This is a genomic window from Shinella sp. GW835-FHT14H05 (assembly GCF_058793575.1).
The window spans coordinates 328202-438498 of the sequence record NZ_JBXAFY010000004.1 but is presented as its reverse complement, the minus strand read 5'-3'; the positions used below and the strand labels follow the sequence as shown (position 1 = coordinate 438498).

108 protein-coding genes and 1 tRNA gene (2 of these 109 running past the window's edge) are annotated in these 110297 nt (G+C 64.7%); 45 read left to right on the top strand and 64 right to left on the bottom strand.

What is annotated here, in order from left to right; translation table 11 throughout:
- Positions 1 to 744, top strand: the 3' portion of a protein-coding gene (locus AC1Q6Z_RS16760) for an NCS2 family permease (RefSeq protein ID WP_256121335.1). It extends 549 nt beyond the left edge of the window; 744 of the gene's 1293 nt are visible here — the last part of the coding sequence; its start codon lies off the left edge, out of view; the stop codon is at positions 742 to 744.
- A gap of 179 nt (positions 745 to 923) precedes the next feature.
- Here the strand turns inward: AC1Q6Z_RS16760 and AC1Q6Z_RS16755 are convergent, their stop codons facing one another.
- The 5 genes from AC1Q6Z_RS16755 to puuE form a co-directional block, all read right to left on the bottom strand.
- Entirely contained in the window at positions 924 to 1721 is a 798-nt protein-coding gene (locus AC1Q6Z_RS16755; RefSeq protein WP_492648612.1) for an SRPBCC family protein, read from the bottom strand.
- Positions 1705 to 2316, bottom strand: a complete 612-nt coding sequence (locus tag AC1Q6Z_RS16750) for a helix-turn-helix domain-containing protein (RefSeq protein WP_492648611.1) — start codon at positions 2314 to 2316, stop codon at positions 1705 to 1707. Before AC1Q6Z_RS16750 ends, AC1Q6Z_RS16755 begins: the two co-directional genes overlap by 17 nt.
- 96 nt (positions 2317 to 2412) lie before the next feature.
- Positions 2413 to 2898: an ureidoglycolate lyase gene (locus tag AC1Q6Z_RS16745; protein ID WP_435266932.1), complete on the bottom strand. Its 486-nt coding sequence runs from the start codon at positions 2896 to 2898 to the stop codon at positions 2413 to 2415.
- Positions 2895 to 3902 (bottom strand): allantoicase, encoded by a 1008-nt coding sequence (gene alc, locus AC1Q6Z_RS16740; protein ID WP_492648610.1) that lies wholly within the window; start codon positions 3900 to 3902, stop codon positions 2895 to 2897. The genes AC1Q6Z_RS16745 and alc overlap by 4 nt, the downstream gene beginning before the upstream one ends.
- A gap of 8 nt (positions 3903 to 3910) precedes the next feature.
- Entirely contained in the window at positions 3911 to 5329 is a 1419-nt protein-coding gene (gene puuE, locus AC1Q6Z_RS16735; protein ID WP_492648609.1) for an allantoinase PuuE, read from the bottom strand.
- A gap of 162 nt (positions 5330 to 5491) precedes the next feature.
- On the opposite strand from puuE, the gene uraH reads away from it, so the two are divergent.
- From uraH to xdhC, 4 genes are read left to right on the top strand one after another with little or no spacing between them, the layout of a single operon-like run.
- Positions 5492 to 5857 (top strand): hydroxyisourate hydrolase, encoded by a 366-nt coding sequence (uraH, locus tag AC1Q6Z_RS16730; RefSeq protein ID WP_439614701.1) that lies wholly within the window; start codon positions 5492 to 5494, stop codon positions 5855 to 5857.
- Positions 5858 to 5860: 3 nt separating this feature from the next.
- Positions 5861 to 7339, top strand: a complete 1479-nt coding sequence (gene xdhA, locus AC1Q6Z_RS16725) for a xanthine dehydrogenase small subunit (protein ID WP_492648608.1) — start codon at positions 5861 to 5863, stop codon at positions 7337 to 7339.
- 3 nt (positions 7340 to 7342) lie between these two features.
- The gene (gene xdhB / locus AC1Q6Z_RS16720; RefSeq protein ID WP_492648607.1) at positions 7343 to 9697 is read left to right on the top strand and encodes a xanthine dehydrogenase molybdopterin binding subunit; all 2355 of its coding nucleotides are present in this window, start codon (positions 7343 to 7345) and stop codon (positions 9695 to 9697) included.
- 4 nt (positions 9698 to 9701) lie between these two features.
- The gene (gene xdhC / locus AC1Q6Z_RS16715) at positions 9702 to 10550 is read left to right on the top strand and encodes a xanthine dehydrogenase accessory protein XdhC (protein WP_492648606.1); all 849 of its coding nucleotides are present in this window, start codon (positions 9702 to 9704) and stop codon (positions 10548 to 10550) included.
- Here the strand turns inward: xdhC and AC1Q6Z_RS16710 are convergent.
- A complete protein-coding gene (locus AC1Q6Z_RS16710) occupies positions 10540 to 11484 on the bottom strand; it encodes a LysR family transcriptional regulator (protein WP_492648605.1) in 945 nt (314 codons plus the stop codon). The genes xdhC and AC1Q6Z_RS16710 overlap by 11 nt on opposite strands.
- Before the next feature lie 141 nt (positions 11485 to 11625).
- Here AC1Q6Z_RS16710 and AC1Q6Z_RS16705 point away from each other — a divergent pair, with 141 nt between their 5' ends.
- Together AC1Q6Z_RS16705 and guaD are read left to right on the top strand one after the other, a co-directional pair.
- Positions 11626 to 12867 (top strand): urate hydroxylase PuuD, encoded by a 1242-nt coding sequence (locus AC1Q6Z_RS16705; RefSeq protein ID WP_435266924.1) that lies wholly within the window; start codon positions 11626 to 11628, stop codon positions 12865 to 12867.
- The gene (guaD, locus tag AC1Q6Z_RS16700; protein ID WP_492648604.1) at positions 12864 to 14198 is read left to right on the top strand and encodes a guanine deaminase; all 1335 of its coding nucleotides are present in this window, start codon (positions 12864 to 12866) and stop codon (positions 14196 to 14198) included. The genes AC1Q6Z_RS16705 and guaD overlap by 4 nt, the downstream gene beginning before the upstream one ends.
- Here guaD and AC1Q6Z_RS16695 read toward each other — a convergent pair whose 3' ends face one another.
- Both AC1Q6Z_RS16695 and bhcR read right to left on the bottom strand, forming a co-directional pair.
- Positions 14199 to 14495 (bottom strand): hypothetical protein, encoded by a 297-nt coding sequence (locus AC1Q6Z_RS16695; protein ID WP_492648603.1) that lies wholly within the window; start codon positions 14493 to 14495, stop codon positions 14199 to 14201. It abuts the gene before it with no gap.
- Between the two features lie 55 nt (positions 14496 to 14550).
- A complete protein-coding gene (bhcR, locus tag AC1Q6Z_RS16690) occupies positions 14551 to 15378 on the bottom strand; it encodes an HTH-type transcriptional regulator BhcR (protein WP_256121349.1) in 828 nt (275 codons plus the stop codon).
- Between the two features lie 165 nt (positions 15379 to 15543).
- Here bhcR and gcl point away from each other — a divergent pair, with 165 nt between their 5' ends.
- The 4 genes from gcl (at position 15544) to AC1Q6Z_RS16670 (ending at position 20493) form a co-directional block, all read left to right on the top strand.
- The gene (gene gcl / locus AC1Q6Z_RS16685) at positions 15544 to 17328 is read left to right on the top strand and encodes a glyoxylate carboligase (RefSeq protein ID WP_439614708.1); all 1785 of its coding nucleotides are present in this window, start codon (positions 15544 to 15546) and stop codon (positions 17326 to 17328) included.
- A gap of 10 nt (positions 17329 to 17338) precedes the next feature.
- On the top strand, positions 17339 to 18118 hold the full coding sequence (gene hyi / locus AC1Q6Z_RS16680; protein WP_492648602.1) for a hydroxypyruvate isomerase: 780 nt from the start codon (positions 17339 to 17341) through the stop codon (positions 18116 to 18118).
- A gap of 35 nt (positions 18119 to 18153) precedes the next feature.
- Complete coding sequence (locus AC1Q6Z_RS16675; RefSeq protein ID WP_435266919.1) at positions 18154 to 19038, top strand: 2-hydroxy-3-oxopropionate reductase; 885 nt, start codon at positions 18154 to 18156, stop codon at positions 19036 to 19038.
- A 186-nt stretch (positions 19039 to 19224) separates the two neighbouring features.
- Entirely contained in the window at positions 19225 to 20493 is a 1269-nt protein-coding gene (locus tag AC1Q6Z_RS16670) for a glycerate kinase type-2 family protein (protein ID WP_492648601.1), read from the top strand.
- A gap of 169 nt (positions 20494 to 20662) precedes the next feature.
- Here the strand turns inward: AC1Q6Z_RS16670 and AC1Q6Z_RS16665 are convergent, their stop codons facing one another.
- Both AC1Q6Z_RS16665 and AC1Q6Z_RS16660 read right to left on the bottom strand, forming a co-directional pair.
- Positions 20663 to 21322, bottom strand: a complete 660-nt coding sequence (locus AC1Q6Z_RS16665; protein ID WP_439626113.1) for a peroxiredoxin — start codon at positions 21320 to 21322, stop codon at positions 20663 to 20665.
- A gap of 258 nt (positions 21323 to 21580) precedes the next feature.
- Positions 21581 to 22162 (bottom strand): IMPACT family protein, encoded by a 582-nt coding sequence (locus AC1Q6Z_RS16660; protein ID WP_492648600.1) that lies wholly within the window; start codon positions 22160 to 22162, stop codon positions 21581 to 21583.
- Between the two features lie 151 nt (positions 22163 to 22313).
- On the opposite strand from AC1Q6Z_RS16660, the gene AC1Q6Z_RS16655 reads away from it, so the two are divergent.
- Positions 22314 to 22505: a hypothetical protein gene (locus AC1Q6Z_RS16655; RefSeq protein WP_435266916.1), complete on the top strand. Its 192-nt coding sequence runs from the start codon at positions 22314 to 22316 to the stop codon at positions 22503 to 22505.
- Between the two features lie 69 nt (positions 22506 to 22574).
- On the opposite strand, the gene AC1Q6Z_RS16650 is transcribed toward AC1Q6Z_RS16655, so the two are convergent.
- From AC1Q6Z_RS16650 to AC1Q6Z_RS16620, 7 genes are all read right to left on the bottom strand, one after another.
- Positions 22575 to 24980: a glycoside hydrolase family 2 protein gene (locus tag AC1Q6Z_RS16650; RefSeq protein ID WP_492648627.1), complete on the bottom strand. Its 2406-nt coding sequence runs from the start codon at positions 24978 to 24980 to the stop codon at positions 22575 to 22577.
- 45 nt (positions 24981 to 25025) lie between these two features.
- Positions 25026 to 25994: a DUF1839 family protein gene (locus AC1Q6Z_RS16645; RefSeq protein ID WP_492648599.1), complete on the bottom strand. Its 969-nt coding sequence runs from the start codon at positions 25992 to 25994 to the stop codon at positions 25026 to 25028.
- A gap of 2 nt (positions 25995 to 25996) precedes the next feature.
- Positions 25997 to 26911: an amino acid--[acyl-carrier-protein] ligase gene (locus tag AC1Q6Z_RS16640; protein ID WP_492648598.1), complete on the bottom strand. Its 915-nt coding sequence runs from the start codon at positions 26909 to 26911 to the stop codon at positions 25997 to 25999.
- Between the two features lie 5 nt (positions 26912 to 26916).
- On the bottom strand, positions 26917 to 28089 hold the full coding sequence (locus tag AC1Q6Z_RS16635; protein ID WP_492648597.1) for an acyl-CoA dehydrogenase family protein: 1173 nt from the start codon (positions 28087 to 28089) through the stop codon (positions 26917 to 26919).
- The gene (locus tag AC1Q6Z_RS16630; protein ID WP_439614715.1) at positions 28086 to 28340 is read right to left on the bottom strand and encodes an acyl carrier protein; all 255 of its coding nucleotides are present in this window, start codon (positions 28338 to 28340) and stop codon (positions 28086 to 28088) included. The genes AC1Q6Z_RS16635 and AC1Q6Z_RS16630 overlap by 4 nt, the downstream gene beginning before the upstream one ends.
- Positions 28337 to 28513: a hypothetical protein gene (locus AC1Q6Z_RS16625; protein WP_492648596.1), complete on the bottom strand. Its 177-nt coding sequence runs from the start codon at positions 28511 to 28513 to the stop codon at positions 28337 to 28339. The genes AC1Q6Z_RS16630 and AC1Q6Z_RS16625 overlap by 4 nt, the downstream gene beginning before the upstream one ends.
- A gap of 160 nt (positions 28514 to 28673) precedes the next feature.
- Complete coding sequence (locus AC1Q6Z_RS16620) at positions 28674 to 29723, bottom strand: glycoside hydrolase family 5 protein (protein ID WP_492648595.1); 1050 nt, start codon at positions 29721 to 29723, stop codon at positions 28674 to 28676.
- Positions 29724 to 29935: 212 nt separating this feature from the next.
- Between AC1Q6Z_RS16620 and AC1Q6Z_RS16615 the strand changes: the two genes are divergently transcribed.
- Positions 29936 to 31744 (top strand): ABC transporter ATP-binding protein, encoded by a 1809-nt coding sequence (locus tag AC1Q6Z_RS16615; RefSeq protein WP_492648594.1) that lies wholly within the window; start codon positions 29936 to 29938, stop codon positions 31742 to 31744.
- A gap of 172 nt (positions 31745 to 31916) precedes the next feature.
- Here AC1Q6Z_RS16615 and polA read toward each other — a convergent pair whose 3' ends face one another.
- A complete protein-coding gene (gene polA, locus AC1Q6Z_RS16610) occupies positions 31917 to 34904 on the bottom strand; it encodes a DNA polymerase I (protein WP_492648593.1) in 2988 nt (995 codons plus the stop codon).
- Positions 34905 to 35283: 379 nt separating this feature from the next.
- On the opposite strand from polA, the gene AC1Q6Z_RS16605 reads away from it, so the two are divergent.
- The 4 genes from AC1Q6Z_RS16605 to AC1Q6Z_RS16590 all read left to right on the top strand — a co-directional run bounded on the left by AC1Q6Z_RS16605 (position 35284) and on the right by AC1Q6Z_RS16590 (position 38877).
- Positions 35284 to 35724 (top strand): MarR family winged helix-turn-helix transcriptional regulator, encoded by a 441-nt coding sequence (locus tag AC1Q6Z_RS16605; protein WP_256121365.1) that lies wholly within the window; start codon positions 35284 to 35286, stop codon positions 35722 to 35724.
- 80 nt (positions 35725 to 35804) lie between these two features.
- Entirely contained in the window at positions 35805 to 37196 is a 1392-nt protein-coding gene (locus tag AC1Q6Z_RS16600; RefSeq protein ID WP_256121366.1) for a dipeptidase, read from the top strand.
- A gap of 201 nt (positions 37197 to 37397) precedes the next feature.
- Positions 37398 to 38345: a lysylphosphatidylglycerol synthase domain-containing protein gene (locus AC1Q6Z_RS16595; RefSeq protein ID WP_256121367.1), complete on the top strand. Its 948-nt coding sequence runs from the start codon at positions 37398 to 37400 to the stop codon at positions 38343 to 38345.
- Positions 38346 to 38445: 100 nt separating this feature from the next.
- The gene (locus tag AC1Q6Z_RS16590; protein WP_435266906.1) at positions 38446 to 38877 is read left to right on the top strand and encodes a BA14K family protein; all 432 of its coding nucleotides are present in this window, start codon (positions 38446 to 38448) and stop codon (positions 38875 to 38877) included.
- A gap of 48 nt (positions 38878 to 38925) precedes the next feature.
- On the opposite strand, the gene AC1Q6Z_RS16585 is transcribed toward AC1Q6Z_RS16590, so the two are convergent.
- On the bottom strand, positions 38926 to 39534 hold the full coding sequence (locus tag AC1Q6Z_RS16585) for a hypothetical protein (protein WP_256121368.1): 609 nt from the start codon (positions 39532 to 39534) through the stop codon (positions 38926 to 38928).
- A 200-nt stretch (positions 39535 to 39734) separates the two neighbouring features.
- On the opposite strand from AC1Q6Z_RS16585, the gene AC1Q6Z_RS16580 reads away from it, so the two are divergent.
- Positions 39735 to 41969 (top strand): transglycosylase domain-containing protein, encoded by a 2235-nt coding sequence (locus tag AC1Q6Z_RS16580; protein WP_492648592.1) that lies wholly within the window; start codon positions 39735 to 39737, stop codon positions 41967 to 41969.
- A gap of 18 nt (positions 41970 to 41987) precedes the next feature.
- Here AC1Q6Z_RS16580 and AC1Q6Z_RS16575 read toward each other — a convergent pair whose 3' ends face one another.
- Together AC1Q6Z_RS16575 and AC1Q6Z_RS16570 are read right to left on the bottom strand one after the other, a co-directional pair.
- A complete protein-coding gene (locus tag AC1Q6Z_RS16575) occupies positions 41988 to 42188 on the bottom strand; it encodes a hypothetical protein (RefSeq protein WP_492648591.1) in 201 nt (66 codons plus the stop codon).
- A 225-nt stretch (positions 42189 to 42413) separates the two neighbouring features.
- Positions 42414 to 42782: a hypothetical protein gene (locus AC1Q6Z_RS16570; RefSeq protein ID WP_492648590.1), complete on the bottom strand. Its 369-nt coding sequence runs from the start codon at positions 42780 to 42782 to the stop codon at positions 42414 to 42416.
- Between the two features lie 376 nt (positions 42783 to 43158).
- On the opposite strand from AC1Q6Z_RS16570, the gene dnaK reads away from it, so the two are divergent.
- Together dnaK and dnaJ are read left to right on the top strand one after the other, a co-directional pair.
- Positions 43159 to 45069: a molecular chaperone DnaK gene (gene dnaK / locus AC1Q6Z_RS16565; RefSeq protein ID WP_492648589.1), complete on the top strand. Its 1911-nt coding sequence runs from the start codon at positions 43159 to 43161 to the stop codon at positions 45067 to 45069.
- Between the two features lie 238 nt (positions 45070 to 45307).
- Positions 45308 to 46435 (top strand): molecular chaperone DnaJ, encoded by a 1128-nt coding sequence (gene dnaJ / locus AC1Q6Z_RS16560; RefSeq protein ID WP_256121371.1) that lies wholly within the window; start codon positions 45308 to 45310, stop codon positions 46433 to 46435.
- 160 nt (positions 46436 to 46595) lie between these two features.
- Here dnaJ and AC1Q6Z_RS16555 read toward each other — a convergent pair whose 3' ends face one another.
- On the bottom strand, positions 46596 to 46832 hold the full coding sequence (locus AC1Q6Z_RS16555) for a hypothetical protein (RefSeq protein ID WP_492648588.1): 237 nt from the start codon (positions 46830 to 46832) through the stop codon (positions 46596 to 46598).
- 101 nt (positions 46833 to 46933) lie between these two features.
- On the opposite strand from AC1Q6Z_RS16555, the gene AC1Q6Z_RS16550 reads away from it, so the two are divergent.
- Positions 46934 to 47545 (top strand): TetR/AcrR family transcriptional regulator, encoded by a 612-nt coding sequence (locus AC1Q6Z_RS16550; protein ID WP_439614725.1) that lies wholly within the window; start codon positions 46934 to 46936, stop codon positions 47543 to 47545.
- A 7-nt stretch (positions 47546 to 47552) separates the two neighbouring features.
- Here the strand turns inward: AC1Q6Z_RS16550 and AC1Q6Z_RS16545 are convergent, their stop codons facing one another.
- A complete protein-coding gene (locus AC1Q6Z_RS16545) occupies positions 47553 to 48272 on the bottom strand; it encodes an HAD family hydrolase (protein WP_492648587.1) in 720 nt (239 codons plus the stop codon).
- Between the two features lie 200 nt (positions 48273 to 48472).
- Here AC1Q6Z_RS16545 and recF point away from each other — a divergent pair, with 200 nt between their 5' ends.
- Positions 48473 to 49597, top strand: a complete 1125-nt coding sequence (gene recF, locus AC1Q6Z_RS16540) for a DNA replication/repair protein RecF (RefSeq protein WP_492648586.1) — start codon at positions 48473 to 48475, stop codon at positions 49595 to 49597.
- A complete protein-coding gene (gene moeB / locus AC1Q6Z_RS16535; RefSeq protein WP_492648585.1) occupies positions 49594 to 50352 on the top strand; it encodes a molybdopterin-synthase adenylyltransferase MoeB in 759 nt (252 codons plus the stop codon). Before recF ends, moeB begins: the two co-directional genes overlap by 4 nt.
- Here moeB and AC1Q6Z_RS16530 read toward each other — a convergent pair.
- Complete coding sequence (locus AC1Q6Z_RS16530) at positions 50349 to 51353, bottom strand: 2-hydroxyacid dehydrogenase (RefSeq protein WP_256118342.1); 1005 nt, start codon at positions 51351 to 51353, stop codon at positions 50349 to 50351. The genes moeB and AC1Q6Z_RS16530 overlap by 4 nt on opposite strands.
- Positions 51354 to 51534: 181 nt before the next feature.
- On the opposite strand from AC1Q6Z_RS16530, the gene AC1Q6Z_RS16525 reads away from it, so the two are divergent.
- The gene (locus AC1Q6Z_RS16525) at positions 51535 to 52074 is read left to right on the top strand and encodes an SH3 domain-containing protein (protein ID WP_256118341.1); all 540 of its coding nucleotides are present in this window, start codon (positions 51535 to 51537) and stop codon (positions 52072 to 52074) included.
- Here the strand turns inward: AC1Q6Z_RS16525 and AC1Q6Z_RS16520 are convergent.
- Together AC1Q6Z_RS16520 and efp are read right to left on the bottom strand one after the other, a co-directional pair.
- Positions 52067 to 53059 carry an adenosine kinase gene (locus AC1Q6Z_RS16520; RefSeq protein ID WP_439626080.1) on the bottom strand — a complete coding sequence of 331 codons (993 nt, stop codon included), beginning with the start codon at positions 53057 to 53059 and terminating at the stop codon, positions 52067 to 52069. The genes AC1Q6Z_RS16525 and AC1Q6Z_RS16520 overlap by 8 nt on opposite strands.
- A gap of 179 nt (positions 53060 to 53238) precedes the next feature.
- The gene (efp, locus tag AC1Q6Z_RS16515; protein WP_256118339.1) at positions 53239 to 53808 is read right to left on the bottom strand and encodes an elongation factor P; all 570 of its coding nucleotides are present in this window, start codon (positions 53806 to 53808) and stop codon (positions 53239 to 53241) included.
- A 151-nt stretch (positions 53809 to 53959) separates the two neighbouring features.
- Between efp and epmA the strand changes: the two genes are divergently transcribed.
- Both epmA and AC1Q6Z_RS16505 read left to right on the top strand, forming a co-directional pair.
- Entirely contained in the window at positions 53960 to 55024 is a 1065-nt protein-coding gene (gene epmA, locus AC1Q6Z_RS16510) for an EF-P lysine aminoacylase EpmA (protein WP_492648584.1), read from the top strand.
- Positions 55021 to 56082: a lysine-2,3-aminomutase-like protein gene (locus AC1Q6Z_RS16505; protein WP_492648583.1), complete on the top strand. Its 1062-nt coding sequence runs from the start codon at positions 55021 to 55023 to the stop codon at positions 56080 to 56082. Before epmA ends, AC1Q6Z_RS16505 begins: the two co-directional genes overlap by 4 nt.
- A gap of 162 nt (positions 56083 to 56244) precedes the next feature.
- Here AC1Q6Z_RS16505 and AC1Q6Z_RS16500 read toward each other — a convergent pair whose 3' ends face one another.
- Positions 56245 to 58272, bottom strand: a complete 2028-nt coding sequence (locus AC1Q6Z_RS16500) for a HAMP domain-containing methyl-accepting chemotaxis protein (protein ID WP_492648582.1) — start codon at positions 58270 to 58272, stop codon at positions 56245 to 56247.
- Positions 58273 to 58428: 156 nt separating this feature from the next.
- On the opposite strand from AC1Q6Z_RS16500, the gene AC1Q6Z_RS16495 reads away from it, so the two are divergent.
- Positions 58429 to 59154, top strand: a complete 726-nt coding sequence (locus AC1Q6Z_RS16495; protein WP_492648581.1) for a sulfate transporter family protein — start codon at positions 58429 to 58431, stop codon at positions 59152 to 59154.
- On the opposite strand, the gene AC1Q6Z_RS16490 is transcribed toward AC1Q6Z_RS16495, so the two are convergent.
- Positions 59137 to 59562 (bottom strand): VOC family protein, encoded by a 426-nt coding sequence (locus tag AC1Q6Z_RS16490; RefSeq protein ID WP_492648580.1) that lies wholly within the window; start codon positions 59560 to 59562, stop codon positions 59137 to 59139. The two genes, AC1Q6Z_RS16495 and AC1Q6Z_RS16490, sit on opposite strands and share 18 nt — an antisense overlap.
- Positions 59563 to 59646: 84 nt before the next feature.
- Between AC1Q6Z_RS16490 and AC1Q6Z_RS16485 the strand changes: the two genes are divergently transcribed.
- Positions 59647 to 60222, top strand: a complete 576-nt coding sequence (locus tag AC1Q6Z_RS16485) for a TetR/AcrR family transcriptional regulator (RefSeq protein ID WP_492648579.1) — start codon at positions 59647 to 59649, stop codon at positions 60220 to 60222.
- Here AC1Q6Z_RS16485 and nth read toward each other — a convergent pair.
- On the bottom strand, positions 60212 to 60976 hold the full coding sequence (nth, locus tag AC1Q6Z_RS16480) for an endonuclease III (protein WP_492648578.1): 765 nt from the start codon (positions 60974 to 60976) through the stop codon (positions 60212 to 60214). The genes AC1Q6Z_RS16485 and nth overlap by 11 nt on opposite strands.
- Before the next feature lie 22 nt (positions 60977 to 60998).
- On the opposite strand from nth, the gene AC1Q6Z_RS16475 reads away from it, so the two are divergent.
- Both AC1Q6Z_RS16475 and AC1Q6Z_RS16470 read left to right on the top strand, forming a co-directional pair.
- Positions 60999 to 61499: a DUF2244 domain-containing protein gene (locus tag AC1Q6Z_RS16475; protein WP_256118332.1), complete on the top strand. Its 501-nt coding sequence runs from the start codon at positions 60999 to 61001 to the stop codon at positions 61497 to 61499.
- Positions 61500 to 61568: 69 nt separating this feature from the next.
- Positions 61569 to 62441: a bifunctional helix-turn-helix domain-containing protein/methylated-DNA--[protein]-cysteine S-methyltransferase gene (locus tag AC1Q6Z_RS16470; protein WP_256118331.1), complete on the top strand. Its 873-nt coding sequence runs from the start codon at positions 61569 to 61571 to the stop codon at positions 62439 to 62441.
- Between the two features lie 157 nt (positions 62442 to 62598).
- Here AC1Q6Z_RS16470 and AC1Q6Z_RS16465 read toward each other — a convergent pair whose 3' ends face one another.
- The 6 genes from AC1Q6Z_RS16465 to mepA all read right to left on the bottom strand — a co-directional run bounded on the left by AC1Q6Z_RS16465 (position 62599) and on the right by mepA (position 68634).
- Entirely contained in the window at positions 62599 to 63234 is a 636-nt protein-coding gene (locus AC1Q6Z_RS16465; RefSeq protein ID WP_435266888.1) for a 2,3-bisphosphoglycerate-dependent phosphoglycerate mutase, read from the bottom strand.
- 25 nt (positions 63235 to 63259) lie between these two features.
- Positions 63260 to 64078 (bottom strand): 4-hydroxy-tetrahydrodipicolinate reductase, encoded by an 819-nt coding sequence (dapB, locus tag AC1Q6Z_RS16460; RefSeq protein ID WP_492648577.1) that lies wholly within the window; start codon positions 64076 to 64078, stop codon positions 63260 to 63262.
- Between the two features lie 20 nt (positions 64079 to 64098).
- A complete protein-coding gene (locus AC1Q6Z_RS16455) occupies positions 64099 to 65892 on the bottom strand; it encodes an ABC transporter ATP-binding protein (RefSeq protein ID WP_435266886.1) in 1794 nt (597 codons plus the stop codon).
- Positions 65893 to 66010: 118 nt separating this feature from the next.
- A complete protein-coding gene (locus tag AC1Q6Z_RS16450; protein WP_256118327.1) occupies positions 66011 to 67036 on the bottom strand; it encodes a glucokinase in 1026 nt (341 codons plus the stop codon).
- A gap of 66 nt (positions 67037 to 67102) precedes the next feature.
- The gene (locus AC1Q6Z_RS16445) at positions 67103 to 67483 is read right to left on the bottom strand and encodes a methylglyoxal synthase (protein WP_435266884.1); all 381 of its coding nucleotides are present in this window, start codon (positions 67481 to 67483) and stop codon (positions 67103 to 67105) included.
- Positions 67484 to 67566: 83 nt separating this feature from the next.
- A complete protein-coding gene (gene mepA / locus AC1Q6Z_RS16440) occupies positions 67567 to 68634 on the bottom strand; it encodes a penicillin-insensitive murein endopeptidase (protein WP_492648576.1) in 1068 nt (355 codons plus the stop codon).
- Positions 68635 to 68815: 181 nt separating this feature from the next.
- Here mepA and AC1Q6Z_RS16435 point away from each other — a divergent pair, with 181 nt between their 5' ends.
- The 5 genes from AC1Q6Z_RS16435 (at position 68816) to AC1Q6Z_RS16415 (ending at position 75637) form a co-directional block, all read left to right on the top strand.
- Positions 68816 to 70666, top strand: coding sequence for an extracellular solute-binding protein (locus AC1Q6Z_RS16435; RefSeq protein WP_439614744.1), 1851 nt, complete (start codon positions 68816 to 68818; stop codon positions 70664 to 70666).
- A 153-nt stretch (positions 70667 to 70819) separates the two neighbouring features.
- Positions 70820 to 71896, top strand: coding sequence for a microcin C ABC transporter permease YejB (locus AC1Q6Z_RS16430; protein WP_256118324.1), 1077 nt, complete (start codon positions 70820 to 70822; stop codon positions 71894 to 71896).
- A complete protein-coding gene (locus AC1Q6Z_RS16425) occupies positions 71896 to 73035 on the top strand; it encodes an ABC transporter permease (protein ID WP_492648575.1) in 1140 nt (379 codons plus the stop codon). The genes AC1Q6Z_RS16430 and AC1Q6Z_RS16425 overlap by 1 nt, the downstream gene beginning before the upstream one ends.
- On the top strand, positions 73032 to 74666 hold the full coding sequence (locus AC1Q6Z_RS16420) for an ABC transporter ATP-binding protein (RefSeq protein WP_256118322.1): 1635 nt from the start codon (positions 73032 to 73034) through the stop codon (positions 74664 to 74666). Before AC1Q6Z_RS16425 ends, AC1Q6Z_RS16420 begins: the two co-directional genes overlap by 4 nt.
- 17 nt (positions 74667 to 74683) lie before the next feature.
- Entirely contained in the window at positions 74684 to 75637 is a 954-nt protein-coding gene (locus AC1Q6Z_RS16415; RefSeq protein WP_492648574.1) for a 2-hydroxyacid dehydrogenase, read from the top strand.
- 3 nt (positions 75638 to 75640) lie between these two features.
- On the opposite strand, the gene AC1Q6Z_RS16410 is transcribed toward AC1Q6Z_RS16415, so the two are convergent.
- From AC1Q6Z_RS16410 to AC1Q6Z_RS16400, 3 genes are all read right to left on the bottom strand, one after another.
- On the bottom strand, positions 75641 to 76495 hold the full coding sequence (locus AC1Q6Z_RS16410) for a C40 family peptidase (protein WP_492648573.1): 855 nt from the start codon (positions 76493 to 76495) through the stop codon (positions 75641 to 75643).
- 7 nt (positions 76496 to 76502) lie between these two features.
- The gene (locus AC1Q6Z_RS16405; RefSeq protein ID WP_319322882.1) at positions 76503 to 76853 is read right to left on the bottom strand and encodes a MarR family transcriptional regulator; all 351 of its coding nucleotides are present in this window, start codon (positions 76851 to 76853) and stop codon (positions 76503 to 76505) included.
- Between the two features lie 68 nt (positions 76854 to 76921).
- Positions 76922 to 78313, bottom strand: coding sequence for a leucyl aminopeptidase family protein (locus AC1Q6Z_RS16400; protein ID WP_492648572.1), 1392 nt, complete (start codon positions 78311 to 78313; stop codon positions 76922 to 76924).
- Positions 78314 to 78450: 137 nt separating this feature from the next.
- On the opposite strand from AC1Q6Z_RS16400, the gene AC1Q6Z_RS16395 reads away from it, so the two are divergent.
- Positions 78451 to 79266 (top strand): tetratricopeptide repeat protein, encoded by an 816-nt coding sequence (locus tag AC1Q6Z_RS16395; RefSeq protein ID WP_492648571.1) that lies wholly within the window; start codon positions 78451 to 78453, stop codon positions 79264 to 79266.
- 82 nt (positions 79267 to 79348) lie between these two features.
- On the opposite strand, the gene AC1Q6Z_RS16390 is transcribed toward AC1Q6Z_RS16395, so the two are convergent.
- The 9 genes from AC1Q6Z_RS16390 to AC1Q6Z_RS16350 form a co-directional block, all read right to left on the bottom strand.
- Positions 79349 to 80329: a type II secretion system F family protein gene (locus tag AC1Q6Z_RS16390; RefSeq protein WP_256118316.1), complete on the bottom strand. Its 981-nt coding sequence runs from the start codon at positions 80327 to 80329 to the stop codon at positions 79349 to 79351.
- Positions 80330 to 80340: 11 nt separating this feature from the next.
- Entirely contained in the window at positions 80341 to 81351 is a 1011-nt protein-coding gene (locus tag AC1Q6Z_RS16385) for a type II secretion system F family protein (protein WP_492648570.1), read from the bottom strand.
- A gap of 9 nt (positions 81352 to 81360) precedes the next feature.
- Complete coding sequence (locus tag AC1Q6Z_RS16380; RefSeq protein WP_439614750.1) at positions 81361 to 82836, bottom strand: TadA family conjugal transfer-associated ATPase; 1476 nt, start codon at positions 82834 to 82836, stop codon at positions 81361 to 81363.
- 47 nt (positions 82837 to 82883) lie between these two features.
- Positions 82884 to 84167 (bottom strand): CpaE/TadZ family protein, encoded by a 1284-nt coding sequence (locus AC1Q6Z_RS16375; protein WP_439615069.1) that lies wholly within the window; start codon positions 84165 to 84167, stop codon positions 82884 to 82886.
- Positions 84168 to 84239: 72 nt separating this feature from the next.
- Entirely contained in the window at positions 84240 to 84950 is a 711-nt protein-coding gene (locus tag AC1Q6Z_RS16370; protein WP_435266873.1) for a CpaD family pilus assembly protein, read from the bottom strand.
- Positions 84951 to 84961: 11 nt separating this feature from the next.
- Entirely contained in the window at positions 84962 to 86560 is a 1599-nt protein-coding gene (locus AC1Q6Z_RS16365; protein ID WP_492648569.1) for a type II and III secretion system protein family protein, read from the bottom strand.
- The gene (gene cpaB / locus AC1Q6Z_RS16360; protein ID WP_256118312.1) at positions 86532 to 87338 is read right to left on the bottom strand and encodes a Flp pilus assembly protein CpaB; all 807 of its coding nucleotides are present in this window, start codon (positions 87336 to 87338) and stop codon (positions 86532 to 86534) included. Before cpaB ends, AC1Q6Z_RS16365 begins: the two co-directional genes overlap by 29 nt.
- A 184-nt stretch (positions 87339 to 87522) precedes the next feature.
- A complete protein-coding gene (locus AC1Q6Z_RS16355; protein WP_492648568.1) occupies positions 87523 to 88035 on the bottom strand; it encodes an A24 family peptidase in 513 nt (170 codons plus the stop codon).
- 119 nt (positions 88036 to 88154) lie between these two features.
- Positions 88155 to 88343: a Flp family type IVb pilin gene (locus tag AC1Q6Z_RS16350; RefSeq protein ID WP_492648567.1), complete on the bottom strand. Its 189-nt coding sequence runs from the start codon at positions 88341 to 88343 to the stop codon at positions 88155 to 88157.
- A gap of 322 nt (positions 88344 to 88665) precedes the next feature.
- On the opposite strand from AC1Q6Z_RS16350, the gene AC1Q6Z_RS16345 reads away from it, so the two are divergent.
- From AC1Q6Z_RS16345 to AC1Q6Z_RS16315, 7 genes are all read left to right on the top strand, one after another.
- On the top strand, positions 88666 to 89079 hold the full coding sequence (locus AC1Q6Z_RS16345) for a pilus assembly protein N-terminal domain-containing protein (RefSeq protein WP_439626030.1): 414 nt from the start codon (positions 88666 to 88668) through the stop codon (positions 89077 to 89079).
- A 123-nt stretch (positions 89080 to 89202) separates the two neighbouring features.
- A complete protein-coding gene (locus AC1Q6Z_RS16340) occupies positions 89203 to 89790 on the top strand; it encodes a TadE/TadG family type IV pilus assembly protein (RefSeq protein WP_439655501.1) in 588 nt (195 codons plus the stop codon).
- Entirely contained in the window at positions 89787 to 90353 is a 567-nt protein-coding gene (locus AC1Q6Z_RS16335; protein WP_492648566.1) for a TadE/TadG family type IV pilus assembly protein, read from the top strand. The genes AC1Q6Z_RS16340 and AC1Q6Z_RS16335 overlap by 4 nt, the downstream gene beginning before the upstream one ends.
- Positions 90354 to 90488: 135 nt before the next feature.
- Entirely contained in the window at positions 90489 to 91718 is a 1230-nt protein-coding gene (locus AC1Q6Z_RS16330) for a phosphopentomutase (RefSeq protein ID WP_492648565.1), read from the top strand.
- An 8-nt stretch (positions 91719 to 91726) separates the two neighbouring features.
- The gene (locus AC1Q6Z_RS16325; protein ID WP_492648626.1) at positions 91727 to 92683 is read left to right on the top strand and encodes an adenosine deaminase; all 957 of its coding nucleotides are present in this window, start codon (positions 91727 to 91729) and stop codon (positions 92681 to 92683) included.
- A gap of 105 nt (positions 92684 to 92788) precedes the next feature.
- Positions 92789 to 93418 carry a uracil phosphoribosyltransferase gene (gene upp / locus AC1Q6Z_RS16320; protein ID WP_256118305.1) on the top strand — a complete coding sequence of 210 codons (630 nt, stop codon included), beginning with the start codon at positions 92789 to 92791 and terminating at the stop codon, positions 93416 to 93418.
- A gap of 124 nt (positions 93419 to 93542) precedes the next feature.
- Entirely contained in the window at positions 93543 to 94079 is a 537-nt protein-coding gene (locus AC1Q6Z_RS16315; protein WP_492648564.1) for a TIGR02281 family clan AA aspartic protease, read from the top strand.
- Here AC1Q6Z_RS16315 and deoA read toward each other — a convergent pair.
- Genes deoA through AC1Q6Z_RS16280 form a run of 7 tightly spaced genes read right to left on the bottom strand, consistent with a single transcriptional unit; the run spans position 94069 to position 100997 of the window.
- Complete coding sequence (deoA, locus tag AC1Q6Z_RS16310; protein ID WP_492648625.1) at positions 94069 to 95388, bottom strand: thymidine phosphorylase; 1320 nt, start codon at positions 95386 to 95388, stop codon at positions 94069 to 94071. The genes AC1Q6Z_RS16315 and deoA overlap by 11 nt on opposite strands.
- Positions 95385 to 96158, bottom strand: a complete 774-nt coding sequence (gene deoC / locus AC1Q6Z_RS16305) for a deoxyribose-phosphate aldolase (RefSeq protein WP_492648563.1) — start codon at positions 96156 to 96158, stop codon at positions 95385 to 95387. Before deoC ends, deoA begins: the two co-directional genes overlap by 4 nt.
- Positions 96151 to 96963 carry a purine-nucleoside phosphorylase gene (locus tag AC1Q6Z_RS16300; protein ID WP_492648562.1) on the bottom strand — a complete coding sequence of 271 codons (813 nt, stop codon included), beginning with the start codon at positions 96961 to 96963 and terminating at the stop codon, positions 96151 to 96153. The genes deoC and AC1Q6Z_RS16300 overlap by 8 nt, the downstream gene beginning before the upstream one ends.
- Positions 96960 to 97352, bottom strand: coding sequence for a cytidine deaminase (locus tag AC1Q6Z_RS16295; protein ID WP_492648561.1), 393 nt, complete (start codon positions 97350 to 97352; stop codon positions 96960 to 96962). Before AC1Q6Z_RS16295 ends, AC1Q6Z_RS16300 begins: the two co-directional genes overlap by 4 nt.
- Positions 97353 to 97355: 3 nt before the next feature.
- Positions 97356 to 98327 carry an ABC transporter permease gene (locus AC1Q6Z_RS16290; RefSeq protein ID WP_439614760.1) on the bottom strand — a complete coding sequence of 324 codons (972 nt, stop codon included), beginning with the start codon at positions 98325 to 98327 and terminating at the stop codon, positions 97356 to 97358.
- Positions 98328 to 98331: 4 nt separating this feature from the next.
- Positions 98332 to 99465, bottom strand: a complete 1134-nt coding sequence (locus tag AC1Q6Z_RS16285) for an ABC transporter permease (protein ID WP_435266864.1) — start codon at positions 99463 to 99465, stop codon at positions 98332 to 98334.
- Positions 99462 to 100997: an ABC transporter ATP-binding protein gene (locus AC1Q6Z_RS16280; protein WP_256118297.1), complete on the bottom strand. Its 1536-nt coding sequence runs from the start codon at positions 100995 to 100997 to the stop codon at positions 99462 to 99464. Before AC1Q6Z_RS16280 ends, AC1Q6Z_RS16285 begins: the two co-directional genes overlap by 4 nt.
- 155 nt (positions 100998 to 101152) lie before the next feature.
- Here AC1Q6Z_RS16280 and AC1Q6Z_RS16275 point away from each other — a divergent pair, with 155 nt between their 5' ends.
- Complete coding sequence (locus tag AC1Q6Z_RS16275) at positions 101153 to 101386, top strand: SlyX family protein (RefSeq protein WP_492648560.1); 234 nt, start codon at positions 101153 to 101155, stop codon at positions 101384 to 101386.
- Positions 101387 to 101446: 60 nt separating this feature from the next.
- Here the strand turns inward: AC1Q6Z_RS16275 and AC1Q6Z_RS16270 are convergent, their stop codons facing one another.
- The 3 genes from AC1Q6Z_RS16270 to AC1Q6Z_RS16260 form a co-directional block, all read right to left on the bottom strand.
- Entirely contained in the window at positions 101447 to 102439 is a 993-nt protein-coding gene (locus tag AC1Q6Z_RS16270) for a BMP family lipoprotein (RefSeq protein WP_256118295.1), read from the bottom strand.
- A gap of 229 nt (positions 102440 to 102668) precedes the next feature.
- On the bottom strand, positions 102669 to 103319 hold the full coding sequence (gene msrA / locus AC1Q6Z_RS16265; RefSeq protein ID WP_492648559.1) for a peptide-methionine (S)-S-oxide reductase MsrA: 651 nt from the start codon (positions 103317 to 103319) through the stop codon (positions 102669 to 102671).
- A gap of 44 nt (positions 103320 to 103363) precedes the next feature.
- Positions 103364 to 103684, bottom strand: coding sequence for a hypothetical protein (locus AC1Q6Z_RS16260; RefSeq protein ID WP_439626008.1), 321 nt, complete (start codon positions 103682 to 103684; stop codon positions 103364 to 103366).
- Positions 103685 to 103922: 238 nt separating this feature from the next.
- On the opposite strand from AC1Q6Z_RS16260, the gene AC1Q6Z_RS16255 reads away from it, so the two are divergent.
- Positions 103923 to 104012 (top strand) — tRNA-Ser (locus tag AC1Q6Z_RS16255).
- A gap of 122 nt (positions 104013 to 104134) precedes the next feature.
- On the opposite strand, the gene lhpI is transcribed toward AC1Q6Z_RS16255, so the two are convergent.
- The 7 genes from lhpI to AC1Q6Z_RS16220 form a co-directional block, all read right to left on the bottom strand.
- Positions 104135 to 105817: a cis-3-hydroxy-L-proline dehydratase gene (lhpI, locus tag AC1Q6Z_RS16250; RefSeq protein ID WP_492648558.1), complete on the bottom strand. Its 1683-nt coding sequence runs from the start codon at positions 105815 to 105817 to the stop codon at positions 104135 to 104137.
- Positions 105818 to 105940: 123 nt separating this feature from the next.
- Positions 105941 to 107188: an NAD(P)/FAD-dependent oxidoreductase gene (locus AC1Q6Z_RS16245; RefSeq protein ID WP_492648557.1), complete on the bottom strand. Its 1248-nt coding sequence runs from the start codon at positions 107186 to 107188 to the stop codon at positions 105941 to 105943.
- 7 nt (positions 107189 to 107195) lie between these two features.
- Entirely contained in the window at positions 107196 to 107918 is a 723-nt protein-coding gene (locus AC1Q6Z_RS16240; protein ID WP_256118265.1) for an amino acid ABC transporter ATP-binding protein, read from the bottom strand.
- Complete coding sequence (locus tag AC1Q6Z_RS16235) at positions 107911 to 108564, bottom strand: amino acid ABC transporter permease (RefSeq protein WP_256118264.1); 654 nt, start codon at positions 108562 to 108564, stop codon at positions 107911 to 107913. Before AC1Q6Z_RS16235 ends, AC1Q6Z_RS16240 begins: the two co-directional genes overlap by 8 nt.
- Positions 108565 to 108575: 11 nt before the next feature.
- Positions 108576 to 109241, bottom strand: a complete 666-nt coding sequence (locus AC1Q6Z_RS16230) for an amino acid ABC transporter permease (RefSeq protein ID WP_492648556.1) — start codon at positions 109239 to 109241, stop codon at positions 108576 to 108578.
- A gap of 69 nt (positions 109242 to 109310) precedes the next feature.
- Positions 109311 to 110120, bottom strand: coding sequence for an ABC transporter substrate-binding protein (locus tag AC1Q6Z_RS16225; protein WP_439614767.1), 810 nt, complete (start codon positions 110118 to 110120; stop codon positions 109311 to 109313).
- Between the two features lie 166 nt (positions 110121 to 110286).
- A protein-coding gene (locus AC1Q6Z_RS16220) for an aldehyde dehydrogenase (NADP(+)) (protein WP_492648555.1) crosses the window boundary here: on the bottom strand, positions 110287 to 110297 show its final stretch. Its footprint extends 1507 nt past the window's final position; 11 of the gene's 1518 nt are visible here — the last part of the coding sequence; the start codon falls outside the window, past its right edge; its stop codon occupies positions 110287 to 110289.

Here is a 110297-nt window from a genome sequence, read left to right as displayed (position 1 = left end):
GTGCTCGATGCGCTGCGCGTGAAGGGCGCGATCCTGATCGGCATTCTCGCCGTCACGGTGCTCTCTTGGATCTTCGGGGTCAGCGAGTTCCGCGGCGTCGTCTCCGCCCCGCCGTCGATCATGCCGACCTTCCTGCAGCTCGACATCATGGGCGCTCTGCATGGCGGCCTCATCCATGTCATCCTGGTCTTCGTGCTCGTCGAAGTTTTTGACGCGACCGGCACGCTGATCGGCGTCGCCAAGCGCGCCAACCTCATCCAGGAAAACAAGCCGAGCCGCCTCGGCCGCGCGCTTCTCGCCGACAGCACGGCGATTGTCGCCGGCTCCTTGATCGGCACCAGCAGCACGACGGCCTACGTGGAAAGCGCGTCCGGCGTGCAGGCCGGCGGCCGCACGGGCCTCACCGCCTTCACCGTCGCCATCCTGTTCCTTGCCGCCCTCTTCATCTCGCCGCTCGCCGCCTCCGTGCCGACCTATGCGACGGCGCCGGCTTTGCTTTACGTGGCAGGCCTGATGATGCGGGAACTGACGGAAATCGAATGGGAAGACCTGACGGAAGCGGCACCGGCGGCTCTTACCGCGCTCGCCATGCCCTTCACCTATTCGATCGCCAACGGCCTTGCCTTCGGCTTTATCAGCTATGTCGTGCTGAAGCTCTTCACCGGCAAGTGGAAGGATATCCACCCGGCGACGGCCATCGTCGCGGTCCTCTTCGTCATCCGCTTCGCCTTCTTCGCGGAGTAATAAGGGGCCGATTGTTTGGTTGGACCATGTCACAAACTCCATCGTCATCCTCGGGCTTGACCCGAGGATCCACGCGGCACCCGCGGTTGTGGATGCTCGGGTCAAGCCCGAGCATGACGGAGGGGAGGTTTGTGAAAAGTGCCAAAAGGGCCGCGTGATGAGCGCGGCCCGTTTTCGTTTCAGGCCTTCGCGATGCCGTCGAGCCAGGCCTGCCATGTCGGCTCGGTCGCGGCAGCGGTCTCCGTGGCTTTCGGCCCGTAGAAGAAGCGGCAGACGCTGAGCCGGACCGCTTCGCCCATGCGGTAGATGCCGAACAGGCCGACGCCGGGCACGTCGCCGGCAATGTGCACCAGCACGTAGCGCTGCTCCTCGTCCTGCCGCACGCGAACCACTTCGCCGAAAAATGTTTCGCCGGCGTCGACGGTCCAGTTTTCGCCGGCATCGGCCGTTTCGTGGCCGAGCCCGTCGAGCAGCTTGCGCCAGACCACAAGGTCCTCGCCCTTCGCTTCGGCGCTGATCTGGAAGGATGCGGCGGTGTCGCCGGCATGATGGCGCAGATAGAGCCGCAGCACCTCGAAGAAGCCGGGCCAGCCGGATTCGAAGCCCTCCATCTGGCTGTCCCAGTCATCGGTCGAAGAGAAGAGGGAATGCACCATGCGGATCAGGCACTGGTCGCCGGAGCGCGCGACGATGCTGATCTCGGTGGCGACCGGCGGCGCGTTTTCCGCCCAGCCCACCTCCACATAGCCGAAACGATGCGGCGGCTCCCATTGGGTGACCGTGCCGCCGGAGGTGACCCCCGGCATGAAATGGAAGGTGATCTGGCCGCCGATCTTCCCCTCGATTTCGGCCTTGGTGAACCAGGCAGTGTTGCCGGGTCCGGTCGCGATTGCCTGCCAGACCTGGTCGGGGGTGCCGGGCACCAGAAATTCCATCTCCACCCAGCGTTTGCCGGTGGCGTCAAAGTTCGTCGGCATGGGTCTTCCTTTCGGTTTCCGCAGGTGCGGGATAGGCGGCGACCACCAGCCTGTGCGGCCGGCCGCCCGGGGTCGTGTCGTCGTGATAGCGGGCGGCCAGTGCCGCGACCGCTTCGGTGAGATCGGCCGTGAAGGCGGCGCGCGCGGCGGGCGAGGCGAAGCGGATCGTCGTGTCGATCGAGAGCGTGGCGAGCCGCTTGTCCGAAGCCCGCGCGCCGCGCCAGAGCGCGCCGACCTCGCGCACGATGCGGGCGGCGAGCGCGATGAGATAGCTCGCCGACAGCCGGTCGCCGTTGAGGGCGCGCTCGGCGCCGACCGGGCCGAGTGCTGCGGGCGAAACGACGTAGGAGCGCGCCGTCGCCACCATCAGCCGCTCGGTGATGCCGCCCCAGTGGCGCGCCTCGGTCTGCTCCACCAGCTTGCCCTCTTCCAGCGCCTTGAGGTGATAGTTGACCTTCTGGCGCGTCAGGCCGACGCGGCCGGCAAGCGCGGCTGCGGAGGAGGGAACCGAGAGTTCGGCGAGAAGCCGCGCCTTGATCGGGTCGAGGGCGAGGGCGGCGGCCGCAGGGGTATCGAGGATATCGAGATCGAGCATGCCTCAGAATTCCATTGACAAGAAAATTTGTCAAGGAGGTCGAAAAAGTGCCGGCCCGTGGAGGCGGGCCGGCGGATCCGCTGCCCGGTGGATGGATCAGCGGATCAGGAAGGTTTCGTCGTAAAAGTGCTCTTCGAGGTTCACGCCCTCGCCGCCGCGGTCGACCACGGCAAAATCGGAGACGGTTTCAAGCGGCGTCAGGATGCCGTGCCAGACATTGCGGCCGATATTGACGCCTTGGCCGGGCGCGGTGCGAAAGGCGATCGGCTCGGCCGGTCCGTTTTCCGTCTCCTCGGCGACGACGACGAGGAAGGGGCTTTCGCCGAGCGGAATGAAGGCCTGGCTGCCGAGCGGATGGCGCTCGACCATCTTCAATTCCAGCGGCAGCGGATAGGGCTCGCCGCGCAGCAGGCTGATCATCGGCCGAGCCTTTTCGCCGGTCGTCTCGATATGGGCGAGGTCGTGGAAGCGGGTGCATTTGCCCGCATTGATCGGGAAATTCGGCGCCCCGTCCTGCTCGATGACCTGGCCGAAAGGCGCGAAGGCCTCCCGGGTCAACGGTCTGATCTCGATGGTCTTCATGTCTTTCCTCCCTCGGCCGGATGGCCAAAAACACGCAGGCGGCTGACGCCGCCGTCCGGATGGATGTTGAGGCGGACATGCGTCACCGCACCCGCCCGCTTCACGAGATGGCCGTCGAACGTGTGGATACGGTCGGCGGCCAGTTTCTGCTCGGGCAGGATTTCCTGCCAGAACATCGACGCGGCTTTGACAAGGGTGGGGAGGTCCCCCGTCGAGCCCGTCAGGTCGGCGGCCTGCATGGAACAGGCATCCGGGTAATTGCCCTTGAAATGGGCGGTATCGACGACGATGCTGTCCACCGTCGCCCGCGTGGCGAGCTTCACCACGATCCATTCGTGGCCGGGCTCGCGGCGCCGGCTGGTCTCCCAGCCGTCACCCATATTGACGCCGCGGCCGGGCGCGAGCAAGCGCTGATGGCCGTAGTGCCCGTTCGAAAGCGCGATGACCTGTCCGCCGGCAAGGGCCGCGGCAAGGTCGATCGGCCCTTCGGCAGGGGCGAGCGTCGGGATACCATAGACCCGCAACCGCGCCACCCCACCATCGGGATAAATGCGAAGCCGCACATGGCTATAGAGCCCGTCTGCGGCGCAATCGAAGAAATGCTGGGCGCTCGGCCCGAGCGGGCTGGGCCCAAGCAATTCCACCCAGGACGTCCGGTCATCGGGGCCTTCCGGCGCATGACAGGCCTCGATGGTGCAGGCCGTCGGAAAATTGCCGGTGAAAAAAGCGGTGTCGACGTCAAAGCCGCGGATACGGCCGGGCGTGGCGAGCGCGATGACCGCGTGGTCATGGCCCGGCCCGCGCCGCCGCCGCGTTTCCCAGCCGTCCATCCACTTGCCGTTCTCATCATAGAGGCCGGGGTGGAAGACAGCCGGTTCATCGGCCAGCATGCGCGACAGCGGCCCGAAGAATTCATCCGTGGCGAAGATGCCCCTTGCCCCGAGGCTGGCCGCGGCAAGGTTGATCGTTCCACGGGTGAACGCAGGCAGGGCGCCGGTCGACATGATCTCTCTCAGGCCGGCAGCAAGGCTTTGAGCCGCAGCAGCCCGATCCGCTCCACCTGCTTGCAGGCAGTAGCGAATTCGACGTCGCGGTCATTGCCGATGCGTGTCTGGAAGGCGGCGAGGATGCTGGCCTTGGTGTTGTCCCTGACCGCGATGATGAAGGGGAAGCCGAATTTCCGGACATACTCCGTGTTGAGCTCGGTGAAGCGCGCCCGCTCCTCGTCCGTCAATGCGTCGAGGCCGGCCGACGCCTGCTCTTCGGTCGAGCTCGCCGTCAGGCGCTTGGCCTCGGCCAGCTTGCCGGCGAGGTCGGGGTGGGCGACGAGCACGCCGAGCCGTTCGGCATCGCTTGCCGCGCGGAACTGGAAGGTGAGCGCTGCGGCAAGGCCGACTGCGGTATCGTTAGCCGGCGAAAGTTCTCCCGCCCAGGCGCGGCGCGCGACCCAGGGCGAATGCTCGAAAATATCGCCGAAGCGTGTGACGAAGGCCTCTTCCGCCATCTGCGAGGGGCGCTCGGCCTGCTTCTGCGGCGGATGGGTCTTCGCCCAGTGCTCGGCAATGTCGATGCGGCGCGCGATCCAGACCTTGTCGTGGCTCTGCACGTAGTCGATGAAGCGGGCGAGCGCCATGACGCGGCCCGGCCGGCCGATCAGCCGGCAATGCAGGCCGATACTCATCATCTTCGGGCTGCCGGCCTTGCCTTCGGCATAGAGCGCATCGAAGGAATCCTTCAGGTAGCTGAAGAACTGGTCGCCGCTGTTGAAACCCTGCGGCGTCGCGAAACGCATGTCGTTGGCGTCGAGCGTATAAGGGATGATGAGCTGCTGGCGGCCGCCATGCTCGTACCAATAGGGCAGGTCGTCCGCATAGGTGTCGGACACATAGTCGAAGCCCCCTTCTTCCGCCACCAGATCGACCGTGTTCACCGAACAGCGGCCGGTATACCAGCCGCGTGGCCGCTCGCCCGTGACGAGCGTGTGCAGGCGGACCGCCTCGGCAATCGCCGCGCGCTCTTCCTCGGCCGGCATGTCCTTGTGCTCGACCCATTTCAGGCCGTGCGAAGCGATTTCCCAGCCGGCTTCCAACATGGCGGCGACCTGGGCCGGCGAACGCTGCAAGGCGGTCGCCACGCCATAGACAGTGACCGGCACGTCCTTTTCCGTCAGCAGCCGGTGCAGCCGCCAGAAGCCGGCGCGGGCGCCATATTCGTAGATCGATTCCATGTTCCAGTGGCGCTGGCCCGGCCATTGGGCGGCGCCGACGATTTCCGAGAGGAAGGCCTCGGAGGCGGCATCGCCATGCAGCACGCAGTTCTCGCCGCCCTCTTCGTAGTTCAGCACGAACTGCACGGCGACGCGCGCCTCGCCCGGCCACTCGGCCGCCGGCGGTGTCTGTCCGTATCCGTGCATGTCACGGCAATATCGCATGGGAACGCTCCTCCAAACCCTGTCCATGGCGAATTTCTAACCCGAAATCGCGCGGGCCATTCCCCCGGAAATTTTGAAAGTCTCGAACGATCCCGCCGCTTTTCAGGGGGTAGGGGCTGACGGATAGTGGAGAGAGGAGCACTGTGTACGCGGAGGAAGATCATGCAGTCACATTCGCAGCCGGCCGGCCGGCTCACGACCCACGTCCTGGATACCGCCCGCGGCAAACCTGCGGAGGGACTGCGCATCGAACTCTTCCGGGTCGAGGGCGATACCTTCCATCTGCTGAAGACCACCGAGACGAACGATGACGGCCGCTGCGATGCGCCGCTTCTTGCCGGCGAGACCATGAAAGCCGGCACCTACGAGCTGCGCTTCCACGCCGGCGACTATCTCGGCCGCACGGGCGATGGCCCGATGTTCCTCGATATCATCCCCATCCGCTTCGGCCTTGCCGACGAGGGCGCGCATTATCACGTCCCGCTGCTCGTCTCGCCCTATAGCTACTCCACCTATCGCGGGAGCTGAACCATGCCTGTCGAGATCCGCTCCGAGCTGCGCTTCATCCTCAACGGCCGTGACGTGGCGCTGCGTGATGTGGCGCCGGACCACACACTGCTCGACTGGTTGCGCCTCTCCCGCCTGCTCAAGGGCACCAAGGAAGGCTGTGCGGAGGGCGACTGCGGCGCCTGCACGGTGCTGGTCGGGCGCCTGACGCCGTCCGGCGGTCTCGTCTATGAAGGTGTCAATGCCTGCATCCGTTTCCTCGGCTCGCTGGATGGCTGCCATGTGGTGACCGTCGAGCATGTGGCCGCAAGCGACGGCCATCTACACCCCGTGCAGCAGGCGATGGTCGACTATCACGGCTCGCAATGCGGCTTCTGCACGCCGGGCTTCGTCATGTCGCTCTATGCGTTGTGGATGCAGTCGCCGAGCCCGAGCGACCAAGAGATCGAGACGGCGCTCCAGGGCAATCTCTGTCGCTGCACCGGCTACGAGCCGATCCTGCGCGCCGCGCGCGCCATCTCCAGCTACGGCAACACCGAGAAGGACCCGCTGCTCACCGAGCGCGCAACGATGATCGCGCGCCTGAAAGCCTTGCGCGACGGCGCCCGTGTCGAGATCGGCGAGGGAAAGCACCGCTGGATCGTGCCGGCTAACCTCGACGATTTCGCCGCCGTGCTGGAGGCGTCGCCGACCGCGACGGTGGTCGCCGGCTCCACCGATGTCGGCCTGTGGGTCACCAAGCATATGCGCGCCATCACGCCGGTCTTCATTGCCGGGCTCGATGAACTGAAAGCGATGTCCGTGCAGGACGGCGTGGTCTCCTTCGGCGCCGGCGTCACCTATTCCGAGGCGATCGCCACGCTGTCGCACCATATCCCGGCGCTCGGGCCGCTGATCACCCGCATCGGCGGCCAGCAGGTGCGCAATATGGGCACGATCGGCGGCAACATCGCCAACGGCTCGCCGATCGGCGACACCCCGCCGGCGCTGATCGCGCTGGACGCAACGCTCACCTTGCGCAAGGGCGCGGAGCGGCGCACCATCCGGCTCGAAGACTATTTCATCGCCTATGGCAAGCAGGACCGCCAGCCCGGCGAATTCGTCGAAGCCGTGCAGGTGCCCATTCCCGCCGCGACGGAAAAATTCGCCGTCTACAAGGTGACCAAGCGGCGCGACGAGGACATCACGGCAACGCTCGGCGCCTTCCGCCTGGTGCTGGCCGACGATGGCACGGTGGCCGAAATCCGCATCGCCTATGGCGGCATGGCGGCAACGCCGAAGCGTGCCGCCGCAGTCGAAGCGGCTCTGCTTGGCCAGCCGTGGACGGAAGCGACGGTGGAAGCGGCGATGGAAAAATATGCCGAGGACTTTTCGCCGCTGACCGACATGCGCGCCACCGCGGATTATCGCGCCCTGGTGGCCAAAAACCTTCTCCTGCGTTTCTATATGGAAACGACGTCCAGCGAGGCACCCGTGCAGGTGTCCAGATACGAGGCTGCGTGAGCCATGAACAAGCACACCCCTGACCTCAAGGCCGAAAAGATTGCCGGCGGCGTGCATTCCAGCGTGCGCCACGACTCGGCGCACAAGCACGTCGCCGGCACTGCCGTCTATATCGACGACATCACGGAGCCTGCCGGCACGCTGCATGCCGGCCTCGGCCTCTCGACCGTCGCGCATGGCATCCTGAAATCGGTCGACCTCTCCGCCGTGCGCGCCGCGCCGGGTGTGATCGATGTGCTGACCCATGAGGACGTGCCCGGCGTCAACGATATCTCGCCCTCCTACATGAACGACGATCCGGTGCTGGCAAACGGCAAGGTCGAATTCCATGGCCAGCCGATCTTCTGCGTGATCGCCGAGACGCGCGAAGAAGCCCGCCGCGCCGCGCGGCTTGCCAAGATCGAATACGAGGAACTGCCGGCCGATATCGACATCTGGGACCTCGACGTCAAAACCCACCGGCAGGTCGTCACCCCGCTGACGCTGAAGCGCGGCGATGCCGCCGCTGCCCTCGAAAGCGCGCCCCGCCGCATCAAGGGCCGCATGCGGCTCGGCGGTCAGGACCACTTTTATCTCGAAGGCCAGGTCTCGCTCGCCGTGCCGGGCGAGGACGACGAGGTGCTCGTCTATTGCTCGACCCAGGGGCCAAGCGAGACGCAGCACATGGTCGCGCACGCGCTCGGCGTGCCGAGCCATGCCGTGACGGTGGAAGTGCGCCGCATGGGCGGCGGTTTCGGCGGCAAGGAAACGCAGGCGAACCAGTGCGCGGCACTCGCGGCGATTGCCGCCAAGAAGCTGAACCGCGCCGTGAAAGTCCGGCTCGACCGCGACGAGGACATGGCCGCCACCGGCAAGCGGCACGATTTTGCCATCGACTACGATGTCGGCTTCGACGACGAAGGCCGCATCCTCGGCATCGACTACACCTTCGCGCTACGGGCCGGTTTTTCGGCGGACCTGTCCGGCCCGGTGGGCGACCGTGCGCTGTTCCACTGCGACAACGCCTATTTCTTCCCGCATGTGCATGCCAAGTCGGCGCCGCTCTACACCAACACCGTCTCCAACACGGCGTTTCGTGGTTTCGGCGGCCCGCAGGGCATGGTGGGCGCCGAGCGCGTCATCGACGAGGTGGCTTTCGCCGTCGGCAAGGACCCACTCGATATCCGCAAGCTGAATTTCTACGACGCGATGGGCGTGGAGGGCACGCGCAACGTCACGCCCTATCACCAGAAGGTGGAAGACTGCATCATCCAGCGCATCGTCGCCGAGCTGGAGGAAAGCGCCGACTATGCCGGCCGCCGCAAGGCGATTGCCGAGTTCAACGCCAAGAGCCGCATCGTCAAGCGTGGCCTGGCGCTGACGCCCGTCAAGTTCGGCATTTCCTTCACCAAGACGGAATCGAACCAGGCCGGCGCGCTGGTGCATGTCTATACCGACGGCTCCGTGCACATGAACCATGGCGGCACCGAGATGGGCCAGGGCCTGCATCTCAAGGTCGCGCAGGTCGTCGCGGAAGAGTTCCAGATCGATCTCGACCGCGTGAAGATCACCGCGACGACGACCGCCAAGGTGCCGAACACCTCGCCGACTGCCGCCTCCTCGGGCGCCGATTTGAACGGCATGGCGGCGCAGGATGCTGCCCGCCAGATCAAGGATCGGCTCATCGATTTCGCCGCGGAAACCCACCAGGTGCCACGCGAGCAGGTGGTGTTCCTGCCGAACCGGGTGCGCATCGGCAATGCCGAGATCTCCTTTAACGATCTCGTCAAGAAGGCCTATATGGCGCGCGTCCAGCTGTCGGCCGCCGGCTTCTACAAGACGCCGAAGATCCATTGGGATCGCTCCAAGGGCCGCGGCCACGCCTTCTACTATTACGCCTATGGCGCGGCCTGTTCCGAAGTCTCCGTCGATACGCTGACCGGCGAATATATCGTCGAACGCACCGATATCCTGCACGATACCGGCCGTTCGCTGAACAGGATCATCGATATCGGCCAGATCGAGGGTGGCTTCATCCAGGGCATGGGCTGGCTGACGACCGAGGAACTGTGGTGGGACGGCAAGGGGCGGCTGCGCACCCACGCGCCCTCCACCTACAAGATCCCGCTCGCCTCGGACCGTCCGAAAATCTTCAACGTGGCGCTCACCGACTGGTCGGAGGCCTACGAGCCGACGATCCATCGCTCCAAGGCCGTGGGCGAACCGCCGCTGCCGCTCGGCCTTGCCGTGTTGCATGCGCTGTCGGACGCGGTGGCAAGCGTCGCGGATCACAAGATCTGCCCGCGCCTCGACGCACCGGCAACGCCGGAATGCGTTCTGATGGCGATCGAGCGGCTGAAGCGCGAAAAGAAGGGGTAATGTCATGTCCGCCCTGCGCGAAGACATCCGGGATTTCCTGCGCCGCGAACCGGTGTCGATCCTGGTCGAGGTGACGGGTGCCGCGGGCTCCACGCCGCGCGACACCGATGCCTGGATGCTGGTGTCGGACCGGGCGATCTTCGCGACGATCGGCGGCGGGCAGCTCGAATATATGGCGATCGACCAGGCGCGGCGTGCGCTCCGCTCCGGGCTTGCGGCCGAGCCGATGAACGTGCCGCTCGGCCCGGAGATCGGCCAGTGCTGCGGCGGCCGGGTCGGGCTTTCCTTCACCGCCATGAACCCGGCGCTCGCCAAAAGCCTGATTTCCCGCAGCGATCGCGAAATGGCGGCACGCCCGCATGTCTATGTCTTCGGTGCCGGCCATGTCGGCGATGCACTCGCCATGGCGCTGTCGCTGGCGCCCTTGCGCGTCGTGCTGGTGGATACGCGGGAGGACGAGCTCATGGCGTCCACCGTGCCACGCATCGAAACCTGCCTGACGGCCATGCCGGAAGCGGTGGTGCGCGACGCGCCGGCCGGCAGCAGCTTCGTCATTCTCACCCACGACCACGCGCTCGATTTCCTCATCACCGCCGAGGCGCTGAAGCGCGCCGACGCCGCCTATGTCGGCATGATCGGCTCGAAGACGAAACGCACGACCTTCCGCAACTGGCTGTCGCGCGAATTCGGCCAGCCGGGCCTGTTCGAAAACCTAATCTGCCCGATCGGCGGCACCACGCTGAAGGACAAGCGCCCCGCCGTCATCGCCACGCTTGCCGCCGCCGAGATCGTGACGGCGGCGTTGAGCTGGACCGATAGCCGGGTCAATAGATTGCGGGCCGTCAGCCGCTAGTGGTTTCGTCGGCAGGTACGTCACCGAGCAGCTTGCCGATCAGCCGCTGACATCGCTCGGCCATGAAGTCGATCATCAGGCGGACCTTCGGGTCCTGGAACCGCTTGTGCGGGTAGATCGCGGCGAGCTGCACGGAGGCGGGCGGGGAATCCTTCAGGATTTCGACCAGCCGGCCTTCCTTCAGGTGCGCCTTCACCTCGAACAGCGGCTTGTTGATGATGCCGCGGTCCTCCAGCGCCCATTGGGTAAGCACGTCGCCGTCATCGCTGTCATAGGGGCCGGCGACTTCGAATTTGCGCGGGCCTTCCGCGGTCACCAGTGTCCAGAAATATTCCTTCGAACCGGGATACCGCAGCAGCAGACAGTCATGTTTGTCGGCGATCAGCGCATCCGCATTTGCCGGCACGCCGCGCCGCGCGAGGTAGGCGGGCGAGGCACAGAGCACGCGCTCGCAATTGAGGATGCCGCGCATGCGCAGGTTCGAATCCTCCAGCACGCCGAGCTTGAAGGCGACATCGACGCCTTCGGCGAGGATATCGACATTGTGGTCCGACAGGCGCACCCGCACTTCGATATCCGGGTACTTGTCGTGGAATTCCGGAATGCCGGACGCGATCAGGCGCCGGCCGATGCCGAGCGGCGCGGTGATCCTAAGCGATCCTTTCGGGTTGCGCGAAAGATCGGCGATCGCCGCCTCCGCCTCGTTCACCGCCTCGATGATCTTGACGGCGCCGTCGTAGAAGACGCGGCCGTGTTCGGTCGGCGAGAGCTTTCGCGTCGTGCGGTTGAACAGGCGCACGCCGAGATGGCGCTCCAGTTCCTTGATGCGATTGCTGGCGACCGCCGGGGTGACACGCTGGTCGCGCCCTGCCGCTGAAAGAGTACCGAGTTCGACCACGCGAACGAAGACGCGCACATTATCGAGATAGGACATGGATTCCTTCTACCACATTGGCGTGCAGAGCAAAGTGGGGGCCATCTTATAGATTTTTTTGAAAGTGTTGGGGATTCACCGGGATTTCCGAGAAAATCGCTTGATGGCAAACAAGCCCATGAAAAGTGGGTGGAGGTCCCTATGTACGAATATGCCATAGCCTGGGATTGGCTGATGTTTGCCGTGCGCTGGCTGCACGTGATCACGGCGATCGCCTGGATCGGCTCGTCGTTCTATTTCGTCGCGCTCGACCTGGGCTTGAAGAAGCACCCCGCGCTGCCGCCGGGCGCGCATGGCGAGGAGTGGCAGGTGCATGGCGGTGGTTTCTACCACATCCAGAAATACCTGGTGGCGCCGGCCTCGATGCCCGAGCACCTCGTCTGGTTCAAGTGGGAAAGCTACGTCACCTGGCTCTCCGGCTTCGGCATGCTCTGTCTCGTCTATTACGCGGGCGCCGACCTCTACCTGATCGACCCGAACGTGCTCGACGTCTCCAAGCCCGTGGCGATCGCCATTTCGCTGGCCTCGCTCGCCTTCGGCTGGATCATCTACGACCTCATCTGCAAGTCGCCCTTCGGCAACGACAATACGCGGCTGATGGTGGCGCTCTATTTCATCCTGGTCGCGGTGGCCTGGGGCTACACCCAGCTCTTCACGGGCCGCGCCGCCTTCCTGCATCTCGGTGCCTTCACGGCGACGATCATGTCGGCGAACGTGTTCTTCATCATCATGCCGAACCAGCGCGTCGTCGTCGCCGACCTCATCGCCGGCCGCACGCCCGATCCGAAATACGGCAAGATCGCCAAGCAGCGCTCCACGCACAACAACTACCTGACGCTGCCCGTGCTGTTCCTCATGCTGTCGAACCACTATCCGCTGGCCTTCGGCACGGAGTTCAACTGGATCATCGCCTCGCTGGTCTTCCTGATGGGCGTCACCATCCGCCACTATTTCAACACGACCCACGCTAACGCCGGCAACCCGACCTGGACCTGGCTTGCGACCGCGCTGCTCTTCGTCCTCATCATGTGGCTCTCCACGGTGCCGAAGGTGCTGACCGGCGAGACGGCGGATGCCAAGGTCTCGGCGGTGCAGCAGTCCTTCATCACGGCGGAAGCCTTCCCGAAGGTGCGCGACACGGTGCTCGGCCGCTGTTCCATGTGCCATGCCAAGGAGCCCGGCTGGGAGGGCATCATCACCCCGCCGAAGGGCGTGGTGCTGGAAACGGACGGCGAAATCGCCGCCCATGCCCGCGAGATCTATTTGCAGGCCGGCCGCAGCCATGCAATGCCGCCGGCAAACCTGACGCAGATTTCCGACGAGGAGCGCCGCCTCCTCGTCTCCTGGTACGAAAGCGCCGTGAGCGGGGAGAAAATCCAATGAGCGAACGTCTGATCCGGGGCCGCGTGCTCACCTTCGTCGCCGAGCCGCAGGGCATCGATGACACCGCTTCCTACCGCTATTTCGAGGACGGCGCCGTCTTCGTGCGGGGCGGCAAGGTGGTCGAGACCGGCAACTATGCCGATATCCGCAAGCTGGCCGGTGCCGAGGTCGAGATCGCCGATCACCGGCCGAACCTCGTCCTGCCCGGCCTCATCGATACGCACCTGCATTTCCCGCAGACCCAGGCGATCGCGTCCTATGGCGCGCAGCTGCTCGAATGGCTGAACACCTATGTCTTCGTCGAGGAGCAGAAGTTTTCGCGCCCCGCCCATGCGGCGGCCGTTGCGGATCGTTTCATGGACGAACTGCTCTCGAACGGCACGACGACCGCCGTCGCCTATTGCTCGGTGCACCCCGAAAGCGTCGACGCCTATTTCTCGGCGGCCGAAGCGCGCGGCATGCGCATGATCGGCGGCAAGGTGATGATGGACCGCAATGCGCCGGATGCGCTGCGCGACACGCCGCAGCAGGGCTATGACGAGACGAAACGGCTGATCGAGAAATGGCACGGCCGCGGCCGCGCGCATTATGCGATCAGCCCGCGCTTCGCTATCACGTCCACGCCGGAGCAGCTGGAGATGAGTCAGGCGCTCGTCGCCGAGCACCCTACCTGCTACGTTCAGACACATCTTTCCGAAAACAGGGACGAAATCGCCTTTGCCACCTCGCTCTATCCGGAGGCGAAGGACTATACGGATATCTACGCCCGCTACGGCCTGCTGAACGACCGCATGCTGCTCGGCCATTGCATCTATCTGAGCGGCCGGGAGATTTCGGTTCTGGCGGAGACCGGCGCCGTCGGCGTCTTCTGCCCGACCTCGAACCTCTTCCTCGGCTCCGGCCTGTTCGATCGCGATCGTTTCGACAGGCTCGGCGCGCGCTGGTCGGTCGCCACCGATGTCGGCGGCGGCACCAGCTTCTCCATGCTGGAAACCATGGACGAGGCCTACAAGGTTCTGCACCTGCAGGGCCAGCGGCTGACGCCGTTCAGCTCGTTCTACCGCATGACGCTCGGCAATGCCCGGGCGCTCGGGCTGGAAAACCACATCGGTTCGCTGCATTCCGGCGCGGATGCGGATATCGTCGTGCTCGATTCCAGCGCCAAGTCGGCGATGGAATATCGCATGCGCACGGCGACCTCGCTGCTCGAAGAACTCTTCATCCTCCAGACCATGGGCGACGACCGCTGCGTCGCCGAGGTCTATGTCGCCGGCAAGGCGATGAAGGGCAAGGGTAAGGCCGTCGAAAAGCGCGTTCTCGAAACGGCCTGATTATTTGACGGTGCAAACGCCGTTCGCGCCGCCGTGTCCGGTATAGGACACGTCGGGCGAGCCGTCCGGCCGGATGGTGAGCGAGATCGTGACGCCGCCGCCCTTGGCCTCGTAATAGTTGTCGTTGAAGACGTGGAGCTTGGCTTCCTTGCCGTTGATGTAGACCGGCCCGCCTTCGTCGGCATGAACCTCGATCTTGCCGGGGCAGGTGGCGTTGACGAGCGGGATCTTTGCAAAGGCCGGGCTTGCGGCAAGCAGCGCGAAGGCGGTGGCAACGGCGGGGCGGACGATGCGCATCGGGAAATCCTCTCGTGATTTTCACCGGGCAAAACTGAGCCCTTCGCCGGCAAAGTCAAGCGCGCTTCGACCGCCCACCCATCGCCTTGGTTAACTCTTCCGCAGCCGCGCGCACGACCGGCCCGAAGGCGCCGACCTTCTCGTCCGGCAGGCGCACCGCCGGTCCCGAGACCGAGATCCCCGCAACGGCCTCGCCATATTCGTCGAAGATCGGTGCCGCCACGCAGCGCATGCCGAGCGTGTGCTCCTCGTCGTCGATCGACCAGCCGCGGATGCGGATCTTTGCGATATCCTCCAGAAGCATCGCCACGCTGTCACGGGTCTTGTCGGTAAAGTGCTGCAAGGTGCGGCCGGCGAGCAGCGCCTCGATGCGGGAATCCGGCCAGGTCGACAGGATCGCCTTGCCGATGCCGGACGCATGGATCGGCCCGCGCCGGCCGGGGCGGAAGAAGGCGCGCATGGGCGCATGACTTTCCACCTGCGAGATGAAGACCACGTCGCCGTCGTCCTCAATCGCGATGTTGGCGGTCTCGCCGCAACCCTCCATCAACTGTTTCAGGAAGGGCCGGCTGATCGTGCCGAGCTTGCGGAAGCGCAGATAGGCGGTGCCGATCTCGAAGGCCTTCACGCCGATCGTCCAGGCGCCGGTCTCATTGTCGTGGGTGACCATGCCGTGCTGGGCAAGCGAGGTGAGCAGCCGGTGCACGGTGGAGGGCGCCATCGCCGACTGGTCGGCAAGCTCGGTCAGGCCGGCACCATCGGCCTGCGCCACCAGCTCCAGCAGTTTCAGGCTGCGGTCGAGCACCTGCACCGAAGAGGGCGCCGCATTCTCGCCGGCCTTGCGGCCCGGTTTGGCCCGCGTCTTTTCCTGATGGTCCGCCATGTCGTTTTCTCCTGTCCGCCGACGTCATGACATAGCTGGCCCGGATCGATTGTTCCAGTTTCGTTGAAAATGTTTATTTCCACATGATGGGATTGATTTCCATTTTATGATTGCGCGCCATCGAAAATGGGTTACCTTCCAACTCGAGAGACGGAGGAAATTCCCATGGCAAAAATGCGTGCTGTCGATGCAGCGGTCCTGGTTCTGGAAAAGGAAGGCATTGATTGTGCCTTCGGCGTCCCGGGCGCTGCGATCAATCCCTTCTATTCGGCGCTGAAGGCGCGCGGCACGGTCCGCCACGTTCTCGCCCGCCACGTCGAGGGCGCAAGCCACATGGCGGAAGGCTATACCCGTGCCCGTGCCGGCAATATCGGCCTGTGCATCGGCACGTCGGGTCCGGCCGGCACCGACATGATCACCGGCCTCTATTCGGCCTCCGCTGACTCGATCCCGATCCTCTGCATCACCGGCCAGGCGCCCCGCGCCCGCCTCGACAAGGAGGATTTCCAGGCCGTCGACATCGCGAAGATCGCGGCTCCCGTCACCAAGTGGGCCGTCACCGTCATGGAGCCGGGCCTGGTTCCCTACGTCTTCCAGAAGGCGTTCCACACCATGCGCTCGGGCCGTCCCGGTCCGGTCCTGATCGACCTGCCGATCGACGTCCAGCTCGCCGAAATCGAATTCGACATCGACGCCTATGCGCCGCTCGAACCTTACAAGCCGGCCGCCACCCGCGCCCAGGCCGAGAAGGCGCTCGCCATGCTGAACGCATCCGAGCGGCCGCTGATCGTCGCCGGCGGCGGCATCATCAATGCGGATGCGTCCGATCTCCTGGTCGAATTTGCCGAAATCGTCGGCGTCCCGGTCATCCCGACGCTGATGGGCTGGGGCACGATCCCGGACGACCATCCGCTGATGGCCGGCATGTGCGGTCTCCAGACCTCGCACCGCTATGGCAATGCGACCATGCTCGCCTCCGACTTCGTTCTCGGCGTCGGCAACCGCTGGGCCAACCGCCACACCGGCAATATCCCGACCTATACGGAGGGTCGCACCTTCGTCCATGTCGACATCGAACCGACCCAGATCGGCCGCGTCTTCACGCCCGATTTCGGCATCGTGTCGGATGCCGGCGCCGCGCTTAAACTCTTCCTCGACGTTGCGACCGAGTGGAAGGTCGCCGGCAAGCTGCGCGACTGGTCCGGTTGGGCCGAGGAATGCCGCGAGCGCAAGCGCACCATGCTGCGCAAGACCCATTTCGACCAGACTCCGCTCAAGCCGCAGCGCGTCTACGAGGAAATGAACAAGGCCTTCGACCGCGACACCTGCTACGTCTCGACCATCGGCCTTTCGCAGATCGCCGGCGCGCAGTTCCTGCATGTCTACAAGCCGCGCAACTGGATCAATTGCGGCCAGGCCGGCCCGCTCGGCTGGACGCTGCCGGCAGCGCTCGGCGTGCGTGCCGCCGATCCGGACCGCCCGATCGTGGCGCTGTCCGGCGACTATGACTTCCAGTTCCTCATCGAGGAGCTTGCGGTCGGTGCCCAGCACAAGCTGCCCTACCTGCATGTGGTCGTGAACAATTCCTATCTCGGCCTCATCCGCCAGGCTCAGCGCGGCTTCAACATGGACTTCGAAGTCTCGCTCGCCTTCGACAACATCAACGCATCGGGTGATGCGGAAGCCGGCTACGGCGTCGACCATGTCGCGGTCGCCGAAGGCCTCGGCTGCAAGGCGATCCGGGTCCGCAGCCCGAACGAGTTCCAGGAAGCCTTCAACACGGCGCAGAAGCTGATGAAGGAGCACCAGGTTCCCGTCGTCATCGAGTTCATCCTTGAACGCGTCACCAACATCGCCATGGGCGCCGACATCAATGCCGTCGTCGAGTTCGAGGAGCTTGCCGAACGCGGCGAAGATGCCCCAACCGCCACGATGGCACTGCTGGACTAAGGAGAAAAAAATGCCGAAATTTGCGGCCAATCTGACCATGCTCTTCAACGAGGCGCCGTTCCTCGAACGCTTCGCGCTGGCCGCGAAGGCCGGCTTCGAAGGCGTGGAATACCTCTTCCCCTATGATTTCGACAAGGAAGCGCTGCGCGCCGCCCTCGATCTGCATGGGCTGACGCAGGTGCTGCACAACCTGCCGGCCGGCAACTGGGCCGGCGGCGAGCGCGGCATTGCCATCCTGCCGGACCGCGTCGACGAGTTCCGCCGCGGCGTGGCTTCCGCCATCGACTATGCGACGGCGCTCGGCTGCAAGCAGGTCAACTGCCTGTCCGGCATCGCCCCGGTCGGCGCCTCGCACGAAGTGCTGCGCTCGACTTTCGTCGCCAACCTGAAGCTTGCGGCCGCCGAACTCGGCAAACACGGAATCCGGCTGTTGATCGAGCCGATCAACCGCTTCGACATTCCGGGCTTCTACCTCAACACGCCCGACCAGGCGGCCTCGCTCATCGCCGAAGTCGGCAGCGACAACCTGTTCATCCAGTACGACCTCTACCACCAGCAGCGCACCGAGGGCGAACTGATCGGCACCTTCAAGAAGCACCAGGCCAAGATCGCCCATGTGCAGCTTGCCGACAATCCGGGCCGCAACGAACCGGGCACCGGCGAGATCGCCTATCCCTTCGTGTTCAAGACGCTCGACGCGCTCGGCTACGACGGCTGGATCGGCTGCGAATACAAGCCGGCCGCCACCACGCAGGAAGGCCTCGGCTGGCTGGTCGAAATCGGCCGCTGAGCCACCAAACATTTTCAAGACTGGGAGTTAGCATCATGGCAAATATCGGTTTCATCGGCCTCGGCATCATGGGCACGCCCATGGCGCGTCACCTTCAGGACGCCGGCCACACCGTCATCACCTCGAAATTCGCAATCGCGCCGCGTCAGGAACTCCTCGACAACGGCCTGAAGATCGTCGACAGCCCGAAGGCGCTGGCCGAGACCGTCGACACGATCATCCTCATGCTGCCGGACACCCCGGAAGTGCAGGACGTACTGTTCGGCGAAAACGGTGTTTCCTATGGTCTCTCCGCCGGCAAGCTCGTCATCGACATGAGCTCGATCTCGCCGATCGAGACCAAGGAATTCGCCAAGAAGATCCGCGCGACCGGCGCCGAATATGTCGACGGTCCGGTGTCCGGCGGTGAAGTGGGCGCCAAGAACGCCACGCTCTCCATCATGGCCGGCGGCTCGCAGGAAAGTTTCGACCGGGCGCTGCCGCTGTTCCAACTGATGGGCAAGAACATCACGCTCGTCGGCGATTGCGGTGACGGCCAGGTGACCAAGGTCGCCAACCAGATCATCGTGGCGCTGACCATCGAAGCGGTTGCCGAAGCCCTCGTCTTCGCCTCGAAGGCCGGCGCCGACCCGGCCCGCGTGCGTGCCGCGCTGATGGGCGGCTTCGCCTCCTCGCGCATTCTCGAAGTGCATGGCGAGCGCATGGTCAAGCGTACTTTCGATCCGGGCTTCCGCATCTCGCTGCACCAGAAGGACCTGAACCTGGCCCTCCAGGGCGCCAAGGCGCTGGGCGTTTCGCTGCCCAACACCGCCTCGACGCAGGAACTCTTCAACCAGTGCGCCGCCCACGGCGATGCCGGCCTCGATCACTCAGGTCTCGTCACGGCGCTGGAGCGCATGGCGAACCACGCCGTCGCATGACGGCCTAGCCGTCGACCGACGGCCTGACCGGGCGGGGAGGGGAGCCCCGCCCGGTCACCCATTCTGGAGGAGGAAATACGAGCCCCTCATCCCGCCGCGTCATCTTCATTCGGAAGGGGACGCAGGCTTGCGGATGAGGGGCTTCGTGTTCATAAGACCAGCATTCCGCAGACTTGGAGGAACCCCATGCCTGATATCGCCGATCCGCGCGCCTTTCTCGAAACGCTCTTTCACGCCGCGGTCGCCGCCGCCGACCCGGAAAAGGTGCTGGCCGCCAACCTGCCGGAAAAACCGAGGGGCCGCACCGTGGTGATCGGAGCTGGCAAGGGTGCCGCGCAGATGGCCCGCGCCTTCGAACGCCTGTGGGATGCGCCGCTGACCGGCGTGATCGTCACGCGCTATGGCTATGCCGTTCCCTGCGAGCGCATCGAGGTTCTCGAAGCCGCCCATCCGGTGCCGGATGACAGCGGCCTGCTCGCCTCCGGCCGGCTGATGGCCGCCGTGCGCGGGCTCACCGAAGACGATCTCGTCGTGGCGCTGATCTGCGGCGGCGGCTCCGCCCTGCTGCCGGCACCTGCCGGCGACCTGACGCTGGCCGACGAAATCGCCGTCAACCGCGCCCTGCTCGCCTCCGGTGCGCCGATCAGCGCCATGAATGCCGTGCGCAAGCAGGTCTCGCGCATCAAGGGCGGCCGTCTTGCTGCCCTCGCCCACCCCGCCCGCGTCGTCTCCCTCGTCGTCTCCGACATTCCGGGCGACAATCCCGCCCTCGTCGCCTCCGGCCCGACCATCGCCGACGCCACCACCCGCGCCGATGCGCTGCGCTTCATCGAACGCTATCGCCTCGATCTGCCCGAAGCCGTGATGCGCCATATCCGCGATGGCCAGGACGAGCCGCCGCTGCCGTCCGATGCCTGCTTCGCTCGCAACGAGGTCAAGCTCGTCGCCTCCGCCGCCGTCTCGCTGGAGGCCGCCGCGGACGTTGCGCGCAAGGCCGGCGTCGAGGCCGTCATCCTCTCCGATGCGATCGAGGGCGAGGCCGCCGAAGTCGGCCGCGTGCATGCGGCGATCGCCGCCGAAGTGGTGCGCCGCGACCGGCCGTTCCAGAAACCCGTTGTCGTGCTCTCCGGCGGTGAAACCACCGTCACCATCAAGGGCAAGGGCAAGGGCGGCCGCAACGGCGAGTTCCTGCTGTCCTTCGCCTGCGCCACCGACGGCCTCGACGGTCTCTCCGCGCTCGCTGCCGATACGGACGGCATCGACGGTTCGGAGGACAATGCCGGCGCCTTCGCCGACGGCACCACCGTCGCGCGCCTCGCCGGCAAGGGCAAGGACGCCGCCGAATATCTCGGCCGCAACGACAGCTGGACCGCCTTCGACGCGCTCGGCGACCTCTTCGTGCCCGGCCCGACTGGCACCAACGTCAACGACTTCCGCGCCATCCTCATCCAGTAAATGAAAACAGCCCCGGCAAGCCGGGGCTGTTTTGTTTCGTCGCCCTCCTCCCCAACAACGTCATCCTCGGCCTTGAGCCGAGGATCCATGCAGCGGATGAGGTGGTGGATGCTCGGGTCAAGCCCGAGCATGACGGAGGAAAGGTTGGCTCTCTCTGGCCGGTGTCGGATCAGGCGGTCGGCTGCTTCGTCTTGCGCAGATACGGCAGCACCGTGTCGAAGGCGCCGAAGCGGGTGATGGCGTCCTCGTTGGAAACGGCGGCGGTGATGATGACGTCCTCGCCCTGCTGCCAGTTGGCGGGCGTTGCCACCTGGTGCTTGCTGGTGAGCTGGATCGAATCGATCGCGCGCAGGATTTCCGCGAAATTGCGGCCCGTCGTCATCGGATAGGTGAGGATCAGCTTGATCTTCTTGTCCGGGCCGATGACGAAGACGGAGCGCACGGTGGCGTTGTCGGCGGGCGTGCGGCCTTCGGACGTCTCACCGGCGGCGGCCGGCAGCATGTCGTAGAGTTTCGCGACCGCGAGATCCTTGTCGCCGATCAGCGGATATTCCACGTCGAAGCCTGTGGCGGTGCGGATGTCGTTCTTCCACTTGCCGTGGCTTTCGACCGGATCGACCGAGATGCCGATGATCTTGACGCCGCGCTTGCGAAATTCGCCTTCTAGGCCGGCCATGGCGCCGAGCTCGGTGGTGCAGACCGGGGTAAAATTCTTGGGGTGCGAGAAGAGCACGGCCCAGCCGTCGCCGATCCAGTCATGGAAGCCGATCGTGCCGGCAGTGGTTTCGGCGGTGAAGTCCGGAGCGATGTCGTTGATGCGCAGGCTCATGGGTCTCGTCCTCTCTGTCGTGCGGGATCGCAGGCAAACGGCCCGCGAGAATATATCCCGGCGGGTGTAGAACGAAAATTCCGCCTTGCCTATAGCGGCAAGCCGTTGCTGCCGGAGGCGCCGGGAGCGCATCTTTGCGTCTATCCCGCCCGCAGCAACAAGGCATTCGGCGTTGCTATGCCGCCGCGCCAAACCGTTCTCCGGAAGCGCCGCGAAATGGAAGGGGATTTTATTTTGGTGGGCGGGGCGAATCTGGCCTCAATCGCCGATTTCGGCCCGCCCGCTGGTGAGATCCACGATCAGCCGGCCGGTCTCCTTCGCCTTGTCCGCCGGCACGCGGACGGAAAGGCGTGCGCCCGTATCGTGATAGGTCTCGTCGTCCATCACCAGCCCCGGCAGGGCGGCAAGCCGCGCCTTCACCAGGGCGAGATCGGAAAAGCCGAGCGAGACGGAGAGCGCGACCCGCTCGACATATTCGGTCTTGGCGGCGGCGCGCAGGCAGAGGGCCGCCGTGCCGCCATAGGCGCGGATCAGCCCGCCGCTGCCCAGAAGAATGCCGCCGAACCAGCGCGTGACGACCACAAGCGTGCGATCGAGCGCCTGCCCGTCGATTGCCTGCAGGATCGGCTTTCCCGCCGTGCCGCTCGGTTCGCCGTCATCGCTGAAGCGGTAGGCTTGGCCGATCCGCCAGGCCCAGCAATTGTGGGTGGCCGCCATGTCGGAAACCTCCGCCAGCCGGGCCTTCGCCTCTGCCTCGCTCTCGACCGGACAGGCGATCGCGCGGAACCGGCTCTTGCGGATTTCCTGCTCGAAAGTCTCGGTCTGGTCCAGCGTGTACAAGGGGTCGATCCGGTGGCGTGGAGATGCCTCGTAAACCCACGGGCGCCGTGCAATCAAGGGTCGAATAGAGCACTAATTTTATGGACTATTGACAGATGCCACGATTTTGCCATGATGTTGACCGGATCGTAACAGCAACGGAAGCGATGGCATGATGTATCTCGGTGGCGTGACGCTCGGTTACTTCAACCTCTATCCAGTCGGCTTCCAGCCGAAGACCGAAGAAACCCGCGAGGCCGAAGAGACGGTCGATTCCGGCGAGCAGGACAGGCTTCCGCTCGAAGGCAGCCGGCTTTCCTATTCCCGCCGCCCGGTACAGTGGCCGTTGCACGTTTTCTTCTGATGCAGTGGCCGACTACAGAAAATCATCGGTGATTTCCTGTGGTCCGGTCTTCGACATCCCACAGGAAGCTCAAAAACTGACGACGGCCTCCAGGCCGAGGCCGCGGATTTCCCCGCTGGGTTTTGCCGCCGGATCGGTGCCGGCGCGGGGCGCGAGGCGGATGGTTTTCAGGGCGCCGGGCGCCAGGTGGAACCAGTTGTCCGACGGAACGAAGCCTTCGGCTTCTATTGCGACGGACTGCGCGAAACGATCCGTTGACACATCCAAGACCCAACCGTCAGCATCCTGCCGCAACGCCGGCGTAGCGGCAGCGGAAAACAGGGCCTCCGCCCGGCCGCGCGGGAAATGAAACGCCTCCGAAACCACTGTTCCATCCGCGTCGCTTAGCCGCCCGACGGTCACGTCGTGTGAGGGCGGACCGAAACGGAAGGCATAGGTCGTGTCGAAGAAGGCACCGAAGAGGTCGGTTGCCGGCAGCGTTTCGGCAGAATGCGGGGCAAGGGTGATCGCGCGCCGTCCGCTGACGACAGCCTGGCGGCCATGGCGCAGGCAGGAAAGCTCCAGCACCAGATGCCGTTCATCCGCACTGTCGTTGATGACATGCGCGTCCAGCCCATTGGTGCCCTCGTCCGAGAGCGCGACCTGCACCGGCCGGAAGGCGCGGCGCAGCGCATGCCAGGCGGATTTCGGTAGGCCGGTCGCATCCACGATGCCCCAGCCGGCGCCGGGCAGCAGATCCTGGAAGGTCCAGACCAGCGCACCGTTGCAGGTGGATTGCGAACGGCGCCATTCCGCAAAGGTCGCCTCCATCACTTCGGCCACGACGGCGCGGGAGAAATCGAGGTAGCGGGCCGGGTCCTCGCGGCGCAGGCGCGCCGGATCATGGCCGTAGAGCAGGCCGAGATAGTGGTCGCGCACATCCTCGAAATCCCAGGAGGCACCCCGGTCGCGCGGGACGCGGGCCTTCCAGCGCGGATCGTGCACGGCGGGCACCGGCAGATGGGCGTCCAGCGTCTGCTGTTCCGGCACATTGGCGAAGGCGAGGCTTTCGGCGGAGAAGCGCACCTCTGCCCGCCGTGCATCCTCCAGCGGCCGGCAATAGGCGCCGACGCCGTAATAATGCGTCACGCCGGCATTCGGCGAAAAAGGCATGGCGCCGCCGCTCGGAGAGTTTTCGACATAGGGCACGTCGGGGCGGTGGGTAGCCACCAACGCTGGCAGGATGTCGCGGGTCAGCGGCCCGGCCCACGACGCTTCCGGCAGGCCGAGCATCGCCGCCTGCTGGTCGATCTCGCTGCCGCCGCACAGCACGGCAAGCGATGGCGAGGCGGCGGTCGCGTCGAGGAACTGGGATACCTCCTTGCGCACGTTCTCCGCAAAGGCGGGATCGTTTGCCGGGTAATCGAAATTGGCGAACTGGAAATCCTGCCAGACCATCAGCCCGAGCTCATCGCACAGCACAAAGAAGTCCGGCGTCTCATAGGCCATGGTGCCGCCGATGCGCAGCATGTTCATGTTGGCGTCCGCGGCGAGCCTTAGCAGCGGTTCGTAGCGCTCGCGATTGCCGGGAAGATCGACGATATCCGCCGTGGTCCAGACGGCGCCACGGCAGAAAACCTTCGTCCGGTTGACGAGGAGCGCGAAATCCCGCCCGTCCGCGCCGCGGTTGATTGCGATGCGCCGGAAGCCCGTGCGGCCGATCGCATGGCGCTTGCCATCCGCGACGAGGGAGACGTCGTGCAGAACGGGTTCGCCATGCGTGCGCGGCCACCAGGCTGCGACGTCGGGAATCGTGAGGCTGGCGGTGAAACCAACTTCGCCATCGGGCACTGCGATAGCGCTAGCGCCCGCGCATTCCACGGTAGGCAGGGTAGCGCTGTTGAAGTTGAAGCGAACGTCGAGCCGCCCGGTGCCATCCTCATCGAGCCGCGAGGATATCCGGATATCAGCAGGAACGGCGGGCGTGGGCCGCGAGAGGCGCACGGGACGCCAGGGGCCGGCGGCGTGAACTTCGGGGCACCAACCCGGCATGCGGCCGAGCAGCGTGGTGCGCACGAGGCGCAGGCCCTGCGGCGTGATCATCTGCGGCCGCCAGCGGGCGCGGGGGCCGCGTTTTTCCAGGTGCGGTTTCAGCGCGCGGAAGCAGAGGGCGAGGCGGTCGGTGCCGGTAAGCGTGACGGGCAGCGTGTGACGCACGAACATGCTGTCGGACGACAGCGCCAGCGCGCCGTTCCACCAAACCTCGGCCACCGTGGCGAGGCCGTCGAAATGCAGGACAGCCGCTCCCGGCGCCTCGGCGAGGTCGAGCACATACCAGGCGTCGAGGTGGTCGAGCGGCGCGGGCGCGGTGCGGTCGAAGCGGCCGGCGCGCTCCAGCGCGCCGGCAACGGTGCCGGGCACGGGGGCGTCGATGACATCGGAAAAGGCTTCGAGCGCCGCCGGATCTGTAGCGGCGCCGGCGGGCGTCAGGATCATGCGCCAGCCGCTCGAAAGGTCGTTTTCGGTCAAGCACATCCTCCGTCAGCCGATGCGGGCGGCGAGCGTCGCCATCAGCCTGTCCCAGGCTTCGATCGCCGGATCGAGCGCGGTTGCCAGCGGTTCGAACTTGCGGCGGGTCACGGCGCGGGCGATCTGGAACTGCACGGATTTCGCCGTCTCGGATATTTTCCGCGCGGCCTCGGCGGCCTCAGTGAGGCTGCCATCGGGCGCGATCCAGTCGAGGTGGCTGCCGGCAAGCTCGAAATTCGCGCCGAGCTGGCGCAGCGTGTTGAAGGCGTATTTGTGGAAGAAGCCGAAGGGGCGATCCGCCACCGCTTCCACCTGGTGCGGGAAGACGCTCGCGAAAGCCGCGACCGGGTTTGCCGCCGGGCGCCGGGCGAAATGGACGGCGAGCAGGCGCCTGGCTTCACGGCGGAGATGCGCCTCGTCAGGTCGTTTGTCCGGGAATTTGGCGAATTCCGTATAGGGCAGGAAGGGCAGCTCGTCCGGGCCGTCGTTCAAATGGAACAGGCCGTCGAAATCCGCACCCTCCAGCCGGAAGAAGCCGGCATTGTGGAAATAGTCGAGCCGCTTGTTCTCAAGGTCCAGCCGGTTGATCGCCACCGTCGTCTTGCCATGCTCCTGGCCATAGGCGACGCCGCGGGTATCGGGCATGTAAAAACTGTCCATCTCGACGAGGCAGAGGCGGCCGCGCGCGATCTGGGTCGCGACGTGTGTCTCAACCCTGTCGAAGATGGCGAGTTCCGTCGCGCGGATGCCGTAGAGGCTTTCGAGGTCTTCCAGCGGCACCTTGAAGAAGGTGAACTGGTCGCCCTCGAAGTCCTGGGTCACGGAAAACCCGAGCATCGCCTCCGGCGTGGTGCCGAAGGCGTTCAGCACCTCGATCCAGAGATCGACATAGCAGTTGGTCTCCGGCCACATGCGCTCCGCATCGTGCAGCGCGTGCGGCCGGTAGGTCTCGGGATCGGCCCCGGCGAAGACGGCGGCCATGCTCAGTCCTGGTATCCCAGCACCTTGCGGACCTCGGCCGGCCAAAGGGCGATATCGAGGCCATGGCGGGCGAAGAGCGCGAGCGCGATGCGCTCCAGGCCGAAGCCGACGCAGGCGGTGTGCGCGACGTCGCCGTTTTCGAGGTTCAGGCCCCACTTGGCGCCAAATGCGTCCTGATGGTAGTTGAAGCTCATGCAGGCCGTCGGCTTGGCGGCTGACGTCACGGGGATCAGCAGCTCGAACTTCAGGTTCTGGTCGCGCTGGTTGTTGGCGAGCATGCGGCCGGCGCGGCCGAAGAACGGGTCGTTCGCGACATCCATCGTCACGTCGAGGCCGACCTTGGCCATCATTTCGAGGCCACGGTCCATCCAGGTCTGGCGGAACTCCGTCACATGATCCTGCGTGCCCATGCAGACATATTCACGCATGCGGAAAAGCTGCTGGCGGGCCGGATCGTTCGAGGGCTCGTGGCGGAAGCAGTAGGATTGCAGGTCGAAAAGGCCACCCTTAGCCGGCAAACGGCCGCGCTTGGCGATCGTCGGATAGAGCGGGTAGCAGGCGGCCGGCGTCAGCACGATATCGGTCGGCTTCTGGTCCTTCATCCAGTCGCCGCCGACTTCCATGCATTGCAGCAGGCTCATATGGTCGAGTTCGCCGCCGCAGAAGCTGTGCACGGTGCCGGCGAGCTGCGGGAAGCTCTTCATGTAGCCGGATGTCTCGAAATGCGCGCGGTTCATGCCCGGCGGGAAGCGCATGGCCTCCGCGCCGTCGGCGCCGCCATAGGCGTCGATCAGCCGCTCGAAGCGGGCGATCACGTCCTCGAAGGCGCCGCTGCGGCCATAGAGGCCTTCCACGCCGGTATCGATGAGCAGGCCGGTTGAGAAGAGCCTGTCGAGAAGAGAGGTTTGCATGTCCATCGGTTTCACCCCGTCAGGCTGGTGTCTTGTTTGTGAACGAGCAGCAGGTTCGACGTATTGCCGAGAATGCGGTCGTTGGAGATCATGAGCTGGGCCGAATGCGCATCGCGCAGGTGTCGGCCGAGGCTGAAGGGCGTACCGTTCTTGTAGCCCATGATGCCGCAGATCAGCATCGCCTGGTTGATGATCGTGAGGACCGTTTCCGAAGAGGCGATCTTCACGTTGTTCATCGCCACCGCAAAGCCCATGGAGGACAGCTTGTCTGGATCGGCCTTGGCGGCTTCATATTCCTTGAGCCCGGCGATCGTGTTCGACTTGACGAGCTGGAGCAGGTTCGAGGCCTCCGCAAGGCGCAGCGCGCCGGGCGGTGCCACACCGGGGCTCTTGCGGGCGGCGGCGCGCACGAAGGCCTGGGCGCGCGAGACGGCGTTGACCGCGATGCCGTACCACACGCCGCTCCACAGGAGGTGCGAGGTGGCGAGCATCGACTGGGCGGCGATCTCGGCAAAGGGTTTGGGAAGGATCTGTTCCTTCGGCGCCTCGCCCTTGAACAGCCAGCCATCCGAGCAGGTGCCGCGCATGCCGAGCGTGTCCCAGACATGGGTCTGCTCCAATGTATACTGGTCCTTCGTGAAGACGGTCATGACCTGGTCGGTCGAAGCGGCTTCGGCATGGGCGCGGGACGTGATGAGGATCGCGTCGGCATGCGCACCGTAGGAGATGACGGTCGCATCCTTGGTGAGCCGGCAGGTATCGCCGTCGATTTCGATCGCGCAGATGCTGTTGCGCAGGTTGCCGCCGATGCCGCCTTCGGTCGTCGCCGAGGCGAGCAGCAGCTGTTCGTCCGCGACGCGGCGCATGAAGGCGGAATGCCAGGCGCTGTCGGCGCCATGCGTGACGAGGCTTGAAAGCTTGATGTGGTGCATGGCAAAAACCATGGCGGCGGCCGAGCAGCTCTGGCCGAGAAGCGAACAGGCCTCGGCGATCTCGGAGACGCTGGCATCCTCGCCGCCGAGGCTGGCGGGGATCTGGATCGACAGCAGCCGTTCGGCGATCATCGCGTCGACGGCTTCCCGCGGGAAACGGCCCCTGGCGTCCACGTCGTCGGCATGCACTGCGGCCACGGCGGAGACGCGCTGGGCGCGTTCCGCGAAGCTCGTACCGACGGTCATGGTCATTCGGCGGCCTCCGCGCTGCCGGTCAGGCCTTCGACCGCCCGCGTGATCGCGGCGATGCTCTGGAAGGACTTGCGGTTCAGGAGATTGTCGGGGAACTCGACGTCGAAGGCTTCCTCGATGCCGAGCATCACCTGCACGGAGGCGAAGGAGGAAAGGCCGGCCGCATAGAGATCGGAATCGTCCGCAAGCTGATCGACCGGAACCGGGAGGGCGCCGTGTTTTGCCAGGATGTCACGGATCTTCTGCTTCATGTCGCTTTCTCCATCGTTTTTTGTGCCGGCATTTTCGTGCGCCGGCCGGACAGCGGGCTCTTGGCGTATTCTTCCCAAAAGGCATAACCGACGGTTGATAAGATCGGCTGAAAGGACATGGATAAGATTTCGTGAAGCGCGCCGGAGGGATGCATCAAGGTGGCGCGACCCATTGTGAAGCTTCATGAAGGAAGATCGAAGAGCCCCGGTTTTCCAGGGTATTGCGCGGGAGGGGCGGTGTTGCGAAACGGCACGCTTCGGCGCTGTTGAAGCTCTGTTAGCCATAATCGCAAAGCGTGTGGGACAAGGCGAAATTCAGGCTGGCGGAAAGGGTCAGGGCAGTGCAGGGCAGCTTCCGGGCTTGGCCGGCAGTTCACCGCCGGCGACAAGGGCCGCAAGCTGCGGGCGGTCGCCGTCGGCGGTCGGCTGGATGTTGAGCGGTTCGGTCGCCGGCCACCAGTCGCCGCCGGCCCAGTAGGTCCAGCCGGTCCAGACGTCTTGTTCCTTGCCGACAAGCGCCGTCATGCGGGCAAGGCCATCCAGGCAAGCCTGGTCGGCCGAGCCGCCGAATTCGCCGAGGAAGCCGCGCTTGCCGTTGCGCTTCAGCCAGTCGGTGAAGCGCTCCAGCGCCGTCACGGCATCGTCCGCCCGCTCGCAGGTGGTTGCCTTTCCGGAAAAGTCGCCGTCCAGGTACTGGTGCACCTCATAGGCATGGTTGTCGGCCGGATCCGCGATGCCGAGCATGACGGTGCCGTTGGCGCCGCCTTCGCGCTCTTCCTCCCAGCTATGCGCACCGGTCCAGACCGTTCCCGGCACCAGCACGAGGTTTTTCGCACCGGTCTCGCGGATGGCGGCGATGGCCGCGTTGGCGGAGGCGAGCCATTGCGTGGCCGGCACGTCGTGCGGCTCGTTCATCAGGCCGAACTGCACGCCGTCGTCGTCCTTGTAGTCCTCGGCGAGCCGCTGCCAGAAATCGGCAAACGCGCTGTCCGGCACCTCGGTCGAGCCGATCTGCTTGTCGCCGTAGTAAGCATAGTTGTGCGGGTCGAGGATGACAGTCATGCCGGCGGCGCGCAGGGCCTTGACGGTCGCGGTGAGCCGCTTGCGCTCCGCCTTGTCGAAGCCGCGATTGAGGCGCGGTTGCAGCCGCTCCCACTTGAAGGGCAGGCGCACCGCATTGAATCCTTTGCCGGCGAAATAGGCGATCGTCTCCTTCGAAGGGTAGGTATAGTCCTTGTCGAAGGTGCCGCGACCCTCGCCGAATTCGGCGCCGGCGAGATTGACGCCGCGCAGGCAGCCGGCGCTCGCCGTGACGGGAACCGCTATCGCCACCATGGCCGCCACCGCCCGAAAAAGTATTGCCGCGCCGGATGAGGATCGCATGCCTTGTCTCCGTGCCGGCTGTCGCACCGGTTCGTCCCGCGATAGGGCGTTGCGCCCATTCGCGCCGATCAAGACTCCGACGATCTTAAGGCAGCGTTAAGGCAGCGCTTCTTTGGCGAACAGGATTAAGAGATTGCAAGCGCTGGTCCACCCGGCTAGAGGCGAAGGCACCGCCCGCTGGCCTCTCCCGGTCCGACAACAGGTCCCGTTTCATGACTGCGTCCGAACAATCCGCCTCCCGTTCCGCCGGCACCCGCCATCCGCTGCGCGTGCTGTTTTCTCTCGTGCGCGAAGAGAAGGGCCGCGTGGTGCGGGCGGTCGCCTCGTCGATCATCAACAAGATCTTCGACGTCATGCCGGAAATCCTGATCGGCATTGCGCTCGACGTCGTGGTGCGCGGCAAGGATTCCTTCGTGGCGCAGGTCGGCATCACCGATCCGGTGCAGCAGTTGACCCTGCTCGGCATCGCGACCTTCCTCATCTGGTTTGGCGAATCCCTCTTCGAATATTTCTACCAGATCCTCTGGCGGGGGCTGGCGCAGGACGTGCAGCATAGGCTGCGCATCCTCTGTTATGACCACGCCCAGCACTTGCCGACGAGCTTTTACGAGGAAAACCGCTCCGGCGATCTCGTCGCGGTGCTGAACGACGACATCAACCAGCTCGAACGATTCCTGGATCGCGGCGCCAACGAGTTGATCCAGACCTTTGCCGCCGTCATCCTCGTCGGCGTGGTGTTCTTCATCGTCAGCCCGTTGATCGCGGTCATCGCCTTTACCCCGGTGCCCGCGATCATTGCCGGCGCCTTCTGGTTCCAGCGCCGCGCGCAGGCCCGCTACGATGCGGTGCGGGCGCGGGCCGGCGGTCTGGGCGCGCGGCTCACCACCAACCTGCAAGGCCTCCAAACCATCCGCGCCTTTGGAGCCGAGGCGCGCGAGACGGCGGCGCTGACCAAGGAAAGCCTCGGTTACGTCGAGGCGAACCGGGCGGCGATCCGTGTGTCCTCCGCCTTCATCCCGATCATCCGCATGGCGATCCTGTCGGGCTTCCTCGCCACCTTCCTGATCGGCGGCTGGCTGACGCTGACCGGCCAGATGCAGGTCGGCGCCTACGGCCTGCTCGTCTTCCTGACGCAGCGCCTGCTCTGGCCGATGACGGGCCTTGCCGAGATCGCCGACCTCTACGAGCGCGCCATGGCCTCGACGCGCCGCATCCTGCGCCTGCTCGACGAGCCGCGCGGCGAACCGCACGGCACGCACGAGGCCAAGGTCTCCGGCCGCTTCGAGATCGACCATGTCGGCTTCCGCTACGCGACAAGCCCCGGCGGTGTGACCGACATCAACCTCGCCATCCGCGCCGGCGAGACGGTGGCGCTGGTCGGGCCGACCGGCAGTGGCAAGTCCACATTGATCAAGCTGCTCGGCCTGTTCATCCGTCCACAGAAGGGCCGTATCCTGCTCGACAACGTGCCGCTCGCCGACTGGTCGGGAGAATGTCTGAGGAAAAGCATGGCCTGGGTGCCGCAGGAGGTGACGCTGTTCTCCGGCTCGATCGCCGACAACATCGCCTATGGCCGGCCGGGTGCCAGCCGCGACGAGGTCGAGGCGGCCGCCCGCATGGCGGAGGCCGATGGCTTCATCCGCGAGTTGCCGGATGGTTACGAAAGCCAGATCGGCGAATATGGCCAGAAGCTTTCGGGCGGCCAGCGCCAGCGCATCGCGCTTGCCCGTGCACTGCTGATCGACCCCGCGATCCTCATCCTCGACGAGGCGACGAGCGCGGTGGACAACGAGACGGAAGCCGCGATCCAGCGCTCGCTGGCGAAAATGAAGGGCAAGCGTACCGTGATCCTCGTCGCGCACCGGCTCAGCACGGTGGTGCATGCCGATGCGATCCATGTGATGGAGGCGGGGCGGATCATCCAGTCCGGGTCGCATGACAGGCTGGTGGAGTGTCCCGGGCTTTACCGCACGCTGTGGAATATCCAGACGGGGCATGCGGAGATGAACGAGACCGCATAACGGCCCTCATCCGCCTGCCGGCACCTTCTCCCCGCAAGCGGGGCGAAGGAGGTGTGGCACCGGTATTCCTAGGCAGGAACCGTCGATGTTGGAATAAAGGCTTCGCCTCATACCCCTTCGCCCCGCTTGCGGGGAGAAGGTCGCGGCCGCGGGATTAGGGGCTACCTTCCCCTCAGTGCGCCTCGTCCCAATTGTGCGCGGCCCGTGCATCCACCTTCAGCGGCACCTTCATCGAGAGCGCCGGCATGGATGCATTCTCCATGATGTCGACGATGAGCGGGATCGCCTTCTCGACTTCGCCGTCCTCGACCTCGAAGATCAGTTCGTCATGCACCTGCAGCAGCATGCGGGCGGAGAGGCCGGCTTCTTCCAGCGCCGGTTCGATCTTGATCATGGCGCGGCGGATGATGTCGGCGGCGGAACCCTGTATGGGCGCGTTGATCGAGGCGCGTTCGTTGAAGGCGCGCACCGACGGGTTGGACGACTTGATTTCCGGATAATGCGCGCGGCGGCCGAAGATGGTTTCGACATAGCCGTTCTCGCGGGCAAAAGCCTTGGTAGAATCCATGTAGTCCTTGATGCCCGGAAAGCGCTCGAAATATTTCTTGATGTAGTCGCCCGCTTCCGAACGCTCGATGGAGAGCTGGTTGGCGAGGCCGAAGGCCGAAATGCCGTAGATGATGCCGAAATTGATCGCCTTGGCGCGGCGGCGCACTTCCGACGGCATGCCTTCCACCGGCACGCCGAACATTTCGGATGCCGTCATGGCGTGAATGTCGACGCCGTCGGCAAAGGCCTGTTTCAGCTGCGGAATGTCGGCGACATGGGCAAGCACGCGCAGCTCGATCTGGCTGTAGTCGGCCGAGACCAGCTTGTTGCCGGGCGTCGAGATGAAGGCCGTGCGGATCTTGCGGCCCTCCGCCGTGCGCACCGGAATGTTCTGCAGGTTCGGGTCGGAGGAGGAGAGGCGGCCGGTTGTCGTCGCAGCGAGCGCGTAAGATGTGTGCACACGCTTCGTCTCCGGATGCACGAAGCCCGGCAGCGCGTCGGTATAGGTGGATTTCAGCTTTGTGAGCTGGCGCCAGTCGACGATTTTCCGGGGCAGCGGCAGGCCCTGCGCGGCGAGGTCCTCCAGCACCTGCGCGGAGGTCGACCATTGGCCAGTCTTGGTCTTCGAGGCGCCGGGCAGGCCCATCTTGCCGAACAGGATGTCGCCGAGCTGCTTTGGCGAGCCGATGTTGAAGCGCTCGCCGGCAAGCTCGTAGATTTCCTCTTCCAGGCCGGCAGCACCCTGCGCCAGTTCGCCGGAAAGGCGCGACAGCACCTGCCGGTCGATGGTGATGCCGCGCTCTTCCATGCGCGCGAGCACCGGCACCAGCGGGCGCTCCAGCCGCTCATAGACGGTGGTCATGCGGTTGGCGGCAAGGCGCGGCTTCAGCACATGCCAGAGCCGCAGCGTCACGTCGGCATCTTCCGCCGCATAGGCCGTGGCACGGGAGATGTCGACCATGTCGAAGGTCTGGGCACCCTTGCCGGAGCCGGCGACATCCTTGTAGGAGATCGGCTTGTGGCCGAGCCAGCGCTCGGACAGGGTGTCCATGCCATGCGTGCCGGCGCCCGCATCGAGCGCATAGGACATCAACATCGTATCGTCGAAACCCAGCACGGTGATGCCGTGGCGGCGCATGACGAGGTAGTCGTATTTGAGGTTCTGCGCGACCTTCAAGACCGAAGGGTCCTCCAGCAGGCTTTTCAGCCTTTCCAGCGCGGTGCGGATCGGGATCTGCCCCTCGGCAAGCCCGCCGCCGAGAAGGTCGCCGACACCGGTCTTGTGGTTGAGCGGCACGTAGCAGGCGCGGATGGTGGTGCCCGTCGGGTCCTTGGCATTGCTCGCGATCGCCAGTGAGAAGCCGCAAAGCTCCGCCTGCATGGGATCGAGCGAGGTCGTCTCCGTGTCGAAGCCGACGAGGCCGGTCTCGCGGGCGTCCGCAATCCAGCGGTCGAGCGCGTCCAGGTCGCGCACCGTCTCATAGGTGGAATGGTCGATCGGCGCGGCGGAGAAGCGCTCCGCCCGGGCTCTCGCCAGTGCGGCCGGCGTGGCGTCGCCGGGGCTGGCCGTGGGCAGCAGCGTGGAGGCCGCCTCCGCCGCCGTCTCGCCGCCGTCGAGCACGAGCGCGGGACCGGCCACCTCGCCCTTGTCGAGGTCCGGGCCGCGCGCTTCCGCGCCCCATTCGACGGGCACGTCCGCCGCCTCGATGGCGCCGGCATCGCAATCGCAGGCTTCGGCGACGCGCCGCGTCAGCGTGGTGAATTCCATGGCCTTGAGGAAGGCGATCAGCTTCGGCCCGTCCTGCGGATGCAGCACCAGCTCGTCCAGCACCGTGTCGAGCGGCGTATCGTTTTTGAGCCTCACGAGCTGGCGCGAAAGCAGCACGAGCTCGCGGTTCGCCACGATGTTCTCACGGCGCTTGACCTGCTTGATCTCTTCGGCGCGGGCGAGCAGCGTATCGAGGTCGCCATATTCTTCGAGAAGCTGCGCTGCCGTCTTCGGGCCGATGCCGGGAACGCCCGGCACGTTGTCGGTGCTGTCCCCCGTCAGCGACTGGAGGTCGATCATCTTCTCCGGCGGCACGCCCCATTTCTCGATGACTTCGGGAATGGAGATTTGCTTGTCCTTCATGCTGTCATACATCGAGACATTGGCCGTCACGAGCTGCATGAGGTCCTTGTCGGAGGAGACGATGGTGACGTCGGCGCCGTCGGCTTCGGCAAGGCGGGCATAGGTGGCGATCAGGTCGTCCGCCTCATAGCCTTCCTTCTCGATGCAGGGCAGGTTGAAGGCGCGGGTCGCATGGCGGATCAGGCCGAACTGCGGGATCAGGTCTTCCGGCGGTGCGGTGCGGTTCGCCTTGTAAAGATCGTAGAGCTCGTTGCGGAAGGTCTTCGAGGAATAGTCGAAGATGACCGCGAAATGGGTCGGCGTCACGCCCACGTCGGTGTTGCGCGCATCCTTGAGCAGCTTCCACAGCATGTTGCAGAAACCGGAGACGGCATTGACCGGCAGCCCGTCCGATTTGCGGTTGAGCGGCGGGATGGCGTGGAAGGCGCGGAAGATGAAGCCGGAGCCGTCGACGAGGAAGAGATGATCACCTTTTTTCATGGGGTGAATGGATAGCGCGGGCGGCTTTCCGCGTCTATCTCTCATTGCGGTTTCAAGGCCGTTTCAGGGCTCTGGAAAGGGTCACGCGAACGTTACCAATTTGTAATTTTCACCGCCCTCTGAAACCCTTGAAAAGCCACATTCGGACCCACAAATATTATCCAACGGCACCTGATCAAGCCGTTGTCTGGCAACCGGCCTGTCCCCCGCCGCGCCAGACAAAGGACAAAGGCCTTATCCCCCTCTCCGGGCCTTTGTCCATCATTCGAAGAAGCCGCCGCGACAAGCCTCCTGTCGTCGGCGGCTTCTCGGTTTCAGGCAATTGTCTTGCCCGTGATCCTTGATTGTCTTCCGTTGAAAACCGGCATAGCTTCCGGTCATGGACTTTGACCGGACGGAGTCGGCAGCATATCTCGCCAATCTCCTGGCGAAGGCGGCGTCCCGCACCCTTCAGGCGCGGGCGGACGGGGCCGGCTTTGCGCCCGGCCAGTTCCCGGTCCTGCTGGAGCTTTGGAACGGCGACGGCCTCACTCAGCGCGAACTTCTCGACCGCCTCGACATCGAACAGGCGACGATGGCCAACACGCTCGCCCGCATGCAGCGCGACGGCCTCATTTCGCGCCGCCGCCATCCCAAGGACAGGCGCGCGCAACTGGTCTTCCTGACCGAGCGCGGCAAGGCGCTGCGCGAGACGGCGATGGAGGCGGCAAGCGCCACGGAAGACGCGCTCTTCCACGGCTTCCGCCGCTTCGAGCGGGAGCTGCTGCTGGAATATATGCGCATGGTGCTGGCCAATCTCGGCCGCGAACCGCGGATCTGAGAACACCAGAATCGTCATACGATTTGCCCTCCCCGACGCGATCGGTCTAATGTCGCGCCGAGTTTCGCAAGGATTCGACCATGACCAATATTCTGCCCGTCCTCGACCACGCCAGCGCCGGCATTCCGGCGAGCCTCGAACGCATGTTCGAACTCGTGCGCATCAAGTCCATCTCCACCGATCCGGCCTACAAGGCGGAGTGCCGCCGGGCGGCCGAATGGCTGGTGACGGAGCTGCGCACGCTCGGCTTCGACGCGACGGTGCGCGACACGCCCGGCCACCCGATGGTCGTCGCCCATCATGACGGCGCGAAGCCCGATGCGCCGCATGTGCTGTTCTATGGTCACTACGACGTCCAGCCGGTCGATCCGCTGAACCTGTGGGACCACGATCCCTTCGAGCCCGCCGTGCGTGATGCCGGCGGCGGGCGCCGCATCATCACCGGCCGCGGCACCTCCGACGACAAGGGCCAGCTCCTGACCTTCGTGGAAGCCTGCCGCGCCTACAAGGAAACGGCGGGCGCGCTGCCCTGCCGCGTCACCATCCTCTTCGAAGGCGAGGAGGAATCCGGTTCGCCCTCGCTGAAACCCTTCCTCGAAGCCAATGCGGCGGAGCTCAAGGCGGATTTCGCCCTCGTCTGCGATACCAGCATGTGGGACGCCGATACGCCGGCGATTTCCGCGGGCCTGCGCGGCCTCGTCGGCGAGGAAGTGGTGGTCAAGGCAGCCGATCGCGACCTGCATTCCGGCTATTTCGGCGGTGCCGCCGCAAACCCCATCCATATCCTTTCGAACATCCTCGCCGGCCTGCACGACGAGACCGGCCGCGTGACGCTCGACGGTTTTTACGACGGCGTCGAGGAGACCCCGACGCAGATCAAGGCGGCCTGGGAAAAGCTCGGCAGTTCGTCGGAAAGTTTTTTGGGCGAGATCGGCCTGTCTATCCCGTCCGGCGAAAAGGGCCGCTCGGTGCTGGAACTCACCTGGGCGCGCCCGACCGCCGAAGTGAACGGTATCACCGGCGGCTACACCGGCGAAGGTTTCAAAACGGTCATCGCAGCGGAAGCCTCGGCGAAGGTCTCCTTCCGCCTGGTCGGGAAGCAGGATCCGGCAAAGATCCGCGACGCTTTCCGCGCCTATGTGCGGGCAAAAATCCCGGCCGACTGCTCGGTGGCGTTCCATGCCCATGGCGGCTCGCCGGCGATCCAGCTTCCTTACGATTCCGCGCTGCTCGGCAAGGCGAAGAACGCGCTTTCCGACGAATGGCCGAAACCCGCCGTCGTCATCGGCATGGGCGGCTCCATCCCGATCGTTGGCGATTTCCAAAAAATGCTCGGCATGGAATCCTTGCTCGTCGGCTTTGCGCTGTCGGACGACCGCATCCATTCGCCGAACGAGAAATACGAGCTGCGCTCCTTCGAGAAGGGCATCCGCTCCTGGGTGCGCATCCTCTCGGCGCTCGCGGCGCGCTGACCAAGATGTGATGGCACGGTTGACCGGCGTTAACCGGACGGAACGGATATGCTGGTCAACTGGTTAAACAAGGACCGCATCGCGGACAGGCGATGACAGGTCCACACAATGGGGAAGGAACGGAATGGCGGTAGACGGATGGATTGCGAGAGAGCCTTGCTGCTCAGGCGATGGGGCGCCGGGGGCAGGGGATAGGGCAGGATGAAGCGGCTGAAAAAATTCTTCTGGCCGCTCGTCAGCACCGCCGCGATCATCCTGTCGATCTACATCCTCTACAAGGACCTGCGCGGCCTGTCGCTTGCGGAGTTCATGGCGAGCGTTCACGCCATTCCGGTTTCCGGCTGGATCCTCGCGAGCGTCGCGACGCTCGTCGCCTATGCGGCGCTTGCCGCTTACGACCACCTGGCGCTGGAACATCTCGGCCACCGCATCTCGCTGTGGTTCATCACCATCACCTCGTTCACCACCTATGCCCTGTCGCACACGATCGGCGCCTCGGTGTTTTCCGGCGCGCTGGTGCGCTACCGCGCCTATACGTCGAAGGGCCTGACCGGGTCGGAGGTGGGCGTCCTCGTCGCCTTCTGCTCCTTCACCTTCGCGCTCGGCACCTTCATGCTGTTCGGGCTGGTGCTGGTGCTGGAACCAGCGATCATCGAGCGCTTCGCCGCCTTCCTGCCGATCGAGGCGGCGCTGTCGACCGGCTGGCTGATCCTGGCACTGGTGGCGCTCTATGTGGTGGGAAGCCTCGTCGGTTTCCGGCCGGTCCATACGCGCTGGCTGCGGCTGGAATATCCCAAGCCCTCGCTGGTGTTCCGCCAGCTCTTCATCGCGCCGATCGAGCTCATCGGGGCGGCGGCGATCATCTATTTCGTGCTGCCGGCGGAGGGAAATCCGGGCTTCTTCGTCGTGCTCGGGATCTTCCTTGCCTCCTTCTCCGTGGCGCTGCTGTCGCATGCGCCGGGCGGTATCGGCGTGCTCGAACTGGTCTTCATCGCCGGCCTGCCGGACATGGACCCGGCAACGGTGCTGGCGGCCCTTGCGGTCTTCCGGCTGTTCTACCTGATCATCCCGTTCATCATGGCGCTGGTGGTCGTGCTCATCTTCGAACGGCAGCGTTTTCTTGCCCGCCCGAGCAATGGCGACGATTAAGCGGCGGAGAGTTTCGGTTCATCTCGTATTCAGTCGAATTGTTTCATGCTGTCATCCGTCTTGATCACTGTACAACAGTGACTATCCAAGGGAGACCGACATGAAGACAACGATCAAGGGCGGCATTGCCGCTGCCATGGCCGTCGCCATGTTTGCCACGACCTTCGTAACGGCGCCGGCCTTCGCCATGCCGATGCCGAAGGTCGGCGCGTCGCAGGCATCCGACGTCGAACAGGTTCAATATCGCCGCGAACGTCGTGGCTGGTACGGCGGCCATCGCGGCTATCGTTACGAGCGCCGCGGCTATCGCCGTCACTCGGATGGCTGGTGGTATCCGCTGGCTGCCTTCGGCGCCGGCGCGATCATCGGTGGCGCGATCGCCAATGACGGCTATTCCCAGCCGCGCTACGAAGGCATCAACCCGCGCCACACCGAATGGTGCTATGCGCGCTACCGCTCGTACCGTGACTACGACAACACGTACCAGCCGAACTATGGCGGCCGCCGCCAGTGCCTTTCGCCTTACTATTGAGGCTTTTTCTCGGGCGGTCCTAAGGGCCGCCCGAAGTCTTTTCGGCTGTTACTTCTCCGGCAGGTCCGTCGTCACGGCGGTAGGGCGAAGGCGGCCGACCTCGCCGATGCTCACATAGAGTTGCAGCAGCGGCGGAACGAGGGCCTGCGACGCCTTGGCGACCGCCTCGTTATAGGCCTTGACGTCCGCCTCAGCCTCGATCGTCTTGCCCGCATTGGCGAAGATCATGACGATCATCCCGTTCATGGCGGCATTCACCTGGGCGGCCGCCTTCGGGCCTTCCGCCGTGGTGAACATCGGCATCATCGACAGGTTCTGCGCGCTGACGCGGCTGACGATCTCCTGCAGCTTGAACACCTGGTCCTGGATATCGAGCCCGGCCGCCTGCTTTTGCGTGACGACCGCGTAGAGGCCCTGGAAGTCCTCCATCTTCTGGCGCAGGTCGCTGTAGTTGCGGATCACGAAATCGGTCTTGATCTTCTGCTCCTCGAAGGTGGCGTTCACCTGGGGGGCCAAATAATAGGTGCCTATACCGCCGACCATCAGCGCAAGCGTCGTGAACCACATCGGGGTCCGGTCCGCGACGAGGAATGTGCGCACGGCCTCGCGCTTCTTGCGGGGGCTTTCCGTCGACGAGGCTTCCGCGAATTCGGCCATCTGGCACTCCACCTTCTGTGACGGGCGTTAGTTGTAACCGCCGATGACGGCATGACAACCCCGGCGGCGCTGCACCCTGTGCGAGGCGCAAACGATTGAGAAATTGGCGCTTTCCGTTTCCGATTTCTTAACCACCCCTTAAATCGCCGCATTTAAGGTTCACCCGACGGCGATATTTTTGAGGGTGTACCCGACCGCTTATGGCAGCCAATCGCAAATCCCAGCGCATCGAACCGTCCTTTCAAGGGTCGGGAGGCCGCAACGACGACGACGATTTTCACGTCGGCGCGGGGGATCGCGTGGCGGGTGGCGCCGGGCGCAAGGGTCGGGGCAAGCCGCCGAAGGCCGAACGGCCGCGGCGCGGCGCCCGCGGGCGCCGGCAAGCTTCGGGCGGTGGCATCTTCGGCCTGTTCCGCCGGCTGTTCTACTGGTGCGTCGTGCTCGGCATCTGGGGCGCCATCGGCGTTGGCGGCCTCGTGCTCTATTACGGCGCGCGCATGCCGAGCGCCACGAGCTGGTCCATCCCCGACCGGCCGCCGAACATCAAGATCCTCGCCGTCAGCGGCGACGCCATCGCCAATCGCGGCCTCACCGGCGGCGAGGCGCTGTCGCTCGAAAACATGTCGCCCTATATCCCCCAGGCCGTCATCGCCATCGAGGACCGGCGCTTCTATTCGCATTTCGGCATCGATCCGCTCGGCCTTGCCCGGGCGATGTTCACCAATGTCACCACCGGCCGCATGGTGCAGGGCGGCTCGACGCTGACGCAGCAGCTCGCGAAGAACATGTTCCTCTCGCCGGAGCGCACGCTGGAGCGCAAGGTGCAGGAAGTGCTGCTCGCCTTCTGGCTGGAGCACAAATATTCCAAGGACCAGATCCTTGCGATGTATCTCAACCGCGTGTTCTTCGGCTCGAATTCCTACGGCGTCGAGGCCGCCTCGCGGCGCTACTTCAACAAGTCGGCGCGCGATGTGAACCTCGGCGAGGCAGCCCTTCTCGCCGGCCTCCTCAAGGCGCCCTCGCGCCTCTCGCCGGCCCGTGATCCGGAGGCGGCGGAAGCCCGCGCCCAGGTCGTGCTCGGCGCCATGCGCGAAGAAGGTTTCGTCACCGACACCGAGATCAAGACCGCGATGTCGCAGACGCCGGCACGCGCAAAAAGCTACTGGTCGGGTGCCCAGCATTACGCCGCCGACATGGTCATGGCGCAGCTTCCCGGCATGATCGGCGACATTACCGAAGACCTCGTCATCGACACGACGATCGACCTCGACCTCGAAAAGAAGGCCGACGAGGCTCTCACCACGCTTCTCGACAAGGAAGGCGCGAAATCCGCCGCCTCGCAGGCCGCCCTCGTCTCGATCGACGGCACGGGTGCGATCCGCGCGCTGGTCGGCGGGCGCGACTATGCCGAAAGCCAGTTCGACCGCGCCTCCAAGGCCAAGCGCCAGCCCGGCTCCGCCTTCAAGCCCTTCGTCTATGCGGCAGCGCTCGAAGCCGGCCGCTCGCCGCTCTCGGTGCGCAATGATGCACCGGTGCGGATCGGCAAATGGACACCGGAGAACTACGACCAGAAATATCGCGGCGAGGTCACGCTCTCCTCCGCGCTCGCCAATTCGCTGAACACGATCGCGGCCCAACTCGTCATGGAGGTCGGTCCGGACGAAGTCATCAAACTCGCCCGCCGGCTTGGCATCGAATCGGAGCTGCAATCGAACGCCTCCATCGCGCTCGGCACGTCGGAAGTGACGCTCGTCGAGCTGACGGCCGCCTACGCCCCCTTCATGAACGGCGGCTACAAGGCCACCCCGCACATCATCCGCCGCATTTCGACCGCCGACGGCCGGGTGCTCTACGAAAACACCTACGACAACCCGCCCCGCGTGCTGGAGCCCAACATCGTCTCCATGATGAACGGCATGATGATGCGCGTTATCACCGAGGGCACCGGCAAGAACGCCCGCATTCCCGGCTGGCAGGCCGCCGGCAAGTCCGGCACGACCCAGTCCTTCCGCGACGCGCTCTTCGTCGGCTACACGAGCAATCTCACGACCGGCGTCTGGTTCGGCAATGACGACGGCAAGTCGATGAAGAAGGTGACCGGCGGCGGGCTCCCCGCAAAAGCCTGGAGCAGCTTCATGACCGCTGCCCACGAGGGCCTCAGCCCGTCACCGCTCTTCGGCACGGCCGGCGGCGATCAGCCGGTGGTGGACGGCACGCAGCCCGTCCCCGAAGAAGGCGGCGACCAGCTCTTCGACATCATCTCCCGCACGCTCGGCACCGACGAGCGCCCGGCCGACAACGGTTCGGCTGTCGCGAGCGAGCAGACGGGCGCCGTCCCCATAGACGATGGGCTGATTCCGCCTGCGGATGTCGGCGAGCAGCGGCAGACCGGCACGCGCCGAACGACCCTTCTCGACGTCCTTTTGGGCGGCTAGTGCATAGCCGAACTATCCCTAGGCGATGGTGACATTCTCGGGCTCAGCGGGATGATCCATCCAGATCCGGATACGCTTTTTCACGGATGGAACGTGCGCGATGGCGTATTGAGGCTCATTCGCGTCAAACAGAATAAGCTCATTGTTCGGCGTGTTCAGAATGCCATCGAAATCGGGCTGCTTTGCCTCAACAATCTCGGAAGCCGGCCCGAACGTCACATGCGTATCCGTCGTTCCAGTAGGTTGCCGGAATGAGAATGCAGTCCTGCGAAGTCAGAACCCTCTCCGGTCCATATGCGTTTGAATATGAATATTCCGGCGACCCGCAGCGTAGAAGCTGACATACTTTGGCGCGATCGACAGATGTTGCATGGTCATAAACCTCGCCTCGATAAAAGCCCGGCCCCAGCAAATTGACGGCAAGACAGATGGCGCCGCCTCTGCTCAACCCCAGGCGATAACGACGTTTGAAGGCTCGACCGGGTGATCGAGCCATACACGGACACGCGTTTTCGTTAACGGCACCGTCGTTTTGAAGTACTCGGATACCGTTGCGCCAAAAACAATAAGCTGTTTTTGAGCCGTATCGAGAACCCCATCAAAAGTCGGTTTGGCTGTTTCGTTTAGCTCGTCGAATGGACCGAAAGTGACATTCGTATCGCCGTGGTTCCAGTCATAGGCGGGAACGTTTATACACTGGGAAGATGCAAAGATTCCTTGGCGGTCCATATGCATAGGGATGTCGACGTCAGTGCGACCAGCTATATATATGCTGAGATATTCTGGCGCGATCGCAAGAGTTTTAACAGACATGACCTTCAATAAATCCCTTTAGATATAAAGCCACCTTGTGACTTGCTGCACCACTGGCCGCCAAGGCCGCCGGCAATGTTGTAGGCCGGGTCAGCACACGCTTGAATACGCGCACCGATGACCGCCGACCGCGCCCTTTGGCTTGACGCCCGCAAGGAACCTCACCACATTGCGTCTTACAGACGGTTCACCCTTCTCATGGCGCTGATTTTGCGAGCTTTGCGGCCGCACGATGTCTTGCAGTCGTCTGGACTGCTCCTTATATACGCCGCAAGGCTTCGGCTCAGGCTCAAGCTTTCGAGAAGACCATACCATTAGGGGCTGCCAAAAGAATGCCTGAATGGGTTCCGGCAGTTCGCTTCAAGGAGAGAATGACATGGCTAAAGTAATCGGTATCGACCTCGGAACGACCAATTCCTGCGTTTCCGTCATGGACGGCAAGGACGCGAAAGTGATCGAAAATGCCGAAGGCGCGCGCACGACCCCGTCGATCGTCGCCTTCAATGATGATGGCGAGCGCCTGACCGGCCAGCCGGCAAAGCGCCAGGCCGTCACCAACCCGGAAAACACCCTGTTCGCAGTGAAGCGCCTCATCGGCCGCCGCTACGACGACAAGCTCGTCGAGAAGGACAAGGGTCTCGTCCCCTACAAGATCGTCAAGGGCGACAATGGCGACGCCTGGGTCCAGGCCCATGGCACGGGCTATTCCCCCTCGCAGATCTCCGCGATGATCCTTCAGAAGATGAAGGAAACCGCCGAATCCTACCTTGGTGAAAAGGTCACGCAGGCCGTCATCACGGTTCCCGCCTACTTCAACGACGCGCAGCGCCAGGCAACCAAGGATGCCGGCAAGATCGCGGGTCTTGAAGTCCTGCGCATCATCAACGAGCCGACGGCTGCCGCGCTTGCCTACGGCCTCGACAAGAAGGACGGCAAGACTATCGCCGTCTACGACCTCGGCGGCGGCACGTTCGACATCTCGGTTCTCGAAATCGGCGACGGCGTCTTCGAAGTGAAGTCGACCAACGGCGACACCTTCCTCGGCGGTGAAGACTTCGACATGCGTCTCGTCGAATATCTCGCAGCAGAGTTCAAGAAGGACCAGGGCATCGACCTGAAGAACGACAAGCTCGCCCTTCAGCGCCTCAAGGAAGCCGCCGAAAAGGCCAAGATCGAGCTGTCTTCCTCGCAGCAGACCGAAATCAACCTGCCGTTCATCACCGCGGATGCTTCCGGCCCGAAGCACCTGACGATGAAGCTGTCGCGCGCCAAGTTCGAAAGCCTGGTCGACGATCTCGTCCAGCGCACCGTCGCGCCCTGCAAGGCAGCCCTCAAGGATGCCGGCGTCACGGCGGCCGAGATCGACGAAGTCGTTCTCGTCGGCGGCATGAGCCGCATGCCGAAGGTGCAGGAAGTCGTCAAGCAGCTGTTCGGCAAGGAGCCGCACAAGGGCGTCAACCCGGATGAAGTGGTCGCCATGGGCGCCGCCATCCAGGCCGGCGTTCTCCAGGGCGACGTCAAGGACGTCCTTCTCCTCGACGTGACCCCGCTGTCTCTCGGCATCGAAACGCTGGGCGGCGTCTTCACCCGTCTGATCGAGCGCAACACGACGATCCCGACGAAGAAGAGCCAGACCTTCTCGACCGCCGAAGACAACCAGTCGGCCGTGACCATCCGCGTCAGCCAGGGCGAGCGCGAAATGGCTGCGGACAACAAGCTGCTCGGCCAGTTCGACCTCGTCGGCATTCCGCCGGCACCGCGCGGCATGCCGCAGATCGAAGTCACCTTCGACATCGACGCCAACGGCATCGTGCAGGTCTCGGCCAAGGACAAGGGCACCGGCAAGGAGCACCAGATCCGCATCCAGGCCTCCGGTGGCCTCTCCGACGCCGACATCGAGAAGATGGTGAAGGACGCCGAAGCCAATGCCGAGGCCGACAAGAAGCGCCGTGAGGGCGTCGAGGCGAAGAACCAGGCCGAAAGCCTGATCCATTCGTCGGAAAAGTCGCTCAAGGAATATGGCGACAAGGTCACGGAGCAAGACCGCAAGGCCATCGAGGACGCCATCGCCTCGCTGAAGACCGCCGTCGAAGCCTCGGAACCCGATGCCGACGACATCAAGGCGAAGACCAACACGCTCATGGAAGTCTCCATGAAGCTTGGTCAGGCGATCTACGAGGCCCAGCAGGCCGAAGAGAACGCGTCTTCCGGTGAGGCCGGCGACAATGTCGTCGATGCGGACTACGAAGAAGTCAAGGACGAGGACGACCGCAAGAAGTCGGCCTGAGCCTCCTGAAAAACCGGCCGCCACAAGCGGCCGGTGCAACGGATAGCAAAAGGGCGGAAGTCAGCGCGAAGGGAACAAGGCCAAGATGATCACTCCCGTTGCAAGCGGTGACGATGTCCTGGTCTTTCCTTCGCTCCGGCTTCCGCCTTTTTGCGTGTCCGGTTTCCAGCGCAGGCTGAAGGCAAGCTTGTTCATCCATAACAAGAAGACCGTTCCACTGAAACGGACGTGAACCCGAATGGCAAAAGCTGATTTTTACGAGACGCTGGGTGTCTCCAAGACCGCCGACGAGAAGGAGCTGAAGAGCGCCTTCCGCAAGATGGCGATGAAGTATCACCCGGACAAGAATCCGGGCGATGCCACGGCCGAGCAGACGTTCAAGAACGTCAACGAGGCCTATGAGACGCTGAAGGACCCGCAGAAGCGCGCGGCCTACGACCGCTACGGCCACGCTGCTTTCGAGCAGGGCGGCATGGGCGGTGGCGGCGGTGCCGGCTTCCAGGGCGGCGGCTTCTCCGACATCTTCGAAGACATCTTTGGCGAGATGATGGGCGGCGGGCGCCAGCGGCGCTCCTCTGGTGGGCGCGAGCGCGGCGGCGATCTGCGCTACAACATGGAAATCTCGCTGGAAGAGGCCTATGCCGGCAAGACCGCGCAGATCCGCGTGCCGACGTCGATCACCTGCGACGTCTGTTCCGGCTCGGGCGCGAAACCCGGCACCAGCCCGAAGACCTGCGCCACCTGCCAGGGTTCCGGCCGCGTGCGCGCCGCACAGGGCTTCTTCTCGATCGAGCGCACCTGCCCGACCTGCCACGGCCGCGGCCAGACGATCAGCGATCCCTGCACTAAGTGCCACGGCCATGGCCGCGTGACGGAAGAGCGTTCGCTCTCGGTCAACATTCCGGCCGGTATCGAGGACGGCACGCGTATCCGGCTGTCCGGCGAAGGTGAGGCGGGCGTACGTGGTGGACCGGCGGGCGATCTCTACATCTTCCTGTCGGTGAAGCCGCACGAGTTCTTCCAGCGCGACGGCGCGGACCTCTATTGCACCGTGCCGATCTCGATGACGACGGCCGCCCTCGGCGGCACCTTCGACGTGGCGACGCTCGATGCCACCAAGTCGCGCGTGACGGTGCCGGAAGGCACGCAGGCCGGCCGCCAGTTTCGGCTGAAGGGCAAGGGCATGCCGGTGCTGCGCTCCGCGCAGGTCGGCGATCTCTACATCCAGATCCAGATCGAGACGCCGCAGAAGCTGACCAAGCGCCAGCGCGAACTGCTCAAGGAATTCGAGGAGATTTCCTCGAAGGAAAACAACCCGGAATCCGCGGGCTTCTTCGCGCGGATGAAGGAATTCTTCGAGGGCTGATAGCTTGCACGGAAGACTTCGGACCTCTCCTCCGTCATGGTCGGGCTTGACCCGACCATCCACGCCACACCCCGCCGATGGATCCTCGGGTCAAGCCCGAGGATGACGCGCGAGGGGGCGAAACCTGTCAAAAGCCGGGGTGGAAACACCCCGGCTTTTTTCATGCGGCGCGCAGGATGAAGTTCGAAAACCGCTTCTGCACGAAGGGCGAGACAAAGAAGACGATGGCGAACACCATCATCGGCGCGATCACCGCCGTGCGCTGCCAGATGGTCCAGCCTTCGGTGAGCGGCAGCACGATGTAGAGGATCGTGGTGATCAGCGGATAGACGGGCACCAGCATGGCGAGCGCGAAGTGCAGTTTCGAGAGTTTGCGGGCAGGAGCGGGCGTGGTCATTGGGAGGAGCCTTTATAGAACGGAACGTTTCGTTTATATAGAAACGATACGTTCCGTTCAAGTGCCTTCCGTGCTAGAAGAACGAAAAAAGGAAAAGCCAGATGACCGAGGCAGAGTTAAAGCCCGCCCGCCGTTCGATCGGCGCCACGCGCAATCCCGCAAGCCAGGAGGCGATCCTGGCGGCGGCGGAGGCGGTGCTGCTGGAAAACGGGCTCGCCGGCTTCTCCATCGAGGCGGTGGCGCGGCGCGCGCGCGCCGGCAAGCCGACGATCTATCGCTGGTGGCCGTCGCAGGCCGCCCTGCTGCTCGATGTCTATCACAGCCACAAGCGGATCAATTTCATCTTCCCCGACCGGGGCAATATCCGCGATGACCTGCGCGCCTATCTCACCGGCATTCTAAAGACCTGGCGGGATGGCACGAGTGGCGAAGTCTTCCGCTGCGTGGTGGCAAGGGCGCAGGAAGAGCCGGCAGCGCTTGCGGCCCTCTCGGCCTATATGGCTGACCGCCGCTGCCAGAGCGGCAAGATCGTCGAGAAGGCGCAGGAGCGCGGCGAGGTTCGCCCGGACGTCAACGCCGAACTCGTCACGGAAATCCTGTCGAGCTTCGCCTGGGGCCGGCTGTTGACCGAACGGCTGGATGTCTCCGAAGCCGAGGTCGAGGCCGTCGTCGATACGGTGATTGGCGGTATCCTGACGAAACCGGCGGCCTGAGCCGCCGTCAGTTCGCGATGCGGACCAGCATCAGCTTGCCATCGCCGTCCTGTTTGACCGCGACGCCCTCATAGCTGTTCAGCAAAGGGTGGCTCGTTTCGATCGGGTGGTGGTGCGTCGCGGTGATGACGACGACACCGGCGCCGGCACTCTCGCCGGCAAGAATGCCCGCGGGCACATCCTCGAAGACCAGGCAATCGGCCGGATCGACGCCGAGGCGCGAAGCGCCCAGCTTGTAGCCGTCCGGCGCCGGCTTGCCTTTCTTCACGTCGTCCGCCGTTACGATCACCTCGGGCAGCGGGATGCCCGCGGCGGCAAGACGGCGGCGGGCCAGCGCCACCGGTGCCGAGGTGACGATGCCCCAGCGTCCCGCCGGCAACGAGGTCAGGAAGGCGATCGCGCCAGGGATCGGGATGACGCCGTCGACATCCTCCATCTCCTCGCGCTCGACCTCCTTGGCTTCGGCCACGGGATCGACGCCCGGCAGGCCGAGGCGGGTGATCGTGTCGATGCCGCGCACGCCATGCATGGTCGGCAGGAAGGTCGCGACGTCGAGGCCGTGTTTCAGCGCCCACCGGGTCCAGACCCGCTCCGTCGCCGGAATGGAGTTGATGATCGTGCCGTCCATGTCGAACAGGAAGGCGGAAAACGGGCGATCGAAGACGGGACGGGCGGAAGAGGACAAGGCGAAAACCTGTGGGAGCTGGGAGGGGAGGATGCAACGCATGGGCGGGCTTTCCGATTACCCCCTTGCGCCCGCGCAGGCAACCGCCCTCACGCCATCGTGTGCGCGGTCCTTTGCATCGGTCCGGCAAACCCCTATCTAGGGGGCGAGCCGACAATCGGCGCACGATCTTTCTGTTGTTGCCGCATTTATGCGGGTCCAAGTGATTCCACTCGCGCAAAAAATGCTCTAGCTCTCACCCCATGCCGCACAAGGTTTCCCTCTCCCGCCTCAAGCTCACGGATTTCCGCAACTATGCGGGCCTGTCGCTGACGCTCGACGGCCGGCATGTCGTGCTGACGGGCCAGAACGGTGCGGGCAAGACCAACCTCATGGAAGCCGTCTCTTTCCTCTCGCCCGGCCGGGGCCTGCGCCGCGCCGCCTATGGCGATGTCGCGCGCGCGGGGGCCGAGGGCGGCTTCTCCGTCTTCGCAACGCTCGACGGCATGCTCGACGAGGTCGATATCGGAACGGGCACCGAAGGCGGCGACGACGGGCAGGCCCGAAAACTCCGGCTGAACGGCACGCCGGCCCGCACCGTCGATGAAGTGCTCGATCATCTGCGCGTGCTCTGGCTGACGCCCGCGATGGATGGCCTCTTCACCGGCCCCTCCGCCGATCGCCGCCGCTTCCTCGACCGGCTGGTGCTTTCGCTCGATCCCGAACACGGCCGCCGCGCAGCGGATTTCGAAAAGGCCATGCGCGGCCGCAACCGGCTGCTCTCCGAGCCGCGGCAGGATCCGGCCTGGCTGACGGCGCTGGAACGGCAGATGGCCGAACTCGGCATCGCCATGGCGCACGCCCGCCACGAGCTTGTCGGCCTCATCTCCGGCCTCGTGGAAGCCGCGCGCGACGACGGTCCATTTCCATCCGCCACCATGCGGCTTTCCGGCTTCCTCGACGGGGAATGGCAGCGCCCCGCCTACGAGATCGAGGAGATCTATCTCGGCATGCTGCAGGATGGCCGCTACCGCGACGCCGCCGCCGGCCGCACGCTGGACGGCCCGCACCGCGCCGATCTTTTGATCCGCCACCGCGAGAAGGACATGGAGGCCGAGCGCTGCTCGACGGGCGAGCAGAAGGCGCTGCTCGTCGGCCTCATTCTCGCCCATGCCGGCCTCGTCGCCAGCATGACCGGCCATGCGCCCGTGCTGCTGCTCGACGAAATCGCGGCCCATCTCGACGAGGGCCGCCGCGCCGCCCTCTTCGACCGGGTCGATGCGCTCGGCGGCCAGGCCTTCATGACCGGCACCGACCGTGCGATGTTCGACGCGCTCGGCGACCGCGCCCAGTTTCTCACCGTCTCGAACGGAGGCATCGTGACATGACCGATCCGCTCAGCCCTGAAGAGATCGACCGCTACCGCCGCCATATCGTGCTGGCCGAAATCGGCGGCGCGGGTCAGCAGAAGCTGAAACAGGCGAATGTGCTGATCATCGGCGCCGGCGGTCTTGGCGCGCCCGTCATACAGTACCTCGCCGCCGCCGGCATCGGCCATATCGGCGTTTTGGATGACGACACGGTCGCGCTCTCCAATCTCCACCGCCAGGTGATCCACGACACCGCCGGCCTCGGCACGCCGAAGGTCGCCAGCGCCGAAGCCGCCGTCGCCCGCCTCAACCCGCATGTGCGCTTTTCCGGCATCGCGGAGCGGCTGAGCGCGGACAACGCCGCTTCGTTGCTCGCCGGTTACGACATGCTCGTCGACGGTTCGGACAATTTCGACACGCGTTACGCTGCGGCGGACGCCGCTGAAGCGGCGCGTATCCCCCTCGTCACTGGCGCCGTCGGCCGTTTCGATGGCTCGCTGACTGTGCTGAAACCCTATGAAGCCGGCCCGGACGGCACGCTCAACCCCGGCTATCGCGACCTCTTCCCCTCAGCCCCACCCCCGGGCGTCGTGCCCGCCTGCGCCGAGGCCGGTATCGTCGGCGCCCTTACGGGCGTCGTCGGAACGCTGATGGCGATGGAGGTGATCAAGCTCGTCACCGGCGCTGGCGAGCCCCTGGTCGGCCGCCTGATGCTCTACGACGGGCTGGCAGCGCGCTTCGAGACGCTGAAATACAAGCGCCGGAAGACTTAAACCCGCCCCGGCAGCACGCGGTCCGGCGGGCGGTGGCCGTCGAAGAAGGTGCGGATGTTGATCACCACCTTCTCGCCCATGTCGATGCGGCCTTCGAGCGTTGCCGAGCTCATATGCGGTAAAAGCACGACCTTGCCCTCGGTGGCGAGCTTCAGGAGCTTTGGGTTGACCGCGGGTTCGTTCTCGAACACGTCGAGGCCGGCGCCGGCGATTTTTCCTTCGCGCAGGCATTTGATCAGCGCCGTCTCGTCGATGATGCCGCCGCGCGCGGTGTTGACGATGTAGCTCGTCGGCTGCATCAGCTCCAGCCGGCGGGCGGAGAGCAGGTGGAAGGTTGCGGGCGTCGAGGGGCAGTTGACCGAGACGATGTCGACGCGGGCGAGCATCTGGTCGAGGCTGTCCCAATAGGTCGCTTCCAGCGCGTCTTCCGTGTCTGGGCGCACGCGGTGGCGGTTGTGGTAGTGAATGGACAGGCCGAAGGCCTTGGCGCGGCGCGCGACGGCGGTGCCGATGCGGCCCATGCCGACGATGCCGAGGCGTTTTCCCCAGATGCGGCGGCCAAGCATCCAGGTCGGCGACCAGCCGGCCCATTCGCCCTTGCGATCCGTCAGGATGCGCGCACCTTCGGCAAGCCGGCGCGGGGCGGCGAGGATCAGCGCCATCGTCATGTCGGCCGTGTCCTCGGTCAGGACGTTCGGCGTGTTGGTCACGGTGATGCCGCGCTTGGCGGCAGCCTCGACGTCGACATTGTCGACGCCGTTGGAAAAGCAGGCGATCAGCTTGAGCTGCGGCCCCGCCTGTTCGATGAGGGCCGCGTCGATGCGATCGGTCAGCGTCGGCACCAGGACGTCCGCCGATTTCACGGCGGCGACGAGCTCGGGCTGGGTGCGCGGCGTGTCGTCGATGTTGAGTTCCGCGTCGAACAGTTCGCGCATCCGGGTCTCCACGACCTCGGGCAGGCGGCGGGTGATGTAGACCTTCGGTTTTTTCTTCTGGGTCATGGGATGTTCCGGCGTCCTGTTGACGGGTCCTTAACCAAGTTGGGCAAGGATTGCTTCATCAGGGGCATTTTCTACCAGACCCGGTCGCGAAGACAATCCGCCCTCTTGGCGGTCCCCGCGATTTGCCACGTCGCGCCGGCAAGGCAGCCTGATGCCCTCTACAGTTTCGAACGGATTTTCCATGCGTAACCTCGTCGTCCGTCTCAGCCTTGCTGCCCTTGCCGGCGTCATCGTGTCGGTCGCCGGCCTCTCGCTCGCCCATGCCCAGGCGGCAAAAGGCCCGAGCGGCCTGCCGCTGCCGCGCTTCGTCAGCCTCAAGGCCAAGAGCGTCAATCTCCGCGTCGGCCCGAGCGTCGATTATGCCGTCGCCTGGCGTTATCTCAAGTCCGGCGTGCCGGTCGAAATCATCCAGGAATACGACAACTGGCGCCGCGTGCGCGATGCCGACGGCACGGAAGGCTGGGTCAACCAGGCGCTGCTTTCGGGCGAGCGCACCGCCGTGACGGCACCGTGGATGCGCGGCAAGGGCGAGGACATCTACGTCAACATGCGCCGCGAGGCCCTGGCAAACAGCTCGCTCGTCGCCAAGATCCAGCCGGGCGTCGTCGTCAAGGTCGGCGAATGCAATGGCGACTGGTGCCGCGCCGAAGTGGACGGCACGGCAGGCTGGGTCTCGCAGAACGAAATCTGGGGCGCCTATCCCGGCGAAGCCTTCAAATAAGGCCGGCCTTCTTGGCTTCATCCGCCAGCGACAGGAGCGGCCGTGGGCCGACCTGCTGGATGACGAGGCCGGCGGCAAGGCTGCCGAGCTTGCCGCAATCGGCAAGCGAACGCCCGGCCGTATAGCCGTAGAGGAAGCCGGCGGCATAAAGATCGCCGGCGCCGGTCGTATCGACCACGCTCGGAATGCTGATCGCCTCAACGCGGGTGCGCTCGCCCTTGGTCAGCACGATCGAACCTTCTTCGCTCATCGTCACCGCCGCCAGGCGGCAATCCTGCGCGATGCGCGTCAAGGCTTCCTCGAAATCCTCCGTCTCGTAGAGCGCAAGCGCTTCCGCCTTGTTCGCAAAGACGATGTCGACGGTGCCGGAGCGCATGAGATCCAGGAATTCGCCGCGATAACGGTGCACGCAGAAGCTGTCGGACAGCGTCATCGACACTTCGCGGCCATGGGCATGCGCAATGCGGGCGCATTCGCGGATCGCATCCTTGGCGCGCGGCGGATCCCAGAGATACCCCTCGAAATAGGTGACCTTGGCCTCGGCGACGACATGCTCTTCCACGTCCTCCGGCCCGAGCTCCACGCAGGCGCCGAGATAGGTGTTCATCGAGCGCTCGCCATCGGGTGTGACGAAAATCATGGAGCGGGCGGTGGGCGGGGTGCCGCCGAGCGGCCTGGTCTCGAAATGCACGCCCTGGGCGCGGATGTCGTGGATGAAGATCTCGCCGAGCTGGTCGTCGGCGACCTTGCCGAAATAGGCGGCCCGTCCGCCGAAGCTTGCGACGCCCGAGGCGGTGTTGCCGGCGCTGCCGCCGGAGGCTTCGAGCGCGGGGCCCATGCGGGAATAGAGCAGTTCCGCCCGATCGGTGTCGATCAGGTTCATCGCGCCCTTGATGATGCCGTTGTCCGTGATGAAGTTCTCATCGCAGCGCGCGATGATATCGACGATGGCATTGCCGACCGTCAGCACGTCGAATTTGGTCATTCGGGATTCCCGTCTCCGTAAGCTTGCCGCGCAAAAGTGTATAGCGGTTTTGCGATAACGGCATGCGTCAAAACAAATGGTAAGAGCCGGGAGTCGGTCTTAACGGATTTTGCGGAAGTTGAAAGAAAAAAGCCGCCCGGCCGTTTCCGGCGGGCGGCTTTGATGTCCGCGAAGGCGGATCAGTCCTTGGCGCGTTCCACGTAGGAACCGTCTTCCGTGGCGATGACGACGCGCGTGCCGGCCGAAATGTGCGGCGGCACCAGCGTGCGAACGCCGTTCGACAGGATCGCCGGCTTGTAGGAGGAGGACGCCGTCTGTCCCTTGACGACCGGTTCGGTCTCCATGATCTCGAGCGTGACGTGGCGCGGCAGGTCGATGGCGATAGCCACGCCTTCATGCACCGAAAGGATGACCGTCATGCCTTCCTGGAGATAGGCCTTCAGGTCGCCGATGTCCTCGTGGGACATGGTGAGCTGGTCGTAGCTCTCCGGGTTCATGAAGTGGTAGCCGTCGCCGTCCTCGTAGAGGAAGTTGTGCTCGCGGTCTTCGACGAAGGCGCGTTCGACCTGCTCGGTCGTGCGGTAGCGCTCGGAGACCTTCACGCCATCGGAGATGCGGCGCATGTCGACCTGGGTGACCGGCGTGCCCTTGCCCGGGTGGAAGTTCTGCGCCGTCAGCACGACATAGAGCTTGCCGTCGACGTCGAGGACATTGCCCTTGCGGACGGAAGAGGCGATGATCTTTACCATAAGTCTTCCTTGTAACTGGATGGAGCGCGTCGTAGAGGACCGCCTTGAGACGTCTTCCCCGCGCGCTGAAAAGCGTATTCGGGGCCGCAACTATCCTATATTCCGGCAAAAGACCAGTCTGTCCGCCGGCATGGCCGAAGAAACCTGTCACATGAGTGCCACAAGCCAAAAACCCTCGCCCTGGTGGATGCCCGACGTGCACGCCGACCGCCGGCCGTTCCTGATGGCGCGGGGTCGCATCCAGGCGGCACTACGCGCTTGGTTTGCCGCGCGTGATTTCGTCGAGGTGGATACGGCGACGCTGCAGGTCTCGCCCGGCAATGAGGCGCATCTGCACGCCTTCGAGACCGCCGCGATCGGCCATTCGGGCACGAAGACGCCGCTCTACCTGCACACCTCGCCGGAATTCGCCTGCAAGAAGCTGCTGGCCGCGGGAGAGCAGCGCATCGCCTGCTTCGCCCATGTCTATCGCAACCGCGAGCGCGGGCCGCTGCACCATCCGGAATTCACCATGCTGGAATGGTATCGGGCGGGCGAGGCCTATGACGTGCTGATGGCGGATTGCGCGGAGATTCTCGCGCTTGCCGCAGAGGTGGCGGGCACGTCGGCACTCACTTATCGCGGTGCCACCTGCGATCCGGCGCTCGCACCGGAACGGCTGACGGTGGCCGACGCTTTCCGGCGTCATGCCGGCATCGACCTGCTCGCCTCGATCGATCCGGACGGGTCGACCGACCGGGAGCGCCTCGCCACGGCGATGCGGGCCGCCGGCCTGCGCGTTGCGGAGGACGACACCTGGGCCGACCTCTTCAGCCGCGTGCTGGTGGAGAAGGTGGAGCCCGAACTCGGCTTCGGCCGCGCCACCATCCTGTGCGAATATCCGGTCGCGGAAGCCGCTCTCGCCCGGCCCGCGCCGCATGACCGCCGCGTTGCCGAGCGCTTCGAGCTTTATGCTTGCGGCGTGGAACTCGCCAACGCTTTCGGCGAGCTGACGGACGCCGCCGAACAGCGCCGGCGCTTCGAGCTGGAAATGGCGGAGAAGGCCCGCGTCTACGGCGAGACCTATCCGCTCGACGAGGATTTTCTGGCCGCCCTTGCCCTCATGCCGGACGCGAGCGGCATCGCGCTCGGCTTCGACCGGCTGGTGATGCTGGCGACGGGGGCCTCGCGCATCGACCGGGTGATCTGGGCGCCCGTCGCGGAGACGGCGCCATGACGCCAGCGCGAAGCCTGACGACGGTCGCCGAATTTTTCAAGGCCGGTCTTGTTGCGGAGGAGAAGCGCGCCGAAGCGCGTGCCGTCGCCGAACGCTATACGGTCGCCATCACCCCGTCGCTCGCCGCGCTGATCGATCGCGACGAAACGCTCGATCCGATCGCCCGGCAGTTCGTGCCCGATGCGGCCGAACTCGTGACCCTGCCGGAGGAGCGCGCCGACCCGATCGGCGATCTCGCGCATAGCCCCGTCGAAGGCATCGTGCACCGCTATCCCGATCGCGTGCTGCTGAAGGCCGTGCATGTCTGCCCGGTCTATTGCCGCTTCTGCTTCCGTCGCGAAATGGTCGGGCCGGAAGGCCTCGGCACGCTGTCGCCGGCAGCGCTCGATGCGGCCATCGCCTATATCGCCGAACGGCCGGAGATCTGGGAAGTGATCCTGACGGGCGGCGATCCGCTCGTGCTCTCGCCGCGCCGCCTGCAGGCCATCATGGAGCGGCTTGCGAAAATCCCGCATGTGAAGATCGTGCGCTTCCATACCCGGGTTCCGGCGGTCGATCCGGCGCGGGTGGATGCCGCCCTCGTCGCGGCGTTGAAGGCCTCCGGCAAGACGACCTATGTGGCGCTCCACGCCAACCATCCCCGCGAATTCACCACTGACGCCCGCGTCGCCATCGCCCGCATCGTTGATGCCGGCCTGGTGATGATCAGCCAGACGGTGCTGTTGAAGGGTGTCAACGACGATGTGGCGGTGCTGGCGGAGCTGATGCGGACCTTCGTCGAAAACCGCGTCAAACCCTATTACCTGCACCATCCCGACCTGGCGCCGGGCACCTCGCATTTCCGCCTGACGCTCGCCGAGGGCAGGGCGCTGGTCGAAAGCCTGCGCGGCCGCGTCTCCGGCCTCTGCCAGCCGACCTACATCCTCGATATTCCGGGCGGCCACGGTAAGGTCCGAGCAGATTCGCTCGCCGTCGAAGAGGCGGACGACGGCTGTTTTCGCGTGCGCGATTTCCGCGGCGAGACACATCTCTACCCGCCGGAAGAGGGCGGGGCGTAGCGCCAGCGCAGAGCTTTTTGCGCGGACGTTTCTCCACTCTCAACGTCATCCTCGGGCTTGACCCGAGGATCCAAGTGGCACCCGTGGCGTGGATGGTCGGGTCGAGCCCGACCATGACGGAGGCGAGGTTAGGCGCGCTGTCGATCCGGCTTCAGCCCCGTCTCAAAACTCTTCCCAGTCCCCGTCACTGCCCTTTTCCTGCCGCACGCCGAGCGCGCCGGCAAGCTTTTCGCTGAGCGCGAGCGCCGGCGAGCCGACGGGGCGCGAGGCCGTGTTGGCCGGCTTGACGTTCCACTGGCCGGGTGACTTGCGGGCGACCGCCGGGGCCGGGGCCGGGGCAGGGGCCGGCGTGGAGGGTACGATGTGGAGATGCGGGGCGTGCACGGTGCGGCCGGCGACGGCGCTGCCGCCGACGTTGAAGCGGCCGATCAGCGCGTTGAGCGCCTGCACTTCGGAGGCGAGGCCGTGGCTTGCCGCCGTCGTCTCCTCGACCATCGCGGCATTCTTCTGCGTGCCCTGGTCCATGGTGTTGACGGCGGTGTTGATTTCCTGAAGCCCGGTCGACTGTTCGCGCGCGGCCTCGACGATGGCCGCGACGTGGCTGTTGATCTCCTGCACCTCGGTCACGATCGTCTGGAGCGAGCGCCCCGTATCGCCGACCAGCGAAACGCCGGTGCGCACCTGCTCGCCGGACGTGGTGATCAGCGCCTTGATCTCCTTGGCGGCCTTGGCCGAGCGCTGGGCAAGCTCCCGTACTTCCTGCGCCACGACCGCAAAGCCCTTGCCGGCCTCGCCCGCCCGTGCCGCTTCCACGCCGGCATTCAGCGCCAGCAGGTTCGTCTGGAAGGCGATGTCGTCGATGACGCCGATGATGTTGGTGATCTCGCTCGACGACTTTTCGATCTCCTGCATGGCGGAAACTGCGCGGCGCACGATCTCGCCGGATTTTTCAGCGCCGGAGCGGGTGCGGGCGACGAGCTGGCCGGCCTCTTCCGCCCGCCGGGTCGAATCCTTGACCGTGGTGGTGATCTCTTCAAGCGCGGCGGCCGTCTCCTCGACGGAGGCTGCCTGCTGCTCGGTGCGGCGCGAGAGGTCGTCGGCGGCGGCGCGGATCTGGCTGGCGCCGGCATCGATCGCCCGGGCGTTCTCGCCGACTTCGCGCAGCGCGTCGCTGAGGCGCGAGACGGAGGCGTTGAAATCCTCGCGCAGCCGCTCCAGGTCGCCGTCGAAGGGTTTTTCGATGCGGCAGGTCATGTCGCCGGCGGCAAGCCGGCCGAGCGCATCGGCAAGGCTCGCGACGGCCTCCTGCACGCGGCCGCTGTCGCGGGTGCGTTCGGCCTCGCGGGCCTGGCGCTCGCCATCGGCGCGGCGGCGGTCGTCCTCGCTCTGGCGCTCCAGGCGTTGGCGTTCGGCGGCATTGTCGCGGAAGATCGCGACAGTGCCGGCCATCTCGCCGATCTCGTCGGTGCGGTCGGCGTGCGGTATGGTGACGGCCGTGTCGCCACCGGCCAGCCGCTTCATCGCGGCGCCGAGGCCGTTCAGCGGTTTCACCACGCGGCGGTTGACCAGGAAGATCGCGGCAATCGCGAGACCCATGGAAATGGCGAGTGACGCCCAGGTGAGCGCGAAGGCGGACCCTTCTTCGCCGCGCGCGGAAAGGATCGTCTCTTCCGTCACCTTCTGAGTGCTGGCGACGAGGTCGTTGAGGGCGGTGGTGATCGCGTCGGCGCTCGCCTGCATCGGCCCCTTGTAGACCTCCAGCGCCGGCCCCTTGGCCGCGATGGCGGAGAACTGGATGAGTTTGGCGGAATCGTCGATATAGGTCTTCAGCGTCGCCTTGATGCCGTCGATTTCGGCCGTCGCAGCCGGGTCCGCGGTGTTGGCGGCGCCATAGCTGTCGACCATGCCGGAAAACGCGTCCGCCCGTTCCTTGATGCGCGCCTCGATGCGGACGATCTCGTCCGGGTCCATCGACAGGAGGTGCTCGGAATAGGTGGCGTTGAGCTCGGAGAAGGCGTGGCTCAATTGCAGGATGCTGCTCATTTGCGGCATGCGGTCCGTGCCGATGCGCTCGATATGGCCGGTCATCGTCGAGAGCGAGCGGAAGGCGACGGCGCCTTGCAGCGCGCCCAGCACGACCATGAGGACGAAGAGCGCGGGCAGGAGCCTGCTAATCCGGACGTTACGCATGACTGTTCCCTGGTTTTCTTGAGACGCACGGCTGCGTGCGTGTGGGCGAAAGTCTAGGAGCGGTCGTTTAACGTGGGCTTAATGGGCCGCCCTGATCTCCTGCCTTGCCGCCCGCTTTTCCACACCCTACATGCGAGATCGAACAGGAGTTTTTCGATGATCCTTCACGCTGCCCGGCTCTCGCTTGCCAACCTCTTCGCCCCGGAGACGCGTGGCGTGTTCTGGAAGGTCATCGGGCTCACCGTCCTCGCCCTCGTCGTCATCTGGTTCGGCCTGCGCGAAACCTTCGTCGCCGTTGCCTGGCCCTGGCTGCAAGGCGCCGTCATGCCGGACCTGCCGGAATGGGCTGGCTGGCTCACCTTCGTCTTCGGCATCATCGCAAGCCTCGGCCTGGCGCTGGGTCTTGCGCTGCTGCTCGCACCCGTAACAGCCATCATCGCCGGCTTCTTCCTCGACGACGTCGCCGAAGTCATCGAGAAGCGTGACTATCCGGCGGAACCGCCGGGCACGGCGCTGCCGCTCGGCCAGGCGATCTCGGGCTCGATCAAGTTTCTGGGCATCGTCATTCTCGGCAACCTGATCGCACTGTTCCTGCTGTTCATTCCGGGCGTCAATCTCGTCGCCTTCTTCCTGGTCAATGGCTACCTGCTTGGGCGGGAATTCTTCGAGTTCGCGGCGATGCGCTACCGCACGCCCGCGGAGGCGCGGCTGTTTCGAGCCAAACACGCCTCAACGGTGCTGCTTGCCGGCCTGCTCGTCGCGGCGTTCCTGGCGATCCCCATCGTCAACCTGCTGACGCCGCTCTTTGCCGCCGGCCTCATGGTGCATCTCCACAAGGCGCTGAGCCGCAAGGACCCCGGCTTCTCACTGAGGCAGAACTGACGCGTCGTAGAGCGCGACATACTCGCCCTTCGGCGGGATCGGCTTGATCACGTCGATCAGCACGCCGTTCGGATCGGCGGTGATGAAATGGCGCTGGCCGAAATCCTCGTCGCGGATGTCGAGCAGGATGGGAAGGCCGGCGGCGCGCAGGGCGTCGTAGACCGCATCGACATCCTCCACCTCGAAGTTCAGGAGCAGGCCGGAGACCTTACCGCGGCCGGCGGCCGGGATCGTCGTGTGGCTGCCGTCGAGCACGGCAAGCGTCACCTTCTCGTCCTCGCGGGACTGGAGATGGATGTACCAGCCGCTGTCGAACAGGGCCTCGAAGCGGAAATGCTTTTCGTAGAAAGCGGCGGTGCCGGCGACGTCGTCGGTCATGATGACCGGATAATAGCTGGTCGTTTTCATCTCTTTCCCTTTGGTGAAAATAAACATACAGTCTGCATGTTTCTATCAGTTAACATACAGACAGTTTGTATGTAAAGGCAAAAAATGGCACGCAGCAACAAGGAACGCACGGAGGCGACGCGCCTCGCTCTGATCGAGGCGGCGCGGCGGCTTTTCGTGGAAAAGGGCTATGCGGAGACGGCGACGCCCGACATCGTGGCCGAGGCCGGCGTCACGCGCGGCGCGCTCTATCACCATTTCGAGGACAAGAAGGCGCTCTTCCGCGCCGTGCTGGAGCGGGAAGGCGAGGCGGTGGCCGCGCATATCGAAGGTGTCGCGCTGGACGGGGGATCGCCCCGCCAGGCCCTCCTCCTCGGTGCATCCGCCTATTTCGATGCGATGGCGGCACCCGGCCGCACGCGGCTTCTCCTCTTGGAGGCGCCGGCCGTGCTCGGCCTGGAAAGCGTCGTGGCGATCGACCGGGAGAATGCCGAGGGCACGCTGAGGGCCGGGCTTGCGGATTTCCTCGGCGCGGGCGCGAATGCCGCAACACTCAAGGCGCTGACGGAAATGCTCTCCGCCGCCTTCGACCGCGCGGCGATTGCCATCGAGACCGGCGCGGACCGCAAGACCTACGAAAGCGCAATCGCCGATCTCATCGACGGGCTCGTCAGGGCGTAGGGCCGAAAAGCTGCGGCGGCAGTTCCACCAAGGGCGCTGGAACGTCGCAGGTCTTTTCCGGCGACTTGCAGAGATCGGCGATGACGCAGCGCTCGCATTCCGGCTTGCGCGCCTTGCAACAGTACCGCCCGTGCAGGATCAGCCAATGGTGGGCGTGGTAGAGATATTCGTCCGGGATGATGCGGATCAGCCGGTCCTCCACCTCGTCCGGCGTTTTGCCGGGCGCCAGCAGCAGCCGGTTGGCAATGCGGAAAATATGCGTGTCGACCGCCATCGTTGCCTGCCCGAAGGCCATGGAGAGCACGACATTGGCCGTCTTGCGCCCGACGCCCGGCAGCAGGATCAGTTCTTCGCGTGTGCGCGGCACCTCGCTGCCGAAGCGCTCCACCAGCATCTGGCTGAGCGCGATGACGTTCTTCGCCTTGTTGCGGTAGAGCCCGATGGTGCGGATGTAGTCGCGCACCTTCTCCTCGCCGAGTGCCAGCATCTTTTCCGGCGTGTCGGCCACCTTGAACAGCGCCCGCGTCGCCTTGTTGACGCCGGCATCCGTCGCCTGCGCGGAAAGGGCGACGGCAACGACGAGCGTGAAGGGATTGACGTGCTCCAGTTCGCCCTTCGGCTCCGGCCGCTGGATGGAGAAGCGGCGGAAGATTTCGCTCAGTTCATCGTGAGAATACAGGCTCTTCGGCCGCGGCGCCGCCTTGCGACGTTGCGGAGCGATGCTCGCTGTCTTTTTGATCTTTCCGTTTTCCATGATGCTTCTATAGTCATGCGTCATGACGCAAGGCAACGCCGACATGACGATGAACGAGCGCCCGGTCTTTTCCGCGGAGCTCCACCCCTACCGCTCGCTCGGGCGCAACGGGCATAGGATCTTTTTCATCATCGCCGGCGCCATGTGCCTCGCCCATATGGTCGTCTTCCTGATCTCGGGCGCCTGGCCGGTCGTCTTGTTCTTCGGCCTGGATTTCCTGGTGTTGTTCGGCGCCTTCTGGCTGAACAACCGGGCGGCGAAGGCCCGCGAGGTCGTCTCGCTGTCGCGCACCAACATCTCGATCCGCAAGATCAGCCCGTCGGGCCGCGAGACCGAACATGTCTTCAACCCGTTCTGGGCGCGCTTCCTTGTCTCGCGTAAGGCGAAGATCGGCATCACCGCTATGCATGTGCGCGGCAATGGCCGCGAGACCGACGTCGGCACCTTCCTGCCGCCCGACGACCGCGAGCGCTTCGCCTCCGCCTTTTCCGGGGCACTCGCGCGGGTAAAGCGGGGCTACTAAGGGTCCCGGCAGGAATCGGGTGGCGGGCACGCCAAGGGCGTGCTTTTCTGGCGGCACAGGAGAAGACTGATGAACATTGCCGCGACTTTGCAATCCGACATCACGCCCGAGGGCGATGATTACACCACCGTGCGCCGGGTCATCGAGCTGATCACCGAGGATTATCGCGCGCAGCCGGGGCTGGAGGATATTGCCGGCCAGCTCGGCCAGTCGCCCACCCAGTTGCAGAAGACCTTTACCCGCTGGGCCGGCCTGTCGCCGAAGGCGTTTTTGCAGGCCGTGACGCTCGACCATGCCAAGCGCCTGCTGCGCCAGGAAGCGCTGCCGCTGCTGGAGACGAGTTTCGAGGTGGGCCTCTCCGGCCCAAGCCGCCTGCACGATCTCTTCGTCACGCACGAGGCCATGTCACCCGGCGAATGGAAGGCGCGCGGCGCCGGCCTGACCATCCGCTACGGCCTGCATCCCTCGCCCTTCGGCCAGGCGCTCGTGATGATCACCGACCGCGGCCTCGCTGGCCTGGCTTTCACCGACGAGCCCGGCGGCATGGACGCCTTCGAGGACATGTCGTCACGCTGGCCAAACGCCCATTATGTCGAGGACAGCGCGGCGACGACGCCCTATGCTGAGCGCATCTTCGATCCGAAGCGCTGGGACCCGAAGGAGCCGCTGCGCGTCGTACTCATCGGGTCGGATTTCCAGGTCCGCGTCTGGGAGGCGCTCCTGCGCATCCCCATGGGCTGTGCCGTCACCTATTCGTCGATCGCCGAAAAACTCGGCCAGCCGACCGCATCCCGCGCCGTCGGCGCCGCCGTCGGCCGCAACCCCATCTCCTTCGTGGTGCCCTGCCACCGGGCGCTCGGCAAGAGCGGCGCACTGACGGGCTACCACTGGGGCCTGACGCGCAAGCGCGCAATGCTGGGGTGGGAATCGGGCAAGGCTTGAGAACAAAAAAGGCCGGCAAGAGCCGGCCTTTGTCTTTTGAGGACACTTACCTCTCATCCCGTCATCCTCGGGCTTGACCCGAGGATCCACCTGCATCCGCGGCGTGGATGGTGGGGTCAGGCCCGACCATGACGGGGGTGAGGGCAGCGGCTAGCGCTCAATGCGCGCCGGACATATCCCCAAGCACATCCTTCGACTTCACCGTCGAATCCGCATTCAGCGTGTAGACCATCGGCACGCCGGTCGCGAGGTTGAGCTTCAGGATCTCTTCCTTCGTCAGCTTGTCGAGCACCATCACCAGCGAACGCAGCGAATTGCCGTGGGCGGCGACGAGGACCTTTTCGCCGCGCAGCACGCGGGGCAGGATTTCCGTGAGGTAGTAGGGCCAGACGCGGGCGCCGGTGTCGCGCAGGCTTTCGCCGCCCGGCGGGGGGATGTCATAGGAGCGGCGCCAGATATGGACCTGCTCCTCGCCCCACTTGGCGCGGGCGTCATCCTTGTTGAGGCCGGAGAGATCGCCGTAGTCGCGCTCGTTCAACGCCTGGTCGCGGATCGTCTCAAGGCCCTGCTGGCCGATCTCGTCGAGGATCAGCGTCAGCGTCTTCTGGGCGCGGGAGAGGTCGGAGGTGAAGGCGATGTCGAACTTGATACCAGTCTCGGCGATCGCCTTGCCGCCAGTCTTGGCTTCCTCGACGCCGAGTTCCGTCAGGTCCGGATCACGCCAGCCGGTGAAGAGGTTTTTCAGGTTCCATTCGCTCTGGCCGTGGCGAACGAGGACGAGGGTTCCGCTCATATCATCTGTCTCCCGAGAGGTTCTGTCAGTTGAGCCCGAGCACGTCGAGCATGGAATAGAGGCCGGGCTTCTTGTCGCGCGCCCAGAGCGCCGCCTTGACCGCGCCGCGCGCAAAGATGGAGCGGTCGGTGGCGCTGTGCGACAGCGTCACCAGCTCGCCTTCGCCGGCCAGCATCACCGAATGTTCGCCGATGACCGAGCCGCCGCGCAACGTCGCAAAGCCGATCGTGCCGGCGGGCCGAGGGCCGGTATGGCCGTCGCGTACACGCACGGAATTGTCTGCAAGTTCGATGCCGCGACCGTTGGCGGCGGCATTGCCGAGCAGAAGCGCTGTGCCGGACGGCGCGTCGACCTTGTGCTTGTGGTGCATTTCCAGCACCTCGATGTCCCAGTCGCCGGCTGGAAGTGCGCGCGCGGCCGTTTCCGTCAGCACGCCGAGCAGGTTGACGCCGAGGCTCATATTGCCGGACTTGACGACGCGGGCATGGCGGGCGGCGGCCTTGATCTTCTCGTCGTCCGCCGGCTGGCAGCCGGTCGTGCCGACGACATGCACGATGCGCGCCTGTGCCGCGAGACCGGCGAATTCGATCGTTGCGGCGGGTGCTGTGAAATCGAGCACGCCTTCCGCTGCGACGAAGGCTTCCAGTGGCTTGTCGGTGATCGGGACGCCGATCGGGCCTAGGCCGGCGATCTCGCCTGCATCACGCCCCACGAAGGGCGAGCCCTCGCGCTCGACCGCGGCGAAGACTTCCGCGCCCTCGATGGCGTGGATCGTCCGGATAAGCGTCTGGCCCATGCGGCCCGCAGCCCCCACGACGACCAGCTTCATTGCGTTGCCGCTCATATTCCGTTCCCGTCCATTCTCTACTTGCCCGTGCTGCCGGCAGGCGCCTGAAGGCTGTTGAGGCGAGCGTAAAGGCCGTTTTCCCGGCCTGCAAGCGCCTCGTGCGTGCCTTCTTCGGCAACCTTGCCGTCCTGCATGACGATGATCTTGTCGGCGCGCACGATGGTCGACAGCCGGTGCGCGATGACGACCACGGTGCGCCCGCTCATCGCCTCGTCGAGCGCCTTCTGCACGGCCTGTTCCGACTCGGTATCGAGTGCGGAGGTCGCCTCGTCGAGCAGCAGGATCGGCGCGTTGCGCACCAGCGCACGGGCAATCGACAGCCGCTGGCGCTGGCCGCCCGAAAGCGTCACGCCGTTTTCGCCGACGGGCGTGTCGTAGCCGAGCGGCTGGGCGAGGATGAAGTCATGCGCGTAGGCATGGCGCGCGGCCTCCTCGATCTCGCCGTCCGTCGCATCCGGCCGGCCATAGCGGATATTGTCGCGGATCGTGCCCTCGAAGAGGTAGGGCTGCTGCGAGACATAGGCGATGGCGTTGCGGAGCGACTGCTTGGTGACATGGGCGATGTCCTGGCCGTCGATCAGGATTTCGCCTTCCGCCGGGTCGTAGAAACGCGGGATGAGGTTGATGACGGTCGATTTGCCGGCGCCGGACGGGCCGACGAGCGCCGTCGTCCTGCCGCCCTCGGCGGTGAAGCTCACGCCCTTCAGGATCGTCTCGGTCTCCGAATAGCCGAAATGCACGCCGTTGAAGCTGATGGTCGCATCGGAAACGACGAGCGGCCTTGCATCCGCCAGATCGGCCTGGCGCGGCTTCAGGTCGAGGATCTCGTAGATCATGCGCGCATTGACGACCGCGCGCTCCAGCGAGACCTGCAGGCGGGCGAGGCGCTTTGCAGGGTCGTAGGCCATCAGCAGCGCGGTGACGAAGGAGAAGAAGGCGCCCGGCAGCACGCCGCCATAGATCGAGCGATAGGCGGCATAGGCGAGCACGCCGGAAATGGCGAAGCCCGCAAAGGTTTCGGTCATCGGCGCGGTGCGCTCGGTCAGCCGCGCGATGCGGTTGGAACGGCTTTCGGCGCGGTCGATGATGCCCTCGACCTTGGTCTTGAGCTGCGCCTCCATGGTGAAGGCCTTGACGATGGCGATGCCCTGCACCGTCTCCTGCATGGCGCCGAGAACGTGGCTGTTGAGCTCGACGGATTCGCGCGTGGCGCTGCGCAAACGCTTGGAGACGTAGCGCAGGCCGAGGAGCAGCGGCGGCGCGACGACGAAGACGATCAGCGTCAGCACCCAGTCCTTCGAGATCATCACGCCGATGAGGGCGACGAGCGTCAGGAAGTCGCGCGCCACCGACGTCACCGTCATGTTGAGCACGTCGCGGATGCCGGTGACGTTCTGGCTGATCTGGGCGGCGAGATAGGCCGAGCGCGACTCGTTGAAATAGCCGACGCTGAGCGCCATCAAGTGCGAAAACAGCCGGCGCTGGTAGCGCGCCACGATGTTGTTGCCGATCTTCGACAGGATGACGGCCTGGTAATAGGTGGCAAAGCCGCGCAGCACGAAGGCGATGAAGATGGAGCCGCAGATAAGGGCGACGAGGTCGGCGCGCTTGTTGGCGAAAGCCTCGTTGACGACCGATTCCATGATCCAGGCGGTAAAGCCCGTCGTGCCGGCGACGACCGCAAGGCAGGCGATGGCGATGACATAGCCCCGGACGTGCTCGCGGCCATTCTCGGCAATGATGCGCTTGAGCACGGTGGTGACGGTGTCGGAGCTTATGGGCTGGCGCTGGGTGCGACTCTTATCGGCCAATACACTGACTTTCCTGCACGGTCCTGCGGCGCCGGGAGGAAGCGCTGCACTGGCCGCTCTATAGGGTGTCGGCCTGGCTTTGGCGAGTCCGAGCCGCGCCGAAGCGCCAGGCGTGGCCTCACCTTTTCCAGTGGCGTCCCTCGGTTGCAACACCAAAACGGTCGGGCATGCGCGCGAAAGCGGCAAGGCCGGCAAGGGCTGCGACCGGATGGGTGACCACATAGGTCGGCATGGTCCTCAACAGCTCGCTGTGCGGCGCCTTGTCCTCGAAGGCCGCGCGGAATTCCGGGCCGCGCAAAGCCGGCAGGATTTTTTGCGAGATGCCGCCGGCAAGGAACACGCCGCCCTTGGCCATGAAGATCATCGCCATGTCGCCGGCGACCCGGCCGAGATAGGTCGAAAACAGCGAGACGGTCTCGACCGCCGCGCGGTCCTCGTGCGCCAGCGCCTTTGCCGTCACGTCGGCTGGCGTTTCGAGCGGCGCATCGATGCCGTCGGCGGCGCAGACCGAGTGGTAGATGTTCATGATACCGCGGCCACAGAGCAGCTGCTCGGCGGAAATGCGGCCTTCGATCGGCTCCAGGAAGGGCCAGATCTGGTAGTCGCGCTCGCTGCGCGGGCCGACATCCACATGGCCGCCTTCGCCGGGAACAGGAAACCAGGTGTGGCGCGCATGCACGAGGCCGGCGACGCCAAGCCCGGTGCCGGGGCCGAGCACCGCACGGGATGCGGCGGCGCGCTCGACGCCGGGGCCGATTTTCTCCCGTTCGCCGTCGGTCAGCGAGGCGATGGCAAGGGCCTGTGCCTCGAAATCGTTGACGAGCAGCACGTCCTCGAAGCCGAGATTGGCGATCATGTCGCGCGGGCGCACCACCCAGGGGCAGTTGGTCAGCGGCACCTCGTCGCCCTCGATCGGCCCGGCGAGCGCCAGGATCGCCGAGCGCGGCTGGACGGAGCTTTTATCGAGAATGCACTGCTGGAGCGCGTCGTCGATATTGGCGAAATCGGCGGTCCGCACGAACGGGAACTGTTTCGGCTCGGCAAAGGCATCGAGCAGCAGCGCGAAACGCGCATTGGTGCCGCCGATATCGCCGACCAGGATGGGGAAGGGGAGGTTCGTCTCGTTGTCGCTCGGCCTTGCCATCAAGCTGTCCCGTTCTCTTTCGCGTGGATGGTCCCGCATTTTGCCTATCGGGGGCAGAGGCTGCCGTCAATCGGTCGCGAAGTCGAGCAGGTTTTCGGCCGTCGCGCGGTTCAGCGCCATCGGAATGTCGTAGACGATGGCAAGCCGCATCAGCGCCTTGACGTCCACGTCATGCGGCATGGGGGTGAGCGGATCGACGAAGAAGATGAGGAGATCGACCTCGCCGGTGGCGATCAGGGCGCCGATCTGCTGGTCGCCGCCGAGCGGCCCGCTCTTCAGCCGCGTCACGTCGAGGCCCGGGCAGGCCTCCAGCACCTTGCCGCCCGTCGTGCCGGTGGCGACGATCTTCGCCTTGGACAGCACGGCCTCGTTCTGCCGCGCGAAGGCCGCCATGTCGTCCTTCTTTTCGTCATGCGCAATGAGCGCAATGCATTTCTGGCGCGACATGGGCGTTCCCTGGCGGTTTTAAATCGATTTGAACGCCTTATACAAAAGCGGCGGAGCCTTGAAAAGCCCCGCCGTGGGATCGCTTACTGGAACGGCCGCGGGATCGGGATCGGCACGATGGCCGGAAGCGCGGTATCGGCGGCGATGACCGATTCGATCGAGCGGCCGGCGCTTTCGCCCGCGCCGGAGAAGGCGAGCGCCGTCGAGGTGCCGCCATTGCCCTGGTAGGTAACTTCCTGTTCCGAATCCGGCGAAGGACCGGCGAGCACCGTGCGGCAGGCCTTCGGCAGGTCCGACATCTTGACGTACCAGGGTTTGACGGGCTTGGCGTCCTTCTTCGGTTTCGGCTTTGCCCAGGGCTCCTTGGTGAACCACCAGGCAAGCGACGCATCGCAGCCGTCGCCGGCCGGAACGCGGGCCTGCGGCTTGCAGCCGGCCGCCCCTTCCGGGCATTTGATGCGGATGTGGAAGTGCTCGTCATGGCCGTAGATCGGCCGCACCTTGCCAAGCAGCGACCGGTCGCCCTGCCAGGTCTCGCAGAGCTTCTTCTTGATCGCCGGATTGACGAAGACGCGCTCGACCTGCGGGTAGCTTGCCGCCTTCATGACGAGTTTGGCATGGGTGGAGGTCCAGCGGCGCGAATCGACCGTCAGGAACTTGCTCTTGTCGAGCATGGAGGTGAAGGGCAGCGCGTCGCGCTCGGCGGCGGAAAGCCTGTGGTCGGGCATCGGCGTGAACCAGATATCGGCATCGAGGCCGACCTGGTGCGAGGCGTGGCCCGACAGCATCGGCCCGCCGCGCGGCTGCGAAATATCGCCGAGCAGCAGCCCCGGCCAGCCGAGCTTCTGGGCGTCGGCGGAAAACTGCTCGATGAGCGCGATCATCTGCGGATGGCCCCAGCGGCGGTTGCGCGACAGGCGCATCGCCTGCCAGGCCGGGCCGTCCGTCGGGATCGCCACGGCGCCGGCAATGCAGCCCTTGGCATAGGAACCGTAGGGGCTCGTTGCCATCTTCGCCGGCAGGCGCTTGGCGCCGAACAGTTCCTTCGCCGGCCGTTCTTCGGCGGCGAGCGGCCCGGCCAGCGCGCTCAGCGCAAGCCCGGCGGCGATCAGGCAGGTCGTCAGTCGGGAAATCAAGGAATGCACGGGCATAATCCGGTCTCAAAAATCGCAATCGTTGCGAAAGGTTAAAGGATCATCCTTTCGCGGAAGTGAATCACTGGCCGGGATTGGGGCGGCAAAAACCGCCGCTTTGATGGCGGGCCTGTCATTTGCCCGGATTTTGCCTATTCTCTCCTGCAAGCTCCGGCAAAACGACTGAAAGGGAATTGGCATGCATTCAGCCTTCGGGAAAATGGTGTTCAGCACGGCGCTGGCTTTGTCGCTGGCGGTCGCGACCGGCACGAAGGCGCAGGAAACGAAGGAGCCGGTTTGGCGCACCGGCATTTCCACCATCGGCGAGCTGAAACGCCCGAACGGCTTCGAGCGCTTCGACTATGTCAACGCGGACGCGCCGAAGGGCGGCGAGTTGAAGATGTCGGAAACCGGCACCTTCGACACGTTCAACCCGATCCTTTCGAAGGGCGAGGCGGCCACCGCCGTCACGTCGCTCGTCTTCGATACGCTCTTGAAATCCGCCGAGGACGAGATCACCGCCTCCTACGGTCTGCTCGCCGAGGGCGTCTCCTATCCCGACGATTATTCCTCCGCGACATTCCGGCTGCGTCCCGAAGCGAAATGGGCGGACGGTCAGCCGGTGACGGCGGAAGACGTCATCTTCTCCTTCGAAAAATCGAAAGAGCACAATCCCCTTCTCTCGAACTACTATCGCCATGTGATCTCGGCCGAAAAGACCGGCGAGCGCGACGTCACGTTCCGCTTCGACGAGAAGAACAATCGCGAACTGCCGAACATTCTCGGCCAGTTCCCCATCGTGCCGAAGCACTGGTGGGAGGGCCAGGACGCGAAGGGCAACAAGCGCGATATCGCTAACACCACGCTGGAACCGGTGATGGGCTCAGGTCCATACAAGATAGCCTCTTTCCAGGCCGGCGGCTCGATCCGCTTCGAACTGCGCGACGACTATTGGGGCAAGGACGTCAACGTGAATGTCGGCCAGAACAATTTCGGCACGATCACCTACACGTTCTTCGGCGACAGGAGCGTCGAGTTCGAAGCCTTCCGCGGCGGCAATGTCGACTTTTTCCGCGATGGCAGCGCCAGCAGTTGGGCCACCCGATACGATTTTCCGGCCGTGAAGGATGGCCGCGTGGTGCGCGAGGAGATCGAGAACCCGCTGCGCGCCGTGGGCATCATGCAAGCCTTCGTGCCGAACCTCAGGCGTGAAAAATTCAAGGACCAGAAGGTGCGGGAGGCGATGAACTACGCCTTCGATTTCGAGGACCTGAACAAGACTCTCGCCTATAACGCCTACCAGCGTGTCGACAGCTATTTCTGGAACACCGAGCTTGCCTCCACGGGCCTGCCGGAAGGCCGTGAGAAAGAGATCCTGGAGGAGCTGAAGGACAAGGTTCCCGCCGCCGTCTTCACCACGCCCTATACGAACCCCGTGAACGGCGACCCGCAGAAGGTCCGCGACAACCTGCGCAAGGCGATCGCGCTTTTCAGGGAGGCCGGGTATGAGCTGAAGAGCAACAAGCTGGTCAATGCCAAGACCGGCGAACCCTTCGCCTTCGAAATCCTCCTGTCCAGCCCGTCCTTCGAGCGCACGGTCGCGCCCTTCGTGGCGAGCCTGAAGAAGATCGGCATCGACGCCCGCATGCGCACGGTCGACGCGTCGCAATATACCAATCGCGTCAGAAGCTTCGACTATGACATGATCTACGGCATCTGGGCGCAGACGCTGGTGCCCGGCAACGAGCAGAGCGACTACTGGGGCTCCGCCTCCGTCGACCAGCAGGGCTCGAAGAACTATGCGGGCATCTCCGATCCGGCGATCGACGACCTGATCCGCAGGATTATCTTCGCGCCGACCCGGGACGAACTGATTGCGACCACGCGCGCGCTCGACCGGGTGCTTCTGGCGCATCACTATGTCGTGCCGCTGTTCTATTCCAAGGCCCAGCGCATCGCCTACTGGAACCACCTCGTGCGCCCCGCGGAACTGCCCTATTACGGCCTCGGCTTTCCGGATGTGTGGTGGTCGAAAAATGCTGCGAAATGAGCCGGGGCTTGCGCCGTGCGGCGTCCTCGGCTCCATATAGCGACGACGAATCACCGCCGCGGCGAGCGGCGGCAGAACGGAAGGGTTGGGCTTGACCGACGGGACTGCGCCAAAACAAGAAGACCGGCAACAGGCTGTGGCGGGTAATCGCTGATGGGCGCCTATATCCTTCGCCGAATCCTGCTGATGATCCCGACGATCTTCGGCATCATGGCGATCTCCTTTGCCATCGTGCAGTTCGCGCCGGGCGGCCCGGTCGAGCAGGTGATCTCGGACCTCACCAACCAGAGTTCCGGCGATCGCCTTTCCGGCGGAACCGAGATGTCGCAGGAACTCTCGCAGGACAGCGCCTATCGCGGCGCGCGCGGCCTCGATCCGGAATTCATCGCCAAGCTCGAAAAGCAGTTCGGCTTCGACAAGCCGCCGCTCGAACGCTTCTTCACGATGATGTGGGACTATCTGCGCTTCGATTTCGGCGAGAGCTTCTTCCGCAACACTTCCGTGATCGACCTCATCGCCCAGAAGATGCCGGTCTCGGTGTCGCTCGGCGTGTGGATCCTCATCTTCTCCTACGCGATCTCCATCCCGCTCGGCATCCACAAGGCGATAAAGGACGGCTCGGCCTTCGACGTCTGGACCTCCGGCATCATCATCATCGGTTATGCGGTGCCAAGCTTCCTCTTCGGCATCCTGCTGATCGTGCTCTTCGCCGGCGGCTCGTTCCTCGACTGGTTCCCGCTGCGCGGCATCGTGTCGGATAATTTCGACACGCTCGCCTGGTGGCAGAAGCCGCTCGATTATCTCTGGCACATGACGCTGCCGCTGATCACGCTGCTGCTGTCGGCCTTCGCCACAACGACGCTGCTGACGAAGAACTCGTTCATCGATGAGATCAAGAAACAATATGTCACGACGGCGCGCGCCAAGGGCCTCAACGAGCGCCAGGTGCTCTACGGCCACGTTTTCCGCAACGCCATGCTGATCATCATCGCGGGCTTTCCCGGCGCCTTCATCTCCGCCTTCTTCACCGGCTCGCTGCTCATCGAATATATCTTCTCGCTCGATGGCCTCGGCCGCCTCGGCTACGATTCCATCGTGCGGCGCGATTATCCGATCGTCTTCGCCACGCTCTTCATCTTCTCGCTGATGGGCCTCGTCGTCAGCCTCATCTCCGACCTCATCTATACCTGGGTCGACCCGCGCATCGATTTCGAGCGGAGGGACGTCTGATGAGCGCCGTCGTCGACGCAAAACCGATCGCCCCGCCGCGCAAGGGCCTGCTCAACCCGACCAACCTGCGCCGCTGGGAAAATTTCAAGGCGAACCGCCGCGGCTACTGGTCGCTCTGGATCTTCCTCGTCATCTTCATCCTGAGCCTGCTTGCCGAGGGCATCGCCAACGACCGGCCGGTCATCGCCTCCTACAAGGGCGAGATCCTCTTCCCCGTGGTCATCGACTATCCGGAGGAGAAATTCGGCGGCTTCCTGGCGGAGACCGACTATCGCTCGGACTTCATCGCAGAAGAGATCAACGCCAATGGCTGGATGATCTGGCCGCCGATCCGCTATTCCTACAACACGACGAACTCCAACATCCCGCATTCCGCGCCGACCAAGCCGTTCTGGCTGATGTCGGAGGCGGAGCGCTGCGCCGGTTATCCGGGCGGCGCCGCGGACCCGAACTGCAACTGGAACAACCTCAACTGGCTCGGCACCGACGACCAGGCGCGCGACGTGCTAGCCCGCGTCATCTACGGCTTCCGCATCTCGGTGCTGTTCGGCCTGGCGCTGACCATCGCGTCGGCCATCGTCGGGGTCACGGCCGGCGCCATCCAGGGCTATTTCGGCGGCTGGACCGATCTTTTGATGCAGCGCGTTATCGAGATCTGGTCGTCGATGCCCGTGCTCTACATCCTGCTGATCATCGCCTCGATCCTGCCGCCCGGCTTCTGGATCCTGCTTGCCATCATGCTGCTGTTTTCCTGGACCGGCTTCGTCGGCGTCGTGCGCGCGGAATTCCTGCGCGCCCGCAATTTCGAATATGTGCGCGCCGCGCGTGCGCTCGGCGTCGGCAATGCGACGATCATGTACCGGCACCTGCTGCCGAACGCGATGGTCGCGACCCTCACCTTCCTGCCGTTCATCCTCTCCGGTTCGATCACCACGCTCACCTCGCTCGACTTCCTGGGCCTCGGCATGCCGCCGGGCGCGCCGTCGCTGGGCGAGCTGATCGCGCAGGGCAAGAACAATCTCCAGGCACCCTGGCTTGGCTTCACCGCTTTCGCCGTCATGTCCATCATGCTGTCGCTCCTGATCTTCGTCGGCGAAGCGACGCGCGATGCCTTCGATCCGAGGAAGACCTTCCGGTGAGCGCTCCCGAAACCATCCTGTCCGTCCGCGATCTCTCGGTCGCCTTCCACCAGGGCGGCAACACGTCGCTCGCCGTCGACCGGGTCTCCTTCGACATCAAGCGCGGCGAGGTCGTGGCGCTGGTCGGCGAATCCGGCTCCGGCAAGTCGGTGACGGCGAATTCCATCCTGCGGCTGTTGCCTTATCCCGCGGCAAGCCACCCTTCCGGCGAGATCTTCTTCGGCGGCAAGGACCTGCTGAAGGCGTCGGATGCCACGCTGCGCGACGTGCGCGGCAACGACATCACGATGATCTTCCAGGAGCCGATGACCTCGCTCAATCCGCTGCATTCGATCGAGCGGCAGATCGGCGAGATCCTGGAACTGCACCAGGGTATCGAGGGCGCGGCCGCGCGCACGAAAATCCTCGAACTCCTGAACCAGGTCGGCATCCGCGAACCGGAAAAGCGGCTCGCCGCCTATCCGCATGAATTGTCCGGCGGCCAGCGCCAGCGCGTCATGATCGCCATGGCGCTCGCTAACCGGCCGGAACTGCTGATCGCCGACGAGCCGACGACCGCGCTCGACGTCACCGTGCAGGCGCAGATTCTGGCGCTCCTGAAAAACCTCAAGGAAGAGCACGGCATGTCCATGCTCTTCATCACGCACGACCTCGGCATCGTGCGCAAGTTCGCCGATCGGGTCTGCGTGATGACCAAGGGCAAGATCGTCGAGACGGGTCCGGTCGAGGAAATCTTCTCCAACCCGCAGCACGCCTATACGCGCCACCTGCTCGCCTCCGAGCCCAAGGGCCAGCCGCGACCGGCGGATGACGCCCAGCCGATCGTCATGGAGGCCGAGGACGTCAAGGTCTGGTTCCCGATCAAGGCCGGCTTCCTGCGCCGTGTCGTGGATCATGTGAAGGCGGTGGATGGCATCGACCTGAAACTGCGCGCCGGCCACACGCTCGGCGTCGTCGGCGAATCCGGCTCGGGAAAGACAACTTTGGGTCTCGCGCTGACGCGGCTGATCTCCTCCCAGGGCCGCATCGCCTTTGTCGGGCAGGATATTGCCGGCCATTCTTTCGGTGAGATGCGGCCGCTGCGCCGCCGCATGCAGATTGTCTTCCAGGATCCCTTCGGCTCGCTGTCGCCGCGCATGTCGGTGTCCGATATCGTCGCGGAAGGCCTGAAGATCCATGAGCCGTCGCTTTCCGAGGCCGAGCGCGACCACCGTGTTGCCTCCGCGCTGGAGGAGACCGGCCTCGATCCGACGACCCGCTGGCGTTATCCGCACGAATTCTCCGGCGGCCAGCGCCAGCGCATCGCGATTGCGCGCGCCATGGTGCTGAAGCCGGAATTCGTCATGCTCGACGAGCCGACCTCCGCACTCGACATGAGCGTGCAGGCGCAGGTGGTCGAGCTTTTGCGTGACCTCCAGGTGAAGCACAATCTCGCCTATCTCTTCATCAGCCACGACCTGAAGGTCGTACGCGCGCTCGCCAACGACATCATCGTCATGCGGGCCGGGCGCGTGGTGGAGAAGGGGCCGGCGAAGGATATCATCGAACGGCCGAGCGAGGCCTATACCAAGGCGCTGATGGCCGCCGCCTTTGATCTGGAAGCCATCCGCGCCGACAGCATCCGCCAGTAGACATAAAGAGAAATGCCATGAAAAGCCCGGTCATCATCGATCTGAAATTCGACCAGGAGCAGGTTGCGGCCGCGCTCAAGGGCGCCTTTGCCGACCGGGAGGTGATCAACCTGCTCCATCCCGGCAGCCGCAAGCGCGACCTCTCCAGCATCGATTATGCCGTGGTCTGGAGGCCGGGTGCCGATCTCTTTTCGCGCGCGAAGGACCTCAAGGTCGTGTTCTCCGGCGGCGCCGGCGTGGACCATGTGCTGACGCTGCCCGGCCTGCCGGACGTGCCGCTGGTGCGCTTCGTCGACGATACGCTGACGACGCGCATGAGCGAATGGGTGGTGCTGCAGTGCCTGCTGCACCTGCGCCAGCACCAGGCCTATGAGGCGCAGCGCCAGAAGCGCGTCTGGCGCGAACTCGTCCAGCCAGAAGCCAAGGAAGTGACCGTCGGCATCATGGGTTTTGGCGTGCTCGGGCAGGATGCGGCGGCGAAGCTGAAGACGCTCGGTTTCAACGTCATCGGCTGGTCGCGCGGCCGCAAGCAGGTGGATGGTTTCGAGACCTTCGATGCGAGCGGCCTCAATGCCTTCCTCGCCAAGGCCGATATTCTCGTCGGCCTGCTGCCGCTGACGCCGGACACCAAGGGCATCTTCAACACCGGCCTCTTCACCCGCCTCAGCCGCAAGGGGCCGCTCGGTGCGCCGGTCTTCATCAATGCCGGCCGCGGCGGCAGCCAGGTGGAGGCCGATATCGTCGCCAGCATCAATGACGGCACGCTGCGCGGCGCCTCGCTCGATGTGTTCGAGACGGAGCCGCTGCCGCTCGAAAGCCCGCTCTGGTCTATGGACAAGGTGGTCATCACGCCGCACGCCGCGGCCGCATCGGACGTCGCCGCCCTCTTCCGCCATGTCGCGGGGCAGATCGAGCGGCTCGAAAGCGGCAAGCCGCTGGAGCATCTCGTCGATCGTAGCGCGGGGTACTGAAGCTTAGGGTCGGCGATAACCCGTCGGCTGCTGGTAGAGCCAGCCGATGCGCTCGATCGCCGCGTCCAGCCCCTCGCGCGCCACGCTCATCGTGTGGCCGTTGGCGTGCAGGATAGTCTTGTCGTCTTCCATGATCGCCACATGGCCCTTCCAGAAGACCAGGTCGCCGCGGACAAGGTCCGCGCGCTCGATCGGCGTGCCGAGGCCGGCGGCTTGCATGTCGGAATCGCGCGGTGCCGTGCGGCCGGTCATCATCATCGCAAGCTGCACGAGGGCCGAGCAGTCGAGGCCGAAGCCGGAACGGCCGCCCCAGAGATAAGGCGTTTCGAGGAAACGGGCGGCGATGGACACATAGTCGTCGCCCGCCGTCTCGCCGACGGCCAGGCAATGGCCGGCCACGACGGACTGACCGCCCGCCAGCGTGAGATAGCGTGTACCCCGAGTCTCGCTTTCGCCGACAACCGTTAGCCGGCTTCCGATCGACAGCGCAAAGGCGGCCGGTGTCTTCAGGTCGGGGCCGGAATAGGCGAAGCTGCGCGGCACGGCGATGATATGGGTCGCGGCCTGTTCATCCTCGGCAAGTGCTGCTTCTGGCAGATAGCCGACATAACCGTCGAAATCCGACTTCACCCAGGCCCAGCCATCCGCCCGGTCGAGCACGCGAACGTCCTCGCCAAAGAGCAACTGCGTATCGATGCCGGCGGCGAGGTCCGGCCGGGGCCGGAGTGCGGCGACCGGATCGGCGATCCGCGCCGGCGTGCCCGCCACGTAACGCTCCGCCGAGACGCTGCCGCGCAGCGCCTCCTCGGCGAGGTCGGGGCGGTAGGCATTGAGGCGGCGGTCGGGCAGGGCGGTCATGGTCGTCTCACAGGGTTTGCGCACGGCCCCGGGCGATGATCAGGTCACCCAGGCGTTCGAGATAGAGCGCGCCGTCGACGGTGCGCTTGATGACGACGTTGCGGCGGTCGCGGTCGTCGCGCATGCGGGTGACGAGGCCGAGCTCGCCCATCGTGTCGAGAGCGCGGGTGATCACCGGCTTGGTCACGCCGAGTTTCGCCGCAAGCCCCCGCACCGTATGCGGCGGTGGCACGAGATAGATCTCCAGGAGGATCGCCAACTGGCGCAGCGTCAGGTCGCGCCCGTCCTGATGCACCTGCTGCAGCGTCACCTCGTGCCAGAGGCCGAGTGCCTGCGTTGGGGTCAGATCTACCGGCACGGCTCCTCCGGATGCGAGCGGATTTTCGTTACGCTACCGTATCGTTCCCCCGAAGGAAAGTCTTCCTCTCAAGCGGTCGCCTTGCGCAGGTGGTGGTAGAGCGCGCGGATCGCCTGCGCCTCGCCGCCAACGGGCGAATGCGGCCGCTCGGCCTGCGCCCAGCCGTAGATGTCGAAATGCGCCCAGCGCTTGTTGCGGGTGACGAAGCGCTTCAGGAACAGCGCCGCGGTGATCGAGCCCGCCATGCCGCCCGAAGGGGCATTGGTGAGGTCTGCGATGCGGGCGGAAACGTCCTTGTCGTAGCCCATGTAGAGCGGCATGCGCCACATCGGGTCGTCGACGGTCAGGCTCGCTTCGGTGAGATCGTGGGCAAGGTCGCCATCATCGGTGAAGAAGGGCGGGAGGTCCGGGCCGAGCGCCACGCGGGCAGCCCCTGTCAGCGTCGCCATGTCGATGACGAGGTCGGCCTCCTCCTCGTCTGCATAGGCGAGCGCGTCGGCGAGGATCAGTCGGCCCTCGGCGTCGGTATTGTCGATCTGCACGGTCAGGCCCTTTCGGCTCCTGTAGATGTCGCCGGGGCGGAAGGCATTGGCCGAGATCGAGTTTTCGACGACCGGCAGCAGCACGCGCAGGTCCACCTTCAGCTTGGCGTCCATGATCATCAGCGCGAGGCCCATGACATTGGCCGCGCCGCCCATGTCCTTCTTCATCAGGAGCATGGAGGAGGCCGGCTTGATGTCCAGGCCGCCGGTATCGAAGCACACGCCCTTGCCCACCAGCGTCACGCGCTTGTGGCCCTTCTTGCCCCAGCGCAGTTCGAGGAGCCGCGGTGCCTGCGCTGAGGCGCGGCCGACGGTGTGGATGAGCGGGAAGTTTTCCTTCAGCAGGTCCTCGCCCGTGATGACCGAGACCTTCGCCTTGTAATGCGCACCAAGCGCCCGGAAGACGTCCTCCATCGCGTCCGGCCCCATATCGTTGGTGGGGGTGTTGATGAGGTCGCGGGCGAGGAAGACACCGGCGAGCTGGCGCTTGATGTCGGTGGCGTCGGCGTCGCTCGGGATGAGCAGGGTGGGCGCTTCGGAGGCGGAGGCCTTGTAGCGCTCGAAGCGGTAGCTGCCGAGGCCGTAGCCGAGCGCCAGGCGATTGGCCGTCAGCGGCGCGGTCTCGATGTGCCAGTCGCCGGCGGGAAGCGCGCGGGCGAGCTTGCCCGTCAGGAACGGCGCGTCGGAGGGATTGCGGCCGAGGCCGAACAGGGCGCCGCCGAGATGCCCGTCGGCGGTCGGCACCATCAGGAGCGCGCCCGATTCCGCCTTGAAGCCGGCCTTCTTCGCCCAGTCGAGCGCGATCGGGTCGATCGTTCCGGTCTCGATATGGGCCGGGGTGATCGCAAAGATCGGCAGGGTCTTTCCGTTCTTCGTGTTGAAGGGAGAGGGCCGGTCGATGAACTGGAAGGGGGCCATGGCGGAACCTTTGAAGAGAGCCGAGAGAATCGGCCAATTAACACTCTGTTAGGGTTAACAGATTATTGCTGGAGCGAAGATTGCGGCGTGATTCCTTAACCGCCGCGACATGCGGAAATCGCTTCGGGGACTTAATCATGGCCGCTTGCCTCACGCGTTCATCCTTCTATTCGGGGCTCCTCAAGGGTGCCGCACTTCTGACCATCGCCATCGGGGTGGCCGGCTGCGCGGGCAAGAGCAACCTCACCACCGGCTCCATTCCGAAAATGTCGAAGCCGGTTTCCGAGATGAACACGACGGAACTGCGCGGCGCGGCCGACAGCTACGGCCGTGCCTACGAGAAGAACCCGAAGGACCGCACCGTCGGCATGAACTACGCCAATGTGCTGCGCATGAATGGGCGCAACGACCAGGCGCTCGCGGTCATGCAGCAGGTCGCCATCAGCAATCCCAACGACCGCGAGGTGCTCGCCGCCTACGGCAAGGCGCAGGCCGCGGCCGGCCAGCTCGAACAGGCGCTGAACACCATCATGCGTGCCCAGACACCGGACCGGCCGGACTGGAAACTGAAATCGGCGGAAGGCGCGATCCTCGACCAGCTCGGCCGCGCCGGCGACGCCCGCCAGCGTTACCGCGAGGCGCTCGATCTCAATCCGAACGAGCCCTCGGTACTGTCCAATCTCGGCATGTCCTACCTCTTGGCAAAGGACCTGAAGACCGCCGAGACCTATCTGCATTCCGCGGCCTCGCAGCCCGGCGCCGACAGCAGCGTGCGCCAGAACCTGGCCCTCGCCGTCGGCCTCCAGGGCCGCTTCCAGGAGGCGGAAAACATCGCCCGGCGCGAGCTGACCTCCGAGCAGGCCGAGGCGAACGTCGCCTATCTCCGCTCCATGCTGACCCAGCAGAACGCCTGGAAAAAACTCGCCTCCGACGACAGCGGCAATACCAACTAACCAGAGCCTCCCTCCCAAGGACGACTCCGCCCCGGCCGAACCTTTCGACCGGGGCGTTTTTTATCGTGTCTGGATTTTGTGCTTAGAAGCGGTCGGCGACCTGGATGCCGGCGGGGCCGAGGATGACGGCGATCAGCACCGGCAGGAAGAACAGGATCATCGGCACGGTCAGCTTCGGCGGCAGGGCGGCGGCCTTCTTTTCCGCCTCGTTCATGCGCTGGTCGCGGCATTCCTGGGCGAGAACGCGCAGCGCCTGGGCGAGCGGCGTGCCGTAGCGCTCGGCCTGGATGAGGGCCTGCGTCACCGATTTCACGGTGTCGAGGCCCGTTCGCATGCCGAGGTTTTCGTAAGCCGCGCGGCGCTCCTGGAGGAAGGAAAGTTCCGCCGTGGTCAGCACCAGTTCCTCGGCAAGCTCCGGCGAGGCCATGGCGATTTCATCGGCCACGCGCTTGAAGGCGACCTCGATGGAAATACCGGATTCGACGCAGATCAGCATGAGGTCGAGTGCATCCGGCCAGGCGCGCCGGATCGATTTCTGCCGCTTCGTCACTTTGTTGGAGATGACGATGTTCGGCATGTAAAAGCCGATATAGGCGATGACGATCGTTGCCAGAATGCGCATCGGCAGCGGTTTGTCGCCGAGATAACCAAGATAGAAAATGTAGAAGGCGCCGAGCGCGCCAAAGACGAACGGCAGCACGAAACGGGCGAAGAGGAAGATGTTGAGCGCGTTCTGCGAGCGGTAGCCGGCCTGGCGCAGCCGGTTCATCGTGTTGGCATCGACCAGCGCTTCGCGAAGATTCAGCCGGTCGACGACGTTGCGAACGGAGGTGTTGTGCTGCGCGCGCAGCGATGCCTTGTTCTGCGGGGAGTCCGCGTTCATGCGGGCACGTTCGCGCGCCCGCATCTGCTCGCGCTCCAGCGCCACCGACTTCATGCGCTTGTCGAGGTCGCCGCGGTCGAGATAGGGCACGGCGAGCGTATAGAAGGTGGCCAGCACCGCGATCATCACAAAGGCTGGCAGCAGGACGTTCGGGTCGGTAAGAGTTTCGACGATGGACATGACCCTGGCCCCTAGATGTCGAAGTTGATCATGTTGCGCATCACGAGGATGCCGATGGACATCCAGACGCCGGAGACGCCGAGAATGAGGTGGCCGCGCGAATCCTGGAACAGGATCATGATGTAGTCGGGCGAGGTCAGATAGACGAGGAAGGCGACGATGAACGGCAGCGCGCCAATGATGGCAGCGGATGCCTTGGCTTCCATCGACAGCGCATTGACCTTGGCCTTCATCTTGCGCCGCTCGCGCAGGACGCGCGACAGGTTGCCGAGCGCTTCGGAGAGGTTGCCGCCGGCCTGGCTCTGGATCGCGATGACGATGGCGAAGAAGTTGACTTCCTGCAACGGAATGTTGGTGAACATGCGCGCGCAGGCTTCCGGCACGTTAAGGCCGACCTGCTGGGCTTCGACGAGCCGGCGGAATTCCGTGCGCACCGGCTCCTGGCCCTCTGAGGCGATCAGACGTAACGCATCCGTCAGCGGCAGGCCGGATTTGATCGAGCGCGTCATCACGTCGAGCGAGTTCGGGAACTCCTCAAGGAACTTATTCAGCCGCCGCTTGACGAGGAAGCCGACGATCCAGCGCGGCAGGCCGGCTGAGCCGATGAAGGCGGCGCCGAAGCTGACGATGAGGCCGGAGCCGGCGAGGAGGACGAGCAGGAAAACGAAAAGGCCGAAGGCGGCGCTGATCATGTAGAATTGCGAGATGGTGATCGAAAGCCCGGCCTGCACCAGCTTCGCCTTGAGCGTGGCCGCAACGCGCTTGGTCTGCTCTTGCTGTTTCTTTTCCAGGTCCTTCAGCGAATCCTGCACCGACTTGCGGCGCTTGGACAGTTCCTGCAAGCGGTCGCGGGACGCCTTGGCCTTGCCCTGGTCCGTCTCTGCCGCCTGCACCCGGCGCACGCGGTTTTCCGTCTTCCGCTCGGTTTCGATGCGCGAGAAGAGCAGGCCATAGGCGAGGCCGGCGGTGGAGAGCGCCGCCAGCGCGAAGATCGCCACGATGGTGATATCCAGTCCGAACATCGGCGCCCCTTACGGCTTTTCCATCGCGTCGAGCGTTGCCGCCAGGCGCTTGTCCTCGTTGAAGTAGCGGGCGCGGTCCCAGAAATGCGGCTTGCCGATGCCCGTGCCCGTATGTTTGCCGATAATGCGGCCGTTGGCATCTTCGCCCTGCATCTCGAAGCGCATCAGGTCCTGCGTGACGATGACGTCGCCTTCCATGCCCACCACCTCGGTGATGTGGGTGATGCGGCGCGAGCCGTCGCGCAGGCGCGAGGCCTGGATGATGACGTCGATCGAGCCGGCGATGATTTCGCGCACGGTCTTGGCGGGCAGCGTGTAGCCGCCCATGGCGATCATCGATTCCATACGGCTCAGGCATTCGCGCGGCGTGTTGGCGTGGATCGTGCCCATCGAGCCGTCGTGGCCGGTGTTCATCGCCTGCAAGAGGTCGAAGACCTCGGGTCCGCGCACTTCGCCGACGATGATGCGTTCGGGCCGCATACGCAGGCAGTTCTTGATGAGATCGCGCATGGTGATCTCGCCTTCGCCTTCGATGTTCGGCGGGCGGGTTTCGAGGCGCACGACATGCGGCTGCTGGAGCTGGAGTTCGGCCGAGTCTTCGCAGGTGATGACGCGCTCGTCCCGGTCGATATAGTTCGTCAGGCAGTTGAGCAGCGTCGTCTTGCCCGAGCCCGTGCCGCCGGAGATGACGAGGTTGCAGCGCACCCGGCCGATAATCTGGAGGAGCGCCGCGCCCTCGGGCGTGATCGAGCCGAATTTGACCAGCTGGTCGAGCGTCAGCTTGTCCTTCTTGAACTTACGGATGGTGAGCGCGGTGCCGTCGATCGCAAGCGGCGGGGCGATGACGTTGACGCGCGAGCCGTCCGGCAGGCGCGCGTCGCAAATCGGGCTCGATTCGTCGACGCGGCGGCCGACCTGGCTGACGATGCGCTGGCAGATCGACAGCAGCTGGGCGTTGTCGCGGAAGCGGATTTCCGATTCCTGCACCTTGCCGCCCACTTCGATATAGGTCTTGCCCGCACCGTTCACCATGATGTCGGCGATGTCGTCGCGTGCGAGCAGCGGCTCCAGCGGGCCATAGCCGAGAACGTCGTTGCAGATGTCGTCGAGCAGTTCTTCCTGCTCGGAGATCGACATCGCGAAGTTCTTGATCGTGATGATGTCGTTGACGATATCGCGGATTTCTTCGCGCGCGCTCTCGGTATCGAGCTTGGCGAGCTGCGACAGGTCGATCGTGTCGATGAGCGCGGAGAAGACCTGGCTCTTCGTGTCGTAATAATCTTCCGTGCGCGGCGTGCGGCGGCGTCCCGTTGCGGCCGGCGCGGGTGCCATGACCGGCGGCGGGGCCGGCTCGAAGACAGGCTGGGGGGCGGCCGTGACCGGACGCTCCGCCGTCATGGTCGTGGCGGAAGCCGGGACGGCATGGGTCGTCTGGGCCGCCGTGCCGCTCTTGCCTGTACCTTCATTGCCGCGTCTGCCGAACATGCCACTTCATCCAGTCTGTTGCGCCGCCCCGCAGGGCCTGCCTTGGCTTACTTGCGGCCGAGCAGGCCGAGCATCTTGCCGAGGCCGGCCTTCTTGGGTTTTTTGATCGTCGCGCGGCCCGTCACGATATGGGCGATCTGCGAGAAGGTTTCCGCCGTCGGCGATTTGCGATCCATCTCGGCGATCATGCGGCCGCTGTTGGAGGCCGTGCCGAAAAGCTGCGCGTCGAAGGGGATGATCGCGATCGGCTGCATGCCGAGCGGCTCGCAAAAGTCGGCGGGGGCGATTTCCGGGCGTTTCGGCAGGCCGACCTGATTGAGGATCAGGTGGGGTGGCTTGTCGTTCGGCCTGAGCTTCTTCAAGGCGTCGAGCATGTTCTTCGCGTTGCGCAGGTTCGCAAGGTCCGGCACGGCGGTGATGATCAGCTCGTCGACCTCCGACAGCAGCGTGCGGGTCCATTCCGACCAGGCATGCGGCACGTCGAGGATGGTCACCGGGGCGCTGCGCTGCAACACTTCGATGATCGGCTGGAAGGAGCCGCGTTCGAGATCGTAGGCACGGTCCAGCATGGACGGGGCCGCGAGCAGCGACAGGCGCTCCGAGCACTTGGTCAGCAGGCGGTCGAGGAACACCTCGTCGAGCCGGTCCGGCGCATAGATCGCCTCGGAAATGCCCTGCGGGGGATCCTGGTCGAAGTCGATATTGGCGGTGCCGTAGGGAAGGTCGAGGTCGGCGAGGATGACTTCCGTCTGGAATAGGCTGGAAATGTCGAAGGCGCAATTGTGGGCGATCGTCGAGGAGCCGGAGCCGCCCTTGGCGCCGATGAAGGCGATCGTGCGGCCGAGCGGCTCGGAATCGGGATCGACGAAGATCGCCGACATGGCGTTCAGGATATCAGCCATGCCGACGGGGCCGACCATATATTCGGAAATGCCGTTGCGAATAAGGTCGCGATAGAGCGGGATGTCGTTGTAGTTGCCGACGATGATGACCTTGGTGCTCGGGTCGCAGACCTCGGCGAGCGGCGCAAGCTCGTCCATGATGCCGCGCGGCTCGGTCGATGTTTCGAGGATCAGCAGGTTCGGCGTCGGCGCGGAGGCGAACATGTTGGCGGCGGCCGCGATGCTGGCGCTGGAGACGCGCAGGCTCACCTTGGAGAGGCGCCGGTCCTGGGCGCAGCGCTCCATGGTGCGCAGCATCGCCTCGCTTTCGCAGAAGGCGTGCACCGAGATGCGCGGCAGCGACCGCACGGCCTCGAGTTCGGAGGGCCGGACCGTCTCTTCGGCCTCGGCGCCTGCGGCGTGCTCAATGGTGTAATCTGCTGGGTTCATCGTCATGCCCGTTCCTGGTGTCCGGTTGACCGGATGAATGGTTGTCTCTTGTCGGTGGCCGTTCCACCGTCGTTAGTCCGCGCTGCTTTCTCCGGCGCGATAGTCCTGGATGACCACGTAGCGCTGCTCGGCGTCGATCGGGGTCATGCCGCGCGGCTGGAGAAGATCCATCGGGTTCGCGATCTGGGCGGCAAGGTTGGCTTGCGAGGCGCAGCCGAAATTGTGGTAGTTGCGGTTTTCCATCGTGTTAACGACGAGATCTTCCGGCCATTCACCGCAGGGGCCAGCCTTGGCCGTGATGGCGAAGAAGGCGAGGCGGATTGGCGCGGACGATCCGTAGCCGCTTGCATCGTAACGCGTCTCGATCAGCTGGTCGCGTTTCAAGCCGGCGCCGACGAGGGTCGCGCGGATATCCTTGCGCAAGTGGTCGGCCGTGGCCGCGTTAGCCGATCCGGCCGGCAGCATGATCTGCACGGCGCTGCGCGACTTGGCGAGATGGTCGGCGGCGAAACCGCGGATGTTGTCACGCATGGCAACCGTCAGCGCCCGGTCGCCGGTGGCGATCGGAATGTCCATGGTCTGCGCGGTCTCAGACAGCACGATCGGATGGCGCGTGCGGTAGTCGTCCGGGATCGACCCCGTCGTGGACCGGTCCGGGCGCGCACCGCAGCCGGAAAGGGCCGCGGCCGAGAGAATGAGGGTCGCTGCAAGCGCAGCGCGCATCGGCTTGTGCATGGTGCGGTTCCTTGCGGGAAGTCGGATCTGGCTATTGTTGTCGCGCATCTTCCGTCCCGTCACTTGTAGATGAAGCCGATGGAGCCGTGGTAGTTGCCCGAGGGCATCGCCTCTTCCTTGCGACCGTAGATCTTGTTCACCTTGCCGAGGAAGAAGCTTGCCGCGTCGTTAGTGGCGTTGAAATTGTCATCCGGACGCGAGAGCGCGGTGCGTGCGACAGGCCGCACGAGATAAGGCGTCGCGATGATGACCATTTCCGTCTCGTTACGCACGAAATCCTTCGAGCGGAACAGGGTGCCGAAGATCGGGATCTTCGAGAGGCCCGGCAGACCCGACACCGCCTGGCGGATATCGTCCTTGACGAGGCCGGCGATGACGATGGAGCCGCCCGACGGCAGCTCGACGCTGGTGGAAGCCTCGCGGCGGCGGATGCCGAGCACGTTCATGCCGGGAATGCCGTTTCCACCAGAATCGATAGTCCCTCCAAAGGCAGAAGAGCCTTCAAAGGTCGGCTCCGAGACCTCGGTTTCGATCCGCAAGCTAATGCGGCCGGGTGACAGTACAACGGGACGGAAGTTCAACCGAATACCGTATTCGACCTCCGAGAGCGTGCGGCTGATCGTCGGGCCTTTGCCATCCTCACCTTCCCCGATCGTTTGCTCGGTGGGAAGGCGGAAATCGCCGCCGACATAAAACCTCGCTTCTTCGCCGGAAATGGCGGTGAGGCTCGGTTCGGCGAGCGTGCGCATGACGCCGGCCTGTTCCATGGCGTTCATGCTGCCGGCAAGCGACAGGCCACCGAGCGTCCCGTTGGCGGCACCATTGGCCAGCCAGTCCGCTGCGCCGGCAAGATTCGTTGGATTGCGGAACGATATGCCGCCGTTCGATCCCCCGATGGAACCGCTGAAACCAAGCTGCTTCAGCACCTGGCGGCTGACTTCCGCCACGGTGATCTTCAGCGTGACCTGGTCCTCGCCATCGATCTTCAGCATGTTGACGACCTGCGAGCTGCGGCGCGCTTCGCCGAAGATCGCGGAATCGCCGTTGTTGCCCTGGGAGACGATCGTGCGGGTCGTGGCCTCGCCGCCTTTCAGGAAGATTTCCGCAAGACGCGTCGCCTGGGCGGCATCCTGTGGCGTGCGCACCGTGCCGTTCAGCACGATATTGTCCGAGATGATCTCGACTTCGATGTCGGAGTCGGGGATGAAGCGGCGCAGGTTCGCTTGCAGGCCGTCGATGTCGCGCTCGACATTCAGGTCGATGCTGACGATCTCCTCGCCACCCGGCCCAAAGATGAAAATGTTGGTCTGGCCGACTTCCTTGCCGAAGAGATAGATGCGGCGCGACGTGCGGGTGACGGCGTCAGCCTTGACTGGATCCGCGACAAGGATGTCGTGCGCGTCGGTCGGCAGATCGACGACGATTGCCTTGTTAAGGCCAAGCTTTACAGACTTGCGGGCACCGGGGCCGCTGCTGGTAATGCGGATGACCGACGCGGTGGATGCTTGCGCGGTCGCGACGCCCGCGCCCTCGAGGCCCGGCATGCCGGAAAACGCCAGGCAGAAACTCAGTCCACCCGCGACGGAAGCTCGAAAAGTTTTTGCGATTCCAAACACGGTCAGCTCCTGGTCACTTCTGTGTCGCGGGCGAACCGCCATTGACGATTTCACCGGTCTTGATCACCTGGATGATCGGCATGCCGTCGCCGCCGCTGAGCAGGTAGTCGGCCGCACCCGTATCGGGCTCCTGGGCGTCCGCCACGCTGCGCAGCGCCAGCGACAGGCGCTCGGCCATCTGCTGGGCGACGGCAATCACCTTGGTCTGGTCGGGGGTGAGTTCGAGTGTAGCGGTGGTGCCGATGGCGGCCTTCGAGCCGTCCTCGTTTTCCTGGATCTGCTGGTCGATGGCAAGCACGCGCACGTTCGCCAGCACGGTCTCGGTGATGTACGAACCTTCTGCGCTTTTGCGCACCATGATCACGTCGACGCGGTCGTTCGGCAGGATGAAACCGCCTGCACCCGTTGCCACAGAAATTTCTGTTGCGACGGCGCGCTTACCGGAGGGAAGCAGCGACGACATGATGCGATTGCTTGAATCGGCGATCTTCTCCTGGCGGATCGGTTCACCATTGAACACCGGCAGGCGCACCACCGCACCGTTGAGCGTCTCCATCGCGTCGGGCCGGTTCTGGTCGGTAATGAATCCTTCGACCACCGAGCTTTCCGGCCATGCCGTCCACGCGAGTATTTCCGGATTAAGGCGCGCGCCGACCGGCAGGCTTTCCTTGGCCACAAGCACGTTGATCGTCGGCTCGCGCTCGACGACGGCCTCGGGCAGGGCGGGCGTGCCGCCGCCGGCGATCTGCAAGGCCAGGAGGCCTGCGACGCCGGCCGAAACGACGGCCACTGCCAGAATGATGATTCGCGCCGGTCTCATGTGGATTCCCTGGGGCTGCGGACAGTTCTATCCGCCCACATTGACCGGCAATGGTATAATTATGGTTAATAGCTGCCTTACGGCTATGGTTAACGACGGGTTGACGCCGCCATCCGCCGGAACGGCTTCGCCCCGGGCGTTTCAACCCGGGGTGGCGCATGTTCCCTATGGAAAGGTAGAGCTATCAGCCGGCGCTGCCGAGGGCGGCAAGCATCAACGGCGACGTCGGATAAGCGGCGAACGCACCAATCCCGATCGCGATGCCGTAGGGGACTTTCGTCGCCTTGAGGAGATGGTTGGGAATGGGCAGGCCGGTGGCCAGGATCAGGTTCGTGTTCGAACGCAATGCCAGGATCGCGAAAGTGAGGAACCCGCCGAAGATGGAAACGTAGATCAGGTATTCGACAAGCGAGAAGGTCAGGCCGAACCACACGGCACTCGCCGTCAGAAGCTTCGCATCGCCGCCACCCATAACGTTGAAGGCGAACAGCGTGAAGCAAACGGCAAAGACAACAAGGCCGGCGGCCAGATGCATCGCGATGTCCGTCAGTCCGAGGCCTGCCAGCGGCGCAACGATGATGAAGGCGGCAAGCAGGATCGCCGAAGCCCTGTTGGGGATAAGCATTGTCAGGAAATCGGAAACGGCCGCGAGCGCAAGGCAGAGCGGAAATACCACGAAGATGATGGCCTGGGTCACGCTGCTCTCCTTTTGGCGAAGAATACGCTGGATCCGTTTCGGAAAGGATAACGTCTGGAAAACGGAAAGCCGCCTTTTGGAGGCGGCTTTCCAGATAAGCGCAATGAAGCCGCTTCAGCTTACGGCGCGGTCTTGTCCACGGCGTTCGTCAGCTTGCCACCCAGCTTGCTGAAGGTGGAGTTGAGCGAGTTGCCCAGCGCGGTAGCGCCGGTGATGAGAGCAACGGAAATCAGGGCAGCGATCAGGCCGTACTCGATAGCAGTTGCGCCCGATTCGTCCTTCATAAGGCGAGCGAAAATCTTGGTCATGGTATTCTCCTAGCTCCACGATGTTGGTTCAGCACGTCCGCCAACTGTTTCCGTTGTTCGGATGATTGCAACCTACAGGTCGGCCATTTCCATCGGCTTAAAGAAATGGGTTAACAATAGGTTAGCGCCTGCCTGCGGGAAATAGGGTGACCAATTGGTTAAATCCCCTTACGCGCGCGGATTCCCTAGAACGATCCGCCGGTTGGACGCAGATCCGGTTTGCCGGGCGGATTCATAAATCGACAAGCCTAGCGACCGGTTTAAACCTTCGTTCACCATTCACGGCGATGCTATCCCTGTTTTCTTACCGGGATGAATGTTTATGGGACGCGACTGGACCTTCGCCGTAGCAGCCGCAAAGCTTGCGACAGCCGCCATTGTTATCGTGTCGACGGCCGCGCCGGCGCTTGCCGAAGAGCCGTTGATGCGTGTCTACATGGATCATGCTCGCGTGCTCAAGCTCGACCGCCCGGTCAGCAAGGTGATCATCGGCAACGCCGACGTCGCCGACGCGACGGTAGCGGATGCGCAAACCATCGTACTCACCGGCCGAAACTTCGGAACCACCAACCTCGTGCTGCTCGATGCGGACGGTAATGCGATCGTCGACGAGCGCATCCTCGTCTCGATCGACGAAGGCAATACGGTACGCGTCTTCCGCCAGACCGACCGCTCCGTTCTCTCCTGCACGCCAAATTGTGAGGAGCATGTCGCCAGGACCAATTCGGGCGGCTGAGGGCGCGTCCCGCTTCGGGCGTCCAAATGCGGGAAACCGTTCAATTCTTCGGCTCCACACACACGAAATATAAACGGTCTGTCACCTAATCTCGCCGTGTCCAATATCTGGGAACGGATCGCGATGTCGCTCGATCATGATGCAACCACCCGCCGGAGGCCGATGAAGGGTCTGTTCGGCCGTTTCCTTGCCGGTCGCGATGGCGCGACGGCAATGGAAATAGCAATTCTCAGCCTTCCGTTCTTCATGATCGTCTTCGCCTCGCTTGAGACCTTCATCGCCTTTTCCGCAGAGCAGCTCCTCGCCGGCGCTACTGACACGATGGCGCGCAAGATCAGGACCGGCGAAATCCGTTCAACCATGAGCGAGGAGGACTTCCGCAAGACCTTCTGCGCCGAAATCTCGATCCTGATGCCCTGCTCGGCCGGCGAGCTCAAAAAAGCGGACAAACTGTTCATTCAGGTGCAAAGTTTCGCGACCTATTCGGACATTCCGAAAACCGTCCCGAAGACGATCGCAGAGCTCAATGCGGCCAACAAGTTTTTGCCAGGCGGCAAGCGCTCCATCAACTTGATACGCGCTTATTATCGCTGGGATATCGTGACGGACGTCATCCGCCCCTATGTCTCCAATTTTCGCGGGGCTGATGGCACTCGCCAGAACTACCTGATGATCGCGACAGCCGTTGTGCAGAATGAGGACTACCCATGAAGCGCGGCATCCTCCTCAGGCTGCGTCGTTTCGTCGAGGATCGGCGTGGTGTCGGAGCCATCGAATTCGCGATCGTCGCCCCGCTGATGATCATGGCCTATGTCAGCGCTTTCGAAATCACCGTCGGTTTCACCCTGTCGCGCAAGGTCAGTCGCGCGGCCAGCACCGTTTCCGATTTGGTCACACAGAACGGTTCGACCAATGCCGCGGTGTTGGACACGATGAAGGACGTAACTGCAAGCGTGATCGCGCCCTTCCCGCAGGCCACCGGTTACACCCTGAAGATCACCGGCGTCACCATTGATGCGGATGGCAAGGCAACGGTCGCCTGGTCGCGGGACCAGAGCAAAGGGCAACCCTATGTCAAGGGCACCGCCGTGGTCCTGCCGAGCCATATAGAAGGCGCCAAGAGCCTATTCTTCGTGCGCACCGAACTGGGCATACCGCACAAGATTTTGCTCATGGCGCCAAACCTCTCCGCAAAGCTCAACAACATCACGCTCAGCAAGACGAGTTATTTCGGCCTGCGCCAGGGCTCTTCGATCGCCTGCCCCGACTGCTGAGCGCGCCCGCCCGCCCTGCCGATTTCGCTTGAACCCTTCATGACGCCCGTGTCATGTCAGTCAGTTCATCCGCTCTTTAGAAGGCGGTTGATCCGCTCTTCAGAAGGCGGACACGGACAGACGACAGGTGATTCCATGGCGCGAGCCTTCCTCTTCGTTCTCGATTCCTTCGGCATCGGCGGCGGCCCGGATGCGGCGGCCTTCGGCGATCTCGGTGCCGATACGCTCGGCCATATCGCCGAATTCTGCGCGGCGGGTGTCGCCGACCGGCCGGGGCTGCGGCAGGGGCCGCTGAAGCTTCCCAACATGTCGGCGCTCGGCCTGCTGCACGCCGCCCGCGCCGCGACAGGCCGATTTCCGCCGGGCATGGACGTGCCGCCGCGCGTCTTCGGCCTCCATGGGGCGGCAAGCGAGGTCTCGAACGGCAAGGACACGCCGTCGGGCCATTGGGAGATCGCCGGCACGCCCGTCACCTTCGACTGGGGCTACTTTCCCGCCGAAGGCGATGCCTTTGAACCGGAGCTTGTGAAGGCCATCTGCGCGGCAGGCGACGTGCCGGGCATTCTCGGCAATTGCCACGCCTCGGGCACGGATATCATCGCCCGCCACGGCTGGGAGCACGCCAGCACCGGCCGGCCGATCTGCTACACCTCCTCCGACTCCGTTTTCCAGGTCGCCGCCCACGAGCGCTATTTCGGCCTCGACCGTCTGTTGGCTTTCTGCGAGACCGTGCGAAAAATCCTCGACGAGCGGCCGGGCGGGCGTATCGGCCGAGTCATCGCGCGGCCCTTCGTCGGCGAGACGCCGGAGACCTTCGAGCGCACCGGCAACCGCCGCGACTATTCCGTGCTGCCGCCGGAGCCGACGCTGCTCGACCGGCTCAGCGAGGCCGGCCGCACCGTGCGCGCCGTCGGCAAGATCGGCGATATCTTCGCCCATCAGGGCATCGGCAAGCTCACCAAGGCGAACGGCAACATGGCCCTGCTCGACGCCACGCTCGACGTGATGGACAAGGCGGAGGACGGCGATCTCGTCTTCACCAATTTCGTCGATTTCGACATGCTCTACGGCCACCGCCGCGACGTCGCCGGCTATGCGGCGGCGCTGGAAGCCTTCGATCGCCGCCTGCCAGAGGTCGACCGCAAGCTGAAGCCCGGCGATATCGTCATCCTCACCGCCGACCACGGCTGCGACCCCACCTGGCGCGGCACGGACCATACGCGCGAGCGCGTGCCGATCATGAGTTTCGGCCCGGGCATCCGCTCGCGCCTGCTTGAAACCCGCACGACCTTCGCCGATATCGGCGAGAGTATTGCCCGTCACCTCGGCATTGCGCCGGGTCCGCACGGAAGGAGCTTTTTGTGACGAAGACCATGCCCAAGGCGGAGCTGCACTGCCATATCGAAGGCGCCACCCCGCCGGCCCTGGCGCTTGCCCAGGCCGAACGCTACCGCGTCGACACCTCCGCCTTCATCCGCGACGGCGCCTATGCCTGGCAGGATTTCACCAGCTTCGTGCAGAGCTATGACGCGACCGCCAACCTGTTTCGGGACGAGGAGGATTATGCGCTGCTCGCCGAAACCTACCTCACCGAGATCGCCGAAGCAGGTGCCATCTACAGCGAGCTGATCGTCTCGCCTGACCAGGGCGACGCCGTCGGCATCGGTGCCGATGCTTATGTGCGCGGCCTCGCCGAGGGCGCCGAGCGCGCCAAGGCGAAGACCGGCATCGAGACGCGTCTCCTCATCGTGGGTATCCGCCATTTCGGGCCGGAACGGGTGGTGAAGGCGGCGGAATATGCCGCGCGCCGGCCGCATCCGCTGATTACCGGCTTCAATCTGGCCGGCGAGGAGCGCATGCACCGCGTCGCCGATTTCACCCGCGCCTTCGATATCGCCCGCGACGCCGGCCTCGGCATCACCATCCACGCCGGCGAACTCTCCGGCGCCTTCAGCGTGCGCGACGCGCTCGACCATGTCCGCCCCGCCCGCATCAGCCATGGCGTGCGCGCCATTGAGGATGCGGATCTGGTCAAGCGGCTGGCGGATGAGGGCGTCGTGCTGGAAGTCTGCCCAGGCTCGAATGTCGCGCTGAATGTCTTCCCCGATTTCGATAGCCATCCGCTGCGGGCGCTTCACGAAGCCGGCGTGCGCGTCACGCTCAATTCCGACGATCCGCCCTTCTTTCACACCTCGCTCGCCCGCGAATACGAGGTCGCTGCGACGATCATGGGCTTCAGCGAGGCAGAAATCCTCGGCATGACGCGCACCGCCATTGAGGCGGCCTTTGTGGACGAGCCGACGCGGCAGGCGTTGCTGGCGAAGCTTTGAGGCGTGTTCCGGCTGGGGATGTTGCCCGCGGCCGGCTGTCTTCTCTTGCGGCCCTCAGCCGTTCCGTGGAAAAAGAGGCGTTTACTCAATTTGGGAAGGTTGGCCATGGACGGCGTCACAGTCATCGATCACCCGCTCGTGCAGCACAAGCTGACCATCATGCGCAAGAAGGAAACCTCGACCGGCAGCTTCCGCCGCCTGCTGCGCGAGATCTCCACGCTGCTCTGCTACGAAGTCACACGCGACCTGGAACTCACCACCCAGCGCATCGAGACGCCGCTGGAAGTGATCGACGCGCCGGTGCTGGAAGGCAAGAAGCTGGTCTTCGCCTCCATCCTGCGCGCCGGCAACGGTCTGCTGGAAGGCATGCTGGAGCTGGTGCCCTCGGCCCGCGTCTCCCATATCGGCGTCTACCGCGACCATGAGACGCTCGAAGCGGTCGAGTATTTTTTCAAGGCGCCCGACAGCATCGACGAACGCCTCGTCATCGTCGTCGATCCGATGCTGGCGACCGGCAATTCGGCCATCGCCGCCATCGACACGCTGAAGAGCCGCGGCGCAACGAACATCCGCTTCCTCTGCCTGCTGGCCGCCCCCGAAGGCATCAAGAGCTTTCGCGCGCATCATCCGGACGTGCCGGTCTACACGGCCTCCATCGACCGCCAACTCAACGAGAAGGGCTACATCGTGCCCGGACTGGGCGACGCGGGCGACCGCATGTACGGGACGAAGTGAGCCGTTAACCGGCGCTTTACCAAGCCGAACGAAGATCGTGGAGAGGGGCGCCGTCGGGTGCCCCTTTTGCCGTCCGTTAGCCGGATGCGTGTTATTTCGGGACAGATCTTCCGGAGACCCGCCCATGTCCGTCCGCAGCCTCGCTTTTGTCACCGGTGCCGTGATTGTCACCGCGGCCTTCGTGCCTGACGTCGCGACCCGTTATCTCGAATCGACCGACGACAAACCGGCGGCGAAGGTCGAGACGGCGGCCGTGCAGACGGGGCAGGGCGCGGCGCGTTATACCGGCAATCGCAGCGCGGTGATCGATGCGGATCCGAACGGCCATTTCACCGGCCTCTTCGCCCTCAACGGCCGCAAGGAAGAGGGCATGGTCGATACCGGCGCCAGCATGGTCGCCATCAACGTCTCGACGGCGCAGCGCATTGGCATCGCCCGGTCCGACCTCGATTTCCGCTATGCCGTCGATACCGCCAACGGCAAGGCGCGCGCCGCCTATATCCGCCTCGACCGGATCGAGATCGGCCCGGTGCGCATGGAAAACATCGGCGCCATGGTGCTGGAAGACAAGGCGCTCTCCGGCACGCTGATCGGCATGAGTTTCCTGAAGGGCCTTTCCTCCTACCGCGTCGAAGACGGCAGGCTGCACCTTACGCGCTGATGCGCGTCAGGATATCGGGAGACGTCGCCGGCGCTTGCGGTGCGATCCGGTAAAGGCCGGCAAGTCGCTCGGCGCCGCGCGCGGCATCCGTCTCGTTTACGGCGTGTGCCCGGCCGATCTCGTCGCCTTTTTCCACCTTCGTGCCGAGCGGTAACAACCGATCGAAGCCGACGCGGTGGTCGATCGTGTCGTCCGGCCGGCTGCGCCCGCCACCGAGCTCGATGACCGCCATCCCGACGCCGCGCGTATCGCAGGAAACCAGATAGCCGGCTTCCGATGTCGTGACCGGGCGGATGATCGGGGCGGCCGAAAGGTAAGTCTCGGGCTTTTCCAGCAGGTCGGCGGGGCCGCCGAGCGCATGCACCATGCGCCCGAAAATCTCTGCGGCCGCGCCGCCGGCGAGTGCCTGAGCTGCCTTCGCTTCGGCCGTAGTCATATCTGCCTCAAGCCCGGAAAGCACCAGCATTTCCGCGGCGAAAGCGAGCACGATGCGCTCCAGCCGCGTGCCGGCCTTCTCGCCTTTCAGGAAGGCAATGCAATTGGCGATCTCGACAGCATTGCCGGCGGCGTTCGCCAGCGGCTGGTTCATGTCGGTGATGAGGGCAGAGGTCTTGACGCCCGCGCCGTTCGCCACCGCGACCAGCGAGCGGGCGAGCGTTTCGGCTTCCGCCGCATCCGCCATGAAGGCGCCGTTGCCGACCTTCACGTCGAGCACCAGCGATTGCAGGCCTGCCGCGAGCTTCTTGGAGAGGATGGATGCGGTGATCAGCGGCACGGAATCGACCGTCGCGGTGACGTCGCGGATCGCGTAGATGCGCTTGTCAGCGGGGGCGAGGTCGGCGGTCTGGCCGATGATCGCGCAGCCAACGTCCTTCACCGTGCGGCGGAAGAGGTCCGCGGAGGGCATGATCGTGTAGCCGGGGATCGATTCCAGCTTGTCGAGCGTGCCGCCGGTATGGCCGAGGCCGCGGCCGGAGATCATCGGCACGGCGAGCCCGCAGGCGGCCGCGATCGGCGCCAGCATCAGCGAGACATTGTCGCCGACGCCGCCGGTCGAATGTTTGTCGGCGATCGGCCGGTCTATGTCCGACCAGTCGAGCACGTCGCCCGAATCGCGCATGGCGAGCGTCAGCGCCACGGTCTCCTCGCGCGCCATCCCGTTGAACCAGACGGCCATGGCGAAGGCCGCCACCTGCCCCTCGGAGACGCTGCCATCCGTCACGCCCGCCATGAAGCGGGCGATGTCTTCCGGGGCGAGGGGCTCGCCGTTGCGCTTTCGACGGATCGTCTCCTGCGGGAGCATCTTCAGTAGCTCGCGGGCGCGGCCGGCGCGGGCTGGCCGCCGAGCGTGGCCAGGATATCGCCGAGCAGGCCGGACGCGCCGAAGCGGAAGGTCTCGGGCGTTGCCCAGCCTTCGCCGAGGATCGAGGCGGCAAGTGCCAGATAGTCGCCGGCATCGGCGACGGTGCGCACGCCGCCCGCCGGTTTGAAACCGACCGGCTTGCCACTGGCCTTGATGGCATTCAGCATGATCTCGGCGGCTTGCAGGGTGGCGTTGACGGCAAACTTGCCGGTCGAGGTCTTGATAAAATCCGCGCCTGCGGTAATCGCGAGATCGGAGGCCTCGCGGATCAGCGCCGGGTCTTTCAGCGCGCCGGTCTCCAGGATTGTCTTGAGAAGGATCGGCGGCGTGCAGGCCGCTTTCACGGCTTCCACCATTTCCACCACTGCCGCTTCGTCGCCGATAATGAAGTCGCGGTAGGGGATGACGAGGTCGATCTCGTCGGCGCCGTCGGCAATTGCCTGCTTCGTCTCGGCGATCACCTCGGCAACCGCCAGGTCTCCGGCGGGGAAGTTGACCACGGTCGCGATCTTCACCGCATGGCCTTTGCCGAGAATGCCCCGCGCCTGCGCGACGAAGCGCGGCCAGATGCAGATGGCGGCCGTGTTGCCGAAGGGTGTCTGCGCCTGGGCGCAGAGCTTTTCGATGGCCGCCGCATTGCTGTCGTCGTTGAGGTCCGTCAGGTCGAGCAGGGAGAGCGCTTGTCGCGCGATCGCCTTGGTGTCGTCCTCATGCATTTTCATTGCCTCCGCCCGCGATCATTTCCGCAAGGATAGCGGCAAGCCGCTTTCCGCCGATCGGGGCCATGTCCTTGGTTTCGTGATGGCTGAGTTCGCCACCCGTCATGCCGGCGCCGAAATTGGTGATGACCGAGGCGGCGGCGACATCGAGGCCGAGATGGCGGGCGATCAGCACTTCCGGCACGGTCGACATGCCGACGGCGTCGGCGCCGAAAACCCGGGCCATGCGGATTTCCGCCGGCGTTTCGAAATTCGGGCCGGAGAACCACATGTAGACGCCGCTCGACAGCGGGATGCCGAGTTTCTGCGCTGCCGCCTCCATCCGGGCGGCAAGCCCGGCATCATAGGCATTGGTCATGCCGACGAAACGGTCGTCGCTCTCGATGCCGATCAGCGGGTTCGCGCCCGAAAAATTGATGTGATCGGAAATCCGCATGACCGAGCCGGGCGGCATGTCTTCGCGCAGCGACCCCGCCGAATTGGTGAGGATTAGCGAGGTGACGCCAAGCCCCTTCAGCACTTCGATGGGCGTGCGCATGGCATTGGCATCGCCGCGTTCATAATAGTGCACGCGGCCGGACAGCATGATGACCGGGACCTCGCCGAGATAGCCGATGACCATCTCGCCGGCATGGCCGGAGACGGAACTGACCGGAAAACTCGGCAGGTCGGAATAGGGAATGTGCAGCGGGTTTGCGACCGCTTCCACCAGCGAGCCGAGCCCCGAGCCGAGCACGATGCCATAACGCGGCAGCACGCCGCCGAGGCGGGCGCGCAGCAGTTCTGTCGTGTGCGCGCTCATCCGATTACGTCCGTGGCAAAACCATGCGGCAGGAGCTCTTCCATGGTCATGGTCTTCTTCACGCCGTTCTCGTCGCAGAGATAGATCGGCGTCTTCGCCGTCGCGAATTCCGCGATCTTCTGCCGGCAGCCGCCGCAGGGCGGGCAGAGCGGCAGTTTTTCCGCAATCACCGCCATCTCGACGATCTTCTTGTTGCCGGCCATGATCATGTGGCTGATCGCGGTCGGCTCGGCGCACCAGCCCTGGGGGAAGGACAGGTTCTCGATATTGGCGCCGGCATAGATCTTGCCGTCCTCGGCGCGGATGGCCGCGCCGACGGGGAATTTGGAATAGGGCGCATGCGCGAAGGCCATCGCCGCGCGCGCCGCCTCGAAGAGGTCGTGGGACATGTTTTATCGCTCCTTGACGTAGGGCACGCCGCCGGCCTTCGGCGGAATGGCCTTGCCGATGAAGCCTGCAAGCAGGATCACGGTCAGGATATAGGGCAGCGCCTGCATGAACTGTACCGGCACCTTGCCGATCAGCGGGAAGGCGTAACCCTGGTAGCGGATGGCGAAGGCATCGAGGAAGCCGAAGAGCAGGCAGGCGAAGAGAATGTTCTTCGGCCGCCACTTGGCGAAGATCAGCGCGGCGAGCGCGATATAGCCCTTGCCCGCCGTCATGCCCTTGGTGAAGCCGGCGTTCGCTGAAAGCGACAGGTAGGCGCCAGCAATGCCGCACAGGATGCCGCAGCAGATGACGGCGCGGTAGCGCAGCCAGATCACCGAAATGCCGGCGGTATCGACCGCGCCGGGGTTCTCGCCGACGGCGCGCAGGCGCAGGCCGAAGCGGGTACGGTAAAGGATCCACCAGCTCGCCGGCACCATCAGGAAGGCGAGGTAGGTCAGCGGGGAATGGCCGGAGAGCAGGCCGGAATAGAGCGGCCCGAGGATCGGCACTTCGCGCACCGCATCCGCGAAGGGCAGCGTGATCCTGCCGAAGCGGCCGTCTTCGGTGAGCGCCGGGGTGCGCCCGCCCTGGCGGAACCAGGCCTCGCCGAGGATGACGGTGGAGCCCGCGACAACGAAGTTGATCGCGACGCCGGAGACGATCTGGCTGCCGCGCTGGGTGATCGAGGCATAGCCATGCACCAGCGAGAGCAGCACGGAGACCAGCACGGCGGCAAGCAGGCCCATGGTCACGGATTGCGTGAGATAGGCGACAGTGCCGGCGGCGAAGGCAGCGCCGAGCATCTTGCCCTCGAGGCCGATGTCGAAGACGCCGGCGCGTTCGGTGAAGAGGCCGGCAAGGGCGGCGAGGATCAGCGGCGTCGAGACGCGGACGGTCGATTGCGCAAGTTCGATGAAGACCTGAAAGAATTCCATGGCATCAGGCTCCCTTGGTGGCGGCAACGTCGCGGGTTTTCGGCGAAAGCGCCAGCACGACCCGCGTGATGGCCGGGCGGAACATGTGCTCCAGCGCGCCGGCAAACAGGATGACGAGACCCTGGATGATGACGATCATGTCACGCGAGATGGAGGGCATCTCGAAGGAGATTTCCGCCCCGCCCTGGTAGAGCATGCCGAAGAGCAGCGCCGCGGGGATGATGCCCGCCGGATGCGAGCGCCCCATCAGCGCCACCGCGATGCCGACGAAGCCGGCGCCCTGCACGAAATCGAGCTGCATGCGGAATTGCTCACCCATGATCGGGTTCAGCGCCATCATGCCGGCAAGCCCGCCGGAGATCATCATGGCGATGACGATGATCCTGGCTTCCTTGATGCCGGCGTAGCGCGCGGCCGCGGGGCTATGGCCCATCGTGCGCATCTCGTAGCCGAGCCTTGTGCGCCAGATCAGCACCCAGACGCCGAAGGCGGCAACCAGCGCCAGCAGGAAGGAGATGTTGAACGGCGCGGAGCCGACGGAAAGGCCGAAGATCGACATCAGCCAGTCGAGTTTCGGCAGCTGGCCGCCCGCCTCGAAGGTGCGGGTTTCGAGCGACATGGAGCCGAGCGGCTTGAACACCCGGTTGAGCAGGTAGTTCATCAGGCTGGCGGCGATGAAGTTGAACATGATCGTCGTGATGACGATATGGCTGCCGCGCTTGGCCTGCAGCCAGCCGGGGATCATCGCCCAAAGCGCGCCGAAAAGGGCTGCGCCGAGAATGGCGATCGGGAAGAGGAGATACCAGGGCAGCACGCGGTCGAAGGAGAGGCAGGCGAGCGCCACGCCGATGCCGCCGATATAGGCCTGGCCTTCGCCGCCGATGTTGAACAGGCCGCAGTGGAAGGCGACCGCCACGGCAAGGCCGGTGAAGATGAAGGTGGTCGTGTAGTAGAGCGTGAAGCCGATATATTCACCGCGCCCGAAGGCGCCGTTGATCATGTGGTAGGCGGCTTCCAGCGGGCTTTCGCCGACGATCAAGACGACGAGGCCGGAAATCAGGAAGGCGACGGCGAGGTTGACGAGCGGGATCAGGCCATATTCGGCCCAGGCCGGCAGTTTCGCGTAAGGAACACTCATTCCGCGGCCTCCTTCCGGCCTTCCACGCCGGCCATCAACAGGCCAAGCTCTCCTTCGGTGGCATCCGGCAGGCGCTCGCCGACGACGCGGCCGGCGAACATCACCAGAATACGGTCGGAAAGCGCGCGGATCTCGTCCAGCTCCACCGAGACGAGCAGCACCGCCTTGCCCTGGTCGCGCATCTCGATGATGCGCTTGTGAATGAACTCGATCGCGCCGACATCGACGCCGCGCGTCGGCTGCCCAATGATCAGCACGTCGGGATTGCGCTCCATCTCGCGCGCCAGCACGATCTTCTGCTGGTTGCCGCCAGAGAAATTGGCGGTTTTCAACCGCGGATTCGGCGGGCGGATGTCATAGGCCGCGATCTTCTCCTCCGCATCGGCGCGGATGGCGTCGACATCGAGCAGCAGGCCTTTGCGGTATTTCGGGTCGTCGTGATAGCCAAGGATGGCGTTTTCGCTTTCCTCGAATTTCAGGACGAGGCCGACATGGTGGCGGTCCTCCGGCACATGCGCCAGGCCGCGTTTGCGCAGCTCTGCCGGGTCGGCATTGCCGGTGACGTCGATCGGGCTGCCGTTGAGCAGCACCGTGCCGGATTTGGCGCGGCGGATGCCGGAGATCGCCTCCAGCAGTTCCGATTGGCCGTTGCCGGCAACGCCTGCAATGCCGACGATCTCGCCAGCGCGGATATCGAAGGACACGTCGTCGACCATGGTTACGCCGCGGCTGTCGCGCACCGTCAGGTTCTTGACGGAGAATTTCACGTCCGCCGGTTTTGCCTCGCCCTTTTCCACACGCAGCAACACGCGCCGGCCGACCATCAGCTCGGCCAGCTCCTCGACGGAGGTGTCCTTCGTCGTGCGCGTCGCCACCATCTCGCCGCGGCGCATGACGGAGACCTCGTCGGTGATCGCCATGATCTCGCGCAGCTTGTGGGTGATGAGGAGAACCGTTTTGCCCTCGTCCTTCAACTGACCGAGGATGCGGAACAGGTGGTCCGCTTCCGGAGGCGTCAGCACGCCCGTCGGCTCGTCGAGAATGAGGATATCGGCCCGGCGGTAGAGCGCCTTCAGGATTTCCACGCGCTGCTGGATGCCGACCGGCAGTTCCTCGATGACGGCGTCCGGATCGACCTCCAGCGCATATTCCTTTTCGAGCCGCTTCAGCTCGGCGCGCGCCTTGGTGATGCCGGCATTGAGGATCTGGCTCTCTTCCGCGCCGAGCATGATGTTTTCCAGCACGGTGAAATTCTCGACCAGCATGAAATGCTGGTGCACCATGCCGATGCCTGCGGCGATGGCAGCATTCGGATCGCGGATATTGACCGTCTTGCCGTCGATCACGATGTCGCCGTGGTCGGCCTGGTAGAAGCCGTAGAGGATCGACATGAGGGTGGATTTGCCGGCGCCGTTTTCGCCGATGATGCCGTGAATGGTGCCCTTGCGGACCTTCAGGTTGATGTTCCGGTTGGCGTGGACGAGGCCGAAGCTCTTGTCGATGCCCTTCAGTTCGATTGCCAATTCGCTCATGACGATCCACTCTTACGGGGATTTAGGGCCGACAGGCCTCCCGGCCGATCGGTCTTAGTCTTGTTGCTTCCGCCGTGCTTGTCCAGCCTGATTGCGGGTTGATGCTGCGCTCGCTATAGCTCGGGCTGCCGGCAGCGAGCGATGAGGACCACCCCATGACACCGTCTAAGACCACGCCCGATCTTCCCGAAGACGACCGCATCGCCCGCCTGGAGGAGCACATCGCCCACCAGGCAAAGACGATCGAGGAAATGTCGGACCAGCTCGCCGAGCAGTGGCGCGTGATCGAACAGGTCCGCTCAAAGCTCGACCGGTTGACGGAACGTTTCCTCACGCTGGCAGAGGGGTCTCTGGAAGCCCCGGCCATTACCCGCCCGCCGCACTATTAAGGCGTAAGGGAAAACGGAATCGGCCCGTCTGCTTTCACGCAAACGGGCCGTCAATGCCGCTTAGTAGGGGCAGGTTTCGTCCGACATGTAGTCGTGCACCTTCACCGTGCCGGCGATGATATCGGCGCGCGCCTTGTCGACGGCGGCCTTCATTTCCGGGGTGACGAGTGCGGCGTTGTTGTCGTCCATGGCGACATCCACGCCGTTCTCCTTGAGGCCGAGCACGTTGATGCCGGGCTTGAACGTATCGTCCTTGGCCGAGATGAAGGCGTCGTAGACGGCGACATCGACGCGTTTGAGCATCGAGGTCAGAACCTTGCCGGGGTGAAGGGCGTTCTGGTTGGAATCGACGCCGATGCCGAGCTTGCCGGCGTCGGCCGCAGCCTGGAGAACGCCGACGCCCGTGCCGCCTGCCGCATGGTAGACGACGTCAGACCCCTGGTCGAACTGCGACTTGGCGATTTCGCCGCCCTTGACCGGGTCGTTCCAGGCATCCGGCGTCGTGCCCGTATAGGCTTCGAGGACATTGTAGTCAGCGCCGAGCGACTTGGCGCCTCCGATATAGCCGCAGGCGAACTTGTGGATCAGCGGAATGTCCATGCCGCCGACGAATGAGACGGTCTTCGATTTGGAGGCCATGCCCGCCATGATGCCGGCGAGCCACGAGCCCTCTTCTTCCTTGAAGACGACCGAGCGTACGTTCGGCTTGTCGACGACCATGTCGATGATGGCGAACTTGGTGTCCGGATATTCGGCTGCGACCTTCTCGAGCTGGGCAGCCCAGGAGAAGCCGGCCATCACGATCGGGTTGTTGCCGTCGCTGGCGAAGCGGCGGAGCGCCTGCTCGCGCTGCGCGTCATTGGCGATTTCGAAGTCGCGGTATTCGATGCCGGTCTCGGCCTTGAACTTTTCCGCGCCATTATAGGCTGCTTCGTTGAACGACTTGTCGAACTTGCCGCCGAGGTCGTAGATGATCGCCGGCTTGATGTCCGCGGCAAAGGCGCCTGCCGACATGGCGGCGGTGGCAAGAAGGGTGAGAAGGGTTTTTTTCATTGTGCAGCCCTGTTCGCTATTGGTTTTATAGGGACCTTCCGCGCACCGCCCGAAAAGGCGCGCGACGGAGCCACCGACCCTTTCCCTTGGGTCAGGCTGGCGGCATCCTTGCACGGCTCCGGGAAAAATTCACCAGAAATTTTTCAGTTGGTAAAAAATATGAGCCGCCGGGAATGTGGGCGGAAAACCCATTCCCGGCGGCGCGTAGCCTGATGAAAAATCTGTGAAATCAGCCGATGGCGCAGGCGACGCCCGTGCCGCGCATGCTGCAATAGCCACCCGGGTTCTTGGCGAGATATTGCTGGTGCACGTCCTCGGCGAAGTAGAGCGGCCCTGCCTTGGCGATCTCCGTGGTGATGCGGTCCGTGCGCCCGGCGGCCGTCAGCGCCGCCTGGTAGACGTCGCGGGCGTGGCGCGCCGTGGCAAGGTCCGCCTCGTCGTCGAGATAGATCGCCGAGCGGTAGGTCGTACCGATATCGTTGCCCTGGCGCATGCCCTGGGTCGGGTCGTGCGCCTCGAAGAAGGTCTTCAGCAGCGTTTCCAGGGACACTGCGGCCGGGTCGTAGACGACGAGCACGACTTCGGTATGGCCGGTCAGCCCCGTCGTCGTCTCGTGATAGGTCGGGTTGGGCGTGAAGCCGCCGGAATAGCCGACCGCCGTCACCCATACGCCGGGGATCTTCCAAAGCGCGCGTTCGGCACCCCAGAAGCAGCCCATGCCGAGCAGCACGGTCTTGAAACCCTCAGGATAGGGGCCTTGCAGCGGGCGCCCGTTGACGAAATGGGTGGCGGATGTCGGGATTGGCTGGTCGCGGCCGGGCAGGGCAGCGTCGGGCGCGGGCATGGTGGTCTTCTTGTTGAACATGTCGATCAGGAACATATCTGGCCTCCTGGCCGGGCCGCGTGAAAGGCGGCGGGTTGGTGTCAGGCGGTGAAGCGGCCTGCGGGGGATGGGCGCTTGTAGGCGATCACCCAGAAGAACAGCGAGACGGCGAGCAGCACGGCGAAGGCCGGCTGGGACAGCACCCACATCGCCGCCGGATCCCAAGCATAGGGGTGGAGGTTGCGCATGATGCCGTCGGCGACGAGTGCAATCGTATCCGGGCTTGCCGTGCTCCAGGCGACCGCCAGGGGCGTCAGCACCGGCTCGGAGGCCGAAACCGACTGGATCGCGTCGATCGTCCCCGCCATGACGGCGATGACCAGGGCAACAAGACTGATGGCCCTCAAGACGAATCGTATCATCGCGCACCCTCCTGGTGCCGCCTGCGGGAGCCTCGATTTCGCTCCGCTTCATTCCTGCCTATAAATAGGAAGACGGCCAACCTTCTGCAATCCTTCGCACCTGTGCGTGAAAGAACCTTCAAGAATCTGTCAGAAAGCGGTTGATCCCGCGTGAAACCTCGGTATATATCGCGCCGTCTCGCCGGAATGGAAACAGGAAAGCGGTCCGCGCCGGATTGACCGACGGCTGCGAGCGGATGGACAGGTGGCCGAGTGGTTGAAGGCGCACGCCTGGAAAGTGTGTATAGGGGAGACTCTATCGCGGGTTCGAATCCCGCTCTGTCCGCCATCTCTTCCCAGCAAAACGCTGACTCTCCGCACACGCAAACGCCTCATCGAACACGGTGCCCCGCCGTTCGTTGATTCGTCTCGCCCGCCTCCGAAATCGGCGACGGGCGTTTTTGGCGTTTGTCAGGCGAGCCAGGCTGGCAGGCGTGGGGGAACCTGGCCAGTCAGCGCCGCTTCGATGCAGTCGGCGAGGTTGCCGAAGCGGACGGTGCGGCCGGAGAGGCCGGGGCCGTAATGGGCGTATTTGCCGGAATTGGTGATGAGGGTGCGGGTCTTCGGCGGGAAGACCGGCTCGGAGATCGAGCACCAGCAGAGGTCCGGGATGACCTGGACGCCGCTTGCCCTTAGTCGGGTAAGAATGTCGCCGGCTTCAGCCATGATGTCGCGGCCGGCGGTGACGATGACGGTGACGTCCTTGTGCCGCTTGCGGCCTCCCAGCGCATCCGCCAGGGCGCTGCATTCGGAAAGCGAGGCGTGCGGACTGCCGATGGCGACGAGTTCGACCTTGTCCGGGCCGCCGTTGAACATCGTCCAGACGTTGATCATGTCGGCGCGCGTGATGGTCGTGCTATCGGCATTGGCGGCGGCGGCCTCTTTCGCTTCGGGCGTGACGCCCTCGATATGGAGCATCGGGGCGGCGGAGGTGGTGCCGAAGGCGGCGCACAGCGCCTTCAGGTCGTCCTGCGTCGGCTTTGCGTCCGCGAGGCCGCGCAGAAGGGGGATGCCGTCGGGCGCGGCGCGGCCGGCGAGATAGCCGACGAGCGGCCAGAAGGCATCGTCGATATTTTCCGGCAGGTCGACGTCGATGATGCGGGACGCCTTGCGGTGTTCGTCGAGGTAGACGCCCGAGAGCGGCGCGCGGCCGGTGAGCGCGATGCAGAGGTCGAGGAAATCCGGATGTTTCGCCGTGCGGGCGCCGAGCACGGTGTTGGCGAAGATCACGGCGTTGGATTCGGCCCAGGCGATGGCCTCGCCGGTTTTTGGCGCGCTGTCGAGGAGATAGGGCGAACAGGTGAAGGTCGGACGGCAGCCCATGCGCACATAGGCATCGGCGAGGCGGGCGGCGGGGTCGCCGAAATCCTCCGGAACGCCCTGGGCCTGCCAGTTGGCGCGGTCGACGGAGATGGCGTTCATCGTGGTGGGGATGCGCACGCTCGCGCCCATCTCGGCCATCTTTTCCGCGAATGTCAGGTTGGCGGGGCTGGCATAGATGCAGCCGTCGATATGGCCCTGCACCACGTCGACGAGTTTTTTGGCGCCCTGCTGTGCCGCCATGGCGATGTTGATGCGCATGGCGAGCTGCACGGCGATGCCGTCGCGGCCATCCAGCATGGCGCGGTCGTCGAGGGTAAGGTCGAGCGTGGCGGTCGCGGGCGGCGTGACCGGGATCGTCAATGCGTCGGTCTCGATCGCAGTCTCGCTGATCCGGGCCGTTTTTTCGCGACAGAGCGCTGCGAAGGCGTCGCGCGACACGCGCAGCACGGGCAGCGATTTGCCGAACATTTCAGCCGCGATCAGTGCGCCAAGCGTCAGCACGTCCTCGGCCTCGCTGAAAACGAGGGCGGCGGGCGCGCGGCCCGTCAGGGCAAGATCGAGCAGCACGCCGGAGCCGGTGCAGGAGCCGCGGCTCGACGGCATCATGAGGATGCCGCCGGTGATCGTGACGCCGTGCAGCGGGTGGTGCACGTCGATGACCTTGCCGGTGGCGGGGTCGACGCCGCCCCAGAAGCTCAGCGCCTCCCCCGCGGCAATGACCGGACCGGCCGCGATACCGGGGAGAATGCTGCGGGCGAAAAGGTCGGCCATGGGGCGGGTCCTGTGCGGCTAGAGCAATTCCAGCAAAAGTAAGGAACCGGTTTTGCTTGCCGCGAATTGCGTAAAAACAAAGAGATAGAGCATTTTCGCGATTCGGAGAAAAGCGGAAATGCTTTAGAAACGTTGCGGCGAGAAGGCGACTATGTCGATGGCGGTTTGGCGATCTGTCAACAGGTCGGCGACGAGGCGGGCGGTGCCGGCGGACTGGGTGAGGCCGAGATGGCCGTGGCCGAAGGCGTAGACGACGTTCGGCGTCGTGCGGGCACGGCCGATCGCCGGCAGGCTGTCGGGCAGTGACGGGCGGAAGCCCATCCACTGCACGCCGCCGTCCGGCTTGAGGCCGGGCAGGAAGGTGCGGGCCTTGTCCAGCATGGCTTGCGACCGGCGAAAGTTCGGCGGCAGCTTCAGCCCGCCGAGCTCCACCGCGCCGCCGACGCGGATGCCGGTCGAAAGCCGGGTCACGACGAAGCCATGGCCGCCGAAGGTGACCTGGGTGCGCAGGTCGAAGGCGTCGAGCGGCAGCGTCGTGTTGTAGCCGCGCTCGGTTTCGAGCGGGATGGTCTCGCCCAGGCTGCGCGCGACCTGATGGGAAAAGGCGCCGGCCGCGAGCACGACCTTTTTCGCGCGGCGCGTGCCGCTCCTGGTGGTGATCTCGACGCCGCCGTCGACGGGGCGCAGGCCAAGAACCTCCATCCGCTCGATGACGCCGCCCTTGGTTTGGAAATGATCGGCGAGCGCCAGCGTGTAGAGCTTTGGATCGGCGATCGAATACCAACCGGGCGTGAACGTGCCGTGGGTGAAGCGCGCGGCGAGGCCGGGCTGGACCGCCGCCATGGCGCTCGCGTCCATATGGTGGAATTCGATGCCGTGTTTTTCGCGCACTTTCCAGCCGGGCAGCGAGGCGTTCAGTTCGGCCTGGCTTTCATAGACCTGGAGATTGCCCTCCTTGCGCAGCATCGCGGCCGTGCCGGTCTCGCAGAGGAAAGGCTCCAGCGCCGCCCTGGAGAGGTCCATCAGCGCGGTCTGCGCGGCGGTGGAATGGGCGACGCGGCTGGCGGAGCAGGCGCGCCAGAAGCGGAACATCCACGGCGCGATCTGCACGGCATAGGACGGCGGAATGCTGAGCGGCCCGAGCGGGTCGAGCAGCCATTTCGGCGCCTTCTTCAAAATGCCGGGCGAGGCGAGCGGCAGGATGTCGGTGAAGGCGAAGGCGCCTGCATTGCCGGCGGAAGCGCCGGCGGCCGGCGCCTCGCGCTCCAGCACGGTGACGGAGAGGCCGCGCGCCTGGGCGGCGATGGCCGCCGAAAGCCCGACGACGCCGGCGCCGATCACCACGACATCGGGCATGGTTTCAGTCTTCATCATGGCCTCAATGGGTGGCGGCGAGGAAGTTTTGCAGCTCGGGATCTTTTGGCGCGCCAAAAAGCGTTTCCGGCGGCGCGATCTCGGCCATCACGCCCTTGTGGAAGAAGGCGACGCGGTCGGAGACTTCGCGGGCGAACTTCATTTCATGTGTGACGCAGATCATCGTCATGCCTTCGGAGGCGAGCATGCGAAGCGTATCGAGCACTTCGCCGACAAGCTGCGGGTCGAGCGCCGAGGTCACCTCGTCGAACAGCATGTAGGCCGGCGACATGGCGAGTGCGCGGGCAATCGCCATGCGCTGCTGCTGGCCGCCGGACATGCGGTTCGGATAGACCTTCAGCTTGTCGCCGAGGCCGACATGGGTGAGCTGCTTGACGGCCATGGCCTCGGCCTCCGCTTTCGACTGGCCGAGCACCTTGCGCGGTGCCAGCATGACGTTTTCCAATACGGTGAGGTGCGGGAAGGCGTTGAACTGCTGGAAGACGATGCCGAGCTTGCGGCGCAGCTTGTTGAGGTCCGTCGCCTTGGCGTGCACGTCGGTGCCATCCACCACGATGCGGCCGGCATCGATGGTCTCCAGCCCGTTGATGCAGGTGAGCAGCGTCGACTTGCCGGAGCCCGAGCCGCCGATGATGGTCAGCACCTCGCCCTTCTGGACGGTGAGGTTGATCCCTTTCAGCACTTCCAGCGAGCCGAAGGATTTGCGGACGTTTTCGATCTCAATCATTGGGGGACCACCGTTTTTCGAGATAGCCGCCAAGCCGGGCTATGGGGAAGCTGATGATGAAGTAGATGGCGCCGCAGATGAGCAGGATGAACAGCGGTTCCTGCAGGCGCGTGACGAGGATCTGCGAGGCACGCAACAGCTCGATCAGGCCGAGCCAGAGCACCAGCGCCGAATCTTTCATGACGCCGAGCGTGAGGCCGATCCATGAGGGCAGCGAGACGCGGGTGGCGAGCGGCGCCACGATGTAGCGCATGTCCTGCCACCAGGTCATGCCGAGCGAGCGGGCCGCGCGGCGCGTCGTCAGCGGCACGGAGGAGATGCCGCCGCGCACGATCTCGGTGCAATAGGCGGCCGTGTAGAGCGACAGCACCACGCAGGAGGTGGTGAAGGGCGCCCAGCCGAGCTTCATGATCGATTGCGCCGCATTGCCGAGCACGAGCTGGATGAGCAGCGGCACGGAGCGGAAGACATCGAGCAGGAAGGTGAGCGGGATCGACCAGTAGGGGCCGGCCTGGTTGCGGACGACGCCGAAGATGACGCCGAGCACGGTGCCGGCCAGCACGGAGACGGCGGTGACGGCGAGTGTCATGGCCGCGCCCTTGGCGAGGAAGCCGAGATCGGCCAGCGTGAGAGCGGTATCGAACATGGTTTACCCTCTCAGTAGCGGAACATGCGCGTGGCAGCGAGGCGCGCTGCCAGCGTCACGGCCTTGGCGATCAGGTAGTAGATGATCGCCGCGAGCGCGAAGAATTCGAAGGTCCGGAAGGAGACCGCGTTCAGCGCCTGGGTGACGCCCGCAAGATCCGTGTTCATGCCGACGGTAACGCCGAGCGAGGTCATCAGGATCGCCCAGACCGCCTGGTTCGTGGCCGGCAGGAAGGCGATGCGCAGCATCTGCGGCATGACGATGTAGCGGAAGGCCATGAGCGGCGTCATGCCGAGCGAACGGCCGGCACGTGCCTGCGTCTCGGGGATCGCCTTCAGCGCGCCGCGAAAATTTTCCGCCAGATAGCCGGCATTGTTGAAGGCGATGCCGACGAGCAGCGCCGTGTAGGGGCTGAGATGGATGCCGAAGCTGCCGAGGCCGAAATGCGCCATGTAGATCTGGAATAGGGCGGGCGTGTTGCGCGCGATCTCGACCCAGGCCGTGGTGAAGCCGGAGAGGATGCGGTTGCCGGAGAGCCGGAACAGCGTCAGCGCCATGGCAACGGCAAGGCCGATGACCATGGAGAGAAGCGCGATCTGCAGCGTGACCAGCGCCCCGTCGAGGAGCTGCGGCAACGCCTTCAGCGCCTGATTCCAGTGGAAGGTGTAGTTGAACATGCCGTCTCACCTTTTGGAAATGAGGAACGGCGCGGGAGAAGAACCCGCGCCGCCTTGGAAACGGCTCTCTTAGCGGTAGACGCCGCCGACCGAGAGGTCCGGCACGTCGCCGCCGACCCACTTCTCGTAGAGTTCCTTGTAGCGGCCGGTGCGAACCTGCTGGTTGATGAAGAGGTTCAGGTAGTTGATCAGGCCGTATTCTTCGCGGTTGGTGAAGAGCGCGACATAGTCGATGTCATAGGGCGCCTTGCCGACGACCGAGATGCCGGGGAACTTGCCGGTCTTGACGTTGGCCTGGGCGACCGTCGAGGTGGAGACGGTGGCGTCGATCTGGCCCTGGCTCAGGGCCAGGAACACGTCGGCCTGGGTCTGGTACGGACGGAACTCGCCGGCACCCCATGCCTTGACCGAGTTTTCCAGCGCGATGGCCTCGAACGTGCCGGCGGTGGCGCCGACCGTCTTGCCCTTCATGTCCTCGAAGGACTTGACGCCCGACTTGTCATTAGCGGTGACGGCCATTTCGAAGGCGAAGTAGGGGATCGTCATGCCGACGGTCTTGGCACGCTCCAGCGTGTCGGACGTCGAGGCGACGCCGACATCGACGCGGCCGGACATCAGGGCCGGGATGCGCTCCGGGAAGGGCGTTTCGACGATCTCGGCCGTGACGCCGAGCGCCTTGGCGAGGTCGTTGCAATAATCGACGTCGAAACCGATCGGGTTGTTGCTCTCGTCGCGCGCGCCCATCGGCGGGAAGTCGAGCACGACGGCGCAGCGCAGCGTGCCGGACGCGATGATGTCGTCCAGCTTGTCGGCCTGGGCCGGGCTGGTCAGAGCGGTGGCGGCCACGAGGCCGAAGGCGAGGACCGAGGTCTTCTTCATTACTCTCTCCCTGGATTGGTCAGTCGATTCCGTCGGCGCAGGTTCCTCCTTCGCCAAAACGGTAACCGGCCTTAAAATACAACTAATATACAAAAAGTATATACCAGGGACGCAGAAAATATGCAGACCGGGCCGCCCTCTCGGACGGCCCGGACAAAGCGCTGAATCAGTTGAGGA

Coding starts and splice junctions, on each gene's coding strand:
- AC1Q6Z_RS16755 (WP_492648612.1), bottom strand. CDS start 1,721: ATGCCGACGAACTTTGACGCCACCGGCAAACGCTGGGTGGAGATGGAA.
- AC1Q6Z_RS16750 (WP_492648611.1), bottom strand. CDS start 2,316: ATGCTCGATCTCGATATCCTCGATACCCCTGCGGCCGCCGCCCTCGCC.
- AC1Q6Z_RS16745 (WP_435266932.1), bottom strand. CDS start 2,898: ATGAAGACCATCGAGATCAGACCGTTGACCCGGGAGGCCTTCGCGCCT.
- alc (WP_492648610.1), bottom strand. CDS start 3,902: ATGTCGACCGGCGCCCTGCCTGCGTTCACCCGTGGAACGATCAACCTT.
- puuE (WP_492648609.1), bottom strand. CDS start 5,329: ATGCGATATTGCCGTGACATGCACGGATACGGACAGACACCGCCGGCG.
- uraH (WP_439614701.1), top strand. CDS start 5,492: ATGCAGTCACATTCGCAGCCGGCCGGCCGGCTCACGACCCACGTCCTG.
- xdhA (WP_492648608.1), top strand. CDS start 5,861: ATGCCTGTCGAGATCCGCTCCGAGCTGCGCTTCATCCTCAACGGCCGT.
- xdhB (WP_492648607.1), top strand. CDS start 7,343: ATGAACAAGCACACCCCTGACCTCAAGGCCGAAAAGATTGCCGGCGGC.
- xdhC (WP_492648606.1), top strand. CDS start 9,702: ATGTCCGCCCTGCGCGAAGACATCCGGGATTTCCTGCGCCGCGAACCG.
- AC1Q6Z_RS16710 (WP_492648605.1), bottom strand. CDS start 11,484: ATGTCCTATCTCGATAATGTGCGCGTCTTCGTTCGCGTGGTCGAACTC.
- AC1Q6Z_RS16705 (WP_435266924.1), top strand. CDS start 11,626: ATGTACGAATATGCCATAGCCTGGGATTGGCTGATGTTTGCCGTGCGC.
- guaD (WP_492648604.1), top strand. CDS start 12,864: ATGAGCGAACGTCTGATCCGGGGCCGCGTGCTCACCTTCGTCGCCGAG.
- AC1Q6Z_RS16695 (WP_492648603.1), bottom strand. CDS start 14,495: ATGCGCATCGTCCGCCCCGCCGTTGCCACCGCCTTCGCGCTGCTTGCC.
- bhcR (WP_256121349.1), bottom strand. CDS start 15,378: ATGGCGGACCATCAGGAAAAGACGCGGGCCAAACCGGGCCGCAAGGCC.
- gcl (WP_439614708.1), top strand. CDS start 15,544: ATGGCAAAAATGCGTGCTGTCGATGCAGCGGTCCTGGTTCTGGAAAAG.
- hyi (WP_492648602.1), top strand. CDS start 17,339: ATGCCGAAATTTGCGGCCAATCTGACCATGCTCTTCAACGAGGCGCCG.
- AC1Q6Z_RS16675 (WP_435266919.1), top strand. CDS start 18,154: ATGGCAAATATCGGTTTCATCGGCCTCGGCATCATGGGCACGCCCATG.
- AC1Q6Z_RS16670 (WP_492648601.1), top strand. CDS start 19,225: ATGCCTGATATCGCCGATCCGCGCGCCTTTCTCGAAACGCTCTTTCAC.
- AC1Q6Z_RS16665 (WP_439626113.1), bottom strand. CDS start 21,322: ATGAGCCTGCGCATCAACGACATCGCTCCGGACTTCACCGCCGAAACC.
- AC1Q6Z_RS16655 (WP_435266916.1), top strand. CDS start 22,314: ATGATGTATCTCGGTGGCGTGACGCTCGGTTACTTCAACCTCTATCCA.
- AC1Q6Z_RS16650 (WP_492648627.1), bottom strand. CDS start 24,980: ATGATCCTGACGCCCGCCGGCGCCGCTACAGATCCGGCGGCGCTCGAA.
- AC1Q6Z_RS16645 (WP_492648599.1), bottom strand. CDS start 25,994: ATGGCCGCCGTCTTCGCCGGGGCCGATCCCGAGACCTACCGGCCGCAC.
- AC1Q6Z_RS16640 (WP_492648598.1), bottom strand. CDS start 26,911: ATGGACATGCAAACCTCTCTTCTCGACAGGCTCTTCTCAACCGGCCTG.
- AC1Q6Z_RS16635 (WP_492648597.1), bottom strand. CDS start 28,089: ATGACCATGACCGTCGGTACGAGCTTCGCGGAACGCGCCCAGCGCGTC.
- AC1Q6Z_RS16630 (WP_439614715.1), bottom strand. CDS start 28,340: ATGAAGCAGAAGATCCGTGACATCCTGGCAAAACACGGCGCCCTCCCG.
- AC1Q6Z_RS16625 (WP_492648596.1), bottom strand. CDS start 28,513: ATGGGTCGCGCCACCTTGATGCATCCCTCCGGCGCGCTTCACGAAATC.
- AC1Q6Z_RS16620 (WP_492648595.1), bottom strand. CDS start 29,723: ATGCGATCCTCATCCGGCGCGGCAATACTTTTTCGGGCGGTGGCGGCC.
- AC1Q6Z_RS16615 (WP_492648594.1), top strand. CDS start 29,936: ATGACTGCGTCCGAACAATCCGCCTCCCGTTCCGCCGGCACCCGCCAT.
- polA (WP_492648593.1), bottom strand. CDS start 34,904: ATGAAAAAAGGTGATCATCTCTTCCTCGTCGACGGCTCCGGCTTCATC.
- AC1Q6Z_RS16605 (WP_256121365.1), top strand. CDS start 35,284: ATGGACTTTGACCGGACGGAGTCGGCAGCATATCTCGCCAATCTCCTG.
- AC1Q6Z_RS16600 (WP_256121366.1), top strand. CDS start 35,805: ATGACCAATATTCTGCCCGTCCTCGACCACGCCAGCGCCGGCATTCCG.
- AC1Q6Z_RS16595 (WP_256121367.1), top strand. CDS start 37,398: ATGAAGCGGCTGAAAAAATTCTTCTGGCCGCTCGTCAGCACCGCCGCG.
- AC1Q6Z_RS16590 (WP_435266906.1), top strand. CDS start 38,446: ATGAAGACAACGATCAAGGGCGGCATTGCCGCTGCCATGGCCGTCGCC.
- AC1Q6Z_RS16585 (WP_256121368.1), bottom strand. CDS start 39,534: ATGGCCGAATTCGCGGAAGCCTCGTCGACGGAAAGCCCCCGCAAGAAG.
- AC1Q6Z_RS16580 (WP_492648592.1), top strand. CDS start 39,735: ATGGCAGCCAATCGCAAATCCCAGCGCATCGAACCGTCCTTTCAAGGG.
- AC1Q6Z_RS16570 (WP_492648590.1), bottom strand. CDS start 42,782: ATGTCTGTTAAAACTCTTGCGATCGCGCCAGAATATCTCAGCATATAT.
- dnaK (WP_492648589.1), top strand. CDS start 43,159: ATGGCTAAAGTAATCGGTATCGACCTCGGAACGACCAATTCCTGCGTT.
- dnaJ (WP_256121371.1), top strand. CDS start 45,308: ATGGCAAAAGCTGATTTTTACGAGACGCTGGGTGTCTCCAAGACCGCC.
- AC1Q6Z_RS16555 (WP_492648588.1), bottom strand. CDS start 46,832: ATGACCACGCCCGCTCCTGCCCGCAAACTCTCGAAACTGCACTTCGCG.
- AC1Q6Z_RS16550 (WP_439614725.1), top strand. CDS start 46,934: ATGACCGAGGCAGAGTTAAAGCCCGCCCGCCGTTCGATCGGCGCCACG.
- AC1Q6Z_RS16545 (WP_492648587.1), bottom strand. CDS start 48,272: ATGCGTTGCATCCTCCCCTCCCAGCTCCCACAGGTTTTCGCCTTGTCC.
- recF (WP_492648586.1), top strand. CDS start 48,473: ATGCCGCACAAGGTTTCCCTCTCCCGCCTCAAGCTCACGGATTTCCGC.
- moeB (WP_492648585.1), top strand. CDS start 49,594: ATGACCGATCCGCTCAGCCCTGAAGAGATCGACCGCTACCGCCGCCAT.
- AC1Q6Z_RS16530 (WP_256118342.1), bottom strand. CDS start 51,353: ATGACCCAGAAGAAAAAACCGAAGGTCTACATCACCCGCCGCCTGCCC.
- AC1Q6Z_RS16525 (WP_256118341.1), top strand. CDS start 51,535: ATGCGTAACCTCGTCGTCCGTCTCAGCCTTGCTGCCCTTGCCGGCGTC.
- AC1Q6Z_RS16520 (WP_439626080.1), bottom strand. CDS start 53,059: ATGACCAAATTCGACGTGCTGACGGTCGGCAATGCCATCGTCGATATC.
- efp (WP_256118339.1), bottom strand. CDS start 53,808: ATGGTAAAGATCATCGCCTCTTCCGTCCGCAAGGGCAATGTCCTCGAC.
- epmA (WP_492648584.1), top strand. CDS start 53,960: ATGAGTGCCACAAGCCAAAAACCCTCGCCCTGGTGGATGCCCGACGTG.
- AC1Q6Z_RS16505 (WP_492648583.1), top strand. CDS start 55,021: ATGACGCCAGCGCGAAGCCTGACGACGGTCGCCGAATTTTTCAAGGCC.
- AC1Q6Z_RS16500 (WP_492648582.1), bottom strand. CDS start 58,272: ATGCGTAACGTCCGGATTAGCAGGCTCCTGCCCGCGCTCTTCGTCCTC.
- AC1Q6Z_RS16495 (WP_492648581.1), top strand. CDS start 58,429: ATGATCCTTCACGCTGCCCGGCTCTCGCTTGCCAACCTCTTCGCCCCG.
- AC1Q6Z_RS16490 (WP_492648580.1), bottom strand. CDS start 59,562: ATGAAAACGACCAGCTATTATCCGGTCATCATGACCGACGACGTCGCC.
- AC1Q6Z_RS16485 (WP_492648579.1), top strand. CDS start 59,647: ATGGCACGCAGCAACAAGGAACGCACGGAGGCGACGCGCCTCGCTCTG.
- nth (WP_492648578.1), bottom strand. CDS start 60,976: ATGGAAAACGGAAAGATCAAAAAGACAGCGAGCATCGCTCCGCAACGT.
- AC1Q6Z_RS16475 (WP_256118332.1), top strand. CDS start 60,999: ATGACGCAAGGCAACGCCGACATGACGATGAACGAGCGCCCGGTCTTT.
- AC1Q6Z_RS16470 (WP_256118331.1), top strand. CDS start 61,569: ATGAACATTGCCGCGACTTTGCAATCCGACATCACGCCCGAGGGCGAT.
- AC1Q6Z_RS16465 (WP_435266888.1), bottom strand. CDS start 63,234: ATGAGCGGAACCCTCGTCCTCGTTCGCCACGGCCAGAGCGAATGGAAC.
- dapB (WP_492648577.1), bottom strand. CDS start 64,078: ATGAGCGGCAACGCAATGAAGCTGGTCGTCGTGGGGGCTGCGGGCCGC.
- AC1Q6Z_RS16450 (WP_256118327.1), bottom strand. CDS start 67,036: ATGGCAAGGCCGAGCGACAACGAGACGAACCTCCCCTTCCCCATCCTG.
- AC1Q6Z_RS16445 (WP_435266884.1), bottom strand. CDS start 67,483: ATGTCGCGCCAGAAATGCATTGCGCTCATTGCGCATGACGAAAAGAAG.
- mepA (WP_492648576.1), bottom strand. CDS start 68,634: ATGCCCGTGCATTCCTTGATTTCCCGACTGACGACCTGCCTGATCGCC.
- AC1Q6Z_RS16435 (WP_439614744.1), top strand. CDS start 68,816: ATGCATTCAGCCTTCGGGAAAATGGTGTTCAGCACGGCGCTGGCTTTG.
- AC1Q6Z_RS16430 (WP_256118324.1), top strand. CDS start 70,820: ATGGGCGCCTATATCCTTCGCCGAATCCTGCTGATGATCCCGACGATC.
- AC1Q6Z_RS16425 (WP_492648575.1), top strand. CDS start 71,896: ATGAGCGCCGTCGTCGACGCAAAACCGATCGCCCCGCCGCGCAAGGGC.
- AC1Q6Z_RS16415 (WP_492648574.1), top strand. CDS start 74,684: ATGAAAAGCCCGGTCATCATCGATCTGAAATTCGACCAGGAGCAGGTT.
- AC1Q6Z_RS16410 (WP_492648573.1), bottom strand. CDS start 76,495: ATGACCGCCCTGCCCGACCGCCGCCTCAATGCCTACCGCCCCGACCTC.
- AC1Q6Z_RS16400 (WP_492648572.1), bottom strand. CDS start 78,313: ATGGCCCCCTTCCAGTTCATCGACCGGCCCTCTCCCTTCAACACGAAG.
- AC1Q6Z_RS16395 (WP_492648571.1), top strand. CDS start 78,451: ATGGCCGCTTGCCTCACGCGTTCATCCTTCTATTCGGGGCTCCTCAAG.
- AC1Q6Z_RS16390 (WP_256118316.1), bottom strand. CDS start 80,329: ATGTCCATCGTCGAAACTCTTACCGACCCGAACGTCCTGCTGCCAGCC.
- AC1Q6Z_RS16385 (WP_492648570.1), bottom strand. CDS start 81,351: ATGTTCGGACTGGATATCACCATCGTGGCGATCTTCGCGCTGGCGGCG.
- AC1Q6Z_RS16380 (WP_439614750.1), bottom strand. CDS start 82,836: ATGTTCGGCAGACGCGGCAATGAAGGTACAGGCAAGAGCGGCACGGCG.
- AC1Q6Z_RS16375 (WP_439615069.1), bottom strand. CDS start 84,167: ATGAACCCAGCAGATTACACCATTGAGCACGCCGCAGGCGCCGAGGCC.
- AC1Q6Z_RS16370 (WP_435266873.1), bottom strand. CDS start 84,950: ATGCGCGACAACAATAGCCAGATCCGACTTCCCGCAAGGAACCGCACC.
- AC1Q6Z_RS16365 (WP_492648569.1), bottom strand. CDS start 86,560: ATGGCGGTTCGCCCGCGACACAGAAGTGACCAGGAGCTGACCGTGTTT.
- cpaB (WP_256118312.1), bottom strand. CDS start 87,338: ATGAGACCGGCGCGAATCATCATTCTGGCAGTGGCCGTCGTTTCGGCC.
- AC1Q6Z_RS16350 (WP_492648567.1), bottom strand. CDS start 88,343: ATGACCAAGATTTTCGCTCGCCTTATGAAGGACGAATCGGGCGCAACT.
- AC1Q6Z_RS16345 (WP_439626030.1), top strand. CDS start 88,666: ATGGGACGCGACTGGACCTTCGCCGTAGCAGCCGCAAAGCTTGCGACA.
- AC1Q6Z_RS16340 (WP_439655501.1), top strand. CDS start 89,203: ATGTCGCTCGATCATGATGCAACCACCCGCCGGAGGCCGATGAAGGGT.
- AC1Q6Z_RS16335 (WP_492648566.1), top strand. CDS start 89,787: ATGAAGCGCGGCATCCTCCTCAGGCTGCGTCGTTTCGTCGAGGATCGG.
- AC1Q6Z_RS16330 (WP_492648565.1), top strand. CDS start 90,489: ATGGCGCGAGCCTTCCTCTTCGTTCTCGATTCCTTCGGCATCGGCGGC.
- AC1Q6Z_RS16325 (WP_492648626.1), top strand. CDS start 91,727: ATGCCCAAGGCGGAGCTGCACTGCCATATCGAAGGCGCCACCCCGCCG.
- upp (WP_256118305.1), top strand. CDS start 92,789: ATGGACGGCGTCACAGTCATCGATCACCCGCTCGTGCAGCACAAGCTG.
- AC1Q6Z_RS16315 (WP_492648564.1), top strand. CDS start 93,543: ATGTCCGTCCGCAGCCTCGCTTTTGTCACCGGTGCCGTGATTGTCACC.
- deoC (WP_492648563.1), bottom strand. CDS start 96,158: ATGCATGAGGACGACACCAAGGCGATCGCGCGACAAGCGCTCTCCCTG.
- AC1Q6Z_RS16300 (WP_492648562.1), bottom strand. CDS start 96,963: ATGAGCGCGCACACGACAGAACTGCTGCGCGCCCGCCTCGGCGGCGTG.
- AC1Q6Z_RS16295 (WP_492648561.1), bottom strand. CDS start 97,352: ATGTCCCACGACCTCTTCGAGGCGGCGCGCGCGGCGATGGCCTTCGCG.
- AC1Q6Z_RS16290 (WP_439614760.1), bottom strand. CDS start 98,327: ATGGAATTCTTTCAGGTCTTCATCGAACTTGCGCAATCGACCGTCCGC.
- AC1Q6Z_RS16285 (WP_435266864.1), bottom strand. CDS start 99,465: ATGAGTGTTCCTTACGCGAAACTGCCGGCCTGGGCCGAATATGGCCTG.
- AC1Q6Z_RS16280 (WP_256118297.1), bottom strand. CDS start 100,997: ATGAGCGAATTGGCAATCGAACTGAAGGGCATCGACAAGAGCTTCGGC.
- AC1Q6Z_RS16275 (WP_492648560.1), top strand. CDS start 101,153: ATGACACCGTCTAAGACCACGCCCGATCTTCCCGAAGACGACCGCATC.
- AC1Q6Z_RS16270 (WP_256118295.1), bottom strand. CDS start 102,439: ATGAAAAAAACCCTTCTCACCCTTCTTGCCACCGCCGCCATGTCGGCA.
- msrA (WP_492648559.1), bottom strand. CDS start 103,319: ATGTTCCTGATCGACATGTTCAACAAGAAGACCACCATGCCCGCGCCC.
- AC1Q6Z_RS16260 (WP_439626008.1), bottom strand. CDS start 103,684: ATGATACGATTCGTCTTGAGGGCCATCAGTCTTGTTGCCCTGGTCATC.
- lhpI (WP_492648558.1), bottom strand. CDS start 105,817: ATGGCCGACCTTTTCGCCCGCAGCATTCTCCCCGGTATCGCGGCCGGT.
- AC1Q6Z_RS16245 (WP_492648557.1), bottom strand. CDS start 107,188: ATGAAGACTGAAACCATGCCCGATGTCGTGGTGATCGGCGCCGGCGTC.
- AC1Q6Z_RS16240 (WP_256118265.1), bottom strand. CDS start 107,918: ATGATTGAGATCGAAAACGTCCGCAAATCCTTCGGCTCGCTGGAAGTG.
- AC1Q6Z_RS16235 (WP_256118264.1), bottom strand. CDS start 108,564: ATGTTCGATACCGCTCTCACGCTGGCCGATCTCGGCTTCCTCGCCAAG.
- AC1Q6Z_RS16230 (WP_492648556.1), bottom strand. CDS start 109,241: ATGTTCAACTACACCTTCCACTGGAATCAGGCGCTGAAGGCGTTGCCG.
- AC1Q6Z_RS16225 (WP_439614767.1), bottom strand. CDS start 110,120: ATGAAGAAGACCTCGGTCCTCGCCTTCGGCCTCGTGGCCGCCACCGCT.